General features: G+C 27.3%; 103 protein-coding genes, 1 riboswitch and 3 other annotated features (1 of these 107 running past the window's edge). Of the genes, 82 read left to right on the forward strand and 21 right to left on the reverse strand.

Annotation, left to right across the window (positions count from 1 at the left end; all coding sequences use genetic code 11):
• The 13 genes from KGF48_RS07280 to KGF48_RS07340 all read left to right on the forward strand — a co-directional run.
• Positions 1-360, forward strand: partial view of a GTP pyrophosphokinase family protein gene (locus KGF48_RS07280; RefSeq protein ID WP_227828428.1) — the end only. It extends 1008 nt beyond the left edge of the window; the window shows 360 of its 1368 coding nt (coding positions 1009-1368); the start codon falls outside the window, past its left edge; the stop codon is at positions 358-360.
• Positions 361-484: 124 nt separating this feature from the next.
• On the forward strand, positions 485-988 hold the full coding sequence (locus KGF48_RS07285; protein WP_255630973.1) for a molybdenum cofactor guanylyltransferase: 504 nt from the start codon (positions 485-487) through the stop codon (positions 986-988).
• 47 nt (positions 989-1035) lie between these two features.
• Positions 1036-1407: a CoA-binding protein gene (locus KGF48_RS07290; protein WP_227840259.1), complete on the forward strand. Its 372-nt coding sequence runs from the start codon at positions 1036-1038 to the stop codon at positions 1405-1407.
• 161 nt (positions 1408-1568) lie between these two features.
• The gene (locus tag KGF48_RS07295; RefSeq protein ID WP_227828431.1) at positions 1569-1907 is read left to right on the forward strand and encodes a heavy metal-binding domain-containing protein; all 339 of its coding nucleotides are present in this window, start codon (positions 1569-1571) and stop codon (positions 1905-1907) included.
• 188 nt (positions 1908-2095) lie between these two features.
• On the forward strand, positions 2096-2911 hold the full coding sequence (gene yqeB / locus KGF48_RS07300) for a selenium-dependent molybdenum cofactor biosynthesis protein YqeB (protein ID WP_227840258.1): 816 nt from the start codon (positions 2096-2098) through the stop codon (positions 2909-2911).
• 62 nt (positions 2912-2973) lie between these two features.
• Positions 2974-3477 carry a MogA/MoaB family molybdenum cofactor biosynthesis protein gene (locus KGF48_RS07305; RefSeq protein ID WP_227840257.1) on the forward strand — a complete coding sequence of 168 codons (504 nt, stop codon included), beginning with the start codon at positions 2974-2976 and terminating at the stop codon, positions 3475-3477.
• Between the two features lie 46 nt (positions 3478-3523).
• Positions 3524-4483, forward strand: coding sequence for a GTP 3',8-cyclase MoaA (gene moaA / locus KGF48_RS07310; RefSeq protein WP_227840256.1), 960 nt, complete (start codon positions 3524-3526; stop codon positions 4481-4483).
• Positions 4484-4486: 3 nt separating this feature from the next.
• A complete protein-coding gene (gene moaC / locus KGF48_RS07315; RefSeq protein ID WP_227828435.1) occupies positions 4487-4957 on the forward strand; it encodes a cyclic pyranopterin monophosphate synthase MoaC in 471 nt (156 codons plus the stop codon).
• 34 nt (positions 4958-4991) lie between these two features.
• Positions 4992-5426: an MOSC domain-containing protein gene (locus tag KGF48_RS07320; RefSeq protein WP_227867874.1), complete on the forward strand. Its 435-nt coding sequence runs from the start codon at positions 4992-4994 to the stop codon at positions 5424-5426.
• Between the two features lie 232 nt (positions 5427-5658).
• The gene (locus KGF48_RS07325) at positions 5659-6738 is read left to right on the forward strand and encodes a DNA alkylation repair protein (protein WP_227867875.1); all 1080 of its coding nucleotides are present in this window, start codon (positions 5659-5661) and stop codon (positions 6736-6738) included.
• A gap of 231 nt (positions 6739-6969) precedes the next feature.
• Positions 6970-7181, forward strand: a binding site (T-box leader).
• 161 nt (positions 7182-7342) lie between these two features.
• Positions 7343-8632, forward strand: a complete 1290-nt coding sequence (locus KGF48_RS07330; RefSeq protein ID WP_227840253.1) for a cytosine permease — start codon at positions 7343-7345, stop codon at positions 8630-8632.
• 52 nt (positions 8633-8684) lie between these two features.
• A complete protein-coding gene (locus tag KGF48_RS07335; protein ID WP_227828438.1) occupies positions 8685-9764 on the forward strand; it encodes a DUF917 domain-containing protein in 1080 nt (359 codons plus the stop codon).
• A gap of 20 nt (positions 9765-9784) precedes the next feature.
• Positions 9785-11329 carry a hydantoinase/oxoprolinase family protein gene (locus KGF48_RS07340; protein ID WP_227840252.1) on the forward strand — a complete coding sequence of 515 codons (1545 nt, stop codon included), beginning with the start codon at positions 9785-9787 and terminating at the stop codon, positions 11327-11329.
• An 82-nt stretch (positions 11330-11411) separates the two neighbouring features.
• Here KGF48_RS07340 and KGF48_RS07345 read toward each other — a convergent pair whose 3' ends face one another.
• Positions 11412-11696: a transcriptional regulator gene (locus KGF48_RS07345; protein ID WP_227840251.1), complete on the reverse strand. Its 285-nt coding sequence runs from the start codon at positions 11694-11696 to the stop codon at positions 11412-11414.
• A gap of 71 nt (positions 11697-11767) precedes the next feature.
• On the reverse strand, positions 11768-12523 hold the full coding sequence (locus tag KGF48_RS07350; RefSeq protein ID WP_227828441.1) for a lysophospholipid acyltransferase family protein: 756 nt from the start codon (positions 12521-12523) through the stop codon (positions 11768-11770).
• 298 nt (positions 12524-12821) lie between these two features.
• Positions 12822-12916: riboswitch (guanidine-I (ykkC/yxkD leader) on the forward strand.
• Positions 12917-12979: 63 nt separating this feature from the next.
• On the opposite strand from KGF48_RS07350, the gene KGF48_RS07355 reads away from it, so the two are divergent.
• Together KGF48_RS07355 and KGF48_RS07360 are read left to right on the forward strand one after the other, a co-directional pair.
• Positions 12980-13687, forward strand: a complete 708-nt coding sequence (locus KGF48_RS07355) for a B3/4 domain-containing protein (protein ID WP_227828442.1) — start codon at positions 12980-12982, stop codon at positions 13685-13687.
• A gap of 19 nt (positions 13688-13706) precedes the next feature.
• Complete coding sequence (locus KGF48_RS07360; protein ID WP_227828443.1) at positions 13707-14396, forward strand: radical SAM protein; 690 nt, start codon at positions 13707-13709, stop codon at positions 14394-14396.
• Positions 14397-14642: 246 nt separating this feature from the next.
• Here the strand turns inward: KGF48_RS07360 and KGF48_RS07365 are convergent, their stop codons facing one another.
• The 3 genes from KGF48_RS07365 to KGF48_RS07375 all read right to left on the reverse strand — a co-directional run bounded on the left by KGF48_RS07365 (position 14643) and on the right by KGF48_RS07375 (position 16353).
• Positions 14643-14843, reverse strand: coding sequence for a cold-shock protein (locus KGF48_RS07365; RefSeq protein ID WP_227828444.1), 201 nt, complete (start codon positions 14841-14843; stop codon positions 14643-14645).
• A gap of 392 nt (positions 14844-15235) precedes the next feature.
• Complete coding sequence (locus KGF48_RS07370; protein WP_227483233.1) at positions 15236-15502, reverse strand: DUF3795 domain-containing protein; 267 nt, start codon at positions 15500-15502, stop codon at positions 15236-15238.
• Between the two features lie 41 nt (positions 15503-15543).
• Entirely contained in the window at positions 15544-16353 is an 810-nt protein-coding gene (locus KGF48_RS07375) for a helix-turn-helix transcriptional regulator (RefSeq protein WP_227840250.1), read from the reverse strand.
• Positions 16354-16665: 312 nt separating this feature from the next.
• Between KGF48_RS07375 and KGF48_RS07380 the strand changes: the two genes are divergently transcribed.
• Together KGF48_RS07380 and KGF48_RS07385 are read left to right on the forward strand one after the other, a co-directional pair.
• On the forward strand, positions 16666-16953 hold the full coding sequence (locus KGF48_RS07380) for a hypothetical protein (protein WP_227840249.1): 288 nt from the start codon (positions 16666-16668) through the stop codon (positions 16951-16953).
• Positions 16954-17248: 295 nt separating this feature from the next.
• Positions 17249-20155, forward strand: coding sequence for an EAL domain-containing protein (locus KGF48_RS07385; protein WP_227840248.1), 2907 nt, complete (start codon positions 17249-17251; stop codon positions 20153-20155).
• 149 nt (positions 20156-20304) lie between these two features.
• Here the strand turns inward: KGF48_RS07385 and KGF48_RS07390 are convergent, their stop codons facing one another.
• A complete protein-coding gene (locus KGF48_RS07390) occupies positions 20305-21924 on the reverse strand; it encodes a Na/Pi cotransporter family protein (RefSeq protein ID WP_227840247.1) in 1620 nt (539 codons plus the stop codon).
• Between the two features lie 313 nt (positions 21925-22237).
• Complete coding sequence (locus tag KGF48_RS07395; RefSeq protein ID WP_227840246.1) at positions 22238-22978, reverse strand: helix-turn-helix domain-containing protein; 741 nt, start codon at positions 22976-22978, stop codon at positions 22238-22240.
• 148 nt (positions 22979-23126) lie between these two features.
• On the opposite strand from KGF48_RS07395, the gene KGF48_RS07400 reads away from it, so the two are divergent.
• The 7 genes from KGF48_RS07400 to KGF48_RS07430 all read left to right on the forward strand — a co-directional run bounded on the left by KGF48_RS07400 (position 23127) and on the right by KGF48_RS07430 (position 29576).
• Positions 23127-23876 (forward strand): nitrogenase iron protein NifH, encoded by a 750-nt coding sequence (locus tag KGF48_RS07400; RefSeq protein ID WP_227840245.1) that lies wholly within the window; start codon positions 23127-23129, stop codon positions 23874-23876.
• Positions 23877-23939: 63 nt separating this feature from the next.
• Positions 23940-24836 (forward strand): ABC transporter substrate-binding protein, encoded by an 897-nt coding sequence (locus KGF48_RS07405; RefSeq protein WP_227840244.1) that lies wholly within the window; start codon positions 23940-23942, stop codon positions 24834-24836.
• A gap of 16 nt (positions 24837-24852) precedes the next feature.
• The gene (locus KGF48_RS07410; RefSeq protein WP_227840243.1) at positions 24853-25833 is read left to right on the forward strand and encodes an iron ABC transporter permease; all 981 of its coding nucleotides are present in this window, start codon (positions 24853-24855) and stop codon (positions 25831-25833) included.
• Positions 25833-26627: an ABC transporter ATP-binding protein gene (locus KGF48_RS07415; RefSeq protein ID WP_227840242.1), complete on the forward strand. Its 795-nt coding sequence runs from the start codon at positions 25833-25835 to the stop codon at positions 26625-26627. The genes KGF48_RS07410 and KGF48_RS07415 overlap by 1 nt, the downstream gene beginning before the upstream one ends.
• Before the next feature lie 107 nt (positions 26628-26734).
• Positions 26735-28012 carry a nitrogenase component 1 gene (locus KGF48_RS07420; RefSeq protein WP_227840241.1) on the forward strand — a complete coding sequence of 426 codons (1278 nt, stop codon included), beginning with the start codon at positions 26735-26737 and terminating at the stop codon, positions 28010-28012.
• 1 nt (position 28013) lies between these two features.
• Positions 28014-29225: a nitrogenase component 1 gene (locus KGF48_RS07425; RefSeq protein WP_227867876.1), complete on the forward strand. Its 1212-nt coding sequence runs from the start codon at positions 28014-28016 to the stop codon at positions 29223-29225.
• Positions 29226-29384: 159 nt separating this feature from the next.
• Positions 29385-29576, forward strand: coding sequence for a hypothetical protein (locus tag KGF48_RS07430; protein WP_227828455.1), 192 nt, complete (start codon positions 29385-29387; stop codon positions 29574-29576).
• A gap of 99 nt (positions 29577-29675) precedes the next feature.
• Here KGF48_RS07430 and KGF48_RS07435 read toward each other — a convergent pair whose 3' ends face one another.
• A complete protein-coding gene (locus tag KGF48_RS07435; protein ID WP_227840239.1) occupies positions 29676-30488 on the reverse strand; it encodes an Mrp/NBP35 family ATP-binding protein in 813 nt (270 codons plus the stop codon).
• A gap of 440 nt (positions 30489-30928) precedes the next feature.
• On the opposite strand from KGF48_RS07435, the gene KGF48_RS07440 reads away from it, so the two are divergent.
• The 4 genes from KGF48_RS07440 to KGF48_RS07455 all read left to right on the forward strand — a co-directional run bounded on the left by KGF48_RS07440 (position 30929) and on the right by KGF48_RS07455 (position 34467).
• Complete coding sequence (locus KGF48_RS07440; protein WP_227840750.1) at positions 30929-32080, forward strand: GNAT family N-acetyltransferase; 1152 nt, start codon at positions 30929-30931, stop codon at positions 32078-32080.
• A 114-nt stretch (positions 32081-32194) separates the two neighbouring features.
• Entirely contained in the window at positions 32195-32833 is a 639-nt protein-coding gene (locus tag KGF48_RS07445; RefSeq protein WP_227867877.1) for a cobalamin-dependent protein, read from the forward strand.
• 1 nt (position 32834) lies between these two features.
• Positions 32835-33860, forward strand: coding sequence for a uroporphyrinogen decarboxylase family protein (locus KGF48_RS07450; RefSeq protein WP_227840752.1), 1026 nt, complete (start codon positions 32835-32837; stop codon positions 33858-33860).
• Complete coding sequence (locus KGF48_RS07455; protein ID WP_227840753.1) at positions 33847-34467, forward strand: hypothetical protein; 621 nt, start codon at positions 33847-33849, stop codon at positions 34465-34467. The genes KGF48_RS07450 and KGF48_RS07455 overlap by 14 nt, the downstream gene beginning before the upstream one ends.
• 124 nt (positions 34468-34591) lie before the next feature.
• On the opposite strand, the gene KGF48_RS07460 is transcribed toward KGF48_RS07455, so the two are convergent.
• Both KGF48_RS07460 and KGF48_RS07465 read right to left on the reverse strand, forming a co-directional pair.
• Entirely contained in the window at positions 34592-35278 is a 687-nt protein-coding gene (locus KGF48_RS07460; RefSeq protein ID WP_227840754.1) for a YjjG family noncanonical pyrimidine nucleotidase, read from the reverse strand.
• Between the two features lie 12 nt (positions 35279-35290).
• On the reverse strand, positions 35291-35836 hold the full coding sequence (locus tag KGF48_RS07465; protein WP_227867878.1) for a helix-turn-helix domain-containing protein: 546 nt from the start codon (positions 35834-35836) through the stop codon (positions 35291-35293).
• A gap of 237 nt (positions 35837-36073) precedes the next feature.
• Here KGF48_RS07465 and KGF48_RS07470 point away from each other — a divergent pair, with 237 nt between their 5' ends.
• From KGF48_RS07470 to KGF48_RS07505, 8 genes are all read left to right on the forward strand, one after another.
• A complete protein-coding gene (locus tag KGF48_RS07470) occupies positions 36074-37321 on the forward strand; it encodes a GntP family permease (protein WP_227840756.1) in 1248 nt (415 codons plus the stop codon).
• 83 nt (positions 37322-37404) lie between these two features.
• Positions 37405-39399, forward strand: coding sequence for an ATP-binding protein (locus tag KGF48_RS07475; protein ID WP_227867879.1), 1995 nt, complete (start codon positions 37405-37407; stop codon positions 39397-39399).
• A complete protein-coding gene (locus KGF48_RS07480; RefSeq protein ID WP_227867880.1) occupies positions 39396-40721 on the forward strand; it encodes a sigma-54-dependent transcriptional regulator in 1326 nt (441 codons plus the stop codon). The genes KGF48_RS07475 and KGF48_RS07480 overlap by 4 nt, the downstream gene beginning before the upstream one ends.
• Positions 40722-41000: 279 nt before the next feature.
• A complete protein-coding gene (grdG, locus tag KGF48_RS07485; RefSeq protein WP_227840759.1) occupies positions 41001-42287 on the forward strand; it encodes a sarcosine reductase complex component B subunit alpha in 1287 nt (428 codons plus the stop codon).
• An 85-nt stretch (positions 42288-42372) separates the two neighbouring features.
• Complete coding sequence (gene grdF / locus KGF48_RS07490) at positions 42373-43680, forward strand: sarcosine reductase complex component B subunit beta (RefSeq protein WP_227840760.1); 1308 nt, start codon at positions 42373-42375, stop codon at positions 43678-43680.
• A gap of 304 nt (positions 43681-43984) precedes the next feature.
• On the forward strand, positions 43985-44692 hold the full coding sequence (locus KGF48_RS07495) for a LytR/AlgR family response regulator transcription factor (RefSeq protein WP_227828468.1): 708 nt from the start codon (positions 43985-43987) through the stop codon (positions 44690-44692).
• A gap of 1 nt (position 44693) precedes the next feature.
• Positions 44694-46079, forward strand: coding sequence for a sensor histidine kinase (locus KGF48_RS07500; RefSeq protein ID WP_227867881.1), 1386 nt, complete (start codon positions 44694-44696; stop codon positions 46077-46079).
• Positions 46080-46150: 71 nt separating this feature from the next.
• Positions 46151-46594 carry a FlxA-like family protein gene (locus KGF48_RS07505; protein WP_227867882.1) on the forward strand — a complete coding sequence of 148 codons (444 nt, stop codon included), beginning with the start codon at positions 46151-46153 and terminating at the stop codon, positions 46592-46594.
• A gap of 261 nt (positions 46595-46855) precedes the next feature.
• Here KGF48_RS07505 and KGF48_RS07510 read toward each other — a convergent pair whose 3' ends face one another.
• Together KGF48_RS07510 and KGF48_RS07515 are read right to left on the reverse strand one after the other, a co-directional pair.
• Positions 46856-47080: a FeoA family protein gene (locus tag KGF48_RS07510; protein ID WP_003423664.1), complete on the reverse strand. Its 225-nt coding sequence runs from the start codon at positions 47078-47080 to the stop codon at positions 46856-46858.
• Between the two features lie 96 nt (positions 47081-47176).
• A complete protein-coding gene (locus tag KGF48_RS07515; protein ID WP_227828471.1) occupies positions 47177-48430 on the reverse strand; it encodes a sodium/glutamate symporter in 1254 nt (417 codons plus the stop codon).
• Between the two features lie 261 nt (positions 48431-48691).
• Between KGF48_RS07515 and add the strand changes: the two genes are divergently transcribed.
• The 5 genes from add to KGF48_RS07540 all read left to right on the forward strand — a co-directional run bounded on the left by add (position 48692) and on the right by KGF48_RS07540 (position 55201).
• The gene (gene add / locus KGF48_RS07520) at positions 48692-49681 is read left to right on the forward strand and encodes an adenosine deaminase (protein ID WP_227828472.1); all 990 of its coding nucleotides are present in this window, start codon (positions 48692-48694) and stop codon (positions 49679-49681) included.
• Between the two features lie 74 nt (positions 49682-49755).
• A complete protein-coding gene (locus KGF48_RS07525; protein ID WP_227828473.1) occupies positions 49756-50493 on the forward strand; it encodes an EcsC family protein in 738 nt (245 codons plus the stop codon).
• A gap of 197 nt (positions 50494-50690) precedes the next feature.
• Positions 50691-51842 (forward strand): double-cubane-cluster-containing anaerobic reductase, encoded by a 1152-nt coding sequence (locus KGF48_RS07530; protein WP_227867883.1) that lies wholly within the window; start codon positions 50691-50693, stop codon positions 51840-51842.
• 22 nt (positions 51843-51864) lie between these two features.
• Entirely contained in the window at positions 51865-52620 is a 756-nt protein-coding gene (locus KGF48_RS07535) for an acyl-CoA dehydratase activase (protein WP_227828475.1), read from the forward strand.
• Positions 52621-52813: 193 nt separating this feature from the next.
• The gene (locus KGF48_RS07540; protein WP_227867884.1) at positions 52814-55201 is read left to right on the forward strand and encodes a cell wall-binding repeat-containing protein; all 2388 of its coding nucleotides are present in this window, start codon (positions 52814-52816) and stop codon (positions 55199-55201) included.
• Between the two features lie 220 nt (positions 55202-55421).
• Here KGF48_RS07540 and KGF48_RS07545 read toward each other — a convergent pair whose 3' ends face one another.
• Positions 55422-55655: an ATPase gene (locus KGF48_RS07545; protein WP_227433254.1), complete on the reverse strand. Its 234-nt coding sequence runs from the start codon at positions 55653-55655 to the stop codon at positions 55422-55424.
• A gap of 276 nt (positions 55656-55931) precedes the next feature.
• Here KGF48_RS07545 and KGF48_RS07550 point away from each other — a divergent pair, with 276 nt between their 5' ends.
• The 10 genes from KGF48_RS07550 to KGF48_RS07595 all read left to right on the forward strand — a co-directional run bounded on the left by KGF48_RS07550 (position 55932) and on the right by KGF48_RS07595 (position 63778).
• Positions 55932-56522 carry a TetR/AcrR family transcriptional regulator gene (locus KGF48_RS07550; protein WP_227828477.1) on the forward strand — a complete coding sequence of 197 codons (591 nt, stop codon included), beginning with the start codon at positions 55932-55934 and terminating at the stop codon, positions 56520-56522.
• A gap of 113 nt (positions 56523-56635) precedes the next feature.
• Positions 56636-57481: an ABC transporter ATP-binding protein gene (locus tag KGF48_RS07555; protein WP_227828478.1), complete on the forward strand. Its 846-nt coding sequence runs from the start codon at positions 56636-56638 to the stop codon at positions 57479-57481.
• A complete protein-coding gene (locus KGF48_RS07560; RefSeq protein ID WP_227828479.1) occupies positions 57478-58161 on the forward strand; it encodes an ABC transporter permease in 684 nt (227 codons plus the stop codon). The genes KGF48_RS07555 and KGF48_RS07560 overlap by 4 nt, the downstream gene beginning before the upstream one ends.
• Positions 58158-58874, forward strand: a complete 717-nt coding sequence (locus tag KGF48_RS07565; RefSeq protein WP_227828480.1) for an ABC transporter permease — start codon at positions 58158-58160, stop codon at positions 58872-58874. The genes KGF48_RS07560 and KGF48_RS07565 overlap by 4 nt, the downstream gene beginning before the upstream one ends.
• 96 nt (positions 58875-58970) lie before the next feature.
• Complete coding sequence (locus KGF48_RS07570; RefSeq protein WP_227841358.1) at positions 58971-59225, forward strand: helix-turn-helix transcriptional regulator; 255 nt, start codon at positions 58971-58973, stop codon at positions 59223-59225.
• The gene (gene def, locus KGF48_RS07575) at positions 59206-59661 is read left to right on the forward strand and encodes a peptide deformylase (RefSeq protein WP_227867885.1); all 456 of its coding nucleotides are present in this window, start codon (positions 59206-59208) and stop codon (positions 59659-59661) included. Before KGF48_RS07570 ends, def begins: the two co-directional genes overlap by 20 nt.
• 51 nt (positions 59662-59712) lie before the next feature.
• A complete protein-coding gene (locus KGF48_RS07580) occupies positions 59713-60174 on the forward strand; it encodes a pyrimidine dimer DNA glycosylase/endonuclease V (protein ID WP_227828483.1) in 462 nt (153 codons plus the stop codon).
• 49 nt (positions 60175-60223) lie between these two features.
• Entirely contained in the window at positions 60224-61126 is a 903-nt protein-coding gene (locus KGF48_RS07585; protein ID WP_227841355.1) for an SPL family radical SAM protein, read from the forward strand.
• 351 nt (positions 61127-61477) lie between these two features.
• The gene (locus tag KGF48_RS07590; RefSeq protein ID WP_227828485.1) at positions 61478-62308 is read left to right on the forward strand and encodes a class I SAM-dependent methyltransferase; all 831 of its coding nucleotides are present in this window, start codon (positions 61478-61480) and stop codon (positions 62306-62308) included.
• A 243-nt stretch (positions 62309-62551) separates the two neighbouring features.
• Entirely contained in the window at positions 62552-63778 is a 1227-nt protein-coding gene (locus tag KGF48_RS07595) for an RtcB family protein (RefSeq protein ID WP_227828486.1), read from the forward strand.
• 188 nt (positions 63779-63966) lie between these two features.
• Here KGF48_RS07595 and KGF48_RS07600 read toward each other — a convergent pair whose 3' ends face one another.
• Together KGF48_RS07600 and KGF48_RS07605 are read right to left on the reverse strand one after the other, a co-directional pair.
• Positions 63967-64167 (reverse strand): cold-shock protein, encoded by a 201-nt coding sequence (locus tag KGF48_RS07600; RefSeq protein WP_131044449.1) that lies wholly within the window; start codon positions 64165-64167, stop codon positions 63967-63969.
• A 227-nt stretch (positions 64168-64394) separates the two neighbouring features.
• Positions 64395-64571, reverse strand: coding sequence for a hypothetical protein (locus tag KGF48_RS07605; protein ID WP_227435413.1), 177 nt, complete (start codon positions 64569-64571; stop codon positions 64395-64397).
• A 479-nt stretch (positions 64572-65050) separates the two neighbouring features.
• Between KGF48_RS07605 and KGF48_RS07610 the strand changes: the two genes are divergently transcribed.
• The 5 genes from KGF48_RS07610 (at position 65051) to KGF48_RS07630 (ending at position 69273) form a co-directional block, all read left to right on the forward strand.
• On the forward strand, positions 65051-65434 hold the full coding sequence (locus tag KGF48_RS07610) for a BlaI/MecI/CopY family transcriptional regulator (RefSeq protein WP_227841698.1): 384 nt from the start codon (positions 65051-65053) through the stop codon (positions 65432-65434).
• A 318-nt stretch (positions 65435-65752) separates the two neighbouring features.
• Positions 65753-66208, forward strand: a complete 456-nt coding sequence (locus KGF48_RS07615) for a MarR family transcriptional regulator (RefSeq protein WP_227840972.1) — start codon at positions 65753-65755, stop codon at positions 66206-66208.
• 106 nt (positions 66209-66314) lie between these two features.
• Positions 66315-67658 carry an MATE family efflux transporter gene (locus KGF48_RS07620; protein WP_227867886.1) on the forward strand — a complete coding sequence of 448 codons (1344 nt, stop codon included), beginning with the start codon at positions 66315-66317 and terminating at the stop codon, positions 67656-67658.
• A gap of 203 nt (positions 67659-67861) precedes the next feature.
• A complete protein-coding gene (locus KGF48_RS07625) occupies positions 67862-68644 on the forward strand; it encodes a PhzF family phenazine biosynthesis protein (RefSeq protein ID WP_227867887.1) in 783 nt (260 codons plus the stop codon).
• 209 nt (positions 68645-68853) lie between these two features.
• A complete protein-coding gene (locus KGF48_RS07630) occupies positions 68854-69273 on the forward strand; it encodes a YjdF family protein (protein ID WP_227828492.1) in 420 nt (139 codons plus the stop codon).
• 110 nt (positions 69274-69383) lie between these two features.
• Here KGF48_RS07630 and KGF48_RS07635 read toward each other — a convergent pair whose 3' ends face one another.
• Entirely contained in the window at positions 69384-69647 is a 264-nt protein-coding gene (locus KGF48_RS07635) for a DUF1294 domain-containing protein (protein ID WP_227828493.1), read from the reverse strand.
• A 239-nt stretch (positions 69648-69886) separates the two neighbouring features.
• On the opposite strand from KGF48_RS07635, the gene KGF48_RS07640 reads away from it, so the two are divergent.
• The 25 genes from KGF48_RS07640 to KGF48_RS07760 all read left to right on the forward strand — a co-directional run bounded on the left by KGF48_RS07640 (position 69887) and on the right by KGF48_RS07760 (position 99466).
• Positions 69887-70588 carry a B3/4 domain-containing protein gene (locus KGF48_RS07640; RefSeq protein ID WP_227828494.1) on the forward strand — a complete coding sequence of 234 codons (702 nt, stop codon included), beginning with the start codon at positions 69887-69889 and terminating at the stop codon, positions 70586-70588.
• An 82-nt stretch (positions 70589-70670) separates the two neighbouring features.
• The gene (locus KGF48_RS07645) at positions 70671-71279 is read left to right on the forward strand and encodes an NUDIX hydrolase (protein WP_227828495.1); all 609 of its coding nucleotides are present in this window, start codon (positions 70671-70673) and stop codon (positions 71277-71279) included.
• Positions 71280-71746: 467 nt separating this feature from the next.
• Positions 71747-72763 carry a type I glyceraldehyde-3-phosphate dehydrogenase gene (gap, locus tag KGF48_RS07650; RefSeq protein ID WP_227840967.1) on the forward strand — a complete coding sequence of 339 codons (1017 nt, stop codon included), beginning with the start codon at positions 71747-71749 and terminating at the stop codon, positions 72761-72763.
• Between the two features lie 380 nt (positions 72764-73143).
• On the forward strand, positions 73144-74313 hold the full coding sequence (locus KGF48_RS07655) for a hypothetical protein (RefSeq protein ID WP_227828497.1): 1170 nt from the start codon (positions 73144-73146) through the stop codon (positions 74311-74313).
• A 388-nt stretch (positions 74314-74701) separates the two neighbouring features.
• The gene (locus KGF48_RS07660) at positions 74702-78958 is read left to right on the forward strand and encodes a 2-hydroxyacyl-CoA dehydratase (RefSeq protein WP_227867888.1); all 4257 of its coding nucleotides are present in this window, start codon (positions 74702-74704) and stop codon (positions 78956-78958) included.
• A 146-nt stretch (positions 78959-79104) separates the two neighbouring features.
• On the forward strand, positions 79105-79599 hold the full coding sequence (locus KGF48_RS07665; RefSeq protein ID WP_227867889.1) for a methylated-DNA--[protein]-cysteine S-methyltransferase: 495 nt from the start codon (positions 79105-79107) through the stop codon (positions 79597-79599).
• A gap of 86 nt (positions 79600-79685) precedes the next feature.
• Positions 79686-80063, forward strand: coding sequence for a C-GCAxxG-C-C family (seleno)protein (locus KGF48_RS07670; protein ID WP_227828500.1), 378 nt, complete (start codon positions 79686-79688; stop codon positions 80061-80063).
• A 344-nt stretch (positions 80064-80407) separates the two neighbouring features.
• Complete coding sequence (locus KGF48_RS07675; protein WP_227828501.1) at positions 80408-80848, forward strand: SufBD protein; 441 nt, start codon at positions 80408-80410, stop codon at positions 80846-80848.
• Between the two features lie 53 nt (positions 80849-80901).
• Positions 80902-81054 carry a hypothetical protein gene (locus KGF48_RS07680; RefSeq protein WP_227840571.1) on the forward strand — a complete coding sequence of 51 codons (153 nt, stop codon included), beginning with the start codon at positions 80902-80904 and terminating at the stop codon, positions 81052-81054.
• Between the two features lie 532 nt (positions 81055-81586).
• A complete protein-coding gene (locus KGF48_RS07685) occupies positions 81587-82894 on the forward strand; it encodes a hypothetical protein (RefSeq protein ID WP_227840570.1) in 1308 nt (435 codons plus the stop codon).
• An 85-nt stretch (positions 82895-82979) separates the two neighbouring features.
• Positions 82980-83239 (forward strand) — a binding site (T-box leader).
• A gap of 125 nt (positions 83240-83364) precedes the next feature.
• Positions 83365-84168, forward strand: a complete 804-nt coding sequence (locus KGF48_RS07690; protein ID WP_227840569.1) for an amino acid ABC transporter substrate-binding protein — start codon at positions 83365-83367, stop codon at positions 84166-84168.
• Positions 84169-84205: 37 nt separating this feature from the next.
• Positions 84206-84817, forward strand: coding sequence for an amino acid ABC transporter permease (locus KGF48_RS07695; RefSeq protein ID WP_227435933.1), 612 nt, complete (start codon positions 84206-84208; stop codon positions 84815-84817).
• A gap of 32 nt (positions 84818-84849) precedes the next feature.
• The gene (locus tag KGF48_RS07700) at positions 84850-85521 is read left to right on the forward strand and encodes an amino acid ABC transporter ATP-binding protein (protein WP_227828505.1); all 672 of its coding nucleotides are present in this window, start codon (positions 84850-84852) and stop codon (positions 85519-85521) included.
• Positions 85522-85658: 137 nt separating this feature from the next.
• A complete protein-coding gene (locus KGF48_RS07705; RefSeq protein WP_227828506.1) occupies positions 85659-86036 on the forward strand; it encodes a VOC family protein in 378 nt (125 codons plus the stop codon).
• Between the two features lie 233 nt (positions 86037-86269).
• Positions 86270-86632 carry an arsenate reductase family protein gene (locus KGF48_RS07710; RefSeq protein ID WP_227828507.1) on the forward strand — a complete coding sequence of 121 codons (363 nt, stop codon included), beginning with the start codon at positions 86270-86272 and terminating at the stop codon, positions 86630-86632.
• A gap of 673 nt (positions 86633-87305) precedes the next feature.
• On the forward strand, positions 87306-88007 hold the full coding sequence (locus KGF48_RS07715) for a DUF4253 domain-containing protein (protein WP_227828508.1): 702 nt from the start codon (positions 87306-87308) through the stop codon (positions 88005-88007).
• A 385-nt stretch (positions 88008-88392) separates the two neighbouring features.
• Positions 88393-89196: an ATP-dependent sacrificial sulfur transferase LarE gene (gene larE, locus KGF48_RS07720; RefSeq protein ID WP_227840568.1), complete on the forward strand. Its 804-nt coding sequence runs from the start codon at positions 88393-88395 to the stop codon at positions 89194-89196.
• A 53-nt stretch (positions 89197-89249) separates the two neighbouring features.
• Positions 89250-90398, forward strand: a complete 1149-nt coding sequence (locus tag KGF48_RS07725) for a THUMP domain-containing class I SAM-dependent RNA methyltransferase (protein WP_227828510.1) — start codon at positions 89250-89252, stop codon at positions 90396-90398.
• A gap of 141 nt (positions 90399-90539) precedes the next feature.
• Positions 90540-91919 carry a hypothetical protein gene (locus KGF48_RS07730; protein ID WP_227828511.1) on the forward strand — a complete coding sequence of 460 codons (1380 nt, stop codon included), beginning with the start codon at positions 90540-90542 and terminating at the stop codon, positions 91917-91919.
• A 28-nt stretch (positions 91920-91947) separates the two neighbouring features.
• Positions 91948-92646, forward strand: coding sequence for a cell wall metabolism DNA-binding response regulator WalR (gene walR / locus KGF48_RS07735; protein ID WP_021384573.1), 699 nt, complete (start codon positions 91948-91950; stop codon positions 92644-92646).
• A 2-nt stretch (positions 92647-92648) separates the two neighbouring features.
• Positions 92649-94082, forward strand: a complete 1434-nt coding sequence (walK, locus tag KGF48_RS07740) for a cell wall metabolism sensor histidine kinase WalK (protein WP_227828512.1) — start codon at positions 92649-92651, stop codon at positions 94080-94082.
• 21 nt (positions 94083-94103) lie between these two features.
• The gene (gene truA, locus KGF48_RS07745) at positions 94104-94844 is read left to right on the forward strand and encodes a tRNA pseudouridine(38-40) synthase TruA (protein ID WP_227828513.1); all 741 of its coding nucleotides are present in this window, start codon (positions 94104-94106) and stop codon (positions 94842-94844) included.
• Positions 94845-94949: 105 nt separating this feature from the next.
• Positions 94950-95157: a binding site (T-box leader), on the forward strand.
• Between the two features lie 256 nt (positions 95158-95413).
• On the forward strand, positions 95414-96613 hold the full coding sequence (locus tag KGF48_RS07750) for an argininosuccinate synthase (RefSeq protein WP_227840567.1): 1200 nt from the start codon (positions 95414-95416) through the stop codon (positions 96611-96613).
• 410 nt (positions 96614-97023) lie between these two features.
• On the forward strand, positions 97024-98076 hold the full coding sequence (locus KGF48_RS07755; RefSeq protein ID WP_227840566.1) for a BtrH N-terminal domain-containing protein: 1053 nt from the start codon (positions 97024-97026) through the stop codon (positions 98074-98076).
• Between the two features lie 226 nt (positions 98077-98302).
• A complete protein-coding gene (locus KGF48_RS07760) occupies positions 98303-99466 on the forward strand; it encodes a MerR family transcriptional regulator (protein WP_227867890.1) in 1164 nt (387 codons plus the stop codon).
• Positions 99467-99595: 129 nt separating this feature from the next.
• On the opposite strand, the gene KGF48_RS07765 is transcribed toward KGF48_RS07760, so the two are convergent.
• The 5 genes from KGF48_RS07765 to KGF48_RS07785 all read right to left on the reverse strand — a co-directional run bounded on the left by KGF48_RS07765 (position 99596) and on the right by KGF48_RS07785 (position 103352).
• Positions 99596-99976: a DUF4363 family protein gene (locus KGF48_RS07765; RefSeq protein WP_227828517.1), complete on the reverse strand. Its 381-nt coding sequence runs from the start codon at positions 99974-99976 to the stop codon at positions 99596-99598.
• 2 nt (positions 99977-99978) lie between these two features.
• Positions 99979-100638: a DUF421 domain-containing protein gene (locus tag KGF48_RS07770; RefSeq protein ID WP_227828518.1), complete on the reverse strand. Its 660-nt coding sequence runs from the start codon at positions 100636-100638 to the stop codon at positions 99979-99981.
• A gap of 107 nt (positions 100639-100745) precedes the next feature.
• Positions 100746-101717 carry a 3'-5' exonuclease gene (locus KGF48_RS07775; protein ID WP_227828519.1) on the reverse strand — a complete coding sequence of 324 codons (972 nt, stop codon included), beginning with the start codon at positions 101715-101717 and terminating at the stop codon, positions 100746-100748.
• A 40-nt stretch (positions 101718-101757) separates the two neighbouring features.
• Positions 101758-102108: a hypothetical protein gene (locus KGF48_RS07780; protein WP_227828520.1), complete on the reverse strand. Its 351-nt coding sequence runs from the start codon at positions 102106-102108 to the stop codon at positions 101758-101760.
• A 287-nt stretch (positions 102109-102395) separates the two neighbouring features.
• Complete coding sequence (locus KGF48_RS07785) at positions 102396-103352, reverse strand: L-threonine 3-dehydrogenase (RefSeq protein ID WP_227840565.1); 957 nt, start codon at positions 103350-103352, stop codon at positions 102396-102398.
• Between the two features lie 492 nt (positions 103353-103844).
• On the opposite strand from KGF48_RS07785, the gene KGF48_RS07790 reads away from it, so the two are divergent.
• On the forward strand, positions 103845-104213 hold the full coding sequence (locus KGF48_RS07790) for a C-GCAxxG-C-C family (seleno)protein (protein ID WP_227840564.1): 369 nt from the start codon (positions 103845-103847) through the stop codon (positions 104211-104213).
• The last annotated feature ends 197 nt before the right edge of the window (positions 104214-104410 follow it).

The following is a 104410-nucleotide window of genomic DNA, read 5'->3' on the forward strand; positions in this document are numbered from 1 at the left end:
TTATTTTTTAGGATATTGTTTGAAATAGAACCATGTAATAACACTGAAGACTTTGAAAACTTTGTAGAGTTTATAAAGGAAAATGTATTGCTTGAAGAAAATAGAGAACAACTCTTATGTCAATTTGAAGAAGATAGTAAATTTATAATTGAAGATATATATAATTGTATTTTTAATAGTATAAGTGAGGTTGATAGTGTTGAAATTTTATATAACTATAATCTTGAAAAAATCAATTTTACATCAAGTGAAATTATAAATTGTATCTGTAGAGAGTATGAGTGTTATAGTGAATATTTAGAAGAAAAAGAAAAACTTATGAATGCATTTAAAGAAAAAATTATTCAGGTTTTTGAGTAGTCAATCAATATTGAAATGGCGCAATAGCGCCATTTTTCAAATATATATAAATAAAAGTATTTTAGAGGAGGCGATTTGTATAGAGAGAACAGGTGTAATTTTAGCAGGAGGGAAAAGCTCTAGAATGGGGAAAGATAAAGCTTTTTTAGAATTACATGAAAAGCCTTTTATTGAAATTGCAATAGAAGTTTTTAAAAATTTTGATGAAGTAATAATAGTATCTAACAATGAAGAATTATATTCAAAATATAACATTAAAGTTTATAATGATATAATAAAAAATGTTGGTCCAATAGGAGGAATATATACTGCTCTTGAACATGCAAAGTATGATATAGTTACAGTTGCATGTGATATGCCGTATCTAAATAATGAAGTAGTCGAAAAAATAGCTGATGAAATGGATGATAAAAGTGTAATTTCAGTAACAAATGGAAAGTTACAACCATTGTGTTCTGGATACAAAAAGAGTATAATAAATAAAGTATCTTTATGTATAGGGAAAAATGATTTGAAGCTTAGAACTCTTATAGAAAAAATAGATAAAAGCTATATATACTTTGATAACGAAGATTTATTTTTAAATGTAAATACTATTGATGAGTATAAAAAATTGACTGAAGTTTAATTAGCTACGGTTGTAAAATAGAGTAGGATTTATATGGAGGAGAATTTATGAATTTACTTAAATGTGATTCTTGGGCAGTGATATTAAATAATAGTGACGAAGGAAGTAAAGCATATAAAATATTAGATGAACTTAAAAAGAATATGTACAAAGTTGTTGCTATAGATGAAGAGAAAAAGAATATTGAAGGTATAGATGTATATGAGTGTCTAAAAGACGTACCACACAATATTGATGTTGTAGCTATTATAGATAAGCAGTCTAAGATGGATGCCATTTTAGAAGAGATAGAACTTTTAGACATACAAAATATCTGGTTTGAAAAAGGAAGCTTTAGTGAAATGATTATTAAAAAAACTAAGGATTTAAAATTGAATGTAGAATACAATTTAAGTTTATATGATGAGTTAACTAAGTAAAATTATATATAGAAATGATTAAGAACATAATTGGTTAACGAAATATCTTATTTTATAATATAGATTTCCTAGATAAAGTATCAAATTAAAAGATTTATTAAGAAGATTCCTATTTACATGATATAATATATTAAACAGGAATATTAAGGAGTTGATATATTATGTTAATAGTAACTACAGAAAAAGTAGAAGGAAAAAAAATAGCAGAAGTGTTAGGATTAGTTAGAGGAAGTACAATAAGAGCAAAACATGTTGGAAAAGATATAGGAGCAAGCTTTAAGAATCTTGTTGGTGGAGAACTTACAGGATATAATGAAATGCTTACAGAAGCAAGACAAATTGCAATAGGCAGAATGGTTGAAGATGCAGAATCTAAAGGTGCAAATGCAATAATAGCATTTAGATTGTCTTCAGCTTCAGTTATGCAAGGAGCAGCAGAAATGCTTGCTTATGGAACAGCAGTTATTTTAGAAGATAACAATGATATAGCTGAAAAATAAAGTATAAGTAATTAGAAAGAGACATCTTTTATAAATTTTATGGATGTCTCTTTTTGTTTGAAAAATATCAGGTAAAAGTAATTTTTAACAATTATGATAATAAAATAAGATGATATTATATAAATAAGTAAAATTATATTATATAATATAAAGTATAGACTTTAAAATTTTTATTAGTAGGAGAAAATATGAACAATGTTATAATAGTTAGAGGAGCTGGAGATTTAGCAACAGCAGTTATACACAAGTTACATAACTGTGGTTTTAAAATAATTGCTTTAGAAGTTGAAACTCCTCTTGCAATAAGAAGGAAAGTTTCTTTTAGTGAGGCTATTTATGAAAAGGAAGTTTCTGTGGAAGGTGTCTATTGTGTGTATTGCAAAGATAAAACAGAAATAAAAAAAGCTTTAAATAAAAGAAAAGTGGCGCTAATAATAGACCCAAAAGGTAAATATATAGATGAAATACGTCCTGTAGCAGTTATAGATTGTATACTTGCAAAAAAAAATATTGGAACAAATAAAGCGATGGCACCACTTACAATAGCTTTGGGTCCGGGGTTTTGTGCAGGTAAAGATGTAGATATAGTTATTGAAACTATGAGAGGACATAATTTAGGAAAAGTGATAAGAGAAGGATATGCTTTAAAAAATACAGGAATACCAGGTGCTATATTGGGTATAACTAAAGACCGAGTTTTTTATTCTGAGAACGTTGGAATAATAGAAACTATATGTAATATAGGAGATGTAGTTAAAAAAGGAGATATAATATGTTATATCACTGAAAAAAATGGAAATAAAATAGAAGTGAAAGCTTCTTTAGATGGTGTTTTGAGAGGCATATTGAGAAATGGTTCACAAATAGAAAAAGGATTAAAGATATTGGATATAGACCCTCGAATGGAAGAAGTAAAAAATTCATTTACGATATCAGATAAAGGACGTTGTATAGCAGGAGCAGTTTTAGAAGCATTATTATCAGAAGGAATATTACCAGAATAGGTTCTATTAAATAGATTTTTTATTTATAAAAGTTTAATTAATATGTAAAGGGGTGAAACCATATGTTTAATGTAGCAATTATAACACTTAGTGATAAGGGCTATGAAGGGAAAAGAGAAGACATAACAGGAAAAAAATTAACTGAATTTGTTGAAAATACAGGGAATTATAAAGTTATTGAATATGTGTTGATAAAAGATGATAAGGAAATGTTAAAGGAAAATATTATAAAAATTTGTGACAGTAATAAAGTAGATTTAATTATTACCAATGGAGGTACTGGATTTTCAAAGAGAGATATAACTCCAGAGGCTACTAAAGATGTTTTAGAAAGAGAGATACCAGGTCTTAGTGAATACATGAGAATGAAATCTACAGAAATTACTAAAAAAGCTATACTAAGTAGGGGTGTAAGTGGAATAAGGAATAATTCTATAATAATAAATTTACCTGGAAGTCCCAAAGGTGCAGTTGAAAATCTAAGCTTCATTATTGATGTTTTAGACCATGGCATAGAAATTTTAAGAGGAGAAGCCACAGAATGTGCCACTAATAACAAAAAATAGTATATAATTCAGATAGATAAAAAATAGACAAAGAGGTAGATAAAGTATGATTGATAAGTATGGAAGAAAAATAGACTACCTTCGTATTTCACTTACAGATAAGTGTAATTTAAGGTGTGTTTATTGTATGCCACCAGATGTTAAATTTGAAAAAAATTATATAAACGATAATCTAAGTTTTGAAGACTATAAATTCATTATAAAGGCTATGTCAGAACAAGGGATAACAAAGGTTAGATTTACTGGAGGAGAGCCTCTTTTATATCCCAATTTAAATGAACTTATAAGGTTTACAAGAGAAGAATGTGGAATAGAAAATATAGGAATGACAACTAATGCTCTTGGACTTTCTGATAGAATATTTGAGCTTAAAGAATGTGGTCTGAATAAAGTAAATATAAGCTTAGATTCTTTAAAGGAATATAAATATAAATCTGTGACAAGAGGTGGCAATTTAAAAGAAGTATTAAAATCAATTGAGTCATGTTTAAATTTAGGTATAAAAGTAAAAGTAAATTGTGTTGCCATAAATGGATTTAATGATGATGAGCTTAAAGACTTTATGTTTTTAACAGTTAAATCACCAATTGATGTAAGATTTATTGAACTTATGCCATTGGGTGAAGCTAATAGAGTCTACAAAAAAGGATATTTTAATGTAAAAGAAATGGTTGAAAAAATATATGGTTTATATAAAGTTAAAAATGATGAAAAAAGTACAGCAGAATATTATAAGTTTAAAGGAGCAAAAGGAAGAATAGGAATTATAACTCCATTAAGCTGTTCATTTTGCAAAACTTGTAATCGTATTAGACTTACCTCTAGTGGTGCAATAAAACTGTGTCTACATTCAAAAGAAGAAATAGATATAAAACCACTTTTACATAAACCATTGTTATTTAGAGAAACTATGAAAGATATAATAAAAGAAAAGCCAGAAAAACATCATTTAATAGAAAATAAATGTAGTGATACAAATAGACGTATGTATGAAATTGGAGGATAGGTAATGTTAACGCATATAAATGAAAAAGGGTATGCTAAAATGGTAGATATAAGTGAAAAAGATGATACTAAGAGAACTGCTATAGCAACAGCTACGATTACTCTTGGCAAAGAAGCTTTAGAAAAGGTAAAAAATGGACAAATAAAAAAGGGAGATGTATTATCCGTAGCTCAAGTTGCAGGGATAATGGGAGCTAAAAATACATCTTCAAATATACCAATGTGCCATCAAATTAAATTGGTTGGATGTGATTTAGAATTTGAGATAGATGATTCTATGTCTGCTATTAAAATATATGCAACCTGTAAATCGCTTGGCAAAACTGGTGTAGAAATGGAAGCATTAAATGCTTGTTCTTTAGCAGCGCTTACAATTTATGATATGTGTAAAGCAGTTGATAAAAAGATGGTCATAAGCAATATACATCTTGTGGAGAAAACTGGTGGAAAATCAGGTGATTTTAAGTTTGAATAATTTAAGAATATATGGGTGAAAATTTGGAGGAAATATGGCTAAAGTAGTGTCAATAAATATAAGTGACAGAAAGGGTGTCATTAAGGTTCCTGTGCAATGTGCAGAATTAAAAGTAAATCATGGGATAGTTGGAGATGCACATGCAGGGAACTGGCATCGTCAAATAAGCTTACTTGGAAAAGAAAGTATAGATAAAATGAAAATGAGGGGTTTTGAGCAATTAAAATTTGGAGATTTTGCTGAAAATATAACTACAGAGGGAATAGAAGTATTTTCACTACCTGTTGGTACAAAGTTGAGAATAGGGCAATGTGAAGTTGAAGTAACTCAAATAGGGAAAAAGTGTCACAGTGGATGTGAAATTAAAAAATTGACAGGAGACTGTGTAATGCCACGTGAAGGAATTTTTGTTAAGGTTTTAAAGGAAGGGATTATAAATGTTGGAGATTCAATAGATATAATTCAATAAAAATTTGATTAAACTTAAAATAAATTTCTAATCATATTTAAAAATTTTCTTAAATGTTCGTATAGCCTTTTTTTATAGGCTGTTCGGACATTTTTTCTGTCAGTAGATACTTCATGATATTTTAGAATGTGTAGTGTGAAGTATTTTCAATAGATAGATTTAACAATATAACATACTGTTGTATAATGTGAGATATGATTAATAAATTAAATATGGGAGGAGAGATATTCATATGCCTGACTTACTAAAAAATATGTTTAATTATGAGTCACTTCATGAGATTGCATCGACTATACAATCAGTTTACACCGAATTTAAGATAGATGAGTTCTTAAAATCTATACTGGATGAGACATGGAATGATTTAGGGTTAAAGGGCAGATGTCGAAAAATAAGTATAAGTTTGGGAGAGTATTTACCAGTAGAATATGCAGAAGCTCTTGACATTCTTGAAAAGGCAGTTTCTGGCTTTTCTTTTGCTTTTTTCTTTCCAGACTTTGTTGAGGTTTATGGGCAGAATGAAACTAATTGGGATTTATCTATAAGTGCTTTAGAAAGAAATACTGAATACTGGTCTTCAGAGTTTGCTGTACGTGCATTTATCATTAAGGATGAAAAACGTATGATGGCACAGATGTTTGCTTGGTCTAAGCATAAAAATGAACATGTCCGAAGACTTGCAAGTGAAGGTTGCCGTCCACAGTTGCCGTGGAGTCAAGCACTAACTGAATTTAAAAAAGACCCTACACCCATTCTACCTATATTGGAACAATTAAAAACCGACTCATCACTGTATGTACGAAAGAGTGTTGCTAATAATCTAAATGACATTTCAAAAACACATCCAGATTTAGTTGCAAACCTTGCAAAAGATTGGTATGGTGTAAATGAATATACTAACTGGATTGTAAAACATGGTTGCAGAACTCTACAAAAAAAAGGCAATCGAGATGTGTTAGCCATTTTTGGATACAACGATATTGCTTCTATTGATATTCAGGACTTTGATTTAGACACAACGACAGTTTCAATGGGAGGAGATATAACTTTTTCATTTTCAATTTTAACAAAGGAAACTACAAAAGTAAGACTCGAATATGGGATTGATTATGTAAAATCCAATGGAAAAAGAAAGAGGAAGATATTTAAAATATCAGAAGTTTTATTAAAAGAAAATCAGAAGAAGTTTTACGAGAAAAAACATTCTTTTGCAGATGTAAGTGTAAGGAAACATTACTCAGACATCCATTCGATTGTGCTTATCATTAATGGCATAGAACGAGATAAGCTAGATTTTGAATTGAATGTATAATTTTACCTGAGTAACAAGTAGTATCCATTATATAAAATGGAAATAATTTGTAAAATTATATTCAATTGTATATAAAAATAATATAAAATTTTATTAAATTTAAAAAATACAAAATATAAATACAGTAATAATATAAAAAATTACATATAAAACTAAAAAATACAAGTAATTTACTTTTTAAGTTGACAAAATATTGCATATATATTATGATATAAATCATAAATAAATAACGTAGATTCGCAGAAGAAGAAAGTAGCATAAAGGAATTTTACAGAGAGTTAGATTTAGCTGAGAACTAATATTGGAATTTATGTGAAAAGGACTTTGGAGAATACTATTACAGCTCTATTGTAGTAGTGGTTTAATTCGCCTTAAGAAAATGAGTGAGTAAAATAAATTTTTACTAATAAGAGTGGTAACACGGATTGGTATTCGTCTCTTGGATTTTTTCCAAGAGGCGTTTTTATTATAAAATTATTTCAGAAAATTTAAAACTATATATTAAATGAAAATTATAAATATATAGTTGTTAATAAATTTATAAATTAGAAAATTGTAAAATAAACTAACTAAATGGTTTTACAATTTTAATGGAGGGATGAAAATGGAAGAAGAAAAAATTAATTATGCCTTGGAACAGGTTCCAGAGAATCAAAAACGTGGTTGGGTAGCTATGTTTTCAGTGCTAGTAGCAATAGGCGTGGATTTATCATCTGTTATTTTAGGAGCTGAGTTAGCTCAAAGTATGCCAATGAAACAAGCAATATTATCAGTAATTGTAGGTTCATTTTTTTCTGCTATTTTGTATACTATATGCTCTTTAGTTGGCTCATCTACAAGTCTATCTACATCTATGATAACAAAATATGTATTTGGAGAAGCTGGAGCAAAAATATTTTCTCTAGTTATAGGGGTTTCTCTATTAGGATGGTTTGGAGTTCAAGTAGGCTTCTTTGCTCAAAATGCTCAAATAATAATAAAAGATATATTTAATCTAGATGTGAGCATGCAAGTTTTAAGCCTCATAGGTGGTCTTTTGATGATGAGTACAGCTATTTATGGATATAAAGCAATGGAAAAATTAAGTGTGTATTCAGTACCATTCTTATTAATTCTTATGATGTTAACTATATTCTTGTCTTTTAAAGCAAATGGAATTCCAGTTGATGATAATATGAAATCGACTATGACATTTGCAGGTGGAGTTTCTCTATCAATGAGTATAATAATAGTTGGAGCAATAGTATCTCCTGATATAAGTCGCTGGGCTAAAAGTAGAAGAGATTGTGCACTTTCAAGTTTTCTAGGGATACAATTTGGAAATGCCTTTATGATAGTAGTATCAATAATATTAGTAAAATGTATGGGTACTTCAGATATTATGAGAATTTTTATTACATTAGGAATTGCTATACCAGGTATAATTGTACTTACATTAGCTCAATGGACTACAAATACAAGCAATGTATATTCTGCATCACTAAGTATAGCTCTTGTACTAAAAAAAGCTCCTGAAAAAGTATTAACTATAGTTCTTGGTGTTGTAGCAACTTTATTAGCTGTATTTGGAATATATGAAGGATTTATAGGATTTTTAAATTTACTTGGAATTGTTATTGCACCTGTTGGTGGTGTGTATACAGCAGAATATTATATAGTAAAACAAGAACTTAAAGGATTTGATAAGGGGATAGCATACAAACCAATAGTTAAACATTCAATAATATCTTGGATAATTGGTATATTAATAACATACCTTTCTACATATGGATTTATAACTCTTACTACTATAGCACCTTTAGATGGATTTATAGCAGGATTTATAATACAATCAATTATTGGGAAAGTGATTTGTTCATCAAAAAACAAACAAGAAGTAAAAAAAGCAGTTTAATGAAATATGCTTGTAAAGTATAAAATAAATTTGGATATGAGGAGAAAGTAACATGAGATTTTTAACAGAAGAAAGCGTGGATAAAATAGCAGTTGGCGCAGCAGTGCTTGGAACTGGAGGAGGAGGAGACCCATACATAGGTAAATTAGTTGCAAAACAAGCAATTAAAAAGTATGGGCCTGTAAAAGTGATTAGTTTAGATGAACTAGAGGATGATGCTTTAGTAGTACCAGTATCTGGTATGGGTTCTCCTGTAATTACAATAGAAAAATTACTTTCTGAAGTGGAATTAACTACTCCTTTAGAGATAATGGAAAAATTATTGAATAGAAAAGTTGATGTTATAATTCCTATAGAAATAGGGGGAATAAATTCACTTATGCCAATAGCAGTTGCTGCAAAAAAAGGGCTTCCTATTTTGGATGCAGATTCTATGGGTAGAGCGTTTCCGGAAGCTCAAATGGTAACTTTTTATCTTGAAGGGTATGAAGCCTCACCTGCTGTAATGGCTGATGAAAAGGGTAATTCAGCTATCCTTTATCCTGTTGATGGAATTTGGTCAGAAAGATTGGCTAGAACTTTAACAGTAGAGATGGGAGGAAGTTCTTCTATTAGTGACTATAATTTAAGCGGAGCTCAAGTCAAAAAAGCTGCTATAGGAAATACCTTGACTATAGCTGAAACTATAGGAGGATTTTTACTTGAGAATAAGTCAGACTCAAAAGGTGCTATTGAAAATATATTGAAAGAATTAAAAGGATACAAATTATTTGAAGGAAAAGTAGTTGATATTAAAAGAGAGTTAAAAGGTGGGTTTACTAGAGGGCATGCATTTTTTGCTGGAATTAATGGATATGATGGAGAATACTCTGTACTATTCCAAAATGAAAATCTAATTGCAAAAAAAGGTAGTACACCACTTTGTATTACACCAGATTTAATAGCAATATTAGATTTAGAAACTGGATTCCCAATAACTACAGAAAGAATAAAATATGGTTCTCGTGTGATGGTAGTAGCTTTTCCTTGTAATGAAAAATGGAGAACTAAAAAAGGAATTGAGACAGTTGGACCTGGATACTTTGGGTATGATGTAGAGTATAAAACAGTAGAAGAATTACAAGGAAAATAAAAATTTAGGGGGAAATTTTGATGTATCGTGTAGGAATTGACGTTGGAGGAACAAATACAGATGCTTGTATACTGGATAAGGAATTAAAAGTAATCCATTCAGTTAAAGTAGCAACTACAAAAGATGTTGAAACTGGTGTTTATAATGCCTTAAAAAAAGTTATAGATGAAAGTAAAATTGACCATTCATTAATAAAATATGCTATGCTTGGTACAACTCACTGTACAAATGCAATAGTAGAAAGAAAAAGGCTTAATAATGTAGCAATGATAAGAATAGGAAAGCCAGCAACCACTGCCATTTTACCATTTATAGATTGGCCAGAAGATTTAAGAGAAAAAATAGAATTAGATTCAATATTGATATCTGGTGGTTATGAGTTTGATGGAAGAAAGATAAATGAACTTTGTAAAGATGAAGTAGTAGATTTTTGCAATAAGATAAAAGGTAAGGTAGAAAGTGTTGCAATAAGTGGAGTATTTGCTCCTGTAAATAAGCAACAAGAAGAAGAAGTTGCAAAATGGGTTAGAGAGATTCTTGGGGATATTCCAATATCCTTATCAAATGAAATAGGTAATATAGGTATCCTGGAAAGAGAAAACGGAGCAATTTTAAACTCTGCATTGTCTAGAGTAGGTAAGGCTGTTTCTTTAGGATTTGAGAAAGCATTGAAAGATTTAGGAATAGATGCAGAAATATATTTTAGTCAAAATGATGGAACATTAATGAATTTAGAATACACAATGAAGTATCCTATTTTCACAATTGGATGTGGAATAACAAATTCTATAAGGGGAGCATCCTTTTTATCAAAAGTAAAAAATGCAATAGTACTAGATGTTGGAGGAACTACGAGTGATTTAGGTGTATTATACAATGGATTTCCTAGAGAATCTTCAATTCCTGTTACAATTGGAGGAGTACATACAAACTTTAGAATGCCAGATGTTTTAACCATTGGACTTGCTGGGGGAACTTGTGTAAAAGGTGAAAAAGATAATATAAAAATAGGTCCTGAGAGTGTAGGGTATAGAATAACTGAAGATGCAATAATATTTGGTGGTGATACTTTAACTTTATCAGATGTTGTTACAAAGTTAGGCATGGCATTTGAGGATAGAAAAAGTAATGTTGAAAATTTAGATAAAGATTATTGTGATGATGTATATAAAAAAGTAATTTTAAAACTAGAAGATGCTGTAGACCAAATGAAGACTAGCCAAAATGATGTTGAATTAGTTTTAACTGGTGGAGGAAGTATAATTGTCCCAGAAAAACTAAAAGGCATAAGTGATGTTATAAGACCTCCTCATTATACCGCAGCAAATGCTATTGGTGCGGCTTTAGGGCAAATAAGTGGAGATGTAGAAAAAGTGTACAGTTTAGATAAAATGTCTAGAGAAGATGCTATAGAAGATGCAAAACAAGAAGCCATAAATAAAGCTTTAAAAGCAGGTGCTAAAAAGGATACTATAGAAGTATTAAATATAGAAGATGTTCCACTTGCATATCTTCCAGGTAATGCACTCCTTATAAAAGTAAAAGTTGTTGGAGATTTGATATAATTTAAAGAAAATTTAAGTGCTTTTAAATATGTTTTAGATATAAAAAAATCGGTGCATAGTTTGTACCGATTTTTTATCTTTATTAGTAGAGAACTCGTTTTTTTGCTTCTGCTATAGCTCTAGCAGCACTTTTTGCTTCGATTCTTTTTTCTTCTTCTCTTTTAAAAGCATTTATTGTATCATTTAAATTTTTATCGTGTTCATTTTTTTCTTTGTCTTCGTTTTCTCTGTAAACTAATACATAATCTATTATTGATTCATTTATTATTTGAGATATACTTTTATTTTCATTAATTCCTATTCTTTTAACTTCTTTAAGTAATGTTTCATCAATGTGAACCGTTGTTTGTTTTGTATTTTTTGCCACCTTAATCACCTCTTAAAAAAATTTTAACATTAAAATTTTTTATAGTCAATAAATTTTAACATTAAAATTCTTTAAAAGTTTTTATTTGTTTTTCTAAAACTTTCTATTTTGCTTATCATATTTTTTTTTATATTTTCGCCTAATACAGAAGATTTTAGTCTAGGATTTTCAATATGGTCATAAATTGGTTCTAGGAATTCAACTTCAACAGGAACAGAATTAATTTTACCAATAGGTTGATATCCTTCATAAGTATCTTTTGAATTTTTTATGACTAATGGAACAATAGGACACTTTGCTTTATATGCTATTTTTAAGGCTCCACTTCTAAAATCTGATACTAGTGAATTTGGTTCTTTAATCCATGTTAAATCCCCTTCTGGAAACACTGCCATACTCTGGCCTGTAAGTATATTTTGTGAGGCTTCAGCAATACTTTTAATCCCTTCTCGATTATTTTTTCTGTTTACATATACACATCTTAACAACTTTGCCCATTCTTTAAATATAGGTATATTTCTCCAAACTGGCTCATCTGCAATTACACATCCAATTGGTCTCTCTACACTTGCTGCTAGGATAAAACTATCAAGCATACTTGAGTGATTTACAACAAATAAGATTGGTTCTTTTGGTAATGTTTCTTTGCCAAGTATATTAAGGTCTATATTTACTATATCTAAAGATTTTTTAGCTTGTTTTTGCATAAATTCAAATTTTTCTTTTAAGCTAAATTTATCTGGATTTTTTTTGATTTTTATAAGTTTAGGTATAGAAGATGTAAAGCCTATGAGTTGATATGTAGCAAATTTTAAGTAATTATTCATAAAATTATCTCCTTAAAATAAAATTGTTTATTACTGTAAAGATTTTAACATAAAATGAAATTTAAGTCTATTTTAATTGGGATTTATAACTTACATTTAAAATAGACCTATTTTGAAATTTTTATACTTATAATTTTATTAATAAAACTATATTAATAATGTAGTATTCTATTAGATTAGCTAAATAACCTTTAAATATTATTTTGTATAATATAAATAGAAGAATCCAATATAGTATTGTTTTAAATTTTATATTATGCTAAAATTTATTTGTATTTTATAAATTACAAAAATATATAGTTTAGTTTTCTAGGGTTCCGCATTTTATAATGGGCAGGTCCAAGAGAAAACGCACGGTTATTGTGTACACGGAAGGATAAAAGCCTGGGAGATATTTAATAATATTTCTGTAGGCTTTTTTATTTTTATATATTTTAAAGTTGAGGAGGTATTCTAATGAAAAAATTTGTTGTTGAGAATGAGTTTTGGAACCTATTTCCTAGTTCAAAGATTGGAGTTGTTATTTGTCAGGACATAGACAATTCTATAATGGATAAAGAAGAATATAAGGAAATGATTTTGCAGGGAGAAGAATATGCATTAAAACACTTGAAGGATGTAGAATTTAGCAATAACCAAGTAATTAAAGTATGGAGAGAAGCATTCAAAAAATTTAAAACGAAAAAAGGAGCAAGGTCATCTATTGAGGCATTGTTAAAAAGAGTTCATAATGGAAATCATATAGCAACTATTAACCCCTTAGTGGATATTTACAATTCTATTTCACTAAAATATGCATTGCCTTGTGGTGGAGAAGACATAGACAAATTTATAGGAGATATTAGGTTGACTAGAGCAGTTGGAAATGAAGAATTTATACCATTAGGAGCAGGGGAAAACTCATCTCCATATGAAGGAGAAATAGTTTATAAAGATAATGGTGGAGCAATTTGTAGGTGTTGGAATTGGCGTGAAGCAGTGAGAACAATGCTTACTGAAAATACAAACAATGCCTTTTTATGTATTGAATTAGTAGATGAAAGCAGATTTGAAGAATTTGAGAATGCTTTGAATGATTTAGTGAAAATAGTTCAAGAAAATTTAGGTGGAACATGTAAAATTTCCATTTTAGATATTAACAATAAAGAAGTATCAATAAATTAATTTGAGGGAGTGTAGAGTAATGAGTAGTTTTAGTTATAAAGATATTTATATTGAGGATGGCAAAAGAGTATTAGAAGTAAACATACTTCCTGAAAAGTATTGTAATTTTGATTGTATATTCTGTCCTATTGGAAGGTCATATAATAAAGTAGATACACCTCAATCATTTGACAAGATTGATGACTCACTTAGAGAATTAGAACGTATGATAGAAAAGTATAAAGCAGAACTAGTTTTCATTAATTCAAAAGGAGAAGCCCTATTGAATGATAAAGTTTGTGATGTAATTGAGTTAGTAAAACGTAAAAGAGTGCCTGTACGATTACTTTCTAATGGATATTTATTAGGTAAAGATGAATATATAAAAGTAGCCAATATGTGTGATGAAATTATTGGAGAGATAAAAACAATATCGGAAAAAGATTTTCAAAAAATTCAGAGACCAATTGTAGGGTATACTCTAGAAGAATATATTTCAAATATGATTTTATTTAATAAACAGTATAAAGGAAAATTTATTTTAGAAGTAACAATTATCAAGGGATATAATGATAATGAGGAATCTATTAATAAGATAAAAAGTATTATTGATGAATTATCTCCAAATAAAGTGATTATTGAAAGAATGAACGATGAAAAATTTAAGCAAAAATTTGGTATATCTAATGAAAGGTTTGATAAAATTTCAAAAACATTATTAAACTTTTGAAAACATTAATGAAAAATGTTTATATATGAAATAAAAATCTAATAGAGTTAATCTATTGGATTTTTTTATATACAACATACTATATATCCTTACTGAATTAACTTTTATTTATGAAGATTATTTTATATTTAGAAGAGGGCTTTTTTCATTTGTCCAAACAATATTATTTACTTAATTAATAATTATCATATATATTATCAATAAAAAAAGACTCTTAAAAGAGTCTTTCCGAAAAAATCTATATAATTATAATATAGTTATGTTTTCTGCTTGCTGACCTCTAGCACCTTTAACTATATCAAAGCTTACTTTTTGACCTTCTTCTAATGATTTAAATCCTGAAGTTTGTATAGCTGAGAAATGAGCAAATACGTCATCTCCACCGTCTACTGTTATAAAACCAAATCCTTTTTCGTTGTTAAACCATTTCACTATTCCATTATTCATTAAAAATACTCCTATTAACCTATATCAAGATATACTTGATTTAATTGTGTATTACTACAAATACTATTGTATCACAGATTAATAAAAATGTCTACTTAATTGTAATTTTTAGTTAACATTTTTTGTTTATCCTTAACCATAAAAAAATTAAAAAGCTTTGTATTGCTATATATTAGTGAAAATGTAGATAAAATACTTTACTGACATTTAACTGACATAAATATTAAAATCTAAAATTAAGAGATTTAAAAATCAATGTTTATTTGCAAAAAAAATAGATAGCTATTATTTTATATTGAATAATAGCTATCTATCTTAGAGAATATATAATTATGTATTAAAGTAATAGTATAATATTTATATATAAGATAAAATATATAAATACTATACTATTATAAAGCTAGAGAAGCCCATTTTTCACATTGAGAAATTCTTTTTCCATCATCACCTTGCTCTTTATCGTATGCAAATTGAGTTAATATTTCACATGGAAATGTGTCACATAGGCCACAATGTGTAAGATTTTTATTCTCACAACATGATTTTACAGGACATTCTTCAGACCAAAAAGGTTTATCAATATTTGTACATCCAGCGCAATTTACATCTTCCTTATACTTACATTCACAACACAAAATTCCACATCTTGATTCTATCATTTTAAATCACTCCTCAAATATAAACTTTATATAATTATATGTTAAAATTTATATTTCTCATTGTAAAAATCAGACAAATTTTTTATATAGGTTGTTGGATTAACACCACAAATAGATTTAAAATCATTTATAAAGTGAGATTGGTCATAATAACCTATATTTTGAGCTAAAGTTGTAAATGACATCTTATTACTTTGTATTTCTTGTAGTGTCATGTTTATACGTAATAATCTAAGGTATGTCTTAACACTCATACCAAGAGAATTATTAAAAATCCTATTTAAATGGCGTTCACTATAACAACTAATTTGAGCAATATTTTTAACAGACATGATAGAGTTTTGTTTTCTAGCATCTATAAGAATTGGTATTGTTAAATCTTTTATATTAGATTTAAATAAGTACGATAAAAATAACCTATCAAATTGTTCAATGAGTTCTTTAAGAGTACTGGACTTTTCAAAGATAGAATTAGTTTCCAAATCAAGTTGAGTGTTAAAATCTTTAACAGGAATTATTAAATCGGCTGATTCTATTTGAGGAAAACCTGTCAAATAGTATACTCCACATGGAAGAAATTCAACAAATACCCTAAAGAGTATATTTTCTATATCGTTTTTTACAATAGTAGTTTTTGTTGTAGCACCCCAAAATTTGCTATTTATACCTTTTTTACTAAATTCAAATACCATACATCCACTTGCATCAGGTATCAATGTCAGGTTTTCTATAGAATTTTTATCTGGAACAGTTATTGTATAATGGGCTATATATGGTCTTAATAATTTGTGTGGTGAAATATATATATCATGATTGCAATTTTTTAACATGTTTTTAATTTTTTCTATCATAAATATGTCCCCCTGATACTATTTAGTGATAAATAGATTAGTTTAATTTTAATATTTTATATAATAAAACATTCTGATAAAAAAGTTTCATTGAGAGTATAAAGTATATAGAATAATTATAAAATAAAGTCTAAAAATGTACAATTATTAAAAAAATTATATGCGCTCATGAAATTGGCATGTTGGATATAGTTAGGTATAAATTAAACACAGAAAATAATAGTGTTACTTTTATAATAGATACATATAAAGATATTTTTAAGAATAAAATTTATTATTAAATAAAAAATAAGGGGAGAGTGATTTAATAGAATGGCATCAAAACAAACACCAAGAAATAATTTAGAAAAGTTTTTAAGAATAAGGGTTCTGTCACATACAGGCGACAAAATACATATAAAATTACCTGTAAATTTTGCAAAGAGAATGATTGAAAATAATGCTTTAGATTTGTTTAATGGAAAAGATGATGTAGTTGATGGTAAAAAAGTTACTGAAATATTAGTTAAGGCATTTGATTATGATTTGACTGGAGAAGTGGTTCATCTAGAAAGAAAAAATGGGGATATTATTAAAGTATCAATTGTTCAATCAAATTAATTTATAGAAATTTCAATTTGATGTAATTATAAAAAACTATATAAAAAATTAATTATTTTATCATATTAAAAGCTATATAAATTTGTTATTTTGCAAATTTATATAGCTTTTTTAAGTATTCTTATTATGTATGGTAGGTATAAAAAGTGGTATATTTATATAAGTTAAGTTTTCTGTATTGTCACTTGTAATATATACCTTAGAAGTATTTTGAAAGTTAAAAAACTGGCAGTATATTCTATTTTTCTATTTAAAATGATATAATATATCTACTAAGAGGGAGGAGGACAAAATTTTGAAGTTAAAATCCTTTCAATTGATTCTGATTGTTTGTATGATTTTTCTTTCTTTTCCAATAGAAATTAACTCTGCTTCAGATAGGGTTCCAGTTAAAGTCGGGTATTATGATGATGGCGATTATATGAGTCGAAATGAAAATGGAGAGTATATAGGATTTAATTTTGAATACTTACAAGAAATTACTAAGTACACTAACTGGAAATATGAAATAGTAGATTGTAAAAGTTGGGAAAATGCTTTTGAAATGTTAAAATCAGGTGAGATAGATGTTCTTCCTAGTGTCTATTATACAAAAGAACGCACAAAAGAAATGCTTTTTCCAACCCTACCAATGTGTAATATCTATACAACTTTAAATGTAAGAGTGGACGATACTCGTTATGATTATGAGGATTTTGATTCTTTTCAGGATATGAAAGTAGGTATTATTAGTAATAGTAAGGATGCTGAAAACTTTAAAGAATATTGTAAAACAAATGATTTTGAAGTTCAAATTATATCTTATAAAGAAACAGATGATTTGTTAAGAAATTTAAAAAATGGAAATCTTGACGGTGTTGCTATAACACATCTTGGTCGGACTAGTACATTTAAAAGTGTAGCACAGTTTTCTCCAGAGCCACTTTATACTGTGGTTTCAAATAAGAAGCTGGATTTATTATCTCAACTGAATTCTGCTTTGAATACATTGACACTTAGGAATTCAAGTTATGAAACAAAATTATACAATAAATATTTTTCTATAAGTACTGCTCAGAAGCCAGTATTTACAAAAGATGAGCAAGAATATATACAACAATCTGGTGAAATTTCAGCTGTGTATGATTCTACAAAGGCACCACTAGAATATGGTGATTCCAAAACAGGCGAGTTTTCTGGTGTGGTTGCTGATTTATTTAAGGAAATTACAAATAACACTGGGTTAAAATTTAGATTTATTTCTGCAAAAAGTTATAATGAAGCACTTCAAGTATCAAAAGATTCTAGCACATCTATAGTTTGTGGTATGGAAAACGATTATATTAATAACCAAAAAAACAATATAAGAACAACTCAGTATTATTTACGTGCTCCAGTAGTTTTAGTTAGTGGAGGAAAAGAAAATAAAATTAAAAAAGTGGCAGCTGTAAATGGTTCTTTAATTGGGAAAAATATTACTGAAGATGGGAAACTAGATAGAACTATAGAATATTATAATTCTCCAAAAGAATGTTTTGAAGCTGTATTAAAGAATAAAGTGGATGCTGTTTATGTAAATACATATATTGCAGATTATCTATTGTCCAATCCTCGTTATGAAAATTTTTCTGTTTCGACCTTGACAAACTATGCAGAAGAAATAAGTATTGGTATTTCTGATTCTGCAGATTCAAGGTTATTTTCTATACTAGATAAATGTATTCAATACATGTCAACAGAACAAATGGACAGAATAATTTTAAAAAATACAATAATTCAATATGATATAACTTGGAAAGATATTATTCATCAGCATCCAATGGCAATTATTGGAGGAGTTATTATAATAGCGGCTATTATTATTATACTTTTGAGTTTTCTACTTTTATTAAAGTCAAAAAACAATAAACGTATTGAGAGTTTGTTATACCGAGATAGTCTTACAGGAATTTGGAATTTAAATAAATTTTGTAAAGAAGCTATTAAGAGTTTAAGAAATGCAGAAAGCGGTTCATATGTGATTGTTTATTTAGATATAAAACAATTTCGAACGATTAATGACACTTTAGGATTTTCAGAAGGAGATGAAATACTTTGTGCATTAGCTAAAGCTTTACAAAATACTGTCTCTTTTGAAGAATCTTGTGCTCGCGTTTCTGCAGACCAATTTGTTATGTTATTAAAATACAATAGTTGGGATTGCTTAGAAGAACGTCTCTTTAAGATTGATAATCAATTAAATGATTGGGTAGAAAAAATGAGAAAAACTTACCAACTTATTCTTGTATTTGGCGTATACATAGTAAATGAAGTTGAAAAACATGATATATCTCTTATGCTTGACCTAGCAAATTATGCGAGAAGAAATACAGAAATAACTCACAAAAGTTGTGTTGTACTTTATGATATGACTATGAGAGAGGAAGGGTTACATCAAAGAAACCTAACAGATAGGATGCAAATAGCCTTAGAACATGGAGAGTTTGTTCCATACTTTCAACCAAAGGTAGATATGAATACAAATAAATTGGTAGGAAGTGAAGCACTGGTAAGATGGAATTATCCAGATAAAGGTATAATAAGTCCTGGAAAATTCATTCCTTATTTTGAAAAAAACGGATTTGTAGTAGAAATTGACTTTTATATCTATGAAGAAGTCTGCAAACTGTTAAAGAGATGGATGGATTTGGGATTAAATATTAGTCCAGTATCTTGTAATTTTTCCAGAATTCATTTTAATAATGAAAATTTCTCAGAAAGATTGATAGAAATAGCAGATTCCTATAAAATACCTCACAAATACCTTGAAATAGAAGTCACAGAAAGCATTTTTGTTGAAAATCTCAATCAGATTTTGAGTCATTTTAATCAACTAAAAGAATTAGGATTTCCTATTTCTATAGATGATTTTGGTTCTGGATATTCATCTCTTGGTTTATTACAACAATTTTCTGTTGATATAATTAAGTTGGACCGTACATTTATACAAAAAGGAATGCATGGTAGTCGTGAACAAGCTGTTGTGCGTGGAGTGGTAAATATGGCAAAAGAATTAAATATGAAAGTTATATGTGAAGGGGTAGAAAGTATAGAACAAGTGATAAGACTAAAAGAAATTGGATGTTATTTGGCACAAGGATATTTTTATGCAAAGCCAATGCCACAAGATGATTTTGAGCAATTATTAAAAAATCCCATACTGAAAATTAAATCAAATGTTTAAGATACTTGTTTATTATATAAGAGAAAAAGTAAAATACATATTCCAAATTTATATTAATTAAATTAAAAAAGCTATAAATAATAAAATTATTATTTATAGCTTTTTATTATATTAAGTAGTTAATTAAAATTAAATATAAATTGTAATCACTATATTTTTTGTTTAAGTTTTAAAACTTGCGTTACTATATTTGTTGAGTGGTCAGAAATTCTTTCTAAGTTAGTAAGTAAGTCAAGGTAAAGTACACCAGCATCAATTGTACAACTGCCATTATTTAATCTAATCATATGAGCATTTCTAAAAGTTTTTTCTAAGTAATTTACCTCATTTTCAACTTCTAAAACTTTGTTTGCTAATTCAAAATCTTTTACATCTAAAACTACTAAAGCATCCTTAAAGTTAGTCATAGTTTTATTGTATATTTCATAGATTTCTTTTATTGCACTATCAGAGAAGTTAACATTCATTTCTTTAACAGTCATAGCCAACTCAGCTATATTTTCAGCATGGTCAGATACTCTTTCGATATCATTTACTGTATTGAAAAGTAAATCTGTTCTAAATCGTTCATCATCTCTAAGTGGTTCTTTAGAAAGTTTTAACAAATAATTTAATATATCTTTCTGCAATTTATTAACAACTTTTTCAGACTCAAAAGTTTTCTTAATATCTTCACTACTTTTATTTAAAAAACCTGCAATTGAATGTTCTAAAGAGTTTGTGGCCTTATGTCCCATTCTAACGACTTCTTGTACAGTATTACCAAGTGCTATAGATGGAGTACTAAACATTCTTTCATCTAAGTACTTAGTATTGTTTACAACTTCTGATTCAGTTTCTTTAATAGGTATAAGTTTGTTTGCTAATTTAACTATGTATTTAGAAAATGGCAATAATATTATAACATTTGTAAGATTAAATAAAGTATGTGCATTTGCTATTTGTCTAGCTGTGTCAGTTGGGTTAAAATGAGTAACTATAGCTGATATAGGTTTATTTAAAACAAGCATAAATATTATTGTACCAATGACATTAAAACTTAAATGCATTACAGCTGCACGTCTAGCATTTCTATTTGCACCAACACTTGATAAAAGTGAAGTAACACAAGTACCAATATTATCTCCATAAAGTATAGGTAAAGCAGCTGATAGAGGAAGTATTCCTTGAGAAGCTAAAGCGATTAGCATACCCATAGAAGCACTTGAACTTTGTATGATACCAGTTATTGCAAATCCTGCCAATATACCAAGTATAGGATTTTTACTAAAATATAAAAGTGTATCAGTAAATCCCTTATATTCAGCAAGTGGAGCTACTGCATCTTTCATAAATTCCATACCTGTAAACAATATACCAAAACCAATAAGTATTTCAGCTAAGTGTTTTGTTTTTTGATTTGATGTAAATAAATAAAATACTATACCTATACCTAATGCAATTGGGGCGATTCCTTCAAGATTAAATGAAACTAGTTGGGCAGTAACAGTAGTACCTATATTTGCACCCATTATTACACCAATGGCTTGACTTAGATTCATTATTCCTGCATTTACAAATCCTACAACCATTACAGTAGTAGCACTTGAACTTTGTATGATACCTGTAACAACTGTACCTACCAATACACCCATAACAACATTACTTGTTAAGAGTTCGATGATTTTCTTTAATTTGTCTCCTGCCGATTTTTGTAAACCTTCTCCCATTAAACTCATTCCATAAAGAAAAAGTCCAAGACCACCGATAAGACTAATTGCTATATTCACGACATTTCCTCCCTTAAGAAATTAATAAATTTTTTATATGAATTATAAACTTTATTAACTAAAATTTATCGTTTCCATAATATAGAATAACAAATTTTGTCAATTTAAATATTAACGTTTTGTTAAGTATAGGTTAAGAGAATGTTAAATCTTTAAGTTGTTGTTAATTTGAGAAAACTTATATCATATAGTAATTTAAATACTTGAGGTGATATTTAGCATATTTTGGATAAAATTAACTTAACAAAGAATTAACTTTTTTCGTCAAAATATTTATAACTAAAAAATATCATCCTTTGCAGAATGATATTTTTTAGTTATAAATATTTTTATATTCAATTGGTGTAAGGTTGTTAAACTTTTTAAAAACCATACTATAATAATTTTGGCTATTGAACCCAACAAATACAGCAACATCTAAAATAGACATATCTTCTCGAAGTAAATATTTTTTACTTTTTTCGACTCGAACTTTATTGAGAAAATTAGTAAATGTATATCCACTTTCTTTTTTAAATAGGGAACAAAAATAACTTTTATTAAGTTGTAAATCATTACATATATCACTTACTGTTATATCTTCTGAGTAGTTTTTATGAATATAATCGATAGTTTTTTTTACATAAAAACTAAGAGCTGGTTTGTGTTTCATTTTATCATTACATATTTCTGATAAAAGATTTGATATATAATCTATACATGATAGAGGCTTAAATGGTATGTCAGAAAACTCAATATCATTATTAATGCATGATTTAAAAGGTCCTATAACAAAATAGCCATTAGAAATATCAAATTTATGTATCGGCATAATTAAAAATTGTATGTCATCGCAAAAACTTAACATTATATAGGACAAGTTTTTATTAGATATAAAATCTGTACTTTTTATATTATTGAATATGTTTAAACTAGAAAAGTACTTTTCTAGTTTATCATTGTAGCCAACGCTACAAAGTTCTTTTAAATCCTTATTAATCACTTTTGTTGGGATATTACAACAGTCAAAAAAATCATTAATGATAAGTTCTATATTATCTTTAAAACATTTCAAAAAATCACCTCATTTAAATTTATACAAATATTTTTATAAAAAAACAAATATAGTTAAGAATTTAAAAAACATATCGCGTAAAATAGTTATTGCGAATGATAATTAATTTCGTTAAATAATATTATGATGTAAGAGAGGTAAAAAGTCAATGAAAAAAATAGCTATTTATGGGAAGGGAGGAATTGGAAAATCAACAACAACTTCCAATTTATCTGCATCACTTTCTCATTTAGGATATAAGGTTATGCAAATAGGATGTGACCCTAAATCAGATTCTACTAAAAATTTAATGAAAGGAAAATTTATACCAACAGTTCTCGATGTCATGAAAGAGAAGAAAGATGATTTGAAACTTGAAGACATAGTATTTGAAGGATATGGTGGAGTATTATGTATTGAAGCTGGAGGACCAACTCCAGGAGTAGGGTGCGCTGGAAGAGGCATAATAGCGGCTTTCGAAAAATTAGAAGAACTAAAGGCCTTTGAAATATATAATCCAGATGTAGTAATTTATGATGTACTTGGAGACGTTGTTTGTGGAGGATTTTCAATGCCAATAAGAAATGGATTTGCAAATGAAGTGTATATAGTAACTTCTGGAGAAATGATGTCAATGTATGCTGCTAGTAATATATCTTTAGCTGTAGAGCAATTTAAAAATAGAGGATATGCCTCTTTAAAAGGACTCATATTAAATGCTAAAAATGTTGAAAATGAATTAGAATTAGTTGAAAAATTGGCTGATGAAATAAAAAGTAAAGTTTTTCACTATATACCAAGAAATAAAATCATGCAACAATCTGAGAATAATGGAAGAACCATTATAGAAGAAGATAAAGATAATGAAATGTCACAAGTATATATAGAACTTGCAAATAAGATTATACAAAGTAACTAGATAGATATAGGTTTAAATAGAAAATACAGTTTTAAAATAAAGTTTATTATGGAGGAAATTTTTATGAAATTTAAAAAAATATGCTCAGTATTTTTACTTAGCACATTAATATTAACAGGATGCTCAAAGCCGTCAAAGGATGAGTCTGCAAATAAGGAGTCAAATAACAACGTAAAAGTTGTCTCAGCCACAGTAGCAGCAACACAAGTATTGGATAAATTAGATGCTACTTTAGTAGGCATTCCAACGACTAAATCTGAACTACCAGAAAAATATAAAAATCTACCAGAAGTAGGACAAGCTATGAATCCTGATTTAGAAATTGTAGCATCTCTTGAGCCAGATGTATTTATAGTTGATAGTATGTTTAAAGAAAATGTTGAAAAGAGTATGAAAGAATATAACCTAGATACATTCTATTTTGAAACTGGAACATACACAAAGTTTCTTAAGAGCATAGAGAATTTAGGTAATAAAATAAATAAACAAGATGAAGCAAAAAAACTTCTAAAAGAGCTAAAAGGAGTAGAAGAATCTGTAGTAGAAAAGTCAAAAAAACAGGATAAAAAACCAAGGGTAGCTATTTTATTTGGTGGTGGAAATAATTTTATGTTAGCTACAAAGAGCTCATATCTTGGTGACTTGGTTAAAACAGTAGGTGCTGAAAATATAGCTGATAACTTAACAGATAGTGTGGATTCAGATTATATACAATTTAGCTTAGAACAAATTATAAAAGAAAATCCAGATTACATACTTAGATTTGCTCATGGGAATATAGAAGAGACTAAAAAAGCATTTGATGATTCTTTTGATAAAAATCCTGCATGGGATACATTAAGTGCAGTAAAAAATGGAAAAGTTATAGATTTAGACTCAAGTATATTTAATGTATCAGCAAATATACATGTCAAAGATTCAATAAATAAATTGGGAGATATCTTATATGGAGATAAATAAATTTTAGGTGAAGAATATGGATAATAAAAAAGTATTATTGATATTTGCAGGGTTGATAACTGTAATTATTTTATTAATTGTTTTTTCTACTGTAGGGAGTGTAAATTTAAGTATTGGGGAAATATTTGATGCATTGATAAATGAAAATAATGCAATGGTTACTACAATAGTTTATAAGATGAGGTTACCTAGAAATATTTTAGCAGCGTTAGTTGGTGCAAATCTAGCAGTTTCAGGATTATTGTTACAAGCTGTTATGAAAAATCCATTAGCAGACCCTGGTATAACAGGTATATCTACAGGAGCAAGTGTAGCTGCTATTATAATATTGCTTTTATTTCCACAATATACAAGTATGTTGCCAATAGTTGCTTTTATCGGAGGGCTCATATCTTGTGGAGTAGTATATTTGATGGCGTATAAAAATGGGCTTAGACCAGAGCGAATTATACTAGCTGGAGTAGCTGTAAACACTATATTAGGTGGTGTGATATCATATTTATCAACTATGTATAGTGAAAGAATTCAAAGTGCAATGTTGTGGTTAAATGGAAGTTTAGCCACAAAGACTTGGTTAGATGTAAATATGCTAATATGGTATTCTGTTATAGGATTGATAGGAGCTATTTTCCTTATCAGAAGTGCAAATGTACTACAATTAGGAGATGATGCAGCTACAAATCTTGGCTTCAATGTAAATAAAAGTAGGCTTTTAATCTCATTAGTAGCTATATTTTTAGCAGGTGTTTCTACTTCAATAGTTGGTGTCATCAGTTTTGTAGGTCTTATAGTACCACATATAACGCGTATGTTGCTTGGCAGTGACCATAAATATACGATACCATTTAGTATAGTACTAGGGAGTATAGTATTATTAATTGCAGATACATTAGCAAGAACAATAGGAGGCTCTATAGAGATTCCAGTAGGCGTTATTATGTCTATAATAGGGGGTCCATTCTTCTTATATTTATTAAGAAAGAGAGGCAGTTATTAATGTTCAATGTAAAAAATGTCAAAATAGGTTATGAAGATAAGATTATCATAGACAATCTGAGTGTGAGCATTAAAGAAAAAGAAGTGGTTTCTATATTAGGTCCAAATGGTTCAGGAAAATCTACATTACTTAAATCCTTATCTAGAATTTTGAAAATTAAACAGGGTGACATATATATTGGAAAGAGAAATATGAAGGTCATGAGTAATAAAGAAATTTCGAGAAAAGTGGCATTATTAGCTCAACATAATGCCTCCCTAAAGGATATAAAAGTAAAGGATTTAATATATTATGGAAGAATACCACATAAAGGTTTTTTTGAAAGCAAAAATAAAAATGATGAAGAGATAGTAAATTGGGCAATGAGAAATACAGGTCTTGAAACATATAAAGATAAAATGGTAAGCAATTTATCTGGAGGAGAAAGACAAAGAGTATGGTTAGCAATGGCACTTTGTCAAAAGCCAGATATACTTTTATTAGATGAACCTACAACATATTTGGATATATCTCATCAATTAGAACTAATGGAGCTTGTAAAAGATATAAATAAAAAATTTGGAATGACTATAATTATGGTTTTGCATGATATAAATCAAGCGAGCAAATACAGTGATAGACTTATTATTATGAATAATGGTGCTATAGTAGCGGATGGACATCCTAATAATGTAATAAGTGAAGAGATAATAAAAGATGTTTACAAGGTAAAATGTGATATAGATATAGACCCAATTAGCAAAAAGCCTAGAATTCATCCAATAATGTTATGTAGAAGAACTAGTAGTATATAAAATTTTAATATTTAAGATGACTATAGTTGAAAAAATATAAAAAGTAATATAAGTGTAACTTTAAATTTATAAAGTTGTATAAGTAATAGGATTGGAAAGGAAAAAGTATGTATACTTTAAATGTATTAAATAGATTAAAAGATATAGCGTATGATAAAGATATAAAATCTTTATCATATGCTGTGTTTCCAGGGACTCATTGTCCATTGTTTGGAGTTGTATTAACTGCATCATATATAAAAAACATGGCTCTTGTGATAGTAGGAACAAATGAATGTACTTATTATAGTAAAAATTTTGCATATCATAGACAGTCTGGTCAAGATAGTGTTTATTCAGTAGTCTTAAAAGATAAAGATATAGTTTTTGGTGCAGAAAAAAAAGTAATAGAAGCTGTAAATTATATTTCAGAAGTTGAAAAATTTGATGCAATAATGATAGTAACTACATGTGTACCAGAATTAATAGGTGAGGATTATAATGCTTTATCTGAGGAATTGGAAGAACTGATTGGTGTACCTGTTTTAACAGTTAATACCGAACATTATACATGTAATTCTCATATAATTGGAATGACAAGAGCTTTAAAGAGTTTATCATCAGTTATGGAGAATTATACAAATAAAAAAGGTGTTAATATTTTAGGGCATAGACAAGAGCATGTAGAAGATACAGAGCTTGTAAAGTTACTTTCTAAAGAAGGTGTAAAAATAAATTGTGTAATACCATCTAAATGTACTATAAGAGATATAAAAAGTGCATCTAGTGCTAAATTAAATATAGTAACAGATATGATAGCATTGGATTTAGCAGAAGATATGAAAAATAAATTTGGAATAGAATACATATATTTTGATAAAAACATGAAAGAGTCAATTATAATGGAAAACTATAATAAACTTTGTAACATTTTAGATATAGATGTACAAGATGAATTATTAGAGCAAAGACAAAGATATAATTTGTTATTGAATAAATGTAGACTTCTAATGGAAGGTAAAAAGCTAATTTATGGGAATACACCAATGATGGCATTTGAAACAGTGGATTTCTTAACAGAATTAGGGTTAGTGCCAGAATTTATAAAAGTGCGTGAACTTTATGAACAAGATAGTTTATTTAAAGACAACATAATAAAAAAAGGACACAATCCATATGTAAGCAGAATTGCAAATATAGCACCACTTAGAAGTTTGTATGATACTATAAATGCAGATATTTATATAGGTCATGAAAGTCCAATGTTATTAAAAGAAAAGGGACTTATGCAAATAACGTTAGACGAACATGCACAAAAAATAGGATTTGAGCTTCCAATAGGCATAATGGAAACTTTAATTAAATTATTTGATGTGGAGAAAGTTACAAGAAAGGAAGTGATTTAATATGGAAGTATATAAATATTTTCCAAATCCTTCTGATAGAATGGGAATAATATTTACAGTATCATCAATAAGCGAAGCCTGTGTCATAGAATTTGGTCCATCAGGAACAACTCACTATGCTATAGAAGCAATTGGAAGTTTAAATGGACAAGACAAAGCAAAGATTTATTCAACTCATATGAGTGAAAGCGATGTTACGTTTGGAAATTATGATAGATTAGAAAAGGCTATAATTGAAATAGATAATAATATTAAACCCAAGTATATATTTGTAATGGCTTCATCTGTATCTTCTATTATAGGTGTGGATATAGTAGGAATCTGCAATATTATAAGTGATTCCGTAAATTGTAAGCTAATCCCAATCACAACAGGTGGATTAAGAGAAGATTATAATCAAGGAGTTGAAGATTTTTTTTATATATTAGCAAAGGATGTAGTAAAAGAGAGCAATGAAAAAATTGATAGCTTTAATATAATTGGATGTAATATAGACCAATATAATTTTTTATCAGATTGTGAAGAAATTAAAAGGATGATAAAGACTTTTTTCAAAAAAGAAGTAAATGTAACCTTTACATCATACACATCAATTGAGGAAATAGAAAATGCATCTAAGTCTAGTCTAAATATAGTACTTAGGAAAGAAGGTATCAAAGCAGCAACTTTTATGAAGGATAAGTATAATATACCTTATGTGTATAAAAAGCCTTATGGAATAAAAAATACTGAAGAGTTTATTAAAGACATACAAAAAGTAACTATGTGGCATTTGAATAAAAGTGCTTATGAAGCTGAAGTATCTAGCATAAAAAGACAAGTATTTAATATAAAAAGGAAGTTTTATTTTTATGAGGGAAGCAAAAAATGTGCTGTATTTGGAGATTATGACACTGCTTTAGGGTTTAAAGATTTATTAAATGAATTAGGTCTTGAAGTTGATAGAGTTAACATATTACATAATACAGATTGTAAGGACGAATCCGTATATATTGGAAATAATGAGTTAGATAGAAACAAATATTTAAAAGAAAATGAGTTGTTGGTTTTATTTGGAGATGGTACTAGTATTGATATGAATCATAATTCAAAGTTAGATATACAGATAAGTAATCCAAACTTAAAAAGTGTAAATATATATCCATATACACCATTTGTTGGATTAAGAGGAGTGCTTTACATAATTGAAAGAATACTTAATATATCACTATAAGATAGATTTATTAAAAGGTTAATGCATATTTTCTCACAATAATTTATGAATTCTGTTAGGATTTGTAGGATATGGGATATAATATAAATAAGTAAATTTTGTAAGAAGAGAATTTATTTGCTTTATTTTAATTATGTTGGAGAAGTGGGGGAATAGGTTATGGAAAGACTAATGGAGCTTTTAGAAAGAAAATTTTTAAAAGATGTAGAACTCTTAGAATTGGAAGATATAGAAAATGTAGTAGAGTGTAAAATGACACAGCCATACAATGCTCACTATAATGAATATCTAGTAAAAGTGAAAAATGGAGATATGATAGAAGAATATTTTGTGTATTTAAAACATAGATAGATGTAAAAGAGGTGTGTATTTTATTTGTAATATTACAAAATAAATACACACCTCTTTTTTTAGTGTTAAAGTGTAAAACTATAAAATTTTAATTTATATCTATTTAATATTTTCAACAATATCAGTTAATACTGAGTCTAAATCATTACTAATTTCTGTAACACCATTATGAGTAATATCTATGATTTCTTTAGTCATAGGAAGTTCACCTAGAAGTTTTAAATCTAAGTCATTTAAAAACTTTTCAGTAGAGTCACCATCAAATAATTTGATTTTTTTAGAACAATCAGGACATTGAATATAACTCATATTCTCAATAACTCCAAGAACGTTTATGTTCATTTTTTTAGCCATATTAACAGCTTTTGATACAATCATAGATACCAAATCTTGAGGAACTGAAACCATAACTATTCCACTTATAGGTATAGATTGCATAACTGTTAATGCAACATCTCCAGTTCCAGGGGGCATGTCTATAAGTAAATAATCTAGTTCTTCCCAAAGTACATCAGTATAAAATTGTTTTACAACTCCTCCAACTAGAGGTCCTCTCCAAACAACAGGCTCATTTTCGTCATCTATCATAAGATTTATAGACATTACTTTTATGTTGTTTGAATTTTCTACAGGATAAATATAAGAACCATCAGAATAAGCTTTTACATTTTTTAGACCCATAAGTCTAGGAATACTTGGTCCTGTTATATCAGAGTCTAATATACCAACTTTGTATCCCATTTTATTTAGTTTATTAGCAAGTAAAGCAGTTACAGTCGATTTACCAACTCCACCTTTCCCACTCATAACACCAATTATTTTTCCAAATTTATTGTTAGGGTTATTTTCAATAGAACAATTTGATTGACTATTACAATTTCCCTTTGATGGACATGAATTACAATCTGCCATATTTATTACCTCCAATTTTTAGTATTTATTAGATTATTTGTAACCTACATATACTATTTTAGTACAATTAAACAATAAAGTCATTATTTAAAAGCAACTTAGAATATTTTCTATTAAGCAAATAGTAATTTATTATAAAAAAAAGAAGGTAATAAAAAAATATAACCTTCTAAATAAAATGGTTGTTTCAATTGACCTATAGAGTTTAATCATATAAATATATAGGAAATATTTCAATATATTATACATAAATGGTCATTTTATAAGTATAACTGGAAATTATATATATTTTTTATAGAAGTTTGTTGAAAAACAATTAAAAATCATGAAGAAAAAAGATATAATTAGAAATGTAGTGATAAATTTAAAAGTGTGGTAATAAATATTTTACTAAGAATGATAACATTGAAATATTTTAAATAATATCAGGAGGAATATAGATGGAAATAAAACCAAGAAGTGCAAAAGTAGAAGAGTTTGATAAAGTAACAGGATTAATAAACTATGTGTTTAGAGTATCAAGAAATTATAAGCCAACTATGGTGGAAGAGTTTCCCCTTTTATTGAATAAAGATAACATAGAAAATATGATTATAATATCAGAAAATGAAAAAGTAGTTTCAGATGTAAACTATTTGGTACAAGATGTATCTATTCAAGGAAATAAACTAAAGGTTGCAGCTATAGGTGGAGTATGCACACATCCAGATTATGAGAAGAAGGGATATTCATCTAAAATACTAGATAAAGCAGAAGAAAAAATGTTTTCTGATGGTGTAGATGTTTTAATTATTTCAGGGACAAGAAGTTTATATAGTAGAAGAAATTGCAGTGTAGTGAAGAGTTTCTATAAATATACAATAAAGCCAGAAAATATTGAAATACCATATGAAATAGTTGAATTTGATGAAACTAATTTTGAAAAAGATACTGATTTAAATAAAATGATTGAATTATATAATCAAAATAGTACTAGATTTATAAGAACAAGAGATGAATTTAAAAAATTATTACATGCAGCTACTATTGCTTGGGGACCAATTAATTATAAGAAAGTATTTATAAAAGATAATAATAACATAATAGGATATTTAATAATAAGAACAATAAAAAAAGAGTACTCTATTGTAGGAGAAGTAGTTGAACTAGGATTGAATAATATAAATGTTGAAAATGTATTAAAATATACTACGAATAAATTTGGTTTAGAGTATTTAGACTATAAGGTACATGTAAGAAATCTAAAAGACCAATTAGAATGTAATGAATTAAAGTCTTTAGATTATCAACAAGGAACAATTAAAATAATAAATTATAGTAAATTATGCAACAATTTAAAAGGTTATTTTAATCAATATGTAGATTCTGAACTATTAGAGCATATTGAATTTAAACAAGTTGAAAATAAATATATCATCAAATATAAGGAAGAGGAGCTTATAATAGAAAGCTTAGATAAACTTAATAAGCTATTTTTTGAAAGAAATGAAGAACAACACAATGAATTTAAACATTTGAAAAATATATATGAATTTACTACAAAAGTATTTCCTATAGATTTTCCATGGACTGCAAATTTAAATTATCAATAATTATTATACTTTTAACCTAAGATTTGATAAGAAATGTTCTTAAAGTATGAACTAATTTTTTATTGAATGTTAGGAAAGTGCTTTTATGAAGGAATTGGAAAGGATGAGTATTATATGGACATACTTGAAAAAATAGAAGAATGTATATTAAATATGGGTGTAAATAATATAGAAGATTTAGTAAAAGACGCTATAGAGAAAAATATTAATGTAGAAGATATATATGAATATGGGTTAAACAAGGGTATGATAGGTGCTTTAGACAAATTTGAGAATAAAGAATACTATCTTTCAGAAGTGATAGTATGTACAGATGCATTAAATAAAGGTATTAATCTCTTGAAGGGAACTGGCAAAATAAAAGAAAAATCAAAGGGAGTAATTTTAATGTCTGTAGTAGAAGGTGATACTCATGAGATAGGAAAAAATATTGTAAAAGTAATGGTTGAAGCCACTGGATACAAAGTAATTGATTTAGGTGTAAATAGAAAAAGCGAAGATATAATAGAAGAGGCTATAAAAAACAATGTAGATATAATAGGTTTATCTTCAATGATGACAACGACGATGGAAAACATGAAATCAGTAATAAATAGGCTTAACAGACTTAATCTAAGTAAAAGGCCAAAGGTAATAATTGGTGGAGGTCCTGTAAGTATGGATTTTGCAGAAGAAATAGGTGCAGATGGATATAGTCCAAATGCTCCAAAAGCAGTTAAATTAATAGACAAACTTATAGGAGGAGAAATTTAGAATGTTTTCAGATATGACTTTATTGCAATATATAAATAGTGAAGATAGAGGATTTTTCCTGCCCGATATGGGTACAAATGGTTTGTTTTTGATAAATAAAAAAGCATATGAAGTATATGATAGTGTAGATATACAATTGGAATTAGCAAGAACTATGGATAAATATTTTGAATCAGATTTTATATATTCATTTTGTGATGGGATTACATTTTGCGAGACTCTGGGATTAGAGACACTAAGACCAGATTATGATTTTCCAAGTGTATTGACACATACAATAACAGATAGTGAAAAGTTAAGAAAATTAGATGTGCCAGACCCATATACAAGTGGACGTATGCCACTTAATCTAGAAAGCTTATCACTAATATCAAAAACTATAAAAAAACCATTATATGAATCAATACAAGGTCCATTTACTCTTGCGGGTCAATTAGCTGGGGCTACACAACTTTTGAGGTGTATAATAACTGATAAAAAATTTGTGGAGGAGTTATTAGAATTCACTACTGAGTTAGTAAGGAGATATGCTGTTGCTGCAAATAAAGCAGGTGCAAAATATATTTCAATAGCAGAGCCAACATCAGTAACTTTAAACAAAACTAGATTTGATGAATATATAGTAAAAAATTTAAATAAAGTATATGATGAACTTGATTGTTGGAAAGGTATGCATATATGTGGAGATACAAGAGAGTTGTTAGATAATATGTTGAGTTGCAATATAGATGCAGTAAGTTTAGACCAAATTCTAGACTATGAAGAGATTGCACCAAGAATTCCAAAAGATATAGTTTTAATTGGAAATTTAGACCCAATAAAACTTCTTGGACGTTCCACACCTGATAAAATAACAAAAGAAACACTAAAGTTGTTAAAAAAGATGAGAAAGTATGACAATTTCTTATGCGATTTTGGTTGCAACTGTTTAAATACAACACCAGTAGAAAATTTACAAGCAGCCATAAAGGCAGGGAGAATTAGTTATAAAGAATTAGATAGGATTGATATGAATGAGTTGGAATAACAATGAAAATATGCCTTATTTAGAATATATAGATTTAGAAGATATTTATATAAATAAAGATACAGTGCTAAAGTTTTTGGGATATTCGAATAGAAAAGTTCCAGAAATGATTAATGAAATAGTTGAAGAAGAAATAAAAAGTATAAAAAGTATATTGAATATTAAGGTTTATGCAAGTGAAATTGATATTGATAAAATGCCTAAAGAGTGTAAAAAGGCATTTGCCATTTTATATACTATAGGAGATAAAATTGACATTAAAATGAACGATTACATGAAAAATTGTAATATGATGGCAGGTTTGGCACTAGATAAAATAGGTATAGTGTGCTTAGACTACATCAACGAGAAAATAAAAATGTATTTAAAGGAAACCTATAGTAATCTCAATATATCATATGAGATATATCCAGGAGATAAAGATTTTAAAGTTGAAAACCAAAAAAATATTTATGAATATGTAAAAAATAAATACGATAATCTAGAAATAGAAATCAATGATTATCATCAATTATCTCCTATAAAAAGTGTTGCGATGCTTATTTTAATGGGAGATAAAGAAAACACTGAATCAAGATGTAGTAAATGTATTAGAAAGTGTTTTTAGAAATTTTTACAAGATTAAAGTTGATATTGGTAAGTTGCAATAATTTTTTTAGCTAGCATATCTTTAAGCTAAAAAAATTATTGCAAAATAATAAGATTCTACTTGATATACTCATACTTACAGATTATAATAAATTTTTTAATTCAATGAGAGTATTTATTTCATAAGTGGGTATAGAACTAGTATGATTTATACTGTTATTGGAGTTTAGCCAACAAGTATCTATTCCTGAATTTATTCCTCCTAATATGTCTGAAGTTAAACTATCACCAATCATCAAAGCAGAAGTTTTATCATAACAGTTAAACTTCTTAAATGCATATTTAAATATTTCAGGATTTGGTTTTGATACTTTTACTTCTTCTGATACAATCATTCCATCAATATATTCTTTTATTTCTGAGTTTTTAAGTCTATTATTTTGGACTTTAGAAATTCCATTTGTTATTATGATAATTTTGTACTTACTTTTAAGATATGATAATACATCAAGTGTACCTGGCATTAAAAAAGTACATTCTGCCAAAAGATTTAAGTACATTTTACTAAGAATTATAGGGTCAACATTTAAGTTCATTTCCTTTGCAAAAAGTTCAAATCTAAGTAGTTTAAGCTCATCTAAAGTTATAGTGTTTTTTTCAAGGTCAAGCCAAAGTTTATCACTTATATTTCTATATATTTTTATAAATTTTTCAAAGTCAAAATCTAATCTAAATTTAGATAAAAGTTTCTTAAAAGCATAAGATTCACTCTTTTTAAAATCAAATAAAGTATCATCTGCATCAAAAAATATAAATTTATATCTCTTCATAAGGTCTACCCTTTATAGTATAACTGCAAAAACTACTTTGCTTTCACTATCAGAATCATTTTGCCATTTATGCTTTGTTCCTAAAGGAACCTTAACGCTATCACCCTTAAATAAAATAAATTCATCATCATCCATAAAGAGTTTGACTTCTCCCTCTAAAATGTATGCAATTTCATCTCCATTATGAGTAATTCTATCTACACAAGAAGATGTATTTGGAGCCAAATCCATAATAGCAAATTCTAAATTACCACTAGAATCTGGAACTAAAACTTCATATACAACATCATTACTTCCAGGTAAAATAACTTTCTTTCTACTATCGTGTCTCACTATTAAACTTTTTTTGTCTACTTCAGATACAAAAAATGTAAATAGAGGAACATTTAGAGAAGAGGCTATAGATTTTAATGAATTTACAGATGGATTAGCAAGACCTCGTTCTATTTGGCTCAATAATGATGGTGTAACATCTGCTAGTTTTGCTAAATCTCGAATACTTAGATTTTGTTTTTTTCGAACTTCAGCTATTTTTTCTCCTAAATTTAAATCATTCATATAAATATCCTCTCTTTTTCGTTTTAAAAATATTACTTTAAAATAATCTAAATAAAAAGATTATATAGTATGAAATCATTATAACATATAAGATATAATTTTGAATAAATAATGTTAAATCTAATTGAATAAATTAAAATATAATTGACAAGTGGATACAGAATACTTAAAATATATTTAAATAAAATTAAATTAAGTAAAAAATAATTAACTTACTTTAAGATAGGAGGGGATATTGTGCAAATAACAACTTTTGGAGCTATATTTGGCTTATTGGTAGCAATTATTTTAATTATAAAGAAATTTCAAGCTGTATATAGTTTAATGTTAGGGGCATTTGTTGGGGGAATAATTGGAGGAGCAAGTATAACAGAAACTGTAGATTTTATGGCAACTGGAGCTATGAATATCTCACCATCAATTCTTAGAGCTTTAGCATCAGGTGTATTGGCTGGAAGTTTAATAAAAACAGGAGCAGTTGATAAAATATCAGAACAAATCGTAAGGATATTAGGAGAAAAGAGAGCCTTACTTTCTATAGCTGCTTCAACTATGGTACTTGCAGGAGTAGGAGTAAATTTGGATGTATCTGTAATAACTGTAGCACCAATAGGTTTATACATAGGAAGAAAATTAAACTATTCTAAATTAGCAATACTTTTAGCTATGTTAGGTGGAGGCAAAGCAGGTAATATAATATCACCAAATCCAAATACTATTGCAGTAGCAGGAAATTTTTCTGTAAATCTATCTAGTGTTATGATAGCAAACGTAATTCCAGCAATTGTTGGTATTGTGGTTACTGTTGTTCTGGCAAGTGCATTAACGAATAAAGGAAACAAGGTAGAATCATATGAACTTTTGGAACAAAGAGAGGATTTACCAAATTTGTTTAAGTCATTATGTGGTCCAATTGTAGCTATATTTTTATTGTTTCTAGGAAATATATCACCTATAGTAATAGACCCTATGGTTGCACTTCCTGTAGGAGGAGTAGTAACCTTAATCGCGACAGGAAATTTGAAAAATACAAGAGAGTATTTGTCTTTTGGATTATCTAAGATGCAAGGTGTATGCATATTATTACTTGGAACAGGGACTATTGCGGGGATTATACAAATGTCTGAATTACAACAGAGTACAATAGGTATACTACAATATTTAAATATGCCCCAATTTTTATTAGCACCGATTTCAGGTATACTTATGTCAATGGCAACAGCATCATCAACAGCTGGAGCCACTATAGCATCATCAACTTTTTCTGATGCTATATTAAATGGTGGATTATCACCAATTTCAGGAGCATCAATTGTTAATGCAGGTTCTAGTGTATTTGAACAATTACCACATGGTTCATTATTTCATACTAGTGCAGGCAGTATAAATATGGATATAGGTGAAAGATTTAAATTGATTCCGTATGAAGCACTAATAGGGATAGTAATGACTATAGTTTCAACATCTATACAATTAATCTTATAATAAATATAGATATTTAATGAAAAAAGTAGGATTTTGTTATTAAATATTGAATTTATATAAAAAAGAAAGATTGGAGTTTTAAGGTGAATAAAAAAAAGATAGTAATTATAGGGATTATTTATTCATTTTTAGTTGTAGTTTCACTCACAAATATGTATGTAGGCATGGAGTATAATTTGAATATATTTGAATATGTTAAGAAATCACTTCCATTTACAGAAGAGGAAAAACAATGGCTAAAAAAACATAAAAATTTAATTTATAGTTCTGACCAGAGCTCTCCTCCTCTTAGATATAAAGGTCAAGAAGATGGTCAATACAAAGGAATTGTTGTTGATTTAATTAATTCCCTATCAATCCAAATAGGTAGAGATTTCTATTTTAAACCAAATACATGGTGGAAAGAATCCTTTATAAATCCAGTGGATGATAGTATAAGATTTTTTGACTTAATTCCATCAAAAGAAAGAGCAAATAAGTTTATATTTACTGACCCCGTTTATACATTAAGTGCAAATATATTAAAAGATAAAAAAGCACAGAATATAAATAGTTATAGAGATTTAAAGGGAAAAACAATAGCAATACCAGAGGGTGACTATTCTATAAACTTTTTAAAAGAAAGAGTTGACAATATAGATATTGTGTTGACTCCAGATATAAAGACTGGAGTAAATTATTTAATGTCAGGCAAAGTAGATGCAGTTGTTGGTGATGAACCAGTATTACGATATTATGTGATAAACTATGAACTCTCAAAGAAATACAGTATTTTAAATACTCCTATTTATACCAAAAAGGCAGTTCTCGCTGTTCCTAAACAATATAAAGAATTAGTTGGTATTTTAAATAAGGGAATTTTTAAACTTCAGAAAAATGGTGTATATAAAGATTTAAATAAAAAATGGTATTCTATATATAATGAAGTCGATGATGTATTATATGATAGAGGAGTCATGCCAATCATTTATATTTTTATAGGCATAATTTTGATATCTATTTATATTTTTTATAGTTATACATATTTATTAAAAATAGAAATAAAAAGGAAAACAGAAGAAGTAATAGAAAATAAAAAGGCTTTAGAGGCCACATTTAATAGTATCACAGACATAATAATGCTTATAGATGACAATTACAATATAGTTGAATCAAATAAAGTATTCTATGATTTTATCAATGAGATACAATATAAAAAAGAAGAATTAATTGACATAATAAAAAATATTATTGAGAATACATTTTCTGAAAATACACATAAAACAAGTGAAATAGAACTGATTAATAAGATTTTGAAAATAAGTACTTTCCCTGTAGAATATAAAAAAAATAATATTGAATATATAGTAGCCGTGATTAAAGATATAACTAATGATAAAATAATAGAAGCAAAATTGCTGAGAGATAATAAAATGATATCTATAGGGCAATTAGCTTCTGGAGTAGCACATGAGATAAGAAATCCTCTAGGAATAATAAGAAATAATTGTTATCTTTTAAAAGGTAATGTTACTATAGAAGAGGTAAATGATTGTGTAAAATCAATAGAAAGTAATGTAGATAGAGCAAGTAATATAATAACGAATTTATTAAATTTTGCAAGAATATCAGATGATAGTTTAGAAAATATAAATATAAGAAATTTTATTGAAAATATAGTCAAACTTCAGTATAAAGTTTTACAGTTAAAAGATGTTGAAATAAAGATAAACTGCAATAAGGATTTAGTGTGCTACATAAATGGAGAATCTTTGAAACACGTATTTATAAATTTAATATCTAACTCAGTAGATGCAATACATGAAGGCGGTAAAATTATTATAAATTGCTATGTGAAAGAGTGCTGTTTATTTATAGATTTTAAGGATAATGGTGATGGTATAAAAGAAAACGTTTTAAAGGATATATTTAATCCTTTTTATACCACAAAGCCAATTGGTGAAGGAACTGGATTAGGTTTGTACATTACATATAACGAGATTAAAAAGAATAATGGAGATATAAGTGTCAAAAGTCAATTGGGAGTTGGTACTTGTTTTTATATAAAAATTCCACTAAATAAAGAGGTGACTATATGATAAAGATACTAGTAGTTGATGATGAATTAGAGTATGGAACAATAATGAAAAAAATTTTGCAAAAGAATGGATATGTGGTAGATATAGCACTAAGTGGAGAAGAAGCTGTGAGTATTATTAAGAAAGATAAAAATTACGATTTGATTTTATCTGATGTTATGATGAAAAATATGGATGGAGTACAACTTTTAGATAGAATTAAATCTATTAATAAAAATATAGAAGTTATATTAGTTACTGGATATGGAAGTATTGAAAATGCAGTTGAAGCTATGAAAAGAGGAGCTTTATCTTATTTTATAAAAAGTAATCCTATTGAAACTTTATTAGAAGAAATTGAAAAAGTAAAAAGAGAAAAAGAAGTAGTTTGCACACAAAAAAATAATTTGGGCTTTACTTTAGAATCTAAAAATAAGGATTTTAATAATATAATAAAAATCGCAGAAAAAGCTGCCTGTAAAGATGTAAATATACTAATTCTTGGAGAATCTGGAGTAGGAAAAGATGTTTTAGCTAGATATATACATAGTCTAAGCCCAAGAAGAGATGAAATATTTGTACCTGTAAACTGTTGTTCTTTTTCCGAAAATTTATTAGAGTCTGAGTTATTTGGACATGAGAAAGGTTCTTTTACTGGAGCAATAGATAGCAGAAAAGGTAGATTTGAACTTTCAAATAGGGGTACTTTATTTTTAGATGAAATAGGAGATATACCTTTAAATGTGCAAGTAAAATTGTTAAGGACACTTGAAGAGAAATCTATAGATAGAATAGGAAGTAATAAGTCTATTAAAGTTGACTTTAGATTAATTTGTGCAATGAATAAAGAACCTAAAATAGAAATATTAAATGGTAATATAAGAGAAGATTTTTTTTATAGAATAAGTACAATAACAATAACTATACCACCTTTAAGAAATAGAAGAGAGGATTTAAATACACTTATAGACTTTTTCTTAAATAAATACCAGATTGAACATGATAAAAAAATATCCTCAATTGATAAAGAAGTAGTGGATTTTTTAATAAATTACGATTATCCAGGGAATATAAGAGAATTAAAAAATATAATCAATAGATTAGTAGTTTTAAGTGAAGAAAGTAAGTTATCAAAAGACAATTTGAACTTAATATCAAACAATATAAACATAGATGATAAAATAAGTATTAGACCTCTAAGAGAAATAAGAAAAGAATTTGAGTGTGAATATATTGAAAAGGTTCTATCTCTATGTGGAAATAATATTTCAAATACAGCAAAAAAATTGGAGATTAGCAGAAGACAATTAACTAATAAAATATCAGAGTACAATATTAAGTGAGAAAAAAACTTCTCATATACTGAGAAAAAAATTTCTCATAATTATTAAAAGATAAGTAGAAAAATTCTACTTATCTTTTTTATTATAATTTTTAAATTTAAGAATTACAATAATTATAGGTAGATTCAATGTTCATGTAAGTAAAAAATGAAAATATCTATAGAATCAACATAAAAAAGCTATATTTTAAATAATTGGCATATAAAATGCTTTGTATATAAATAAACGTAATAATAAATATTTTTAATTGCGATTAAATGTATTAAGGGGGATTTTCATATGAAGCTAGAGCTAGGGAATATATTTATAAAAAATATTGAATTTGGAGAGAAAACAGAAGTAAAAGATGGCATATTATATGTGAATAGTAAAGAAATAGAACAGATAGCTTTAGAAGATGAAAGAATTGTAAGTGTAAATGTTGAACTTGCAAGACCTGGCGAATCAATAAGAATAGCACCAGTTAAAGATGTCATAGAACCTAGGGTTAAAATTGGAGATGAAAGCAAAATATTTCCTGGAATTATTAACAAAGTAAAGACTGTAGGAAGTGGAAGAACTCATGTACTTTCAGGAGCTTGTGTTGTAACTTGTGGAAATATAGTTGGATTTCAGGAAGGTGTAATTGATATGAGTGGTCCTACTGCTAAATATACACCTTTTTCAAAAACAAATAATGTATGTATTGTGATAAAAGCAAAAGAGGGCATAGAAACTCATGATTATGAAGAAGCAGCTAGAATAGCTGGATTAAAGATAGGTGCATATATAGGAGAAGCAGGCAAGGAAATTGAACCAGATGAAATAATAGTATATGAAACAAAACCACTATTAAAACAAGTGAAAGAATATCCAGACCTACCAACAGTAGCATATGTCCATATGTTACAATCACAGGGGCTTTTACATGATACTTATTATTATGGAGTTGATGCTAAGCAAATAGTCCCAACATTTATGTATCCAACTGAAATAATGGATGGAGCCATAATATCTGGTAATTGTGTTGCACCATGTGATAAAGTGACTACTTTCCACCATTTAAATAATCCAGTTATACATGACTTGTACAAAAGACATGGAAAAGACCTAAATTTTATAGGAGTAATTTTAACTAATGAAAACGTATTTTTAGTTGACAAAGAAAGAAGTTCTGATATGGTTGCAAAGTTAGTAGAATTTTTAGGTGTTGATGGAGTATTAGTAACAGAAGAAGGATATGGGAATCCAGACACTGACCTTATGATGAATTGTAGAAAATGTAGTGAAGTTGGAGCAAGTGTAGTTTTAATCACTGATGAGTTTCCTGGAAAAGATGGAAAGAGTCAATCTATAGCCGATGCTACGAAAGAGGCAGATGCACTTGTTTCTTGTGGTCAAGGAAACTTAGTAGTCCATTTTCCTGCTATGGAAAAAGTTATAGGAACTTTGGATTATGTAGAAATGATGATTGGTGGATATAAAGGATGTTTAAATGACGATGGAAGTATGGATGCGGAATTACAGATTATAATAGCATCAACTATAGCAAATGGTTACAATCATTTGACAGCAAGATATTATTAAATAAATATTTGAGTATAGATTATTGTTAATACCATTATTAATTTAATTGATGTAATAACTATAAATTGATTTGGAGGATTAAGATATGAGTAAAATCAGAGTTGTTCACTATATAAATAATTTCTTTGCTGGTATAGGAGGAGAAGAAAAAGCAGATATTCCACCAGAAAAAAGAATGGGAGTAGTAGGGCCTGGAATGGCATTTCAAAGTCAATTTAAAGACGAAGCGGAGATAGTTTCAACTGTAATTTGTGGAGACACATATTTTGGAGAAAATATTGAAGATGCTACTAGAGAACTTTTAAAAATGATAAAAGAAGAAAAACCTGATTTATTTATTGCAGGGCCAGCATTTAATGCAGGTAGATATGGAGTAGCCTGTGGAACTATTTGTAAAGCAGTTGAAGAAGAACTAAATATTCCTGTAGTCACAGGAATGTATAAAGAAAATCCAGGTGTAGATATGTTTAAACTAGATTTACACATAATAGCTACAGGAAATTCAGCAGCTAGTCTTAGAAAGGTAGTTCCAATAATGTCAAGACTAGGGCTTAAATTAGTTAATGGTGAAGAAGTAGGGTCTCCTGAGGTAGAAGGATATATAATGAGGGGAATAAGAAAAAATTTCTTCCATGAACTTAGAGGTTCTGAAAGAGCGATTGAAATGTTGGTTAAGAAAATGAATGGAGAAAAATTTGAGACTGAGTATCCAATGCCTGAATTTGATAGAGTTACACCTGTAGAGGCTATCAAAGACTTATCTAAAATAAAACTTGCATTAGTAACTTCTGGAGGTATAGTTCCAACTGATAATCCAGATAAAATCGAATCTTCAAGTGCTACTAAGTATGGTATTTATGATATAACAGGCATGAATTCTATGTCAAATAAAGATTTTACAACTATACATGGAGGTTATGATAGAGCATATGTACTTGAAAATCCAAACTTAGTTGTGCCATTAGATGTGGTTAGAGAATTTGAAAAAGATGGTGTAATTGGAGAATTGGCAAATTACTTTATAACTACTACAGGGACTGGAACAAGTGTAGGTAATTCTAAGAGATTTGGAGAAGAATTTTCTAAAAAATTGGTAGAAGATAAAGTAGAGGCTGTAATTTTAACATCTACATGAGGCACTTGTACTCGTTGTGGAGCAACGATGGTAAAAGAGATTGAAAGAGCAGGTATAGCAGTTGTCCATGTTTGTACTGTAGTACCAATATCACTTACAATAGGAGCAAATAGAATTGTTCCAGCAGTAGGTATACCATATCCACTTGGAAATCCAAAGCTAGGGGAAGAAGAAAGTAAAAAAATTAGAAAGAACATAGTTTTAAAGGCCTTAAATGCATTAAAAGAAGATGTAGAAGATCAAACCGTATTTGAATAATAAAAATATAACACAACACTAAAATTAAAATAGATATCATAAAATAGTTTCTGAAAATTATTTTATGATATCTTTTTTTATTAAGTAATTTAAAAACATTGAATATATTTTTATATTTTTAAATTAAATTTACTAGAATGAAAAATTAAATTTAGAGTATTGATACATAAATTTAAATTAGATATACTATGAAAAGTAAAGTTATTCACTTTGGAACATATATTCAGCATATTAGAACAGATTAATTGAAATAAAGAAGTTAACTTTATATAATAAAATAATATGAGAAAGAAGGTGTTACATATTGATTTCAATTGCTATTTGTGATGATGAATCGTATATGTTAAATGATTTAAAAGAAAATATAGAGCTATATATGAATAGAAATAATTTATTGTATAATATAGAACTTTTTGATAAAGCTGAGACTCTATTATATAATCATGAAGTATTTGATATTATCTTTTTAGATATACAGATGGAAGGTATTAATGGAATGCAAGCAGCTAAAAAATTAAGGTCATGTGATAATGATTGCTTTATAATTTTTGTGACAGTTTTAAAGGAATTTGTATATGATGCTTTTGAAGTAGATGCTATAAATTATTTGATAAAACCATTGTCTAACGAAAAACTAGCTAAGACAATGGATAGGATAATTATAAAGCTGGAGAGTAATGAAAAGAATTATATAACAATACAAAAAGGGCACTCATATTGGAGATTGAAAATAGCAGATATTTTATATTGTGAAGTTATAAAAAGAAAGATTTATATCCATTTAAAAAAAGAAATTATTGATTATTATGAAACTATTGATAGTCTAGAAAGAAGCTTGCCAATAAATTTTTTTAGATGTCATCGTAGTTATATAATTAATTTACAATCTGTATATAGCTATGAAAATGGTAATGTAGTTATGGAAAATGGAGATATGATACCTGTTTCCAGGTTACGCCAACAAGAATTTTCTGAAGCTATGCTTAAGAATATGAAAAATAGGAGGAGATAACATGGCTAATTTACCTTATTCTAATTCATTATTAGAATATAGTATTTTATTCGTCTTTGCAATAGATAGAAGTCTAATAGCCATATTGCAATATTATTTTCTAATTAGTTTTACAAATACTAAGTCAAAATTTTGGTACTGTATTTTATACTTGTTAGTATCAGTTTTGTCAATTAGTATAAATACATATTTTAATTTATATAATTTATTTTATTCACAGCTTATATTTTTTCTACTGACTTTTTTGTTTGTAAAGTATGTAATAAAAAAATCTACAGTTTTATCTATAGTATTATCTCTATTAGTATATGTAATTGAGCAGTTAGCATATGGATTTATGGCTCCATTTAATTATTTACTATTTATAAATAATACAGATATAAATATTTATAAATTTGTTGTAAATACGGAGATTTCATTTTTTATTACGATTATAATAGTTGGATTTATATATTGGTATAGTGCTAAAAAATTTAATATTAAAACTGTGAAATTTGATAGATATTCAATAATTTTGATAACTCCATTGTTACTCATAATATTATTTTGGCAATCATTTGAGAATACTGGTTATTCAAGTTCAACCATAAATATCGATACGAAACTTCAAACTGTAAAATTATTAATGAATACGTCTCTTACTAAAGAAATTCAAGCTTTCCTTTTTTCTTCAATTGGAATTATATGTGTATTTTTCTCTTTATTTGAGTTTAAGAAATTGATGCAATATTTAAAAGAAGAGAAAAATAAAGCGATTTTAAATCAACAAATTTATTCTCAAAAAAATTACATTGAAGAAGCAAAATCTCGATTGTCACAAACAATGTCTTTTAGGCATGATTTTAACAATCATCTAGCTATTGTAAATGGACTGCTAAAAAAAGGCGAAATTTTAAAAGCACAAGAGTATTTAAATAAACTCGAAAAAATAACCAGTGACCTATCATTTTCTTGTAATACAGGAAATGTTGTAATTGATGCCCTTTTCAACAATAAATTAAGCATAGCAAAACAATTAGGAATACAGGTGGATTGTGATGTAATTATACCAAGTGATACTAGTATAAATGATGTTGACCTCTGTATAGTATTTGCCAATGCTATTGACAATGCAATTAAAGCCTGTAAACTTGTAGATAAACAAAATAGATATTTAAAACTCTCAACTAAACTAGAGGGTGGCTTTTTTATGATAGAAATAAAAAATAGTTATAATGCAGTAAATAATTACACAAGTGGCTCAGGTATCGGAATTTCAAATATAAGAGAGATTGCTAAGAAATATCAAGGGGCTATAAGTATAGAGAATACACAAGAGTATTTTCAAATAAATATATTACTAATTATTTCATTACACTGTACTGACATTTCAGAACAATTAACTTGAAAATAGAATTTGTAACCAATATTATATATGTAAATAAAAAGTTTAACATATAGAAATAGGAGGTTACTAAAATGAAAATTGGAAGTATAAATGGTCAAACACCAAGAACATCTAATATAGATGGTTCAAATAATAACCAAAGCGAAATACAAAGTTTAGAACAACAAAAAAAAGTATTACAAGAAGAACTGGAGAAAGTTAAAAGCAATAAAAGCATTGATAGTGAAATGGCTAAGTCAAAAATAGAAGATTTAAAAAAAGAAATAAAAGATATAGAAAGTAAAATTCAAGAACTAAAAGGAGAAAAAACACAAGAGTCAGATGGAGGACAAAATACTGTTTCTGAAGTAAAAAATAGTACATTAGATAAAAAAGAAGAAAATTCTAATAATAAAAATGCAAAAACACCGTGTGATGTTTTTGAAAAAGGCAATGAAGAAGAACAATGGGACAATACTTATAGCCTTGTTCAAGATGATAAAAATTTAAAAGTAAAATTTAATAGACCTATATAGTTTATCTAGAAAATTAACTTATTGAAATAGTAATTAGTATTTTATACTCTTAAGTAATAATTACATAAATATATTAATTGTAAATAAATATACTATATTTATTCAAATTTACATATAGCTTTACAACTATTATTTATAAATTTCTATTTTAAGTTTTATACCGAATATAAATATTAGTGAATATCCTCTTAAGTTTACTTATGGTTCTAATGCAAATAAAAAAAGAGATTTTAAAATCTCTTTTTTTATTTTTATTCTATATTAATTATTTTTTAAATTTATATTTTTTGCATCAGATTTTCTAATAGCTAAATCAAATCCTCTAAATCTAATCACTATCGGATCATTAAGAGGGGCTATTTTTTTTACTTCAACTTCAGTGCCATCTATTAATCCTAAAGCAAGAAGTCTCTTCATAAGTTTTTCATTCCCAGCTATATTATCTATAATTCCCTTTTGCCCAAGTTTTAAGTTGTAAACAGTCATTATTAACACCTCCTAATGAAAATCATTATCAAGTTCTATATTTATAATATATAATAAAAAAGCTAAATTGTCAATATATAACAAAAAATAAACATACTAACTCAGTATGTTTATAAAAAGTAGTATACAAGGGATACTAATGGCATCTAGTAAAAAACCACTTACTAAGGGAACAACCAAAAATGCTTTTGGAGAATCTCCATATTTTTGTGTTAAAGAGCTCATATTGGCTAAAGCATTTGGAGTAGCACCTATTCCATGTCCAATTAAACCACTTATTATGATGGCAGAATCAAAATCTTTTCCAAGTATCCTAAAACAAATAAATACTGAAAATAAAATTATAAAGATTACTTGGAAAGTTACTATTAAGAGAATTGGAGGCAATAGTGTTGATAATTCAAATAAATCTATATTCATAAGCGATAATGTTAGAAAAATTCCTAATGAAAGTTCTTTTAGAAACTCTATAAGTTTAAAGTTTAACTCTAGTATATTTATCTTGTCATTTAAATTTCTAAAAATAACTGCTGAAAACATACAAGTCACAACAGAAGGTAAAAGAATGTTACATGTCATATAAAATATTCTACTTATAATTTCGCCTGTATTTATACAAATAAATATAAGAAGAACTTGCTCTAAAAATATAGTAGGATTTATAGTTTGAGAAAATTCGTTTTTGATTGCTCTATTTTTGCTTCTAAAAAATTTATTTTTTAATCTCATTGAATCTTTTTTATATCTAAAACCTGATAAATCTATTTTTGTTGAAGGTTGCAATTTATATTTTTCTATCAGAAATCTAGCAACAGGACATCCTAATATCCCACCTATAATAAGACCTATTGTTGCAGCAGATAAACCAACACCAACTGCACCATCTACACCAAGACTTTCTATTGTAAGTCCAAATGCAGCTGAATAACCGTGACCACCTTCCATAGATACATTACCACACATAAGCCCTAAAAGTGGTTCAAATTTTATAATTTTTGATATTGATATAGCTATAATGTTTTGACAAAAAGCTAGTATTCCGCATAAAATCCAATATCTAAATAATACACTACCACCTTTTTTTATAAGGTTTATGCTTATTTCAAGCCCAATAGTTGTAAAAAAGAAAGTTATGAAATTTGGCATTAAGTTTCCACTTACAGATATGTCTGCTATATGAAAATATTTAAGAAATAAATTTAAAAAACAAAATAATAGACCTCCTATTACTGGTGCAGGTATACAGAAGTTATTTAAAAATTTAATCTTATTTTTTAACAGATTACCAATTAAAAAGAATAGCATAGATAAGGTTAAAGTTTGTACAGTATTAAAAGTTAAAGTAATCAAAATAAATCCTCCTTGTAATTTAAAATCGTCTTTGTATAATTTAAATTATTATGTAATGGAATTTTTACTATCAAATGTATATTAATAAATGTATATTAAAAAAAATCAATGGATATAATTAGATAATCATAAATTAAATAAGAATATTTTACTAATATACAGCTTTTAACATGAAAAATTTTAGTATATTGTTATAATAGAAATAAGACTTAAAAATTTATCAATAAGATATGTTATTTATAAGTGTAAAAGGAGGATAAAATGTTTGAAAATTTACCTAAGGTAGAATTGCATTGCCATTTAGATGGAAGTGTTAGAGTGGAAACTATATTTGATATAGCGCTTAAAGAGAAAATAGATTTGCCTTCAGATAATATTAATGAAATAAAAAAATTATCGAAGGTTCCACATGATTGTACTTCACTTGATGAATATTTAAAAAGATTTGATTTACCTCTAAAAGTTATGCAGTCTAAAGAAAGTTTAAAAAGAATTACTTTTGAACTTTTGGAGGATGCAAGTAAAGAAAATATTAAATATATAGAAATTAGATTTGCTCCATTACTTCATATTCAAAGAGGGTTGAGTATTAAGAGCATAATTGAAAGTGTAGTTGAAGGAATTAGAGATGCTGAAAGTCTTTATGATATAAAAGGGAATTTAATATTAGGTTGTATGAGAACAATGACCCCAAAAGAGGCATTATTGGTAATTGAAGCAGGTAAATCCTTTATAAATAGAGGTGTTGTAGCGGTAGATTTATGTGGTCCAGAGAAAGAAGGCTTTTGTAATGAATATGAAGAAGCTTTTAAACTAGCAAGAGATTATGGATATAAAATTACAGTGCATGCAGGAGAAGCAGCAAGTGGAAAAAATGTATTAGATGCTATAAGTATTTTAAAGGCAGATAGAATTGGTCATGGTATAAAAATTAATGGAGAAAAAGAAGCATACGATTTAGTTAAAAATAAAAAAGTATTACTGGAAATATGTCCAACCAGTAATGTACAAACTAAGACAGTAGATTCTTATAAAACACATCCATTTTACGATTTTTATAAAGATAATTTACCTGTAAGTATAAATACTGATAATAGAACTGTATCAGATATAAGTTTAAATTCAGAACTAAATCTAATATTTGATATATTTAATCTAAGTTTAGAAGACTATAAAATAATTTATAAAAACACAGTAGAAGCAAGTTTTGCAGATAAAGAAACTAAAAAATATTTATATAGTCTAATTTAGTAGGTTAAATAGATTAAAAATTTAAATTAATTAAGTAAGTTAATTAAACATATATTTTAGAGTAGGAGATAAATTTGAAAAATTATAAAGAGATTTCTTATAATGAATTAGCAAAAAAAGAATTAGAACAATGGAAGAAAGATATATTGAAAAAACCGTCTATATTTGATAAAGCTTCAAAAGGTATACAAAATAAATTCAATGGAGTGTTGCCAGATAAATACCATGAAATAATGACTTCTTCAATAAAAGGAATGACAAAAACTGTATTTTTTGGATATAAATATGCTACAAAGTCACCAATTAGAAATATATCCTTAGAAGAAAGGGAAAAGTTAGTTGAAGAAAAGGCTAAAAATTATAAAACTACAGCAATGATTGAAGGAGCAGGTACAGGAGCTGGAGGTATTTTTTTGGGGCTTTCTGATTTTCCTCTACTTTTAGGTATTAAGATAAAATTTTTATATGATGTTGCTTCAATATATGGATATGATGTTAAAGATTATAGAGAAAGAATTTATATACTAAGTATATTGCAGTTGGCTTTTTCTAGTCAATCGAATATAAATACAACATTTAAATTGATGAGTAATTGGGATGAGTATATAAAAAATTTACCAAATGATATCAATGATTTTGATTGGAGAACATTTCAGCAAGAATACAGGGATTATTTAGATTTAGCTAAACTTTTGCAACTAATGCCTGGAATAGGGGCATTTGTAGGATTTTATGTAAATGGAAAATTAATTGATAAATTACATGAAACAGCAGTATTTGCTTATAGATTGAGGATTAGAGAGCTTAATTGATAAATGGTAAAATTTTTAAATAGATATAAAATATATCTATATATATATTGATTTGCATTGATAAAAACAATGATGGATGAAAGGTAAAGCATGATAAAATCTAATGTAGAGGTTTGTATTTTAATGGAAATATTTACGTTTTATTGTTTAAAATACAAAATGAATTATAAAGAGAAGTAATTGGGAGGAATATTTTCATGGCAAATTTACCAAAACAATTTGATAGTTTTAATGAAGCTAGACAAAAAGGATTTATAAATGCAAAGGAACTTAAAGAAAGTGGGAAAAAAATGGTTGGAGTGTTCTGCACATTTACTCCAGTTGAGATTCCAATGGCAGCAGGAGCAACAGTAGTAGGTGTTTGTGGAGTTAGTGAAGAACCAATTCCAGATGCAGAAAAAGTGTTACCAAGAAATCTTTGTCCTTTAATAAAATCAAGTTATGGGCATGCAATAACAGATACATGTCCATATTTCTATTTTTCTGATTTATTAATAGGAGAAACTACTTGTGATGGCAAGAAAAAAATGTATGAAGAGCTTGCAAAGGTTAAACCAACATATGTAATGCATTTACCAAATACTGCAAAAGGTAAGTTTGCTTATAAGCTTTGGAAAGATGAAATGGTAAAATTAAAAGATGAGGTTGAAAAATCTTTAGGCGTGACTATAACAGAAGATGATATAAGAGCGGCCATAAAAGATAAGAATGAAGAGAGAGAACTTTTAAAAGAGTTTTATGCACTTGGTAAATTACAACCATCTGCACTTACAGGTCTTGAACTTCATAATGTACTATATCAAGCAGGTTTTAAATTTGACCGTACTGAACTTAAGCAATCTTTAAGAAAAGTTATAGATGATATGAAAGAAAGATATGAAAAAGGAGAATGTCCAGTTACAAAAGATAAACCAAGAATTCTTATAACAGGTTCTCCAATTGGTGGAATAAGTGAAAAGATAGTTAAAACTTTAGAAGATGATGGAGCATCAGTTGTGGCATATGAACTTTGTGGAGCTATAAGATCAAATGATTTATTAGTTGATGAAGAAACAGAAGATGTGTATGATGCTTTAACACAAAAATACATAAATATAGGTTGTTCTTGTATGATGAACAATGACCATAGGATTGAACTACTAGATAGAATAATAGATGAATATAATGTAGATGGTGTAATAGATGTAGTTTTACAAGCCTGTCATACATTTAATATAGAAAGTTACAGAGTAAGAGAATTTGTTACAAAAGAAAAAAATAAGCCATTTATGTCTCTTGAAACTGATTATTCAAAATCAGATACTGAACAATTAAGAACTAGATTTGAAGCGTTTGTAGAGATGTTATAGGAGAGTAATAATAGGAGGGGTTATGTTTAGTATAGGAGTGGACTCAGGGTCAGTAGCAACAAAAGGTGTGTTATTTGATGGTGAAAAAATTGTCAAAAAAATAATTATACCAACTGGATGGAGCCCTAAAAGTACATCTAAACAAGTTTATGAGTTGTTAAGCGATGGAATTGATAAAAAAGATATAAAAAAAGTAGTAGGTACAGGCTATGGCAGAGGGGTAATGGACTTTGCCGATAAGAAAGTAACAGAAATAACGTGTCACACTAGAGGCGTTTACTTTTTAAATGAGAATGTAAGGACTATTTTAGATGTAGGTGGTCAAGATAGTAAAGTTATAAATTTAGATAGAGATGGAAATGTATTTAATTTTATAATGAATGATAAGTGTGCTGCTGGTACTGGTAGGTTTTTAGAAATTACCTCTAATCTTTTGGGAAGTGATATAGAAAGTATTGATACGCTAGCTCAAGGAAATGAACCAGTTAATATATCTAGCATGTGTACAGTTTTTGCAGAGTCCGAAATAGTAAGTCTCTTAGCTCAAAATATTTCTACTGGAGATGTAGCAGCAGGAATACTTAAATCTATTGCAAATAAGTCAACATCGATGTTGGCAAGAGGAGAAATAGTAGATGAAGTTGCATTTACTGGAGGTCTTGCGAAGAGTAAAGTATTAGTAAAAATGATAGAAGAAATATTAGATAAAAAAATATTTATTGCAGAAGATACTCAGATAATAGGAGCATTAGGGGCTGCAGTAATTGGATTTAAATAAAAATATCTTAAATAATAAAATAAAAAGCTGAATTTATCCAAGATAATTTCAGCTTTTTATTTTATTCTATTTATTTTTAAAGGAAAACTTTGGTATAATTGATTTAAATGATTATATATTTAGAAATAATTAATATTTAGTCATATATAGTATTAAATCTTTAAAAATTAGCTCGAAGTTAGGGGGAGAAAGTATGAAAAAGTTTGCTTCAAGAAAAGCATCAAGGTTTATTGCATTATTTTTAATATCTATTTTAGTAATGTCAACGATTCCTGTATCAGCTGAAAATGGAAATACATTGAATCAGATAAAAAAAGCTGAATACAGTGAGACTTATAAACAATATCTAGAAGATGCTAAAAATGGACGTACAGAAAAATATAATGGGATTATACCAAATCCATATCAATTGGAAGGTACTAAAGTTCGAAGTAAAGGAAGAACAGCTCCAGCATCTTATGACCCAAGAAAGTTGGGATTAATGACCTCAATAAAAAATCAAGAAAATCTTGGAATATGCTGGGATTTTGCAGCCATGGCAACTTTAGAAAGTTTTCTAAAATTAAAGAATTATGGAGACTATGATTTATCAGAAGAACATTTAAGATGGTGGGCTTCAGAAGGTGAATATGGATGGACTGTAAATGATATGGATGGTGCTTTAAATTATGAAGCTATGGGATACTTAACATCTTGGTCAGGTCCTAAATTGGAAAAAGATATTCCATATAACGGTAAAATATCTAAAGCACAAGGAGCAACAAAACCAGCTAATATGAATACAGCACCAACTGTTTTTAATGTAACAGATGCTGTATGTGTAAGTAATGATATGAACTCTACAAAAAATGCTATATTACAGTATGGAGCAGTAACATCAGGTTATTATGAAGATATTAAGTATCAAAGTGAAGACAACAATTCATATTATTGTCCAACAAAAAGTTTCAATACTAACCATGCTATTTCAGTTGTAGGTTGGGATGATAATTATTCTAAAGATAACTTTAATTCAAGTAATAGACCATCAAAAAATGGTGCATGGCTAATAAAAAATAGTTGGGGAGATTATAATTCTGAACGTGGATACTTCTGGATATCTTATGAAGATAAGACACTTATGTCTGATATAGATAATTTCTCAATCAGAGGAGGTCAAAAACCTAATGATGATGAAAAAATGTATCAACATGACTACGCAAGTATTGTTCCTTTAATTTCAAATAAAATAACAGCTGCAAATGTATTTGACTTTAATAGGGGAGATGAGACTCTAAAATCTGTAATGTTTTTAACTGAGAGTATAGGAGCTAAGTATGAAATATATTATGCTCCAGTAGTAAATAGCATACCTCAAGAAAGTAACATGAAAAAATTAAAAGAGGGTACTACACAATATTCAGGATACATAACCGTTCCAATAGATTCTTTTGATATACCAGAAGGAAAAGGTGCTATAGTAGTTAGCATAGAAGATAAAAATGGAGAATCAACTATAGGTTCTGAATCAAATGTGCCAGGTTATGATACGTTTAAAGCAAAAGCAAACTTAGGAGAAAGTTACATTATAGATAGTACTGGAAAATTCTATGATATAAATAGAGATAGTAAGTTTTATCCATGTAACTTTACTATAAAAGCTGTTACAGAAAAATCTTCTGGTGAAAGTATTCCAAATGAATCTTTAATTGGTAGTGATAGATATGAAACTGCCATTAAAGTTAGCCAAAATGGATTTAGTTCTTCAGAAAATGTAGTTTTAGTAAATGGAGGTTCAATAGTAGATGCATTGGCAGCAACTCCTTTTACATCTGCCATCAATTCACCGATATTATTAACACAAAAAGAAGCTTTGAATTCAAAAACTAAAGCTGAAATACAGAGATTAGGCGCAAAAAAAGTATACTTAATAGGTGGAGAAAATTCCATAAGTAAAGAAACTGAACAACAATTAAAAAACTTAAATATATCAACTGAAAGAATATCAGGAAGTGACAGATATAAGACAAGCTTGCTATTAGCTCAAAAGTTGAATAGTATAAAAAATGTCTCTCAAATAGCTGTTGTAAATGGTGTAAAAGGTTTGGCTGATGCAATTAGTGTAGGTGCAGCCGCAGCAGAAAATAATATTCCAATTATACTTGCAAATGAAAAAAGCGAATTGCAAGGAGCAGATGAATTTTTAAACTCACTAAATATAGAGACGTCTTATATTATTGGAGGCACAGTATCTTTATCAACTAGTTTGGAAAGTAAACTTAAAAACCCAACTAGATTGTCTGGTAGTAGTAGAGACGAAACAAATTCAAAGATAATAGATAATTTTTATAAAAAAGATACTTTGAAAAATGCATATGTAGTTAAAAATGGAATCAAGAGTCAAAATGATTTAATAGACGGTCTAGCAGTTGGTCCTCTAGGAGCAAAAAATGGGTCACCAGTAATTTTGGTTGGTGATAAATTAGCTGATAGTCAAAAAGATGTTCTTAAAAATAAAACTTTAGAAAAAGCAACTCAAGTTGGTGGAGGTGCAAATCAAAACGCCTTTAAGGAGTTAGTAAAATTAAAAAGTGTTAAATAAGATACTAGTGGCTTAATAGATTTCTAGTAGATAATGTCAAATTGAAGCTGTAAATAGTCATTTTGAATTATTGATAACTGAAACAATCAATAATTATAAGATTCTATTTACAGCTTTAAATATACGTATTAATATTTTCAATGTATAAATAGAAAAGGGTTATTTTTATATAGAAAGTCTTACATACTATATAAAAATAACCTGTATTTAATTAACCTTTTTATATAGTTCTAATAGCTATTATAGAGCTAAGTGGTAAATATAGTGTGTAAGTCTCGTTTAAAGATGGATTAGATTCGTCTATATATCTTGAACAAAGTGTAATTGATAAGCTGTCTGCTTCTATAATTTCCCCATATAGAGGGCAACTGCTAAAATAAGAATTTACTTCAACATATTTATTTAAGTTTTCTTGAACAAAATCATAAAAACGATTTTTTGTAGTAGTAGTCATAAAATCAACTCCTTCATTTTTTATTAAAAATGGAACATTTAAAAAGATAAATATGATTACTGCTATTAGAAACTAAGTTAAAAAATAAGCAAATAGATATGAAAATAGAATAATATATTATTTATATTTTAATTATAACATTATAGCATAAAAAAAGCTATATAAAATTCAGAATTTTCGAAGATTTTTAATAGAATTAATAAATTTATTGACATTAAAGAGTAAATGAATTATATTGACTATAAAGATTAATTTAGTCAAATAGGAGATGAGAGGATGCCTAAATCATATTCTGATAAAGAAAGAGAGTACATAGTTAAAAGACTTAAAGAAGAGGCTAGTTTGTGTATTGAGCAATATGGTATTAGAAAAACTACTGTTGATGAACTTGTAAGGCGAGTAAAGATTCCAAAGGGAACTTTTTATCTGTTTTTTCAATCGAAAGAATTACTTTTTTTTGAAGTATTGAAAGATATACATGATTCAATACAAAACCAAATGTTATACGAATTAAAAAAACTTGATGAAAGTGTTACATATGATAAGTTGACAGATATATTTATGAAATTTTATAAGCTAGTTGATGATACTTCAATTTTAAATCTGTTAATTAATGGAGAGTTTGAAATACTAATGCGAAAATTACCAGATTATATAATTGAAGAACATTTTAAGCATGATGATTTTGAAATTAGTAAGATGATATCTTATATACCAAATGCAAAAAATAAACATGTAGAAAACTTTAGTGGGGCATTTAGAGCAGTATTTCTTACTATGTTATACAAACATGAAGTTGGTGAGAATTGTTTTGATGATGCTTTAAGATTGATGATAAGAGGTCTAGTTATACAACTTATGGAATAAATTTTTAAACTTGTTTGCTAGTATTTTTACTAAAAAGTATTAACAAACAAAAAAATTGGTTTTTATTGACTATATAATTAAATTAGTCAAATATATAAAAAGGTGGGATAAAAATGATTAAAGTTGATAATTTATCATTTAGTTATACAGATAAAAAATTTTTACAAAATATTAATTTTGAAGTGGGAAAAGGAGAAATACTAGGATTTTTAGGACCATCTGGAGCAGGTAAATCAACATTACAAAAAATTCTAATTGGTATGATAACCAATTATGAAGGAAGTGTACTTGTAAATGGAATAGAAAGCAAAAAACATTCAAATAAATTTTATGAGAATATAGGAGTTGATTTTGAATTTCCTAGTTTATATGAAAAATTAACTGCAATAGAAAATTTAAAATACTTTGGTTCTTTATATTCTAAAAAATTACTACCAATTGGAGAACTACTAAAATCAGTAGGATTAGAAAATGAAGCAAATAAAAAAATATCGGAGTATTCAAAGGGGATGAAATCGAGATTAAATTTTATAAAAGCTTTATTACATAATCCAGATATATTATTTTTAGATGAGCCAACAAGTGGTCTTGACCCATCAAATAGTAAGATTATGAAAAATATGATTCTATCAGAAAAATCTAAAGGTAAAACTATTATTTTAACAACTCATAATATGTTGGATGCAACAGAACTTTGTGATAGGGTAGCATTCATTGTAAATGGGAAAATATCTGCATTAGGTACACCACATAATCTTATTATGTCAAAAGGTGCTGTTAAAATTAGATATACATATTTTGATAATGGAGAAAAAATTTCTGAATGTTTTTTAAGTGATACTAGTAACGACAAAAAATTAAATATGCTTATTAAGGAAAATAAGCTCTTATCAATACATAGTAGTGAACCAACATTAAATGATATTTTTATTGAGATAACAGGGAGGAATTTACAATGAGATTAAAAAATCTTATCTTAGGAGATATAAAGTTTCAATTTAAATATGGATTTTATTTTTTATATGTTGTTTTAAGTATTGTATATATTTGTTTGCTTAATGCCTTTCCACCATTATTGAGAGAAAAGGTAGCTATAATTATGATTTATTCTGACCCAGCAGCAATGGGATTATTTTTTATGGGAGCAATTGTACTTCTTGAGAAGAGTCAAAGAGTTTTAAATTCTCTAGCGGTATCTCCAATAAAAATATCAGAATATATTTTATCAAAGGTGATTTCATTGTCAATGATATCTAGTATTGTAGCTATGGTAATTGCAATTACAGCAAATTTAAATAATATTTTGATAGTAATTATAGGAACCTTCTTTGCATCGATAATATTTTCATTACTTGGGCTTATATTTGCAAGTAGAGCATCAAGTTTAAATCAATTTATTGTTTTAACTATTCCTGCTGAGATTGTCTGCTTTGTGCCACCAATAATTAATGTATTGATGGATTTAAATGTATTTACTAATTTGTATCCTTTCAATATATGTATTTCTCTTATTAGTGGAGATAAAAATTCTTTAGTAACTAATATATTAATTTTAATATTGATGACTATAATAGTTTATTTCATAACATATTATTTTGTTTGTAGTATTTGGAAAAAGGTAGGTGGCATAAAGTTATGATAAAAATTATTAATGCTTTTAGACAAGAATTTGAGCAAATAAAATGTGATGCTATGCTTTTTGTAGTATGCATTTCTCCAATATTATGTGGAGGTCTTATAAAATTTGGAATACCATTAATTCAGAATATATTAATTGATAGCTCTTATTATCAATTAACTTTAGAACCATATTTTTTAGTATTTGACTTGCTTTTAGCTTTCATAACACCTTTTATGTTCTTTTTTGCTTCTACTATGGTTATGTTAGGAGAAATTGATGATAATATTTCAAAGCACTTGATAATCACTCCTATTGGAAAAAGTGGTTATCTTATTTCAAGACTTGGAATACCAGCTATCTTAGCATTTGTCATTACAGTAATTTTATTATTAACTTTTTCGCTAACTAAAATTTCTTTTTTATTAAATTTAGCAATTTCTTTAGTAGCTTTGATGCAAGGAATTATTATATCAATATTAATAACTTCTTTATCATCAAATAAATTAGAAGGTATGGCACTTACAAAGTTATCAGGTCTTTTTATGTTAGGTATTCCAGCACCATTTTTTATTTTAAATAAAATACAGTATATTTTATTTTTCTTACCATCATTTTGGTTAGCAAAGGCATTTAAGGATAGTAACTACATATATATTTTTATCTCATTTATTGTATCATTAATTTGGATTGTTTTATTACTTAAAAAATTCAATAAAAAAATATCTAGTTAAATAGATTATTAAAATAAATATAAGGTTGACTTGACATAAAAATTGGAAAATGTTACAGTTTAAATGTAAGGTTAACATTACATGAATGGAGTATATATGAAAAATAAAATCAAGGTATTAAGAGAAAAATTGGGGTTAACGCAAGAACAACTAGGAGAATTAGTAGGAACATCTAGGCAGGCTATAAATGCTATAGAGACTGGTAAAAATGAACCTTCAATATGGTTAGCATATGATATTTCAAGAGTTTTTAATGAACCAATTGAAAATATATTTTTATTTGAAGAGAGTGAGAGAAAATCAAGAGCTCAGATAAGTAGGGGTGAATATTATGGCTCTAAGAGAGATTAGAACTTTTGACGATGAAATTTTAAGAAAAAAGAGTAAGAATGTAGAAAAAGTAGATAATAAGATAAGAGACCTATTAAATGATATGGCAGAAACGATGTACAACACGCCAAATGGTGGGGGTTTAGCTGGATGCCAAGTAGGAATACTAAAACGCTTAGTTGTTATAGATTTAGGAGAGGGACTTATTAAACTTGTTAATCCTGAAATTATTAAAGAAGAAGGAGAGCAAATTGTTGTTGAAGGTTGTTTAAGTTTTCCTGATGTATGGGGAAAATTAAAAAGACCTAAAAAAGTCACAGTTCAAGCTTTAAATGAGAATGGTGAGAAAATAACAATTAAAGGCTCAGGACTCATGGCAAAATGTCTTTGTCACGAGATAGACCATTTGAATGGCATAGTTTTTACAGATAAACTTATTGAACGTGTGAAACTATAATGTAATTTAAGTACTAAATTTAGAGAATATTTTATAGTGAGGAGTTAAATTATGAGATTATGGCATAAGGATTTAATTGATGTATTACCTAAAAATCAATTAGTAAGTCAATGGAGAGAACTATTCGCTATAAAAGGTTCTATAGAGAAAAAAGGTACTCCAAATCATCTATTAGTAAATAAAGTATTAAATTATAGTATAGATGAATTTAAATTTTATGCAAAAGTTATACATGATGAAATGGTGAAAAGGGGTTATAGACCTAATGAAACTAAGTTTATAGAAATGCTAAAATGGAATAATAACAATTTTTCAATGGATGTATCTGTATTACATAATCTAAATTTAGAAACTTTATATAGAGATTGGCATAATGAAGTATATTTAAAACAATGTCTATATAATTTAGAAGAAAAAGCAATGTGTGGAGGAATATCCATGAATGAATGGAATATATTACTTTGTAAATACGGTGATGACTATGACTTATGGTATGGTAATAGCTTACTTTAATTACTATAATTTAATATTATGGTATGATTAGATGTAAAGAGGTGATTGTTTGTATAATAAAGTAAAATATACTCCAATAAATTGTGAAACTGCTTGTAATAAACTAAAAAGAAGTATGCCGTATAAATGGGATTTAAATATTTATCGTGGTTGCGAACATGCATGTAAATATTGTTATGCTATCTATTCACATAAGTATATGAATTCTGGTAATTACTTTGAAGAAATTTATGTAAAAACAAATATAATAGAAAAACTTGAAAAACAATTGAGTAGTAGTAAATGGAATAGAGAAGTAATTAATATAGGGGGAGTGACAGATAGCTATCAGCCTATAGAAGCTGAGTATAAGATTATGCCAGAAATATTGAATCTATTAATTAAATATAAAACCCCAGCGATTATTTCTACAAAATCAGATTTAATTTTAAGAGATTATGATTTGATTGATAAATTATCTAGAATTACATATATTAACATAGCTTCTACAATTACAACAGTAGATGAAAAGACACAAAAGCTCATTGAACCGAATGGAGTAGATTCAATGAGAAGATTTAAAATGTTAAAGGAATTTAGAAAAACTAACGCTTCAGTTGGTCTTCATATTATGCCAATTATACCTTATATTACAGATAATTTTGATAATATAAATTCATTGTTTAGATACGCAAAAGAAAGTAATGTACACTATGTGTTACCTGGAACTTTGTATTTAAGAGGTGTAACTAGAGGTGTTTTTTTTGACTTCATTAAAAAAGAATTTCCTGATTTATTTGATAAATTATCAATACTATATAGTACAGGTTCAGCAAATAAAGAATATAAAAACCAACTTTATAAAATGGTCAATCAACTTAGAAATAAGTACTCTTTATCAAGTAGTTATGCCAAAATAATGAAAGAAAAATTAAAACATTCAGGTGATATTCAGTTATCTTTTTTTGATTAATTTTAGATATAATAAGCTACTTCTAAATTGACTATTATAAATTATCTAAACCAAAATTCATTGACAAATAAATATAATAAATATATAATGTATCCATAAAATAAAAATATGAAAGGATGATGTTGTTCGGCGTACTTGATATCATAAAATCGTTGATGTAAGTATTGCTGGAAAAGAGTAGATAAAATCAAATTTAATAAGTAAACAAAATAAAGCGATAGTTTTATTGTTGTGCTTAAAAATATTTGGTTCTATTTTACTCTTATTTAAACTCATCTTTTTGAAGTTAAACCACAGAGTAAAATCTGTGGTTTTTTTGTTTTATAAATAAACTTTAAGGAGTGGTATGTTTTGTTAAACAAATTATGTATGTATTTAGAAAGACCAGAACTTTATAAGGAAAGTAAAGTTAATTTTTGGGATGATGAATATATCTCAAAACAGTTATTAAAAGCGCATTTAGATGTTGATTTTGAAGGAGCAAGTAGAAGTCTAGACTTTATTAATGATTCTGTAGATTGGATAGTTAAAGTTGCATCTCCAGATAAGTATCCAAATTTAATTGATTTAGGATGTGGACCAGGACTATATGCAGAAAGATTTGCACAGAAAGGTTATAAAGTAACTGGGATTGATTTTTCAAAGCGCTCTATTAATTATGCACAAAGTAGAAATGAAGAGAAAAATCTAAATGTAACATATTTATTTCAAAGTTATTTAAATATGAATTACAGTGAAGAATTTGATATAGCTACTTTAATTTATTGTGATTATGGAGCTTTATCAACTAAAAGCAGACGTCTATTAATGGAGAATATTTACAAAAGTTTAAAACCTGGAGGAAAGTTGATATTAGATGTATTTACAGTAAATAAATACAATGATTTTAAAGAAGTTAAAACATGGGAAATAAATGAAAAAGGAGGATTTTGGAGTAGTGAAAGATATGTGTGTATACAAGATAATTGCAAATATAGTGATTACAATACATTAGAACAAACTCTTGTTATAACAGAAGGAAATGAAAATGTATTTTATATTTGGAATAAATACTTTTCAAAAGAGAGTTTTTTAGCAGAAATTAAAGATATTGGTTTTAAATCTATTGAATTTTTTAATAATGTCAAAGGTGAAGTATATTCTGATGATAGTATGACTATGGGATTAGTTTTACAAAAATAGTAAAAAAATGATGAATATGTTTAAATGAATAAAAGCTTGAAATCTATAATAATATCACATAAGAAAAGTATATATATTGAAAGATGGACATTTTTATGTTATTTTTAATACATTATAAATTTGATTATATAAAAATAAAAGTAATATTTTTGTTATTATTTTTTATATAAAATTTATTTGAATATATTTTTTAACGGCATATGATATAAAATTTAATATATAGTTTAGAAGGATGTGGTATTAGTGTTAGAGATTCAAGGGAAATACAATAAAGCAAAAATATTTACAGATAATGTAGACAGTACAACAATAAGTCAAATAATAGAATTATGTAATCAGGAATTTACAACAAAATCTAAGATAAGAATAATGCCAGATTGTCATGCAGGTTCTGGCTGTGTAATAGGTACTGTAATGACAATACAAGATAAAATCGTTCCAAATCTTGTTGGAGTAGATATAGGGTGTGGGGTTATATGTGTAAATCTGGGTAAAGTTGATTTGGATTTAAAGCAGATAGATGATTTTATAAGAAAAAAAATACCTCATGGATTTAATATAAACAAATATAGTAAAGCAAACTATAAAAAAGAGATAGAATCACTATATTGTATAAAAGGCATAGGAAAAGCTACAGAGGAATATAATCGAGCTATTGGAAGCCTTGGAGGGGGAAATCATTTTATTGAGTTAAATGAAGATAGTGAAAAAAATAAATATTTAATAATACACTCTGGTAGTAGAAATCTTGGTAATAGGGTAGCAAAATACTACCAAAAAAAAGCTTATGATTACTATATTAGAATTAGTAATAATTTTGAGGAAGATAGTAAAAGACTTGTTGAGCAGTACAAAAAGGAAAATAGAGAAGAAGAAATTCAGGATGCATTAATATCGCTTAAAAAAGAACATAACTTTACTCCTAAAATACCAAAAGATTTATGTTATTTAGAAGGCAAATTGATGGAAGATTATCTTCATGATATGGATATTATACAAAAATATGCTGAATTAAACAGAAATACAATGGCTAAAAGAATAATTGAAGAATGTATAGGTCTTAAATTCAATGATTTATACCATTTTCAAACCATACATAATTATATAGAAATTGAAAACAGAATACTAAGAAAAGGAGCCATAGCATCATATGAAGGAAGAAAGTTATTGATTCCTATAAATATGAGAGATGGTGTTATCTTGGGAGTAGGGAAAGGAAATTTAGATTGGATTAATTCTGCACCTCATGGAGCAGGACGTATACTTTCAAGAGGAGAAGCCAAAAGAAGTATAAATATGAAAGATTATGAAGAATCTATGAAAAATATATTTACAACGAGTGTAAATATTAAAACCATTGATGAAGCACCTCAAGCGTATAAGCCAATTGATGAGATTGTAGAAAATATAAGAGAAACAGTTGACATAATTAATATATTGAAACCAATTTATAATTTTAAGTCAAATTAACAATTTGGAAGATTAAGAAAATACAGTAATCTTAATCTATATAAAAAAATAAAATTTATAAAAAAGGAGTACAAAAAATAGTACTCCTTTTTTATATATAGGTTCAGAAATAAGGATTAATAATTATCTTATATATACTAGCAATAAAAAAAGACCCTCAAAAGAGTCTTTCCCGAAAAATCTATATATTATAATATAGTTATATTTTCTGCTTGAGGACCTCTAGCACCTTTAACTATATCAAAGCTTACTTGTTGACCTTCTTCTAATGATTTAAATCCTGAAGTTTGTATAGCTGAGAAATGAGCAAATACATCATCTCCACCTTCCATTGATATAAAACCAAATCCTTTTTCATTATTAAACCATTTCACTATTCCATTATTCATTAAAAATACTCCTATTAACCTGTATCAAGATATACTTGATTTAATTGTGTATTACCACAAATACTATTGTATCATAGATTAATAGAAATGTCTATGTAATTGTATTTTTTAGTTAACATTTTTGGTTATTCTTAATATTAAAAATATATTTAAGAGTTTTGTATTACTATATATTAATATAAATGTAGATAAAACTAAAAAGGGTTCTTCTAGAAAACAAATTTTATTTAATTATACTTACTTACCAATACCATCACTTGATGTAAGCAATTTTCTACTACATTTTCTCCGTACTCTAGTATAAAATCATCTAACTGTGTATCTATAAAATCACAATAATCATATGAACTACCAATATAAGCAGTTAACATATGTGTACATCTATCCATTTTATCTCTAAACATATATTATTATCCCCCTAATAAATATGAATGTCGTTTTATTTTAGAAAAAATAATCTAAAAATGTAGAGTATATAGAAAAATTTACCTGTAGTTTTTGTATAAAAAAGCTCCTATTATTAATTTAAGCTAGATTGAATTTGAGGAAGTGACATAAAATGGAGCAACAAGAGGTAGTAGAGAAACTGCACAGAGGGAATTGATGTTGATGGAATATATGTGGAGTAAAAAATCTATTCTATCTAAAAAAGAAAATAGTAAGTTTTAAATCAAACTATGATGTGCTAGTAATTAAAAAAGAATATTTAAGTGCTAGAAAAGAAGAAAGGTGTATAAGTAAAGATAATAACCTTTTCATACGAATATTTACAACTATACATAAAAGAAATAATACAATAGAAGAGAAATTAAAAAAATTTATAAAAAATATGCAAAATATAGTAAAAAGATAACTCTGTTTATATAGAAAGAAGGAATATATTATGTTTAATAAAAAATTACCAGATGCGGAATTAAAATTGATGAAAAATATTTGGAATTCGGGATACAAAACTGTAATATCGAAAGATGTTGCAGATGAAATGGAGGAAAAATATGGTTGGAAACATACAACTACAATTACACTTTTAGCGAGACTAAGTAAAAAAGGTTTTTTAATATCCCAGAGAATTGGAAAACATGTACACTATACAGTATTAGTAAAAGAAAAAGAATATCTAAAACTAGAAGGTAAAAGAATTTTTGGAGGTTTGCATAACAATCCCCTGTCAGAGTTAATTTCAAAACTACATAATAAAGAGGAAATAACTGAAGAAAAAATAATAGAAATAGGAGATTGGATAAAAAGTTGGCAAGAAGAAGATTAATATATATTAAAAGGTAGCTACTAATATAATTGCTACCTTTTTATTGTTGTGGATAAAATTGTGGATAAACTATGGAAAACTTATGTAAAATTTGTGGATAAAATATTTTACTGACATTTAACTGACAAAAGTATTAAAATGAAAAATAAAAATGTTGAAAAAACAATACTTACAAACACTTAAAAGCCTATAAGAACTATTCAATTATAAAATAAATCTTTAGATATTTCTTAAATAGAAACTTGACAATTGAGAAGCAAAGATATAATATGTATAGTAGCTAAACAGTAATGAAACTAAACATATAGAGGTGAAAGTATGAGAGATTATTCTAAACTAATTACACTGATGGAACGTATTATTCACAAATACAATCAGTGGGAGGATAAAAAACGAACTTATGGAACAGAGCTTTTATTATCAAAATCAGAAATTCATACAATAGTAGCTGTTGGTAATAATCCTGGGATAAATATTACATCTCTTGCAGATACTTTAGGTATTACAAAAGGCGCAGCTTCTCAGATGATTTATAAACTAGTAGATAAAGGGACAGTGGTAAAAAAAGTATCTCCTGATTCTGATACAGAAGTAGTTTTGAGCCTTACAGATGATGGAATGAAAAATTATAAAGCTCATCAAGAGTATCATAAGCAAACTAATGATGAATCACTTAAACTGTTAGATGATATGCCAGAACCTTTTTATGAATATATGCTGAGTTATTTTTCTGCTTTTGAAGAAAGTATTGATAAAAAACTAGAAGAAAATTAAGTCATATATGTGAAAAAATTGCTATCGTAGAGGGTAGCAATTATTTTTAAAAATATATTTAGTAACTATACTATATCGAAACAAAACAATTGAAAGGGTGATTGGTATGGATGGAAATCAAAAAAGAATCTATCTTTTAGAAAAAGAAGATGTAAGGAAATCACTGTTAAAATTAGGAATGCCTACTATGATAGGGGTGATAGTATCAGCATTATATAATATTGTTGATGCTTTCTTTGTAGGTCGTTTGGGTACACTGCAAACTGCTGCAGTATCCTTAGTATATCCATTAACTATGGTTGGTACTGGAATAGGGTTGCTTTTTGGAAGTGGTGCAGGTTCTTATATTTCAAGGCTTCTTGGTAAAAAAGAATATGAGGAAGTAAAGATTTGTAGTAGTATAGCTTTCTTTTCAGGTATATTTTTAATCGCTGTTTTGGTTACAATTATGCTATTATTTTTTAATCCTCTTATGAATTCTTTAGGGGCAACAGATAACACACTTTATTATGTAAGAGAATATGGTTTGATATATATTTTGGGGCTTATATTCAATGTTTTCAATATAATGATGAATAATATGATAGTTGCAGAAGGGAGTTCTTCATTTAGTATGACTGCTATGTTGTTTGGTGGATTGACAAACTTCATATTAGACCCAGTTTTAATCTTTGGATGTCATATGGGAGTTTCTGGTGCTGCTATTGCAACATTAATTTCACAACTTGTCTCTACTTCATTTTATGGGTTTTATATTTTAAAAGGGCATACATTTTTGAAAATTTCTTTTAGTTATTTTAAAATCAAGCGTACTATTTACATAGAGATTTTCAAGATAGGTCTACCAGTTTGTTTCTTTCAATTTTTGACTGGTGGCGCTGTGAGTTTAACTAATATTGTTGCCAAACCATTTGGAGAAGCTGCCATTGCTGCTATGGGAATTGTTAATCGCCTTATGTCTTTGGAATCCAATGTTTTGTATGGTTTTTTAAAAGGTTATTCTCCTCTGGTTGGATATAACTATGGTGCAGGAAAAATAGATAGAGTTGAAAGAGCTACTAAGACAGCAATATATTGGAGTACTGCTATAAATGTATTGTTTGGAATTTTGTGCATTTTATTTTCAAAGCAATTTATTTATGTATTTAATCAAGAATCAGTTAAAGTATTGGAAATTGGAAGAACTGCTTTAATTGTTGATGCTATTTCATTTATGACATTAGGAGTTCAAATTGTCATAGGAAATTACTTTTTAGCAATTGGAAAGGCAAAACAAGGTGGTATGTTAAGTATATGTCGTCAAGGTTTACTGTTCATTCCATTTCTGCTGATTTTCACAAACTTATGGGGTATGACAGGTCTTATTGCAACTCAATTGGTAGCAGATGTATGTGCAACAATTATTACTGTCATAATGTGGTTTAAAGAAAAGTCACTGCAATTAGTATAGAAGAGATTTTATCACAAAAGAAAATAATGTTGAAATATTGATAAGTAGGCATTTTATTTTTATATGTCAATAAATCATTATCAAAAGTAGATAAATATATTATATAGATTCATAAGAAATAGTAATTTGTTTTGATTATTTAAATATGAGATAATATAATATGAATGTATTCCTAACTTTAAATTAGAAAGAAGGTATGAATAATGAAATATTATGTAGTTGATGCATTTACAAATAGATTATTTAAAGGAAATCCTGCTGGTGTCTGCGTTCTTGAAAAGGGATTATCATTAGAATTAATGCAGAAAATAGCAACAGAGAATAATCTTCCAGAAACAGCTTTTGTAGTTGAAAATGATGGAAATTATGATTTACGATGGTTTACACCTAAAGCAGAAATTGATTTATGTGGTCATGCAACTTTAGCCGCAGCTTATGTTATATCCAATTTTATTGATATAGATATTCAGAAAATTTGTTTTTTTACTCAAAGCGGAAATCTTGAAGTTACACGAAATGGAAATCTATATGAAATGATATTTCCAAACAGAGAACCTGTTGAAATTGAATTATCATTACAACAACGTAGTTTACTAGGTTGTACACCAGTGGCTATCTACTCTTCAAGAGATTTAATATTGTTACTAAATAATGAACAAGAAGTTATAGACTATATACCTAATTATCAAGATTTAAGTAAATTAACAGATTGGTTAGGTGTTATAATTACATCACAAGGGACTGATACAGATTTTGTCTCTCGATATTTTTGTCCAGAATTAGACTCAGAAGACCCTGTTACAGGTTCATCTCATTGTAGTCTCATACCATATTGGGCTGAAAAGTTGGGAAAAGATAAAATGATAGCATCACAACTTTCTAATCGTGGTGGTATTATTCAGTGTGAATTATTAAGGGATAATGTTGTAAAAATTTCTGGAGAAGCAGCTTTATTTATGCATGGAGAAATAATGTATAATATTTAAAGAAAAATAGTTAAAGTTGTTAATAGCAATAATAAAGAAGATAAATTTATGTCAACATTGACAAATTAAAATAAAAAAGTTAGTATTTAATTGACGAAGATAAAAACACAGTCTGGTTGGTAGTCCAGACGCAGCAATTGCTGTCAGTAACCTGCCTCCTTGGTTGTCCATTCTTTAGAAATAAAGTAAATAAATAGGAGGAACTAGCAATGGATAATGTTAGTGGAAAATTAACAGTCTTATTTGAAGAACCGTTTTGGATAGGTGTATTCGAAAGACAAGATAGTAAAAAATATGAGGTATGTAGGGTAGTTTTTGGAGCAGAACCAAAGGATGTAGAAGTATATGAATTCATACTTGAAAAGTTCTTTTCATTAAATTTTGGAAGCATTAAATTGGAGAAAAATGTATCTAAAGATAACATTGGATACAAAAGGATGCAGAGAAAAGTAAAAAAAGAACAGGCTAAAGAAACTATAGGAACTAAAGCACAAAATGCTCTTAAGCTTCAATATGAAGAAAGAAAACAAGATAAAAAAATCCTATCTAAATCTAGAAAAGAAGAAGAAAAAGAAAGACTTTTTAATTTGAAACAAGAGAAAAGAAAAGCCAAACATAAAGGTCATTAATCTAATTGGTTGGATTTTTATGAATTGCTAGATAAAAGGTGTATAAAATTAAAAATTTTATACACCTTAAATTATTAATAAAGATAGAATTACTATATTTAAAAATCACTTTAAAGCATATAAAAATATAATAATAACAGTTGTAGTAATATTATAAATGGTATCCCAAGTGTAAATTTAATATGCTTAGTTTTATGTCTAAAAGAATACATTCCAATGATAGAACCTATGCTACCCCCAATTATTGCTATGGTAATAAGGGTAGCTTCTTTTATTCTCCATTTATTTTTTATTGCTTTTTTCTTATCAATATACATTGAAGAGAAACCAATAATATTAATAATTATAAAATATATAGAAATCAAATTTTTCACAATATTACCTCCGTAAGACGTATAATAAAAATATATTATACATTATAAATCAAGAATATTTTTTTTAAAAGCCTAATCTACAATTACTATATATAAAATATTTCATAAGAAGTAATATTATATTAATTGGAAAATTTTAAAAAATTAAACAATTGCTAAAATAGGGGGTATATTTATAAGACATAAAGTGATAAAATTTACTTAGAAAATAATGTAAAATAACAGGAGGACAAGGCAAAATGAAATTCATAGTAGAAAAAGAAGTATTTGATAAATTAGAAAATGTATGTTTTGGTGTAGTAGTTGCAAAAGGAATAGACAATACTAAAGAAATTGAAAGAATAAATAATCTTTTAGATATAAGTATAGACAGAGTAGAAGAGTACTTTAAAGATAAAAAGGTAAAAGAAGCAGAAGAAATTATACCTTATAGAGAAGCATTTAGAAGTCTAGGAATGAATCCAAATAAATTTATGAGTTCGATAGAAGCAATGACAACAAGAGTTGCTAAAAATAAAAAACTTCCACATATAAATCCTATTGTAGACTTAGGAAATTCTATTTCATTAAAATATCTACTTCCAATGGGTGCACATGATATGGATTTTAGAGATGATGATGTATTTGTTAGATTTTCAAAAAAAGGGGATAAATTTATTCCATTTGGAGAAACTGAAGTTGAGTTGATGGAAGAAGGAGAATTAATTTATTCTGTTGGAGATATGGTAAAAACTAGAAGATGGATATGGAGACAAGGTGAAGAAGGAAAAATTACAAGTAGTTCAAAAAATATATTTTTCCCTATAGATGGTTTTACTGATGCAAATTTAGATAAAGTAATGAGTGCAAGGGAAGAATTAGCAAAATTATTAAAAGAAATATTTGATTGTGAAATTAAAGTAGGGTTCATAGATAAAGATAACTTAGAAATGGAAATATAAGAAACTGTATCCAATACTTATTTTAAATTATTATGTATATAATTACTTAAAGGTATTTAAATAAAGAGAGGTCGTAGTAAATTTGAAAAAAACTATAATAAAGAATATAAATCCATTGGTTGAAAGTAAGTTTATGGGACTTTTTGAAATTGAGTATAAAAATAAGCTAGATGAAGATAAGGTATGGATGGTAGCATCAAGGAAAAGCAGTGAGCAATTAAAAAGTATTTATCTTGAAAATAAGGCAGATAGTGCAGATGCAGTCGCAATAGTAGGTCTTCATAAAAGTAGCAAAAAATTAATTTTAATAAAACAATTTAGAGTACCTATTAATGGATATATATACGAATTGCCAGCGGGTCTTATTGATAAGGGTGAATCTATAGATATTTCTGTTGAAAGAGAACTTAGAGAGGAAACAGGGCTTACTCTTTTAGAAATTCAAAAAAATAAGAGTAATGAGAAAGTCTATCTATCTCCTGGTATGAGTGATGAATCGATTGCATTTGTTTACTGTATATGTGATGGTAATATAACTGATGAATTTTTAGAACCAGATGAAGATATTGAAGCTATTTTAGTTTCACAAGATGAAGCAAAAGAAATTTTACAGAGTAATCATAAGATAGATACAAAAGCATTTTTAATTTTACAAATGTTTGTAAGTTTAGGAACTAAATTATTTGAATAATTATACAGAAAAGAGATTGTATTATGTGAGTGAGTAAAGTATAAAAATTTATTTTATTCATATAATGATATAATCTCTTTTTTATTTTATTTTTTTAAGCTGTAAAGTAATCAATACAAAAACATACAAGGATTATTTTTAGGTAATCTTTATATGTTTTTGTATTGAGAGATAATCTTTTAATACATATTGTATTTTCAAATGTAAATATAGTTTAAAAATTCAAAAAAATGGTGGTGAAATATGTCCCAAGGGACATTGGGCAAAATACGTCCCTCTAGCCTATTTATATTAAAAAGTATATACTAAATAAGGGTCAAAAGAGATAAAAATGATACACTAATTGTCTTTTGATAATAAAAAAACACAGAATTTAATTATTTAATCTAGAAAAAGTATTGAACAAATGAATTGTTTAGTGTACAATAATCATGTAAAAACATAGTAATGGAGGGAGACATTTCATAATGAAAATTAAGGTAGGAATGAACGGATTTGGAAGAATAGGAAGAGCTGTGTTGAGAATAGCTCAAGAAGAATTAGGAGATAATATAGAAATTGTAGCCATAAATGCAAGAGCAACAACAGAGTCTTTGGCACATTTATTTACATATGATTCATGTTACGGAACTTTTAGAGGTGAGGTAGAAGCAAAGGATGAAGATACACTAATAGTAAACTCTAAAGAAATAAAAATATTGAGATATAATGACCCAGAAGAATTACCATGGAAAGAATTAGGGGTTGATATAGTTATAGAATCAACAGGATTATTTACACAAAGAGAAAAAGCAGAAAAACACATTAAAGCAGGTGCAAAAAAAGTAATAATAACAGCTCCAGGAAAAAATGAAGATATAACTATAGTTGTTGGAGTTAATGAAGAACAATATGATAATGAAAAGCATAATATAATCTCAAATGCATCTTGTACTACAAATTGTCTAGCACCATTTGCTAAAGTATTGGACGAAAAATTTGGTATAGTAAAAGGTTTAATGACTACTGTACATTCATATACTAACGATCAAAGAATATTAGATAAGAGCCACAAAGACTTGAGAAGAGCGAGAGCAGCGGCTGAATCTATAATACCTACCACTACAGGAGCAGCAAAAGCTGTGTCAAGAGTATTACCACAATTAGAAGGAAAATTAAATGGTTTTTCACTTAGAGTGCCAACACCAACAGTTTCACTTGTTGATTTAGTATGTGAACTTAAAGAAAACGTTACAGCCGAGCAAGTGAATTCTGTACTAAAAGAAGCTGCTGAAGGAGAATTAAAGGGTGTTTTAGGATACTGTGACAAACCACTTGTTTCTATAGATTACAGAGGCGATTCAAGATCATCTATCATAGATGCTCTGTCCACAATGGTTATAGAGGACAATATGGTCAAAGTAGTTTCATGGTATGATAATGAATGGGGATATTCTTCAAGAACTGTTGACTTGGTAAAATATATAGCTGAAAAATTAAAATAGTAGATAACTTAAAAAAAATTTTTGAAAAAATTTTATAAAAATAAAAGAAAGATTATGAAAAATATTGAAGGAAAAAATTTTTCATAATCTTTTTTGGTTCATGTAAAAGATACAAGTTACAACTTGTTAGTGGATATTAGGTCGTTAGAGTGGGATATGTCTATTTAGTAAGAAATTGTATTATTTTATATATGAAAGATAATATGTCGAAAACTTGCAGAAATCTGAAAAATTTTTATTATTGGAATACTGGTTTTCATTTTAAATATGATAAAAAAATGACAAATAAAGTTGCAAAGAGTAATATTTATAAGTATAATTAAAAAAGAGAAAAGGTTTTGTTAAGCTTTACAACAAAAGAAAAGAAGGGATGATTCAAAATGGAGAAGTTAACAGACAGGAGACAGGTTAAGGCAGTAAGCATGGAGACATTCGTTTTCATAATATTACTAATAGTTGGATTTGGCTATGTTGGTAGCATTATGGGAGCAGGAATGATGTTTAAAGTAATAATGAGTACAGCACATGCTTTACTATTAGAGACAGTTTTCTTAATTATGGCTATGGCAGTTCTTGCAGGCGCATTAAGCGCACTACTTTCAGAGTTTGGAGTAATAGCATTAATTAATAAAATTTTCGCTATATTTATGAAGCCTTTATATGGATTACCTGGTGCTAGTATAGCAGGAGCTATAACAACTTATTTATCAGATAATCCAGCTATTATACCTTTTGCTAAAGATAAAACATTCACACAGTATTTTAAACAATATCAAGTTCCAGCACTATGTAATTTAGGAACAGCTTTTGGTATGGGACTTATCTTAACAACATTTATGATATCTCAAGGTACAGAATATGTATTGCCAGCATTGATTGGTAACTTAGGCGCAGTAATAGGTAGTGTTGTAAGTGTTAGAATAATGTTGACATTTACTAAGAAGTTTTATAACTATAATCCAGAAGAAGATAAAGCAGCAGGAACATTAGAGAAAAAAGCTGAATTTAGAGAAATAAGAGAAGGAAATGTATTCCAAAGAGGTCTAGATGCTATTCTTGAAGGTGGTAAGATGGGCGTAGACATGGGAATGGCTATAATCCCTGGTGTCCTAGTAGTGTGTACATTAGTTATGCTATTAACTTTTGGACCATCTACAGACCCTGTTACAGGTCAAGAGGTTTATACAGGAGCTGCATATGAAGGAATAAAATTACTTCCAGTTCTTGGAGATAAGCTTGGATTTATATTAGAGCCATTATTTGGATTTACATCACCAGAGGCAATAGCATTTCCTATAACTTCATTAGGAGCTGTTGGAGCAGCAATGTCTTTAGTTCCAGAATTTATAAAATCAGGAGCTATAACTCCTAATGATATAGCAGTATTTACAGCAATGGGTATGTGCTGGAGTGGATATTTAAGTACACATATTGGTATGATGGATGCATTAAACGCTAGACAATTAGCTGGGAAAGCAATTCTTTCTCATACAATAGGTGGTTTATGTGCAGGAGCAGCAGCTCACTTTATATTTATGCTCGTATCATAAATATGATAAATAGAAATAATTAAAATAAAAAATAATATACAAAAAAATGGTTGTCTATATGCAATAAGAAATTGTGTACTGACAACTATTTTTTTTGAATGAAGATATTTTATAATATATGAACATTAAATTGGTATTAGAGTTAAGTTATATTTATGTAAAAAGTAACAAAAATCTGTAGAAATTTATGACAAAATTTAGTACACTAACTATATGTTCTTATTTAAAATTTAAAGGTATGATTAGAAATTACCTAGTAGAGTAAGATTGATTAATAAAAGAATCATAAAACAAAAATATTAATCATAAAAATTATAAAATAACTTACTTAAAATAAAACCATAGAACTTACAAAAATTAAAAAAGCATATAAGTATGGAGGGGTACAATGGATGAATTATTTCATATAGGAATTGATGTAGGTTCTACAACAGTAAAGGTTGTGGTACTTAATAATAACAATATAGTTCATAAAGAGTATAAAAGACATTATTCTGATGTGAAGAAATCAGTTAAAGAAGTACTAAATGGAATATACGAAAAATTGGGAGATATAAATGCAACCATTATAATAACTGGTTCAGGAGGAATTGGAATCTCAAAAAAACTTGGGGTGAAATTTGTCCAAGAAGTTATATCTAGTACAAAATCAATAGAATATTTCCATCCGGAAACTGATGTTGTTATAGAACTTGGAGGAGAAGATGCAAAAATAACCTATTTAAGTGGAGGAATAGATCAAAGAATGAACGGTATATGTGCAGGTGGTACTGGAGCATTCATAGACCAAATGGCTTCGCTTTTAAAGACAGATGCTAGTGGTTTAAATGAATTAGCTAAAGGCTACAATGTTATTTACCCAATAGCCTCAAGATGTGGTGTTTTTGCTAAAACCGACATTCAACCTCTTATAAATGATGGAGCTAAGCAGACTGATATAGCAATGAGTATTTTTAATGCAGTTGTCGTACAAACAGTAAGTGTTCTTTCTTGTGGAAGAAAAATAGAAGGCAATGTTGCATTTTTAGGTGGGCCATTGTATTTTTTATCTGAACTTAGAGAAGCTTTTAAAAGAGTACTAGATTTAAAAGATGAAAATGTAATTTTCCCAGAAGATGCACAGCTTTATATTGCTATTGGAGCAGGATTATTATCAGTAGATGAAGATAGTATAAAACTTAAATCTCTAATAGAAAAACTAGACAATATAAAAAACATTGAAGATGGAGAGGTAAATTTATTAGAACCTTTATTTAAAGATAGAAATGAGTATGAAGAATTTTTTAAAAGACATGAAAAAGAAAAAATAGATTATGTAGATATAAATTCAATTAATAAAAATTGTTATCTAGGAATTGATGCAGGTTCTACTACTACTAAGGCCGCGCTTATTGATGAAGATGGGAATTTAGTATATTCTTATTATAATAGTAATGAAGGAAATCCACTAAAAACAACAATCAAGGTCATAAATGAAATATATGATATATTACCAAAAGACGTTAAAATCTTGAGTTCAACTGTAACTGGATATGGAGAGGGGCTTATTAAAAAAGCATTAAAAATAGATAATGGGGAAATAGAGACTATAGCACATTATAAAGCTGCTAAATTTTTTAATAAAGATGTAGACTTTATACTTGATATTGGTGGTCAAGATATGAAGTGCTTAAAAATAAAAGATGGTGTAATTGATAATATAATATTAAATGAGGCTTGCTCATCAGGCTGTGGTTCATTTTTAGAGACCTTTGCAAGTTCTTTATCTATGACAATAGAGGAATTTGCACATGAAGGTGTCTATTCTCAAAGTCCTGTAGATTTAGGTTCAAGATGTACTGTGTTTATGAATTCGAGAGTAAAACAATCTCAAAAAGAAGGAGCAAGTGTTGGAGATATATCAGCAGGCTTATCCTATTCTGTAATAAAGAATGCTTTATTTAAAGTAATAAAAATCAGAGATTTAAATGAGATTGGAAATAATATTGTTGTACAAGGTGGAACATTTTACAATGATTTAGTACTTAGAAGTTTTGAAAGGTTAATTGGCAAAAATGTAATTAGACCTAATATTTCTGGAATTATGGGTGCTTTTGGTTCAGCTCTTATAGCCAGAGAGAAGTATGAAAGTGGATATCAAACATCTTTATTATCTAAAGAAGAATTGAATAGTATAAAATTAGAATCAAGTGTAATTAGATGTAAAGGATGCTCAAATCATTGTCTTCTTACAATAAACAAATTTTCTGATAATGAAATTTTTATTTCAGGAAATAGATGTGAGAAGGGAGAAGCCATTTATGGCGATAAAAAGATAGGTTTAGAAAAGAAAAACACCATAAATCTATTTAAGTATAAATATGACAGGATTTTTAAATACAAACCATTAGAAAAAGATAAGGCAAAAAAAGGAGAGATAGGAATACCAAGAGTATTAAATATGTATGAAGATTATCCATTTTGGTTTACATTTTTCAATGATATGGGATTTAGAGTTGTACTTTCAGATAGGTCATCAAAACAATTATATGAAACTGGTATAACTAGCATTGCTTCTGAAACAGTGTGTTATCCTGGGAAATTAGTTCATGGGCATATAGAAAATCTAATTTCAAAAGGAATAAAAAATATATTTTATCCAAGTGTGACCAATGAAAATAAAGAGGATTTAAGTGCAGATAATTATTATAATTGTCCTGTTGTAATATCCTATTCTGAAGTAATAAAAAATAATGTGGAAAATATAAGAAACAAAAATATAAATTACATAAATCCATTTATAAGTTTAAATGATAAGGCAAAGTTGAAAAAGAGACTTCATGAGGAATTATCAAAACGTTTTACTGGTATAAATATAACTAAGGAAGAAATTAATCATGCAGTTGATAAAGCTACTGATGAACAAAATTCATTTAAAATGGAGATGCAAGCAGCAGGCGAAAGAGCACTTAAGGAGATAAAAGAGAGAAACTTAAAGGGAATTGTATTATGTGGTAGACCATATCATATAGATCCAGAAATAAATCATGGAATGCCAGAGCTTATAAATTCTTTAGACATGGCAGTGCTTACTGAAGATTCTATATGTCACTTAGCAAATATGCAAAGACCACTTAGAGTTGTAGACCAATGGGTCTATCATTCAAGATTATACAAAGCAGCTAGTTTTGTAAGAGATAAAAATTATTTAGAATTGGTTCAACTTAATTCATTTGGGTGTGGCTTAGATGCAGTAACTACAGACCAAGTTCAAGAAATACTTAATGAAAAATCTAAAATATATACTATTATAAAAATTGATGAAGGTAATAATTTAGGAGCTGCAAAGATAAGAATGAGGTCTTTAAAAGCAGCTATGTTTGAAAGAGAAAGTAAAAATATAGATGTAAAAAATATGAAAGTAGATAGAATACAGTATGCAAAGAATAATCAAATAACGAACAAACATACTATATTAGCACCGCAAATGTCACCTATACATTTTCAATTTCTTGAAGAAGCTGTAAATTTGAGTGGATATAAGATAGAAATTTTAAAAGATACAGATAGTAGTGTTATTGAGGAAGGTTTGAGATATGTAAATAATGATGCTTGTTACCCAGCTATAATAGTAGTAGGTCAATTAATAACAGCATTAAAGTCTGGAAAATATGATTTAAATAATACATCTGTTGCAATAACTCAAACTGGTGGCGGTTGTAGAGCTACAAATTATATTGGATTTTTAAGAAAAGCTATGTATGATGCAGGATTTAAAGATGTCCCAGTTATTGCACTTAGTGTAAATGGAATAGAAGATAGTGGAATAATGGATAATGTATCGCTAAAATTAATCAATAGACTTTTTATGGCTGTTGTGTATGGAGATTTATTAATGAAAGTACTCTATAAAGTGAGACCATATGAGAAAGTTATTGGAAGTACAAATGCTCTATATGAAAAATGGGTTGATATATGTAAAAAATCTCTTGTCAAAGCTAAAATTTCTGTATTTACTAAAAATATAAAAGAGATAGTAAATGAGTTTGACAACCTAGAGATATTAGATATTAAAAAACCTAAAGTAGGTTTAGTTGGAGAAATATTAGTGAAATTTCATCCAATTGCAAACAATAATCTAGTGAATATATTAGAGCGAGAAGGAGCCGAAGCAGTTGTACCAGACCTTACAAATTTCTTTTTAAGTTGTGCGTTTAATACTATTTATAAGCACACTCATTTAGAAGGAAGTAGAAAAAGTAGAATGATAGGGGAATCCTTTATATACATAACAAGTATATACCAAAGGGTATATAAAAAAGCACTTGATAAAAGTAAAAGATTTTATGCTCCAGGAAATATAAAAACAGTTGCGAAGGATACAGAACCAGTAGTATCATTAGGAAATCAAACTGGAGAAGGATGGCTTTTAACAGGTGAGATGGTTGAATTATTAAATGAAGGTGTGGAAAATATCATTTGTATGCAACCTTTTGGATGTTTACCTAATCATATAATTGGTAAAGGTTCCATAAAAGAATTAAAAAGGTTATATAAGAATGCAAATATAATTCCTATTGATTATGACCCTTCTGCAAGTGAGGTGAATCAGCTTAACAGGATAAAACTTATGCTTTCTAAAGCTTTTAAAAATATAGAAGATTAAGGTTTCACATGTTGAAAATTTATAGCTTTCTAAATAAGCTACTATTATATTAATAATTATAAAAAGAGTTACTCTATATTTTTTAGGGTAACTCTTTATTACTTGAAAAATTATATGTATACTAATATAAAAGGGGGGGAAGTTATATGAATTTAGTATATGATGTTTATGAGTCTAAAATAGGAAATTTGTACATATTGAGTGAAGATGGTTTTGTAGTTAGCGTAGATATAGGAGATGAAAAATTTAATAGTTTAAAAGAAGAATATATTAAAAAAGGAATAGATATAAAAAGAAGTAAAGAAGATTTAAAAGAAGCAATAAATCAGATAGACGATTATTTTAATGGAAAAAGAAAAAAATTTGATTTAAAAATACATGTTGATGGTACTGAATTCCAAAAATCTGTCTATGAAGAAATGTTAAAAATACCTTATGGAAAAACACTATCATACTCAGAAATAGCACAAAATATAAATAATCCAAAGTCTGTTAGAGCAATTGGACAAGCAAGTAAAAGCAATAAAATCCCAATAATAATACCTTGTCACAGAGTTGTTGGTAAAAACAATGTTGGTGGATATATGGGAAATCATTCTGACTTAAAAAAAATATTATTAGATTTAGAAAAAAATAGTTAAATTGGTTAAAAGTGATTTTTTTGTTAATATTTGATATAATTATGTTAGAAGAAATTTTTAATTTACGATGATAAGGGGGAGTTTTAATGTGCAATAAAGTTATAGCATCAAAATATCATGAAAAGGGGTTCAATTGTGCAGAGTCAGTTATAAAAGCATATAATGAAGAGTTTAATACAGATATACCAGTTTGTTTAGGTAGTGGATTAGGTTCAGGCTGTGGAGTTGCTAGTTTATGTGGTGCAGTAAACGCCTCAAATATAATAATTGGATATGTAAGAGGTAGAAACCATGAAGGTGAAAGCACTAAAGCTAAAGCATATGCTAAAGATTTGACAACAACAGTAAGAAATGAGTACGGTTCAGAGTTATGTATAGACTTAAAAAAAGATTTAGTTGCATGTAGAGAGATAATGGATTTTGCATATGATAGTTTAAAAGAAACTTTAAAAAAGGAACTATAATAAATATAAGCTATAGAATATAAGCTATTTGATATAATATATTTAATAAGTCTATTATATTATAACTTATTAGTTGCAAATAAAACGCAATGAACTTTAAAAGAATATTAGATTTTATATTATAAAGACGCTCAGAAAGGAGCGTCTTTTTGCTAGTATAATTTAGAAAAAAGTTATATTATTTATTAACAGAATTTAAATGACAGTTGAGTATTAGCATTCATTGATGTAAATCAGCTTAATTAACAGATAATATTTATATAGGTATCTCAATTATTTCTATTTATTTTTTGTTATGTTATACTCAGCTTAAATAAATATTTGTTACAAAGGAGATGAAAGTATTGGAAAATATTGATTTGCTTATTAATGACTTATGTTCAAAAAATCACACTGAAGCATATAAAACTTTTTTATTTCTAGAAAATGAAAGCAAAAAATCAAACATTACATACTGTTTCTTTGATTATTTTCTAGAGATGATTAATAATGAAAGTTCATATATTCGTACAAGAGGACTGTCATTAATAGTTGCAAATGCTAAGTGGGATACTGATAATAAAATTGAAATGAATATAGATAGTATACTAAGTCACATAGTGGATAAAAAGCCTTCTGTGGCGAGAAATTTTATTCAGTCATTACCTAATATTACAAAATATAAGAAACAACTTATTCATCGTATAAGAAGGGAATTAAGTAATGCAGATATAAGTATTTATAATGATAATATGAAACCATTAGTAGAAAAGGATATAAGTAATACTTTATCTAATCTTGAGTAAAGATATATTATCTAAATTTTACCAGTTGATATCATCATTAGGGATTAATTTTTTTGACAATAGCAAGAAATGTGAAAACAGCTAAGACAGAATTATGTACAATCATACTAGAAGGAGGCATTATGAAAACTAATTTAGAAACAATACAGGATGTAGTTGATAAGGATGGTAAAAGTTTGATTGAATATTGGGTTCTAATTTTATGAGTATTATAATATGCTTGAATATATAGACTAAATAAAAGTAGTAAAAATTGTTGTAATGAGTAAAAGCTTTATATGTTAAAAGAGAATATACATAATTTAATGGTAGTTTTGAAATAACAAATTAAAGCTATCATTTTTATTTTGAAAAATCATTCAATGAAATAGATTCAGTTTGTTAAATGTATTATTTATAAAATTATAGATAATATATTGTTAAAGAAAATATTTGATAAATTAAATGTTTTCTTTGACAATGTATATATATGAATGATAATATCTAAATGAATAAAAGCTTTGGTAGTAAAATGATTTCTTACAATCCACTTTAGGTATTATTAATAAATAAAAAATTTAAAAATACATAATGTGTCTAACAAACGATGATACTAGAATGATACTGTTTTTATAAGAAATTATAAAATACATAATTAATAAAAATAATATATTGAATTATATAATAGATTGGGTTTTACTAAATAAAAAAGAACTGAAATCCCCATGTTATTATACAAAAGCAAAGGTGGGAACAAAAATGAAAGCAATTGATGATGCTATAACATCACCATATTTAAGCTATGATATCAATGAAGATATTAGTATCTATGAAGGTAGATTTTGCATATATTTAGATAAGAAATATAGATGTAATGGAAAAATTTATTATAAAATGACACCTCCAATATCCATAAATTTTAAAGCAGATATAGGTTGCATTGAAGATATAGAAAATGAAGATGATAACTTAGTTTTGGATTATGATAATGCTATTCTTGAGGTCTATGGTTATAAGATTATTTCTATAACAATAAATACTCTAAGTGATTTTGGCATAGAAGGATATATCAATGATGATTGTATAAAATCTAAAAACTCTTATGTTGAACATGTAGATTTTAATATAATAAACTTAGATAAAATACCTGGAAAACTTATAAAATACAATGATAAAGTATATGCAGGTAGGATTGAATTTGATATAAATGATTATGTTGTTACTATAGATAAACGGTATGATTATAGAAAAGAATTAAAGTCAGATTTGAGGTCTAAATCTGGAGCAATAATAACTCATATAGGTAGGATTAGAAGAAAAGATGGTAAAATTTTTAGAACTAATAATACAATAAATCTTTTAGATAGAATAGCAACAGCCTTGAGTTTTATGTGTGGAAGATATGTTGGATTTTGTTTGGCAAAAGGATATAGAAATGGTAATGAAGTTTATAGAATTTGGAATGAGAATCAAATAACACCTTTTAGATATGTACCAACATGGTCAGATACGCTGTCAAATTATCATAATATGGAAAAATATATAAGTCTCATGTGTAAAAAATTAGAAGATTTTTATTATGGTTCTGCGATAAAGAGTGTTGTTGATTGGTATATAGAGTCTCTTGGAAGTGTGACTATGGAAAATAATATAATATCTGTACAGATTGCACTTGAAACTTTGTCATATGTAATGCTAGTAGAGCAGAATAAGGTGCTTACAGATGAAACTTTTGACCATAATTTGGCATCTAAAAATATCAGACTTCTACTTGATATATGTAAGATACCATATGGTAAATATGAGTTAGATATATTTGACAATATGATAAAAAAGAAGTTTGATGATGGAATAGATTTAATTATTTATTTAAGAAATAGTATAGTTCATCCAAGTAGAAAAGCCCATAGAGCTACATTAGAAGTTGAAGACATTTGGAATATAATTTCAATTGGAACAAGATATATTGAGCTTGTTTTGCTTTTTATTTTGGGATATAAAGGAGAGTATTCTAATAGATTGGTAGAACGATGTTATGGTGAGGTGGAAGTTGTGCCTTGGAATTAGATTTTTATATTTATTTTAAAATATATATTGACAGATATTACCTTATGATATAAAATCAATATCATAATAAGAATTCAAAACAACATTAAATGCTACGAAAAGAAATAGTAAAAGTAAGTAATCTTAAACAGAGAGTTTCCGATTGGTGAGAGGAGCAATAGATTTTACTTTGAACACATCTTTGAGCAGGACTCTGAAAGAGTAAAAATACTTTATTAGGAGCTTTCCGGTATCCTTGCACCCGTTATAGTGCTAGAGTATAATTTTATTGTACTTAAAGAGGTTAGTGTCGTGAGGCATTAATGAACAGAGGTGGAACCACGAGATTTAACTCCCGTCCTCTAGCAATAGCTAGAGACGGGAGTTTTTTAATATAATTTTTTAAGCGCGCAGAAAATTATATTGCAACAGATACATTTTTTCTAAAATAATCAAAATATTTAAAAATTTAAAAGATGAGGGAGAATATTATGAAAAATATATTAAAAAAATTAGGATTATTTACAATTATGTTAGGTTTAGTAAGTGGAATGGCAGGTTGTTCAAAATCAGATAATGAAAAGGATAAAAATACTTCAAATACATCAAAAAAAGAGGTAATTGTAGGATTTGATAATACATTTGTACCAATGGGATTTTTAGATGAAAAAGGAGAAACAGTGGGATTTGATGTTGATTTAGCAAAAGAGACATTTAAGAGACTTGGAATGGAAGTTAAATTTCAACCAATAGATTGGTCAATGAAAGAAACAGAGTTAAACGATTCAAAAACTGTAGATGTATTATGGAATGGATATTCTATAACAGATGAGAGAAAGAAAATAGTATCATATACAGAACCTTATTTACAAAATAAACAAATAATAGTTACTTTAAGTGATTCAAAAGTAAATACAAAAGCTGATTTAAAAGATAAAGAAGTTGGAACTCAACAAGGTTCAACAGCTCTTGATGCAGTAGAAAAAGATAAAGATTTTATGAATAGCTTAAAGGGTGGAGCTCCAGTTCTTTATGATACTTATGATAAAGCACTTAGAGACTTAGAAATAGGTAGAACTAGTGCAGTTGTTGGTGATGAAGTTTTAATTAGATACTATATGGGACAAAAAGGTGAAGATAAATATAAAGTATTAAAAGAAGATTTTGGATTAGAAGATTATGTTGTAGCAACATCTAAAGAAAATCCAGAACTTTGTAAGAAAATAAATGAAACATTACAAGAAATGAAAAAAGATGGAGCTTTTGACAAAATTTATGATAAGTGGTTTAAATAAAAGATAAGTTAGCTGTTAAGAAGGGGGCACTAAAGGCATGTTACAAGGTTTAGAAATAGTTATAGCAATGTTTTGTATAACATTGATAGTATCAATTCCATTGGGGATTGGAGTTGCATTTTTAAGATTATCAAAAAATAAATTAATAAGTGGTATTACACAATGTTATATATTAATAATGAGAGGAACACCTTTACTTTTACAAATGATAGTAATATTCTATGGTTTACCTCTTATAGGAATTGTGTTTGACAGATTTACAGCTGGAATAGTAGCTTTCTTCTTAAATTATGCAGCATACTTTGCAGAAATATTTAGAGGTGGAATACAATCAATAGATAGAGGTCAATATGAAGCTTCAAAAGTACTAGGGTTTGATAAATTTACGATGTACAAGAGAATCATATTTCCACAAGTTTTTAAAAGAATACTAGCACCTATTTCAAATGAAGTAATTACATTGGTAAAAGATACATCTTTAGTATATATATTAGGATTAAATGATATTTTAAGAATATCTCAAATAGCAATGAATAGAGAAGCAAGTTTGTTACCACTATTTGAGGCAGGAGCAATATATCTTATATTTGTAGCTATACTCACTAAGGGATTTGAATTACTTGAAAAAAAATATTCTTATTACAGATAAAGCTACAATAATTATAGGAGGAGGTTTTTCATATGTTGAAAATCAGTAATTTAAATAAATCATTTAAAAAAAATAAAGTACTTAAAGATATTTCTTTTGAACTAGAAGAAGGTCAGATTGGTGTCTTACTTGGCAAATCTGGTGCAGGAAAGACTACAATATTAAGATGTATAAATGGTCTTGAAGAATTTGATAGTGGAGAAATTATAATAGATAATGAAATAATAAAAAATAAGAAAGACATGGCAAAAATACGTGGTAAAATAGGTATGGTCTTTCAAAACTTCAATCTATTTCCTCATATGACAGTACTTGAAAATATAATTGAATCTCCAGTTAATGTTTTTAAGGTTCCTAGAGAGGAAGCTGAAAATAGAGCTAAAGAACTTTTGAGACTAGTTGATTTGGAAGATAAATTGAATTCCTATCCATTTGAGTTGTCAGGAGGACAGCAACAAAGAGTTGCAATAGCTAGGTCTTGTGCATTAATGCCAAAAGTTCTCTGTTTTGATGAGCCTACTTCTGCACTTGATATTGATACTATTCAAAAAGTAGTAAATATAATGAATAGGCTTAAAGATAAGGGAATGACTATACTGATAATTACACATGATGTTGTATTTTCAAATAGTGTTGCAGATAAGATTATAAGTATAAAAGATGGTATAGTTGAGGATATTCAAATAAAAGAAAAAATTGTTTAAATTTTTATAAATGAAATTTGTATTAAAATTTTATAAAAAAATAAGGATTGTTTGTCTGATTTTTACAATGAAAAATATAAATTTTAATGTATAATTATATAAAATTTATATTTTGTATCAAGGAGGAGATATTGACCATGCTAACTCCATATTTAACATTTAATGGGACCTGTGAAAAAGCATTTAACTTTTATGCTGAGGCTTTCGGAGGTGGAAAAACTCTGTTTGCACGATTAGATAACAACCCAAGCAATCCTGTTATGCACGCAAGTGTTACTTTCACAAAATATGAAGGTTGTATAATGGGGGCCGATACAAACCAGCCTGTTGTAATTTCTGGAATGGCGATTTGTGTTGTGCTACCGTCTCGAGAAGTGATAGAAGAAATATCTGTAAAACTTGCCGAGGGCGGTACGCTTGTGCAAGGATTTTTACCACACCCACCACCAGATCAAAGTGATGGTGGTGCTGAAGTGCTTGATAGGTATGGGTATACTTGGTATTTGAGTACATAGTTAAAACAAAAAACCTACAACTAATAAGCATAATATAGAGTAGCTAAATTTCAATTTAACAACGTAGTAAAAAAGTCGTGACTTTAAATTGTCATGGCTTTTAATTGTATAAAAATTCAAGAATTTTATTGAAAGCTTAGAGTAATTATGATACAAATTGATTAAAATATACAAATTATGGGTATAAGCATATAAATATTAAGATAAAAAACTAGAAAGGAAGTTTTACTACAATGATTAAATTATATGGATATACAAAATGTTCTACAGTTAAAAAAGCAAAAAATTGGCTTAAAGAAAATAATTTAAAATTTGAGGATATAGACATGGTTCAAAATCCACCAACTAAGGATGAATTAGAGTCAATTTATAATATTAGTGGGTATGATATAAAAAAATTTTTTAATACAAGTGGAATGAAATATAGAGAATTAGGTCTTAAAGATGTAGTAAAGACTGAGCAAGATGATAAACTTCTAGAAATATTAGTAAGTGATGGTATGCTTATTAAAAGACCACTACTATTTGATGGTAAAAATGTACTGTTAGGGTTTAAAGAAGATGTATGGAAAGATATTTTATTAAAGGAAGAATAGAAATCAATGGGTGTATTAGTTAAAATTTTTAATTGATACACCTATAAATTTAAGTATTTTTAGTATTTAGCATTGAGATTAAAACCACATCAATAGAATTATTAACTATTAGATAGAAGAATCTTGTACTTTCTGAGTTTAATATATTAAATAAATACATATCTTTTTACATAAAAGTACTATTAAATCTAAATCTTGATTTTAATCTGTTAATTCTTGCAAACTGGCATGTGATTTTTTAGAATTTATACTATACATAAAGTCTAATAAAATATAATATTATTTATTATTTTGTGGATATTTGTTACTATTAAAAAAATATCCACATTAAATTTGTCTCAAATAAATTTAATGTGAATAAACATGACCTTTCTTATACAAATTATATCATTTATTTTATTTAAAATAACATAATATTACAACGAATTATTACAAAATTACTTATTATTAACCATGAACATTTGTTTTGTGATATTATATTTATATGAGGATATTGTCATAAAAAACATTATATTTATACAAAAAATTAAATGAAAAATTTATTTGATATGAATGTTTTTTACGAATTATACCTCTACTTATAGTTTTACAAATAATAATAGTATTTAAAAATTTGACAACAAAAAAAGAAAACTTTCAAAAGAATTAAATCTAAAAAGAATAGGAGATAAATATGGGTATTGAAGATTTATATGGTTTTGAATGTGTTCCTGTGAACAATGATATTGATATTGACAATTTATTAGAGACGATGATAGAAGATGGAAAAGAAAAAGGGTATACACCAATTATAATTATCGATGAAAAGGTAGGATTGCTAAAAGAAAACATCGATATTATTAATAAAGAGTATGGATCTCTTGAGAACTACAAAGAGTATTGTCTGAAAAAATATAATGAAATTGATGTAAATGAATTTTTCAAGTATAGGAAGAGTGAAATTTCAGAGATGATAAAAGAACTCATAGATTCAGAAGATACTTTTTGTGACTATAAAAGTTTTAACCCAATTACAAATATAGATATATTTCAAGAAAATAACAAAGTTTACATAGCTAAAGTCCCAACAACTAAACCTTACGAAGTATTTGCATATATACCAATTGGTGGATTTAACGATTGTCCTAGTGATGAAGAGCATATAGCAGTTGCAAAATATTGGTACGAAAACTATGGAGCATACCCGATAGCAATTGGATGTGACACAGTTCAATATTTTTCAAAAAATATAACTAGCGATAATAAAATGTTTAATAACTTATGCATAGAATTAATCTTGTACTGTGAAGATATTATTGTACAAGGATATGAGACATTAAGAGCTCTAAAAGAGGTAATACAAGGTTCTACTATATGGCTTTTTTGGTGGGATTGATATAGAACTGTGTAAACTATAAGTATTAAGTTTAAGTTTTTAGAACATTTCTAATGATAGTATCTTTTTGTAATTTACAATTATATTACTAAGAAGAGTAATTATATGATAATAAAATCGTGAACTTAGCCATGAAGACAGGCTACTTACACTTCATGGCTTTTAAGTATATTGCTGTATTACACTGTTTTGTTTTTATATAGTGTAGTACAGTAATATGCTTAAATTATAAAGATATAAATAAAAGTACTTTAATATTATAATTAATATACTTAAAAGACATTCTAATTTTTAAAATATATACTTTATATGTTATAATCATTAAGTATGTAAAAAATAAGAATAGTTTTAGAGTTCATATTTTCTTGATATGGAGGTAGATTTAATGAAGGAAAGAGAAAAGCTAGAAAAATTAAGAGAAAATTTGATTGGGTTAGAAAGTGTGGCAGTTGCTTATTCAGGTGGAGTTGACAGTAATTTCTTACTTAAAGTAGCAAGAGATACATTAGGAGATAATGTTATAGCTGTAACTGTTCATGCAATGATGCACTCAAATAGAGAAATAGAAGAAGCAAAACAATATACTAAGGATTTTGGAGTTAAACATATTATATTAAAAATAGAAGATTTTGATTTAAAGGAATTCAAAGAAAATGGTGCTGAAAGATGTTATCATTGTAAAAAATATATATTTACTAAAATAAAAGAGGTCGCAAAGGAACATAATATAAAGTACATAGTAGATGGAACCAATGTAGATGATTTAGGAGACTATAGACCAGGTCTTAAAGCACTAAATGAATTAGAAGTAATTAGTCCATTAAAAGAAAGTGGATTAAAGAAAGATGAAATTAGGTTACTTTCAAGAAATATGAAGTTAGAAACTTTTAATAAACCATCATTTGCATGTCTGGCAAGCAGAATTCCTTATGGTGTTGAAATTACAGATGAAAAGCTTAGGATAATAGAAAAAAGTGAAGAATATTTATCCGACTTGGGATTTTCTCAATTTAGAGTAAGAATGCATGGAAATATAGCTAGAATAGAAGTTAACCAGGAAGAATTAGGTAAATTTTTTGAAAATAACAATTTTAGTAAAGTTGACACTAAATTAAAAGAATTTGGCTTTAAATATGTTACACTAGATATGTCAGGATATCAAATGGGAAGTATGAATTTAAATATGTAAATAGGTTAAAAAATAAATAATCGTTATAATTAATATAAGAAACAGGAGGTTTTATGAAAAACTATACACTAATATCGCCATGTTTTTTTGGAATGGAGAAAATGTTGGCTAGAGAAATTACTAATTTGGGATATGAAATAATAAAAACAGAAGATGGAAGAATAACATATAAGACTGATGAATTTGGAATAGCAAAATCAAATATGTGGTTGAGATGTGCAGAAAGAGTACATCTTAAGATTGCTGAATTTGAAGCAAAAAGCTTTGATGAATTATTTGAAAATACAAAAAGGATAAACTGGTCTAAATATATACCTTATGGAGCGCAATTTCCTATTTCAAAGGCTTCTTCTATAAAATCAAAATTATACAGTACACCAGATGTACAAGCTATAGTAAAAAAAGCTATTGTAGAAAGCTTAAAGAAAAGTTATTTAGAGGATGGTTTGCTTAAAGAAGATAAAGAAAAATACCCTATATTTGTATTTATACACAAAGATAAAGTAACTCTTTCAATAGACACAACTGGAGATGCTCTACATAAAAGAGGATATAGAGAAAAAGCAAATAAAGCTCCAATAAGAGAAACTTTAGCTTCTGGACTTATCTACTTAACTCCTTGGAAAGCAGGTAGGACTTTAGTAGACCCTATGTGTGGTTCTGGTACTATATTAATTGAAGCAGCCATGATAGGTATAAATATGGCGCCTGGCTTAAATAGAGAATTTATATCAGAAAAATGGAGAACACTTGATAAAAAGATTTGGTGGGATGTAAGAAAAGATGCTTTTAATAAAATAGACAATGAATCTAAATTTAAAATTTATGGATATGATATAGATGCAGAATGTATAGATATAGCTCAAGAAAATGCAGAAATAGCAGGTGTAGATGAATATATAGAATTTAATGTAGGAGATGCAACTGAGTTTAAAAGTGAAGAAGAATTTGGATTTATAGTTACCAATCCACCTTATGGAGAACGATTAGAAGATAAGGATAGTGTTAAACAATTATATAAAGAGCTTGGTTATGCATTTAGAAAGTTAAAAAATTGGTCATATTATCTGATAACTTCTTATGAAGAATTTGAATATGAATTTGGACAAAAAGCAGCTAAAAAGAGAAAACTATATAATGGTATGCTAAAAACTAACTTTTTCCAATATCCAGGGCCTAAACCTCCTAGAAATAATAATTAGATTTTATATTTATCATAAGTTTTATCAAAATAATAAAGTTTTGTTAAAATAAGTAAAACCTTATGAGGATTTGAAACGTCTAACTATTGTGAGGAGATTTTTGCGAGAAAAATTTAAGATTGTAGGATTAGGAGGAGTTAAATGAAGTTATTAAAACTTATTATTGTATCAGGCTTAATGATGTTATTTGTTACTGGATGTAATGTTAAAACTGAATCTCCAGAGCAATTGGCAAAGATACCTGACTATGATGATACAAAAAAAGTATTGTACGATGGTATAGATCAGCTACTAAAACCAGACTCATCTATGATATTGCCTTCTAATACAAAAGAGGTAGGAAAAATAAATAAGGTAGATTTAAATAGTGATGGAGTTGATGAATTAGTAGTATTTGAGCAAAAAGAAGATTTAAGTAATAATGTTAATAAAGTAGGTTTTGTAACCTTAAGTTACAATGGTGAAAAATATGTACTAGGAGACCATTATTTAGAAAATGGAGAATCAATAGAATATGCTAATTTCTATGATTTGGATTCAGATGGATATAAGGAAGTTATTTTACTTGTTAAATCCAAAGATAAAACTAATATGCATATATACAAAGTAAGGGATAATGAAATCACAAAAGTATACGATTTAGATGCTTCTTGGATTCAAAATAAAGAAGATTTTAACGATATAAAAGTAAAGATTGGTTATATAGATGGAGATGACAAGATAGATATATTAATGCTTCATTTGAATAATAAAACTAATGAGATGTTTGCAACTGTTGCAAATTTTGATGGAACTATGAAGGTTAAGGATTATGTCAAATTTGAAAATGTAAAAAATCTAAATGAGTTATATATAACTCTAGGTAATGTTGCTTCATCTGTTGGAAACTCATCGGCATCCATCAAAGGTGTTGTACTTGATATTCCCATGTTAAAGGAAAATAATTATATCACACAGATATTATATATGAAAAATGATAAAATTCAAAAAGTATTTAGTGATTATGATAAAACTATTACTAAACCTTACTACATACCTGTTGATGATGTTGATAAAGATAAAATTATAGAGATACCTATAGTTGCTGGTGGAAATAGAAATACCTATACCTCTAAAGCATCTGCTAATATAAGTTGGTACAGATGGAATGGGAAAGAAGGTTCTAATTCAAAATTAATATTTATAAGCCAGATATACTATAATTATAAATACAATTTTAGGTTATTTATGCAAAATAATTTAGTGGATAAAATAATTGTTGAACAAGAGTTTGTTGGTGAAAAAGCAGTATTTAAATTTTACTATTTTGATTATTCAGAACGTAAGAATTTATTTAATATAGTAGTAGAGAGTAAAAATAAACTTGAAGATAGAAAAAGTGCAAATACACAAAATTCTATTGTACTTCAAGAAAGTGATGAATATACTTTTTTACTAGTTATAAATGATGCAAATGAAATGGATAAGCTAGATATTACTATAGACGCATTAAAAGAGTATTTCTCATTAATATATGGTTAATATTATACTCAATTGGAGGTTTTATTTTATGAAGGAAAAAATACTTATACTAGAAGATGAAATTGGAATTAGAAGTTTTGTCAGTATAAACTTAAAAAGAGAAGGCTATGAAATAGTTGAAGCGGGTACAGGTAGAGAAGCTATAGAAAAAATGACAACAGAAAGTGACATTACAATAGCTCTTTTAGATGTAATGCTTCCAGATATAAGTGGAATAGAGGTTTGTAAATTTATAAGGGAAAATTTTGATCAAGTTGGTATAATAATGCTTACTGCAAAAGCTCAAGAAGATGATAAAATAGAAGGATTTATTTCAGGAGCAGATGATTACATCATAAAACCATTTAGTATAAAGGAGCTTTTAGTCAGGGTTTCTGCTCTTCTTAGAAGAGTTGCAAAAGATGATTCAAATGTTAAGTCAAGTGAAATAGTCTCACCACCATTTATACTTGATATAGATAAAAGAAAATTATTTAAGAATGGTAAAGAGATTGAACTTACTCCAACAGAATTTTCAATAGTAAAATATCTGATATCAAATGCTAAACAATCATTAAGTAGAGATCAGATATTAGATGAGGTATGGGGAACTAATTATTTGTATGATTTTAAAATAGTAGATGTAAATATAAGAAGGATAAGAAATAAAATAGAAGATGACCCATCAAAACCAAAATATATACAAACTATTTGGGGTTATGGATACTGTTTTAGAAAGGAAGAATAATAGTGTTACATTTTGAAGGTCTGAGAAAAAAAGTAATAAAAAACTATTTTATAATAATTATTATAATGGTAACTCTGTTTGAAGGGCTATTCATGTTTTATATACAAAACTATTACTATGATTCTGTTAAACAGCTACTTGAATCTGAAATAAAATATGCTGATGAATATAATGCTATTACAATGGAAACTACAAGTTTTGAGAAAAAAGTCAAAAACATTTTTGATAAACAACCATTAACAAAGAATTCAGAATTTGGGATTTCAATAATAGATAAGAATAAAAATGTTATATTGGACCAATATGGATTTAAAAGTAAAGAAAAAGCAAATTATGAAGATGTAGATAATGCATTAAGAGATGTAAAGACTAAGAATTTAACACCATATACTTATAAAATACCAGATACAGGAGAACATGTCATGAGTATCTCCTTACCACTCAAAGTAAATAATATTATAGAAGGTGTTGTTAGATATACTGTTTCATTAGATGGAATAGATAACGCCATATTAAAGCAAGCTACATGGCTTATATTGGCAGGAATATTTATACTTATTATAGCTATACTAATAAGTCTCAAATTTGCTGAGACTCTGATAAAACCGTTGAGAGAGCTAAAGAAGTTTGCAAACGAATTAGCAGTAGGAAACTACAATATAAAATTGGAAAATATGAAGATTGTAGATGATGAAATTGGTGATTTAGCACAGACATTTGAACATATGGCACATGAAATTGATAAGAGTGAAAAATTGAAAGAAGAATTTATATCTTCTGTATCTCATGAGCTGAGAACTCCTCTTACATCTATAAAGGGATGGAGTGAAACATTAGGATATGAAAGTATAACTAGAGAAGAGTTAGATTTAGGTCTAGGTATTATACAAGATGAGACAGAAAGACTTATAAAGTTGGTAGAAGAATTATTGGATTTTTCAAGGCTTTCCTCTGATAGGATAAAGCTTCATGTTGATATAGTTGATGTTGAAGGATTAGTTGTTGGGGTTGTAAATCAGTTGAAAGTTAAAGCAGCTGAAAAAGATATATCACTTTTATTTGAATTTGAAAATGAATTTATAGAAAATATCCAAGGAGATAAAAATAGACTAAGACAAGTTCTTATAAATTTAATACAAAATTCATTTAAATTCACTAGTCAGGGTGGTTACATAAAAGTTGTAGCTTCTCAGGATGAAGATACAACGACTATATCAGTTGAAGATAATGGTTCAGGTATAGAAAAGCAAAATTTAAATAAAGTTTTAGATAAATTTTTCCAAGAAGATTACAATAAGGCTGGAAGTGGATTAGGTCTTGCAATTAGTAATGAAATTGTAAAACTTCATGGTGGAGTAATGAAAATAGAAAGTGAAAAGAACGTTGGAACAAAAATAATTTTTAATATAAAAAATAAATTTGCTAAACAGGCATAAATTCTTAGAAAGAGGATTAAGATGAGAAATATAAAAATGATAGTAGCATATGATGGTTCAAGATATAAAGGTTATCAAAAATTAGGTGATAATGACATGACTATACAAGAAAAGCTTGAGTCTGTCTTAAGCAAAATGGCCAATGAAACCATTGAGATAACTGGTTCTGGGAGAACTGATATGGGAGCACATGCAAGAGGTCAAGTTATAAACTTTAAAACAAATTGTATGGATTCAGTAGATAAAATTCAAAAATATCTATATGAATATCTGCCAGAAGATATAGTTGTAAAAACTGTTGAGGAAGTTGATGAAAGATTTCACTCAAGATACAATGTAAAATCAAAAACGTATTTATATAAGATTGATAATAATAAATATCACAGTCCTTTTATGAGAAAGTATGCTGCGCATATAAGTAAAAAATTAGATTTAGATAGAATGAGAAAAGCAAGTGAGTACTTAGTAGGAGAACATGATTTTACTAGTTTTGCTTCTTCTAAGTCTAAGAAAAAATCTAATGTAAGAGAAATTTACTCAATAAATATAAAAGAAAATGATGATATTGTAGAAATATATATAGAGGGAAATGGATTTTTGTATAATATGGTAAGAATAATAGTAGGAGCATTGATAGATGTTGGTCTTAAAAGAAAAGCACCACAAGATATTAAGTATATGCTTGAGTTGAAAGATAGAAGTAAGTCATCAGACACCGCACCAGCTAAAGGACTATGTCTTTGGAAAGTAAAATATGAGTAAGCTTAAAGAGAAAACATTTTAAAAAGAAAATAAATTATATAGTTGACATAAATGGAAAAATAAACTATTATATATTCTATAAGAGATATCTAAAAAATTTGATATTTAAATCCGATGAAAAAGAGAGTAACTTTTATGTATTTTATAGAGAGCTGAGGATGGTGGAAGCTTAGCAAACAAGTATTAGTGAAAAGAACTTTGGAGGATACTAATTGAATTTAGTATGTTAGTAGGTAATCTCGCCTTAAGAGAAAGAGTGGATAAGTTTATCTTATCAATTAGAGTGGTAACGCGGATATATTTCGTCTCTTGGTTTTTCCAAGAGGCGTTTTTTAATATATTTATTTACTAATGTGTATTTAGTAGTTGTACATTTACTGATTGATTAGCTAAGTTTATCAATAAGAGTGGTACCGCGGATATTTCGCCTCTTAGTATTTAAAAATACTGAGGGGTTTTTTTAGTATTAAAATGATTTTATAAGAATCTACATTTTTAAAGTCATTCAATATTAAGAGTTTCTATAAAAAAATATAAAAATCATAATTTAAAATTGGGAGGAATTAACAATGAAGGAAAAAGTAGTATTAGCATATTCAGGAGGACTTGATACATCAATTATAATACCTTGGTTAAAGGAAAATTATGAAGATATAGAAGTTATAGCTGTTTGTGGAAATGTAGGTCAAGAAGACAAAATGGAAGATGTTTATGAGAAAGCTCTACAAAGTGGAGCATCAAAAGCTTATGTAGATGATATAAGTGAAGAGTTTGTGACTGAAACTATATTTAAAGCTGTAAAAGCAGAAGCAAAATATGAAGGAAAATACTTATTAGGAACTTCTTTAGCAAGACCTATAATAGCTAAAAAATTAGTTGAAGTTGCTCATAAAGAAGGAGCAAAATATATATGCCATGGATGTACAGGAAAAGGTAATGACCAAGTTAGATTTGAAGCTACAATTGCAGCTCTTGACCCAACTATAAAAGTTATAGCTCCTTGGAGAATCTGGGATATAAAATCAAGAGAAGATGCTATAGATTATGCTGAGAAACACAATATAAAAGTAACAGCAACTAAAGCTAAAATATATTCAGTAGATGCTAACCTTTGGCATGTATCAACAGAAGGTGGAGACATAGAACATCTACAAAATGAACACAAAAAGGATGTATATAAACAATGTGTAGATCCTGAGGATGCATGTGATGTAGCTGAATATGTAGAAGTTTATTTTGAAAAAGGTGTGCCTAAAAAGATAAATGGGGAAGAATTATCTCCAGTGGCACTAATTCATAAATTAAATGAGTTTGGTTGTAAGCATGGAGTTGGAGTTATAGATATAGTTGAGAATAGACTTGTTGGTATGAAATCAAGAGGGATATATGAAACTCCAGGCGGAACAATTCTTTATGAAGCACACAATATTTTAGAAAGTGCTACTTTGGATAAAGATACACTACACTTTAAGCAAATGGTATCTTACAAATATGGAGAACTTATTTATAATGGATTATGGTACTGTAAATTAAGAGAATCTATAGATGCATTTATGGAACAAACTCAAGATAATGTTACAGGAACAGTAAAAGTTAAACTTTACAAAGGTAACATAAAACCTGCTGGAATATTTACTGAAAATGCACTTTATGATGAAGGAATATCTTCTTTTGGAGATAGTGAACTTTATGACCATAAAGATGCAGAAGGATTTATTAATTTATTTACTTTACCATTGAAAATTAGAGCTATGAAGGCTGGTAAATAATAGAATATAGTAAATTGAAATTATTAGAGTATATAAGAAATGTTTTTTAGTTTTTTATATACTCTTTTTTATATATTTATATAAAATTATTACATTATACAATTTGTAACAGTTTAGTTATTACAATATAAGAAATTTTAAAACTTATTTTTCTTCAACACTTCCTATTTATTTGTAAGCATTAAAAGTATGATTTTCTTATAAGTTACACAATATGAATACTTATTTTTGAATTTTGCTATTGACTCTCACATTATAAGAGGGTTTATACTAAGTTTAATTAAAAATCTACATGCAAAAGCTGCGCATAGTAGAAGGTAGTAAGCATATCATTTGAAATTATAAAGATATAATTTATGAAAATACTATTAATTCCATAATGAAATTATTTATAAACGGAGGTAGATTAAATGAGGAAAATAATTGAAATAAAACACCATTCGCATGATTATGAATGTATGTGGAATGGTATAGAAGATATATATATGAATAAAATGGATGAATCTCTGCCAAATGATTTTTTCTTTTTATTAGCAGGTTTTGGTTCATTTTGTTATCTGAGGACAAACAAAAAAGAATTAAAGAGAATGGTTGCTTTGGGAGATGGAAGAACCAAAAAAATGTATGAATTTTTAGCACCTATTGTTGGTTTTGAATATAAACACTATGAGTTTAAAAAGTATGAACAAGCTTTAAAAAAAGCAAAATCAGAAATTGATTCTGGTTATCCAGTTGTTTTAGGAGCTTTAGATATGTATTATCTGCCATATTATGAAAAATTATATCATAAGGAGCATATTCCTTTTCATTATGTGCTTATGGTAGGGTATGATGATATGGCAGAGAGAATATATTTATATGATTGTGGGAGAACTGAGTTACTTTCTCTTTCTTATGATGAACTATGTGAATGTATGAATTGTAGTTATCCTGGATTAAGCAAAGCAAATACAATTTGTACAGTTAGAATGAATAGTTCAAAGAATAAATATCAGATTGCCCAAGAAGCACTTGCTATAAAGCGGGATATGTTTTTAAATCCATCTACAGGTTTTTTAGGATACAAAGGTTTTGAAAAGTTTATTAAAGAATTGCCACAATGGAAACACGAATTGGAAAAAGATGACTATGATAGGATTTTAGCTAATATGGTTATGCTTTTTGGAACGGTACCAACTATTCCAAATGCAATCAAAGGAATTGAAGAACCAGATAGTGTTGAATTTAAAGGTGGTTTTGATAAAATGAGCAAGATGCTTAAGTGTATTGGAACTGAATACAAAAATGACTGTTGGGTACAAGTAGCAGAGATTTTTGAAGAAAGTTCAATCATAATTGAAAAAATATCTAATATAATAATAGATTATTTATCGAATAAGGTTGATGAGACTGAAAAACTTTCTTTGCTATTTTCTGAAATTTTGAAACAAATGAAAGCTGGATACTTAATGTTAGGTATATGAATATAGAATAAGATTTCTTTTTTAATAAAAGTGTATTAGCTAGATAATCAAAATTTAAATATGAAATGAGTTCAAAAAATCAAATTATATATTTATAAAGTGTTGACCCTAACACCACGTCATATTGTAATATGAAAACATAGTTTGAAAATATTAATAAATACTGATAGGTATATAAGTATTTATTAATATTTGTAGCTATAAAATAAAATTTTGAGGTGAGGCAATGAGAACAGTAAAACAAGTTTCAGATTTGACAGGAATAAGTGTGCGCACATTACATTACTATGACGAAATAGGCTTATTAAAGCCAAGTGAAATTACAGAAGTAGGGTATAGGCTTTATGATGATGAAGCTATTGAAACGCTTCAACAAATTTTATTTTTTAAAGAACTTGAGATACCTTTAAAAGAGGTTAAAGATATAATGTTAAGCCCATACTTTGATAAAATGCATGCTCTAGAAAGTCAAAAAAAGCTACTTATTATAAAACGTAAAAGATTGGATAGTCTAATAGAAATTATAGACAAAACTTTAAAAGGGGAAAATATAGTGAACTTCAAAGGATTTGACATGAGTGAATATTTTAAAGTATTAGAGGAATTTAAAATAGAGCATGAAGATAAAATAATCAAAACTTATGGTAGTGTAGAGAAATATAATGAGCATATTGAGACGTTTAAATCTAAAGAAGATGAAATTGCTAAAATGGCTATAAAAAAATATGGAAGTATTGAGAAATATGCTGAGGCTATAAAGAAGAATTTTAATAGTGATATATTAACTTTAGCAGAACAATTTGATGAATTTAAAAAAGATTGTTTGGAGGACAATCATCCAAAATTAAAAGAACTGTATAAAAGACTTGTAGCAGATTTAAGTAAAAATCCTTTATCAAAAGAACTTCAAGAAATTGCTAAAGAGATAACAGATACATCTAAGAAAGATTATGAACTTTTTAATATGGAGTATAGAGATGATAATTGGTATGGCATGGTACAAAATTATTTACTAAATCCCATATGGATAAAAGAAGTTGATAAAAAGTATGGTAATGGAGCATGTAAATTTATTGGCGAAGTTTTGAAGCATTATTTAGGTAATAAACAGCCCAAAATAAATATGTTATATGAAAAACTTGTAGCAGACTTAAGTAAAAATCCATCTTCAAAGGAAATTCAAGATATTGTTGAAGATATAGTGTATGAAACTAACAGAAGTAATGAATTTTACAAGATAGATGAAGGAGAGAATAATTTAGATTATTTAGCAGAACTTTATTTACAAAATTCTATTTATATACAAGTAAATGATAAGAAATATGGTAAAGGGGCATCTAAATTCATTGGAGAAGCTCTAAAAATTTATTCTGATAATAGTAAAATATAAGTAAACAAATATGGAAAATTGTAAAATAGGATAAAAAATAGCAACTAGATTATTGCAAAGTTGATTATATTTTGAATGTAGAAAAAGGATATAGAATTATTACTTTATCTATATCCTTACTTGTGATTGTTAAAATATATAATTTATATCGAACTTAACACTTTCAACAATATTTCCTAAATATGTTTTTATACTTTCAACTTCTTCTAAAGATTTTAATTTATTTTCAGTATAAATTGCCTTATCAAGAATATTAAATTTTAGACCTATTTCATCAAAGTATTCATGATTTAAAACTTTATACCAATGATTTCTTTCTTTAGACCATCTAGTAGATATAGAATCAGCTTCTTTTTGAGCTTTTTCCCAATCTTCATCTACTATAGATTTTTCTAAGATAGACATATTACTTTTATAGTCCTCTGTAAAATCATATAATTTATTATTAACATAAAATCCAAATAGCATAAATAAAACAGCCCATAGTATAACAAATGTTGCAGATTTCAATATTAATCACCCTTCTTATTTTGAATAAATATTTTGTCATTTTCATCTAAAACACAAATAAGAACATCTTTAAAAGTTTCTATGTGGTTAGACTTTAAGATACCCATTAACCAGTTAGTATCTTTTTCAGCCATATCAAGATTTTTATTTATTATTTTACCATCCAATATAAGTGGAATTGGCAAATGATTAAAAGCTCTTGGAGGAGTACTATTGTAACTTGATGCTGGAACTACACTTAAATTACCATCAGTCTCTAAAATAGCATATTGTACATCTTTTAGGTTGAAGTAGCCTTGAATTCTCAATTGCTCTAACAACTCATCTATACTAACTCTTTCTTTTTTAAGTTCATTATATACAATCTTTCCTTTGTCAATTAAGACAGAAGGTTTACCTGATAAAAATGAACTTAATTTTCTACTTTTTAAGGATAAAAATGAAATTAGAGTCTGCATAATTACAAGGCCAGTTATTGCTGCAACGCCATTTATAATTGGTATATTATTATTTTCCATTGGGACGGATGCAACTTCTGCAATTAAAAGTGTTATGACCAAGTCAAAACAGTTCATCTCAGCGATTTCACCTTTTCCCATGACTCTAAGTGCAATCAACACTGTTATGTATAATATAATACTTCTTATTAATACAACTGTCATATCTATCAATTACTCCTTTAAAAAATATTTACACTAAGTTAGTATATCCTATATAAAAAAATTAATTCAGATTATAAAAAATACCTTAAACAATTGAATTCAATTATTTAAGGTACTCTTGATAGTCTCAATATTAAATTTTTTATAGATTTTCTATTACTTTTATTTATCTTAACTACAGATTCAACAAAATTCTTTTTATCCCCTAATTTCAATACAAAATCAGGGTATTCTTCAAATTCATTGAGCTTTATTAATTTAAAAGAAGAAGATAAGTTTTTAAAGCTGATAATTTTAGAATTATTTACTAATACACTTCTTTTTTTAAAATAAATGTCTTTTTTACTTATATTTAATATATTGAATATTTGTTTAAGATGCATTATTATATCCTCTGGAGTCTTGTCAAATTTAAGTTCAAAATTTTCATCCTCAAAGTAGGGAATACAATATAAAGGATTTTTAATAGGAGGCAGTTTATTGTATAATTCTTCAAGTATATTAGTATCTTTAGGATAGTTAAGGTAAAAACATTTACATACATTCATTAAATCCATAGCATCTGAAAGTGAATTATGTTTAATTTCTCCCTCTACAGAAAAAATCTTTTTCATATTTAGTAAAGATAGTTGCTTAGATAAGATTCTATTTTTGTATGTAATATGCTGAGATATAAAAGGTTGAATATCAATCATCATATTGAATAACTCTAAGCAGATACCCGTATATTTATATACTCTAAAGGAATTTAGAAGACCAGCAATATCAAAATTACCCCAATTATATATTGTAACATCACTAAATTTTTTAAACCATTTGCAAAAATCATCCATAACATATAAAAGATTATGAGCATTATCAATTTCTAACTGGTTTAATTTAGTGAGTTTTTTACATTTAGATGAAAGTAATTCATTGTATTTTGGTTTAACTAAAGAATAATAATCATCAACTATATTAAAGTCATTATCTACCAAAACACAACCTATGGAAATCAACTCAGCTCCACTATATTCTAGCTTGTATTTATTATCATCTAATATATTAAATTCAAAGTCTATAAATAACTTGTATTTCATAAATTAAAAGCACATCCTCATAGATATTTATTTAATGAGATTAAGCGTCATAAGAATCAATCGATATAATGATTCTGAACATCAAAGGCTCATTACAACTTTTATTTATTTCGTAATTTAAATCAAAGGAATCTTTTAAGATAGAATTTATAAGTATTCTTTCCCAACCTATTTTTAGATTAACTTTAGCTTCTATCAATTTAGTTTCTATTTTTTTAAATATTTCTATATTTGCGGGTATTATACTGAGTTCAATATTACTTTTAAATGGGTTAGATTTTAAATCAGCTATAAGAATATTCTTTAACTCTTCTGTAAGTTCAGAGATTAAATTATTCCCTATATATTCTTTAATTATTTCTTCTCTAATTTCTCTTAAATTTAGCAACATTAACACCTGCTACTTGTATTATAATATGCAAAGTATAGTAAAATTTGATTAAGTTTTTTTATTATACTTGCAATAGTAGCTTTTTCCTTTCTGTTTATTTTTATATGATTAATCCATATTAGAAAACTACTAATATGCTTATAAATAATAGTTTGTTGTATGTTAAAAGTAAAAACTTTTATATTTTCAGAGAATAAAAGCTATATAAAAGTGAAGATTTATAAAATAGAATCATAAAGATAAGATGTTTTATTCTCTGAATTTTTTGGTACTAAATTCTTAATTTGTTATTTGCCAATTCCTTTTTCTGATAATTTTTCTAGCATATCCTTAGTCATTTTATCTAAATCATAATTAGCTTTAAAATTCCATTCATTTACAGCACTGCTACTATCTAATGAATTAGGCCAAGAATCAGCTATACCTTGTCTTACAGGGTCTACATCATACTCTATTGTAAAATCAGGTATATATTTTTTTATAGAATCAGCTATTTCTTCAGGAGCAAAACTCATAGCGGTGATATTAAAAGCATTTCTATGAATAAGTTTTTCGGCTGGAGCTTCTATTAAATCTACTATAGATTGAATGGCATCAGGCATGTACATCATATCCATTTTTGTACCTTTTGCTATGTAAGATTTATATTTTTTATTTTTTAATGCTTCATAATATATATCAACTGCATAATCTGTAGTTCCACCACCAGGAGGAGTAACGTAAGAAATAAGGCCAGGAAATCTAACTCCTCTAGTATCCACTCCAAATTTTGAATGATAATAATCACATAGTAATTCACCAGAAACTTTAGTGACACCATACATAGTATTAGGTCTTTGTAGTGTATCTTGAGGAGTCATGTTTTTTGGCGAATTTTCACCAAATGCAGCTATTGAACTAGGTGTAAAAAACTTACAATTCAATTCTCTAGCTACTTCAAGACCATTTATCAATCCATTCATATTTAAATTCCAAGCTTCTAAATGTTTACTTTCTGCAACTGCAGAAAGCAGAGAAGCTAGATGAATTATAGTATCTACATCATACTTTTTTGCGATTTCAAAGAATCGATTTTTATCTGTGACATCTAATATTTCAAATATACCAGATTCACATACAGGATTTCCTTCTTTTATTCTTCTTGAGCTAGCAATTACATTTTGTTCTCCATATTCATTTCTTAGCTTGATTGTTAATTCTGAGCCTATTTGTCCTAATGCACCTGTTATAAGTATTTTTTTCAATTTGCTAACCTCCTTAGGGTTTAATTTATGTATTATTGCTTATTTTTATTTTAGCAAATCTTTTGTTTAAATACAAAGAATTAAACCCATTAATGCATTACTTAATTTAATAAAGCATAATAAATGTTTCAGAATTTAATGTAATAAATATCAAAATTAAGTATATAGGTAAGATATAGTAATATAAATGTTTATATGTATTATTTATAGAGATTGTTTTTAAAGATAGATAAAGTACAAAGATAGGCAAAATGTACAGTGGATTAAATTTAAAAAGTAATACTTATAAGATTGCTTTTATTTAAGTTCTAAATTTATTTTTTATTAAATTAAGTCTTAATGAGGTATAAAGATAGAGTATGTGACTAAGTCACAGAAATAAAAGTAAATTTAGGATATAATAAAAATATATAATATTAAGATATAACAAAGATGATTCTACAAATGAAAAAGTATTATAAGTTAAAATAAAAATTGAAAGGAAGTATAAAAATGACAAGACCATCAATATATCATAACCAAGGATACACTTGTGCAGAAGCATTAATAAAATCTTATAATGAAGAACATGAAACAGATATACCAATTTCAATAGGAAGTGGTATGGGGGTTGGAATTACTGTAGGGAGTGTTTGTGGAGCTGTAAATGCAGCAGTTGTTATAATAGGGTATCTAAATGGACGAAATAATAATTTAGATGAAAATATAGCAAGAAAGTATTCAAGAGAATTAATGAATAAAGTAAGGGACAAATACAGTACAGAAATATGTGCTTCATTGAAAAAAAATAAAGTAAGCTGTGGTGAAATAATAAATTTCACATATGATGCCTTAAATGATATACTAGAAAATCAAAAATAATCTTAAGAAATGAGCATTTCCTATTTAGGGGAGTGCTATTTTTTATTATATAAATAGTATCTTCTTTTAATATAATTTTTAAATCAATTTGATTATATTTTAGTCAATATAATTTAATATAGAAAATATTAATTGACAAGAAAAAATATACTATGCTAAATAAAAATAAATTATTTAATATATATAGAGTCGATATA

The organism is Clostridioides sp. ZZV15-6388, from assembly GCF_020657755.1.
Taxonomy (GTDB): Bacteria; Bacillota; Clostridia; order Peptostreptococcales; family Peptostreptococcaceae; genus Clostridioides.

Excerpts from the sequence above, each read along its gene's own strand:
- KGF48_RS07285 (WP_255630973.1), top strand. The coding sequence starts at position 485 with ATGGGGAAAGATAAAGCTTTTTTAGAATTACATGAAAAGCCTTTTATT.
- KGF48_RS07290 (WP_227840259.1), top strand. The coding sequence starts at position 1,036 with ATGAATTTACTTAAATGTGATTCTTGGGCAGTGATATTAAATAATAGT.
- KGF48_RS07295 (WP_227828431.1), top strand. The coding sequence starts at position 1,569 with ATGTTAATAGTAACTACAGAAAAAGTAGAAGGAAAAAAAATAGCAGAA.
- yqeB (WP_227840258.1), top strand. The coding sequence starts at position 2,096 with ATGAACAATGTTATAATAGTTAGAGGAGCTGGAGATTTAGCAACAGCA.
- KGF48_RS07305 (WP_227840257.1), top strand. The coding sequence starts at position 2,974 with ATGTTTAATGTAGCAATTATAACACTTAGTGATAAGGGCTATGAAGGG.
- moaA (WP_227840256.1), top strand. The coding sequence starts at position 3,524 with ATGATTGATAAGTATGGAAGAAAAATAGACTACCTTCGTATTTCACTT.
- moaC (WP_227828435.1), top strand. The coding sequence starts at position 4,487 with ATGTTAACGCATATAAATGAAAAAGGGTATGCTAAAATGGTAGATATA.
- KGF48_RS07320 (WP_227867874.1), top strand. The coding sequence starts at position 4,992 with ATGGCTAAAGTAGTGTCAATAAATATAAGTGACAGAAAGGGTGTCATT.
- KGF48_RS07325 (WP_227867875.1), top strand. The coding sequence starts at position 5,659 with ATGCCTGACTTACTAAAAAATATGTTTAATTATGAGTCACTTCATGAG.
- KGF48_RS07330 (WP_227840253.1), top strand. The coding sequence starts at position 7,343 with ATGGAAGAAGAAAAAATTAATTATGCCTTGGAACAGGTTCCAGAGAAT.
- KGF48_RS07335 (WP_227828438.1), top strand. The coding sequence starts at position 8,685 with ATGAGATTTTTAACAGAAGAAAGCGTGGATAAAATAGCAGTTGGCGCA.
- KGF48_RS07340 (WP_227840252.1), top strand. The coding sequence starts at position 9,785 with ATGTATCGTGTAGGAATTGACGTTGGAGGAACAAATACAGATGCTTGT.
- KGF48_RS07350 (WP_227828441.1), bottom strand. The coding sequence starts at position 12,523 with ATGAATAATTACTTAAAATTTGCTACATATCAACTCATAGGCTTTACA.
- KGF48_RS07355 (WP_227828442.1), top strand. The coding sequence starts at position 12,980 with ATGAAAAAATTTGTTGTTGAGAATGAGTTTTGGAACCTATTTCCTAGT.
- KGF48_RS07360 (WP_227828443.1), top strand. The coding sequence starts at position 13,707 with ATGAGTAGTTTTAGTTATAAAGATATTTATATTGAGGATGGCAAAAGA.
- KGF48_RS07365 (WP_227828444.1), bottom strand. The coding sequence starts at position 14,843 with ATGAATAATGGAATAGTGAAATGGTTTAACAACGAAAAAGGATTTGGT.
- KGF48_RS07370 (WP_227483233.1), bottom strand. The coding sequence starts at position 15,502 with ATGATAGAATCAAGATGTGGAATTTTGTGTTGTGAATGTAAGTATAAG.
- KGF48_RS07375 (WP_227840250.1), bottom strand. The coding sequence starts at position 16,353 with ATGATAGAAAAAATTAAAAACATGTTAAAAAATTGCAATCATGATATA.
- KGF48_RS07380 (WP_227840249.1), top strand. The coding sequence starts at position 16,666 with ATGGCATCAAAACAAACACCAAGAAATAATTTAGAAAAGTTTTTAAGA.
- KGF48_RS07400 (WP_227840245.1), top strand. The coding sequence starts at position 23,127 with ATGAAAAAAATAGCTATTTATGGGAAGGGAGGAATTGGAAAATCAACA.
- KGF48_RS07405 (WP_227840244.1), top strand. The coding sequence starts at position 23,940 with ATGAAATTTAAAAAAATATGCTCAGTATTTTTACTTAGCACATTAATA.
- KGF48_RS07410 (WP_227840243.1), top strand. The coding sequence starts at position 24,853 with ATGGATAATAAAAAAGTATTATTGATATTTGCAGGGTTGATAACTGTA.
- KGF48_RS07415 (WP_227840242.1), top strand. The coding sequence starts at position 25,833 with ATGTTCAATGTAAAAAATGTCAAAATAGGTTATGAAGATAAGATTATC.
- KGF48_RS07420 (WP_227840241.1), top strand. The coding sequence starts at position 26,735 with ATGTATACTTTAAATGTATTAAATAGATTAAAAGATATAGCGTATGAT.
- KGF48_RS07425 (WP_227867876.1), top strand. The coding sequence starts at position 28,014 with ATGGAAGTATATAAATATTTTCCAAATCCTTCTGATAGAATGGGAATA.
- KGF48_RS07430 (WP_227828455.1), top strand. The coding sequence starts at position 29,385 with ATGGAAAGACTAATGGAGCTTTTAGAAAGAAAATTTTTAAAAGATGTA.
- KGF48_RS07435 (WP_227840239.1), bottom strand. The coding sequence starts at position 30,488 with ATGGCAGATTGTAATTCATGTCCATCAAAGGGAAATTGTAATAGTCAA.
- KGF48_RS07440 (WP_227840750.1), top strand. The coding sequence starts at position 30,929 with ATGGAAATAAAACCAAGAAGTGCAAAAGTAGAAGAGTTTGATAAAGTA.
- KGF48_RS07445 (WP_227867877.1), top strand. The coding sequence starts at position 32,195 with ATGGACATACTTGAAAAAATAGAAGAATGTATATTAAATATGGGTGTA.
- KGF48_RS07450 (WP_227840752.1), top strand. The coding sequence starts at position 32,835 with ATGTTTTCAGATATGACTTTATTGCAATATATAAATAGTGAAGATAGA.
- KGF48_RS07455 (WP_227840753.1), top strand. The coding sequence starts at position 33,847 with ATGAGTTGGAATAACAATGAAAATATGCCTTATTTAGAATATATAGAT.
- KGF48_RS07460 (WP_227840754.1), bottom strand. The coding sequence starts at position 35,278 with ATGAAGAGATATAAATTTATATTTTTTGATGCAGATGATACTTTATTT.
- KGF48_RS07465 (WP_227867878.1), bottom strand. The coding sequence starts at position 35,836 with ATGAATGATTTAAATTTAGGAGAAAAAATAGCTGAAGTTCGAAAAAAA.
- KGF48_RS07480 (WP_227867880.1), top strand. The coding sequence starts at position 39,396 with ATGATAAAGATACTAGTAGTTGATGATGAATTAGAGTATGGAACAATA.
- grdG (WP_227840759.1), top strand. The coding sequence starts at position 41,001 with ATGAAGCTAGAGCTAGGGAATATATTTATAAAAAATATTGAATTTGGA.
- KGF48_RS07500 (WP_227867881.1), top strand. The coding sequence starts at position 44,694 with ATGGCTAATTTACCTTATTCTAATTCATTATTAGAATATAGTATTTTA.
- KGF48_RS07505 (WP_227867882.1), top strand. The coding sequence starts at position 46,151 with ATGAAAATTGGAAGTATAAATGGTCAAACACCAAGAACATCTAATATA.
- KGF48_RS07510 (WP_003423664.1), bottom strand. The coding sequence starts at position 47,080 with ATGACTGTTTACAACTTAAAACTTGGGCAAAAGGGAATTATAGATAAT.
- add (WP_227828472.1), top strand. The coding sequence starts at position 48,692 with ATGTTTGAAAATTTACCTAAGGTAGAATTGCATTGCCATTTAGATGGA.
- KGF48_RS07530 (WP_227867883.1), top strand. The coding sequence starts at position 50,691 with ATGGCAAATTTACCAAAACAATTTGATAGTTTTAATGAAGCTAGACAA.
- KGF48_RS07535 (WP_227828475.1), top strand. The coding sequence starts at position 51,865 with ATGTTTAGTATAGGAGTGGACTCAGGGTCAGTAGCAACAAAAGGTGTG.
- KGF48_RS07540 (WP_227867884.1), top strand. The coding sequence starts at position 52,814 with ATGAAAAAGTTTGCTTCAAGAAAAGCATCAAGGTTTATTGCATTATTT.
- KGF48_RS07545 (WP_227433254.1), bottom strand. The coding sequence starts at position 55,655 with ATGACTACTACTACAAAAAATCGTTTTTATGATTTTGTTCAAGAAAAC.
- KGF48_RS07550 (WP_227828477.1), top strand. The coding sequence starts at position 55,932 with ATGCCTAAATCATATTCTGATAAAGAAAGAGAGTACATAGTTAAAAGA.
- KGF48_RS07555 (WP_227828478.1), top strand. The coding sequence starts at position 56,636 with ATGATTAAAGTTGATAATTTATCATTTAGTTATACAGATAAAAAATTT.
- KGF48_RS07560 (WP_227828479.1), top strand. The coding sequence starts at position 57,478 with ATGAGATTAAAAAATCTTATCTTAGGAGATATAAAGTTTCAATTTAAA.
- KGF48_RS07565 (WP_227828480.1), top strand. The coding sequence starts at position 58,158 with ATGATAAAAATTATTAATGCTTTTAGACAAGAATTTGAGCAAATAAAA.
- KGF48_RS07570 (WP_227841358.1), top strand. The coding sequence starts at position 58,971 with ATGAAAAATAAAATCAAGGTATTAAGAGAAAAATTGGGGTTAACGCAA.
- def (WP_227867885.1), top strand. The coding sequence starts at position 59,206 with ATGGCTCTAAGAGAGATTAGAACTTTTGACGATGAAATTTTAAGAAAA.
- KGF48_RS07580 (WP_227828483.1), top strand. The coding sequence starts at position 59,713 with ATGAGATTATGGCATAAGGATTTAATTGATGTATTACCTAAAAATCAA.
- KGF48_RS07600 (WP_131044449.1), bottom strand. The coding sequence starts at position 64,167 with ATGAATAATGGAATAGTGAAATGGTTTAATAATGAAAAAGGATTTGGT.
- KGF48_RS07605 (WP_227435413.1), bottom strand. The coding sequence starts at position 64,571 with ATGTTTAGAGATAAAATGGATAGATGTACACATATGTTAACTGCTTAT.
- KGF48_RS07610 (WP_227841698.1), top strand. The coding sequence starts at position 65,051 with ATGTTTAATAAAAAATTACCAGATGCGGAATTAAAATTGATGAAAAAT.
- KGF48_RS07615 (WP_227840972.1), top strand. The coding sequence starts at position 65,753 with ATGAGAGATTATTCTAAACTAATTACACTGATGGAACGTATTATTCAC.
- KGF48_RS07620 (WP_227867886.1), top strand. The coding sequence starts at position 66,315 with ATGGATGGAAATCAAAAAAGAATCTATCTTTTAGAAAAAGAAGATGTA.
- KGF48_RS07625 (WP_227867887.1), top strand. The coding sequence starts at position 67,862 with ATGAAATATTATGTAGTTGATGCATTTACAAATAGATTATTTAAAGGA.
- KGF48_RS07630 (WP_227828492.1), top strand. The coding sequence starts at position 68,854 with ATGGATAATGTTAGTGGAAAATTAACAGTCTTATTTGAAGAACCGTTT.
- KGF48_RS07640 (WP_227828494.1), top strand. The coding sequence starts at position 69,887 with ATGAAATTCATAGTAGAAAAAGAAGTATTTGATAAATTAGAAAATGTA.
- gap (WP_227840967.1), top strand. The coding sequence starts at position 71,747 with ATGAAAATTAAGGTAGGAATGAACGGATTTGGAAGAATAGGAAGAGCT.
- KGF48_RS07655 (WP_227828497.1), top strand. The coding sequence starts at position 73,144 with ATGGAGAAGTTAACAGACAGGAGACAGGTTAAGGCAGTAAGCATGGAG.
- KGF48_RS07660 (WP_227867888.1), top strand. The coding sequence starts at position 74,702 with ATGGATGAATTATTTCATATAGGAATTGATGTAGGTTCTACAACAGTA.
- KGF48_RS07665 (WP_227867889.1), top strand. The coding sequence starts at position 79,105 with ATGAATTTAGTATATGATGTTTATGAGTCTAAAATAGGAAATTTGTAC.
- KGF48_RS07670 (WP_227828500.1), top strand. The coding sequence starts at position 79,686 with ATGTGCAATAAAGTTATAGCATCAAAATATCATGAAAAGGGGTTCAAT.
- KGF48_RS07685 (WP_227840570.1), top strand. The coding sequence starts at position 81,587 with ATGAAAGCAATTGATGATGCTATAACATCACCATATTTAAGCTATGAT.
- KGF48_RS07690 (WP_227840569.1), top strand. The coding sequence starts at position 83,365 with ATGAAAAATATATTAAAAAAATTAGGATTATTTACAATTATGTTAGGT.
- KGF48_RS07695 (WP_227435933.1), top strand. The coding sequence starts at position 84,206 with ATGTTACAAGGTTTAGAAATAGTTATAGCAATGTTTTGTATAACATTG.
- KGF48_RS07700 (WP_227828505.1), top strand. The coding sequence starts at position 84,850 with ATGTTGAAAATCAGTAATTTAAATAAATCATTTAAAAAAAATAAAGTA.
- KGF48_RS07705 (WP_227828506.1), top strand. The coding sequence starts at position 85,659 with ATGCTAACTCCATATTTAACATTTAATGGGACCTGTGAAAAAGCATTT.
- KGF48_RS07710 (WP_227828507.1), top strand. The coding sequence starts at position 86,270 with ATGATTAAATTATATGGATATACAAAATGTTCTACAGTTAAAAAAGCA.
- KGF48_RS07715 (WP_227828508.1), top strand. The coding sequence starts at position 87,306 with ATGGGTATTGAAGATTTATATGGTTTTGAATGTGTTCCTGTGAACAAT.
- larE (WP_227840568.1), top strand. The coding sequence starts at position 88,393 with ATGAAGGAAAGAGAAAAGCTAGAAAAATTAAGAGAAAATTTGATTGGG.
- KGF48_RS07725 (WP_227828510.1), top strand. The coding sequence starts at position 89,250 with ATGAAAAACTATACACTAATATCGCCATGTTTTTTTGGAATGGAGAAA.
- KGF48_RS07730 (WP_227828511.1), top strand. The coding sequence starts at position 90,540 with ATGAAGTTATTAAAACTTATTATTGTATCAGGCTTAATGATGTTATTT.
- walR (WP_021384573.1), top strand. The coding sequence starts at position 91,948 with ATGAAGGAAAAAATACTTATACTAGAAGATGAAATTGGAATTAGAAGT.
- truA (WP_227828513.1), top strand. The coding sequence starts at position 94,104 with ATGAGAAATATAAAAATGATAGTAGCATATGATGGTTCAAGATATAAA.
- KGF48_RS07750 (WP_227840567.1), top strand. The coding sequence starts at position 95,414 with ATGAAGGAAAAAGTAGTATTAGCATATTCAGGAGGACTTGATACATCA.
- KGF48_RS07755 (WP_227840566.1), top strand. The coding sequence starts at position 97,024 with ATGAGGAAAATAATTGAAATAAAACACCATTCGCATGATTATGAATGT.
- KGF48_RS07760 (WP_227867890.1), top strand. The coding sequence starts at position 98,303 with ATGAGAACAGTAAAACAAGTTTCAGATTTGACAGGAATAAGTGTGCGC.
- KGF48_RS07770 (WP_227828518.1), bottom strand. The coding sequence starts at position 100,638 with ATGACAGTTGTATTAATAAGAAGTATTATATTATACATAACAGTGTTG.
- KGF48_RS07775 (WP_227828519.1), bottom strand. The coding sequence starts at position 101,717 with ATGAAATACAAGTTATTTATAGACTTTGAATTTAATATATTAGATGAT.
- KGF48_RS07780 (WP_227828520.1), bottom strand. The coding sequence starts at position 102,108 with ATGTTGCTAAATTTAAGAGAAATTAGAGAAGAAATAATTAAAGAATAT.
- KGF48_RS07790 (WP_227840564.1), top strand. The coding sequence starts at position 103,845 with ATGACAAGACCATCAATATATCATAACCAAGGATACACTTGTGCAGAA.